This is a genomic window from Sphingobium sp. AS12 (assembly GCF_019097845.1).
In the GTDB taxonomy this organism is placed as follows: Bacteria; Pseudomonadota; Alphaproteobacteria; order Sphingomonadales; family Sphingomonadaceae; genus Sphingobium.
The window spans coordinates 114,133-229,475 of record NZ_JAHRGM010000067.1; the positions used below are offsets into that span (position 1 = coordinate 114,133).

The following is a 115,343-nucleotide window of genomic DNA, read 5'->3' on the forward strand; positions in this document are numbered from 1 at the left end:
CAGCGGCGAAGCGCTGCGCATGGGCAAGATCAGCCGGGCCGATTTCCAGAACCTGTCCCGCGCCGCGCGCGAGTTGCAGGAACTGCCGCTTTTCATCGACGATACGCCGGGCCTGACGATCGCGGCGCTGCGTACCCGCGCGCGCCGGTTGAAGCGCCGCCATGATGTCGGCTTCATCGTCGTTGATTATCTCCAGCTGTTGCAGGGCACCGGGCGCGGCAACGAGAATCGCGTCAACGAGATTTCGGAAATTTCGCGTGGTCTCAAAACCTTGGCGAAGGAACTTCATGTACCGGTGCTGGCCCTGTCCCAGCTCAGCCGCGCGGTCGAACAGCGTGAGGACAAGAGGCCGCAACTGTCCGATCTACGCGAATCCGGCTCGATCGAACAGGACGCCGACATGGTCTGGTTCGTGTTCCGCGAGGATTATTATGAAGCGGCCAAGGAGCCCAAGGTCGAGGATGAAGCGGCCTATGCCGTCTGGCGCGAGAATATGGACCGCATCTATGGCCTGGCCGAAGTCATCGTCGCCAAGCAGCGCCATGGCTCCACCGGCCGCATCCGCATGAAATTCGACGCCCGGATTACCCGCTTCTCCGACGTGGCGGATGATAGCTATCAGGATCTGGATTACGAGTAAAAAGTTCCTCCCCGGCACGGGGAGGGGAACCACGAAGTGGTGGAGGGGGCGTGCTGCTTGGCGCAGCGCTGATACGCCATCCCCCTCCGTCGGGCTGCGCCCGCCACCTCCCCGTGCCGGGGAGGATTATTCAGCCCTTCGCCCTCGCCGCAACCCTTGCCTCCAGCATCGACAGCGGCATCGCGCCTTCCTCAAGAATGGCGTGGAACTGCTTGATATCGAAGCGATCGCCCATCGCGGCTTGGGCTGCGGCGCGCGCCTTGCTCCATACGCCATGGCCGACCTTGTAGCTGGTCGCCTGACCCGGCTGGGTACAGTAACGCTCCACTTCACGCTGGCAACGCGCCTGAGTGAAGCCCGTCTTTTCAACCATATAGGCCGTGGCCTTCTCACGGCTCCATTGCTTTGAGTGAATGCCGGTATCGACCACCAGCCGCGCTGCGCGGAACAGGAAGGATTGGAGATATCCTGCCCGGTCGAGCGGCGTCGCATAGCCCTTCAGCTCGTCCGACAGCTGTTCGGCATAGAGCGCCCAGCCTTCGCTATAGGCGCTCATGAAGGCGGTCTTGCGTAGCATGGGGATGTCGCCCGCCGTTTGTGCGGTCGAAATCTGGAGGTGATGTCCCGGTACGCCTTCGTGATAGTTGAGCGCGGGCAGCGTATATTTGGGCCAGTCGGCAATCGCCTTCAAATTGATGAAGAAGATCGCCGGGCGCGACCCGTCTAGCGCCGCGCGATTATAATAGCCGTTCGACGCGCCATCCTGAATCTCGACCGGCACCGCGCGGATTTCCAGCGGGGTGTCGGGGATGGTCGCAAAGGCCTGCGGCAATTTCGCCTGCATCAGCTTGGCTTCGGCATTGAGCGCGGCGATCAGGTCGGCGCGCCCCTGCGCCGTGTCAGGATAGACTTGCGACGGATCGGCGTTCAGCGCCGCCAGACGTTCGCCGATCGTCCCCTTGGTATAGCCCGCGCCTTGCAGGATCGTGTCGAGCTGCGCGCTGATGTCTGCAACCTGCTCCACCCCCATGGCGTGAATGTCCGCCGCCGACAGGTCAGTGGTGGTCGCGCTCTTGAGCGCGGCGGCATAAATTTCCTCGCCGCGCGGAGTACGCCATACGCCATCGCCCGCCGCCGTCTTGCCGCGCAGTCCCTCGATCATCGCGATCTGCGCGTCGAGCGCGGGGTAGATGCTTTTCTCCACGATTGCCGCAGCCGGACCCTGCCAGTCGCCTGTAATCCCCTTGGCCGCCGCGCGCTTGACCAGCGACTGGACCAGGCTGCTGCTGGCGGCAGGCTGATCGCGCAGCTTCTTCATCTGCCCCAGCGTCAGATCGAGCGACCAGCCGGGCGCCAGATAGCCGCGCGCCGCCTCGTCCCGCTGCATCGCGCTATCGGTGCGCAGGTTGCGGGCGAACGCCTCCAGCCGCGCGAGATAGGCGTCGCCGTCCGCCGCCACATTGATGGTGTGGGCGGTGTTCAGGAAATCGGGCGTCGAAAAATAGCTGCCGCCCTGCTGGAAAATACGATAGGGCCGTACTGCGCTGTTCAGGCCAAATGTCGCCGGGGCGACCGTCTGCTGTCCAAGCGAATAGAGGATGACGTCAAGGTTCAGCCGCTGCGGAGCGGACAGGCTGGCGGACGTAAATCCCTCCAGTTCCTTGATCGCTGCCTGCGTCGCGGCCAGCCGCTTCATCATCGCCGACTTGCTATTGTCGTCCAGCTGGCTCTTGGCCCCAGCCCGCGCGCCCTTGTCCAGACCCAGGCTGGTGACGAAGCTGGGCGAGAGGTCCAGTTGCCGCTCGAAAATGGCGGTGAACGCCGCCGACAGCCGCGCATCATCGCTGCCCTGCGCGAAAGCGCGGGGGGCAGCGACGGCGATGGCAACGGCGCCGGAGGACAGCAGAAAATCACGACGGTCCATGGCAGGGACTCCCTTATCTTTGAATAAGGGAGACTCTTAAGCCGCTGATGCGATCCGTCCAGAGGCTTGTAATATTGTTACGTGCGGTTCGGCCTGCTTGGGCAGCACCGTGGTGGCGGGCGTCAGCAGATGCGCCTCCAGCAAGTCGAGGATATGGCTGTCCTCCTGCGCATCGAACTTGCGCGCGAACAGGTCCGGGCTGAGCGTCAGCCGCAGCGCGTCGCGCGTTACGAACGTCCGGGGGCGCAGCTTGATGTCGCCATCGGGAATCCAGTCGATCGTGCGCAGATCGTCATTGACCTGTTTGTCAGGGACAAAGGCGTTCATCATCACCGTCTGGAAAAAGCCTTCGTCAGCAATCAGCGTGCGGCGGTAGAAATTCTTGAATTTCAGCGCGGCGGGGTCGCTACAGACAAAGGCGCAGAAATCGCGGGTGACCGCCTTCCACTGGGTGCCGATATAGGGGGTGATCCCGGCCATGCGACGGCGCGGGATGCCGGTGCGCACGATGCGGTTGAACGCTTCGATGAAATAATGGCTCAGCCGGTTCATCGTGTCGGGGCGGATCGCCTGTTGCGGGACGGCGCGGATAAATTCGGTGCCGTCATGCGCGGCCAGATAGTCGGCGATATAGGCTTGTGATTTCAGGGGGAAATCCTGCCCGCTCAAATTGATGAAATAGCGCCAGTCCGCGCCCATCTCCAGCAATTTGGCCATGCCGCGCAGTTCGGCATCGACCAGACTATATCCGCCCCACAACATCTTGCGCGAGGGCAGCATAGCGACATTGGCATAGGGCTTCAGGAATGCGGCAACATCCGCCTGCATCGTGGCACCCGACCGATGATCGACATGGATCAGATAATGATTGCCCGGCACATAGATGGCGCGGAACATCCGCTTGAACTGTTCGGGGAAGCGGTGGACGAGGATGAGATAGGCGATCATGCGGGGCACACTCCATCAGGCGCGCATCGGTCGGGTGACCGATGCGGTGCAGGTGTTTCCAGCCTTTTGGAAAATCATCGAAGCGACAGGTTCGACCGGCATAGGGGGGTCAGGTCGAAGCGAGGCCGCCCCGTCCATATGCCGAGAATGGCATATGGGGATGATGCACCGCGATTCTTAGGGGTGCGCGTAAATGAGGGAGAGCATCCCCCCGAACCCCTCTCCAGCGCCGGACGTTATTCACTTCCTCCGTTCGTTTCGAGCGAAGTCGAGAAACTGCGGGCGACCGTTCTCGACTTCGCTCGAAACGAACGGAGGTTGAGGCTCAATCTGAAGTAAGGCTAATCCAGACGATCAGAATACCGGCATGTTCGCGGGATCTTCCGGGTCCACTACCGGGATCGGCGTGACGGGCGAGTGGATGCCGCATTCCACCTTGTCCCAGCCACGCCAGCGGCCCGCGCGCGGATCCTCGCCCGGCTGCACCTTGGACGTGCAGGGTTCGCAGCCGATCGACAGATAGCCCTGGGCCTCCAGCGGATGGCGGGGCAGGGCGTGCTGCGCGAAATAGGCCTCCAGATCATCCTTGGTCCAGTCGCCCAGCGGATTGATCTTGAGCCGCCCATCCTCAACCTCGAAGCGGGGCAGGTTCTGCCGCGTGATCGACTGGAACGCCTTGCGCCCGGAAATCCAGGCGTCGAGGCCATCCTTGGCGCGTTTCAACGGCTCGACCTTGCGAATGTCGCAGCAGCCATCGGGATCATAGGACCAGCGCAGGCCGGTCTCGTCTTTCTTCGCGATCACTTCGGCGATCGGCGTCACGGTGCGGCTGTCGGTAAAGCCGAAAGCGTCGATCAGCGTGTCGCGATAGGTCAAGGTTTCGGCGAACATCTTGAGCGTATCGACGAAGATCACCGGCACGGTCGGGTCCGCCTGCGCCACCAGATGCAGCAACACTGCGCTTTCGGTGCCGAAGGAGGATACGACCGCGACATTCCCCGCCAGCCCTTCGGCAAAGACAGTCTTGAGCATGTCCAGCGTGCCCACATCTTCAAACCGCGCGTTGAGCGCGTCCGCGTCACCCTGCGTAAAGGCGGGGCGGGCGTCGATGATGTCGAGCGTGCGGGCGGCTTCAGCCATTTTGTGTCTCCGGGTGCCGCTTGGCCCAAATGGGCGCGCGGCCATCGATCGTCTTTTGATAGACGTCGTCATAACGATTGAGCGCGCGATCGACGGCGGCATCGTCCAGCGCCCTGGCGGGATGGAAGCTGTCAAAGCCACAGCGGCGCATGGCCACGATCTGGTCGACCAGCACGTCGCCCACCGCGCGCAATTCGCCGGTATAGCCGGCCTCCCGCACGATCCGCGCTGCTGAATAGCCGCGCCCGTCGCCAAAACCGGGAAAATTTACCTCGATCAGCGAGATGCGATCCAGATGGGGCAGCAATTCGCGCGCATCCTCGCCCGGTTCGATGCGGACGGCGGTGGCGTTGGACTGGCCGGTGAAGGATTCGACGGTGACCGCAGGTTCCTGCGTGGATTCGCCGTCGCGGAAGGAGAGAAATTCAACCATCTTACAATTCCCGTTCGGGCTGAGCGAAGTCGAAGCCTTTGCCAGAGCGAAGCGAAGGCGCTTCACTACGTTCAGCGGAACCCTTCGACAGGCTCAGGGCGAACGGCTGTTGTGTATAATCAACCATAGATCGCCTCCTTAAAGGGCTTCATGCCGATGCGGCGATAGGTGTCGAGGAAGCGTTCGCCGCTTTCCCGCTCGGCGAGATAAATGTCGGTGACCTTCTCGATCGCATCGACCACGCCATCTTCGGAAAAGCCCGGCCCAGTGATCTGGCCCAGCGAGGCATCTTCCGCGCCCGATCCGCCCAGCAGCAGCTGGAAATTTTCCACGCCGCGCCGGTCCACGCCCAAAATGCCGATATGCCCGGCATGATGATGGCCGCAGGCATTGATGCAACCCGATATCTTGAGCTTCAGTTCGCCAATCTCCGCCTGTCGCTCCGCCGCGGCAAAACGGGCCGCGATCTTCTGCGCCAGCGGGATCGACCGCGCATTGGCGAGCGCGCAATAGTCGAGGCCGGGGCAGGCGATGATGTCGGTGATGAGGTCCAGATTGGCCTCCGCCAGCCCCGCCGCGACCAGCTTCTGCCAGATGGCGTAAAGGTCCGCCTTCTTCACATGCGGCAGCACCAGATTTTGCGCGTGGGTGACGCGCAGTTCGTCGAAGGAATAGGCTTCGGCCAGGTCCGCGACCAGGCCGATCTGTTCCGCAGACGCATCGCCGGGGATGCCGTCAATCGGCTTCAGGCTGATGTTGACGATCGCATAGCCGGGCGCCTTGTGCGCCGCGACCTGCCGGTCCACCCACAGCGCAAAGGCGGGGTTGCTGCGGTCGATATCGTCGCTCAAGCCGCTTTCATAAGCGGGCGCGGCGAAGAAGGCGCGGATGCGGGCGAGTTCCTCGACCGGCGGATTGAGGCCCAGTTCACGCATATGCGCAAACTCTTCCTCGACCTGCCGCTTATATTCCTCGACGCCGATTTCATGGACCAGTATCTTGATCCGCGCCTTATATTTATTGTCGCGGCGACCATAGCGATTATAGACGCGCAGGCAGGCTTCCAGATAAGAGATGATCTCATCTTCAGCGATGAAGTCCCTGATAAGCGGCGCAACCATTGGCGTGCGCCCCATGCCGCCACCGGCATAGACTTCCGCGCCGACGACACCGTCCCGCTCGACCAGTTTCAGGCCGATGTCATGCAGCCGCATCGCCGCGCGATCATCGTCGGACGCGATCACCGCAATCTTGAACTTGCGCGGAAGATAGGTGAATTCCGGGTGGAAGCTCGACCATTGGCGCAGCAATTCGGCCCAGGGGCGGGGGTCCGCCACCTCGTCGGCACTGACACCGGCATATTGGTCGGAGCTGATGTTGCGGATGCAATTGCCCGACGTCTGGATGGCGTGCATCTCCACCGTCGCCAGTTCGGCGAGAATGTCGGGCGCATCGGCCAGCTTGATCCAGTTATATTGCAGGTTCTGGCGCGTGGTGAAGTGGCCATAGCCCTTGTCATATTTGCCCGCAATTTCGCCCAGCTTGCGCATCTGCTTGCCGCTTAGCGTGCCATAGGGAATGGCAACGCGCAGCATATAGGCGTGGAGTTGCAGATAGAGGCCGTTCATCAGCCGCAGCGGCTTGAACTGGTCCTCGGTCAGCGCGCCGGTCAGGCGGCGCTGGGTCTGGTCGCGAAATTCCTCGACGCGGGCGTCGACGATGGCCTGGTCATAGCTGTCATAACGATACATGGTTCAGATCACCCACTTGCCGATGTCGGCTTCGGTTGGTTGTTCGATCAGGTCGGGGCGCACGGTCGGGCCGAACGCGCGGATGCGGTCCTTGATATGGGCCGGCCGCACGCCATCCTCGCCAAGGGTCGCGTCGATCACATAGGCTCCCACGACCCGCAAAGCGGCTTCTTCGGCGCGCGCCAGATCATCGCCATGCGCGCCGACATCGGCAGCATCGCTCACCTGGCGCGACCAGCCATCGCCCGCCCACCAGATGACGTCGCCCGATGCCAGATCATTACCCGTCAATATCTTCACGAACGCATCTCCGCCCCATAGTCCTGTCTTTGCGCCCATCCCGCCAGCACGTCCTGTGCCAGCGCATAGCGCGCTACCTCTCCCACAACGATCAGCGCCGGGCTGACCACCGCCTCACGCGCCACCATGTCGCCAAGGTCGGCGAGCAGGGTGCGCAGCGTCCGCATATCCGCCCGCGTGCCATTTTCCAGCACCGCGACCGGCAAGGCAGGCGACACGCCGTCGGCGATCAGCTTGTCGGCAATCTGCGCCGCCGTTGCCACGCCCATATAGATGACCAGCGTGCGGCCATGGCCCGCCAGGCCAGACCAGTCCTGATCGCGTAGCCCCTTGCACTGGCCCGCCACGAAGGTGACCGCGCTCGATGCATCCCGATGGGTCAGCGGCAGTTGTGCCTGCGCCGCCGCGCCGATGGCGGCGCTGACGCCCGGCACGATTTCCACCGGAACGCCCGCCGCGCGGCACGCTTCCATTTCCTCGCCGCCGCGTCCGAAAATGAACGGATCGCCGCCCTTCAGCCGCACGACAGACTCGCCCGCCAGCGCAAAGCGCACCAGCAGCGCATTGATCGCCTCCTGCGGCATCGAATGGCGGCTGCGCTGCTTGGCGACGCTGATCAACTCCGCGTCTGGCGATGCCAGCGCGAGAATCTCGTCCGACACCAGCCCGTCATGCACGATCAGCCGCGCGTCGCGGATCAGCCGCACCGCCTTGATCGTCAGCAGTTCCGGGTCGCCCGGCCCCGCGCCGACCAGATGGACGGTGGCGGGTACAACAGGATCAGATACAGGGTCAGCCATGATTGGCATGTGGACAAGGTGCAGGCGAAGTTCAATTCAGAATGGGTATGCCGGGGATTAGGAAATCTTGTCGGGACAGGGCGTCAATCGCCCATCGCGCTGATATCAATGTCCTTCAGCCCGACGCCGATCGACGCGCGCGGCTGCTCGATTTCCGCCGACACCACCGGATAGGCGCAATAATCGGCGGCATAATAGGCGCTTGGCCGGTGATTGCCGGAAATGCCGACGCCCCCGAACGGCGCGGAGGAGGATGCGCCATTGGTTGGCCGGTTCCAGTTGATCACCCCCGCGCGGACATTGGCCCAGAACTGGTTATACTGGTCGGGCGTCCCGCCGATCAGCGAGGCGGACAGGCCATAGCGCGTATTGTTCGCCTCCGCGATCGCATCGCCAAATTCAGCGACGCGGATGACCTGGAGCAACGGCCCGAACAGTTCGACATCGGGCCGTTCCGTCATGGCGGTCACGTCGATGATCGCGGGGCTGACGAAGGGCAGGCCCTTTTTGGGCCGCACCATATGCTTGATCGGCTTGCCGCCATTGCTCATCAGCCACAGGAAACTCTCGGTCAGCCCATCAGCGGTCGGATTGTCGATCACCGGACCCATATAGGGCGTGGGGTCGGCATGGGGATGGTCGACGATCAGCCGGTCGGCCAGCTTCTTGACCTCCGCGATGAAGGCGTCGGCGATGCTGTCTTTCACGATCAGGCGGCTGGCCGCGGTGCAGCGCTGCCCGCTCGACAGGAAGGCGGACTGCACCACCAGCACGGCGGCGGCGTTGATTTCGGGCGTATCCCACACGACGATGGGGTTGTTGCCGCCCATTTCCAGCGCCAATATCTTGGATGGCTGCGCGGCAAATTGCCGGTTGATCGCAAGGCCGGTCTGCGCCGATCCGGTGAACAAGATACCGCCGACATCGGGATGCGCCGCCAGCGCCTTGCCCGCGTCCGGCCCGCCCAGCAGCAGCCGCATCGCCTCGATCGGCACGCCAGCCTCATGATAGAGCTTCACCAGCATTTCCCCCACGGCAGGCGTTTTCTCCGACGGCTTGAACACCACGGCGTTGCCCGCCAGCAGGGCCGGGACGATATGACCATTGGGCAGATGGGCAGGGAAATTATATGGACCCAGCACCGCCATCACGCCATGGGGCTTGTGCCGTACCGATTGCCGCGCGCCCAGCGCCGCCTCCAGCCGCCTTTGCCCGGTGCGCTCGGAATAGGCCGCGACCGAAATATCCACCTTGGACATCACGCCCGCCACTTCGGCATGGGCGTCCCACAACGGCTTGCCGGTCTCGCGCGCGATCAGGTCCGCCAGCGCATCCTCGTTCCGCCGCACGACATTGACGAAGCGCCGCAGCGTCTCGATCCGGTACGCGATCGGTTGCGCCGCCCAGCGCGGCCACGCTGCCCGCGCCCGTGCAACCTCCGCCTCCACATCCCCCGCCTCGCCCTGCCAGAGCAGGACGCCGGTGGCGGGTTCATGGGATGTAAGTGACGCAACCATTTGGAATAATCTATGGCAGGAATTGGTTAACGAAACAGCTATCAATCAATATCATGCCGTTCAATGGTATCCGTCCGCAGTCGGTCCGCGACATAATCCGCCAATCGCCCCAAGCCTATCGCAAGCAAGCCGGTCCCGGCAATCAAGCCGATGAGCTTTGGAAGCCAAAGGCTTCTCGCCGCTGCGCATCCTGCGCTGTCGGAAGGCAGGCATTCTCCGAAGGCGTAGACAAATATCACCGGCAGTGACAGCAGGGTCACAATCTCGATGACCCAGCGGCCGACCGTCTTTTTCCGCTTGGGCTGATTCATTGACCCGTTCCTACCGCAAGGATGGCGCATGGCCGAGCGCCGCCCCCATCCGCCTTACCGCCGCGACCTTCGCGTACAGCGGCCCCCAATCATCCCCCTCCGCAATCGCGGCCCAGATCGCCTCCACCTCGTCAATATGCATGGAGCAGGGCGCTTCGTCCGCCCAATAGTCATGGTCCCGCGCGCCCGGCACAGCCTCAAACCCCGCCACAGCATCCCGAAACGCGCCCCAGGCCGCGTCGCTATAATTCGCGCCTTCGCGCTGAACCCCGCCGCGCCAGTCATGGAAGAAGCGGTCGATCCCGGTCCCGGTCGTCACCATGCCCCGCACCGCCGCCTCGACCATCGCGTTGACGCCGTCCCCCGGCACTACCCCCAGCCGCCAGCAAAAGCGCCGCGCCATAGCCTCGCCGTATAAAGCGGGAAACCGCTCCAGCTCCGCGATCAGCGGCTCGGCCTCGACCAGCGCCCGCAGCGACACCGCGAGTTGTGCGACGTCCCAATGGATCGCCTCGGCCTGTCGCCCGAAGGCATAGAGGCCCTGATGGTCAAAATAGGCGGCGGTAAAGCCTGCGTCCCACAAAGGCGTGAAGCGCCATGGGCCATAGTCGAAACTCTCGCCGGTCACGTTGATATTGTCGCTGTTCAGCACGCCATGCACAAACCCGGCGATCATATAGCTGGCCGCCAGGTCGGCGGTCCGCTCGACCACCCGGCCAAGCAACTGCGCAGGCGGATTGTCGCCCGGTTCCTCGCTATAAAGCCGCATTAGCGCATAGTCGGTCAGCCGCTCCAGCAGCGCCTTGTCCTCATGAAAGGCCGCCCGCTGGAAGGAGCCGATGCGGATATGCGAATGGGACAGACGGACCATCGCCGCTCCGCGCGTGGGTGATGGTTCGTCATTACGCTCCAGCGCCTCGCCCGTCTCGACGATCGAGAAGGTGCGCGACGTCGGCACGCCCAGCGCCTCCAGCATTTCGGTCGCCAATATCTCCCGCACCCCGCCTTTCAGCGTCAGCCGCCCGTCGCCAAAGCGGCTATAGGGCGTCTGGCCGCTGCCCTTAGTGCCCAGGTCCATCAGGCGCCCCGCATCGTCGCGCAGCTGCGCGAACAGGAATCCGCGCCCGTCGCCAATGTCGGGATTATAATGGCGGAACTGGTGGCCATGATATTTCAGCGCCAGCGGCCGGGGCAGTGACCCGTCGAGCGGCGCGAACCGCCCGAAATGCGCGATCCATTGGTCATCGCTCAGCGCGTCCAGCCCCACCGTGGCCGCCGCCCGGTCGTTGCGGAAGCGCAGGATCGTCTGAGGAAAGTCCGCCGCGCTCACCGGATCGGCGATGTCGGGCATCAGCGCATCGATTTCGCTGGCGGGGCTGTATTTGGCGGCTTGCGGGATATGGCTCATAAGGCGATATGGGGGAGCGACACCTGAAGGATCAAGCTTGGTCGACTATAGCGACGCATATTGGTGGTCCCCCGATGGGCTGCGACTCCATTATCGGGACTATGCCGGGGGACATGATGGCCGCCCGCCGCTGTTGTGCCTGCCGGGCCTGACCCGCAATGCCCGCGATTTCGAGCCGCTGGCCGAACGGCTGGCGGGGGACTGGCGGCTGATCTGCCCGGACATGCGGGGGCGCGCGACAAGCGCCCAGGCCAAAGACCCGATGACCTATGTGCCGCTCACTTATTTGCAGGATATCAGCCGGTTACTGGCCGACCTTGCCATCACCCGTTTCGTTGCGGTCGGCACGTCATTGGGGGGCATCATCACCATGCTGGTCGCCGCGACCCATCGCGAATGGCTGGCGGGGGCGCTGCTCAATGATGTCGGCCCGGCGCTGGATGAAGCGGGCCTGGCGCGCATCCGCAGCTATGTCGGCGTCAATCAGTCGCACCCCAGCTGGGTCCATGCTGCCCGTGCGCTGGAAGATGCCAATCGCGACGTCTATCCCGCATATGGCCTGGAACAATGGCTGGCCATGGCCAAGCGCCTCTATCGCCTGAACAGCGCGGGCCGGATCGTGCTGGACTATGACATGCGCATTGCCGAACCGATCCGCGCGATGGGTAGCGAGGCGGGCGTGGATATGTGGCCGGTGATGGCGGCCTTTCGCGATATTCCAACGCTTCTGCTGCGCGGCGAACGATCCGACCTGCTGAGCGCACAGACGGCGCAGCATATGGTGGCCGACATCGGCGCAAAGGCGGAACTGGTTACGGTGCCGGGCGTCGGCCATGCCCCCGCGCTGGACGAGCCGGAAAGCATCGCTGCGATCGACCGGCTGCTCGCCCGCGTTCTGCATGGCTGACAGTCAGCCGCACATACTCCACGTCCATGGCAGCTTCACCCTGGGCGGCAAGGAAGCGCGCGCCATCCGCCTGATGAACATCTGGGGCGACAAGGCGCGCCACAGCATCGTCAGCGCTGATCGGCAAGCGCTGGGCGCCCGCACTGCGATCGACCCGGCGGTTCAGGCGGACTTCCCCGCGTCACCTCCATTTGCCGGTCGTCCGGGGGTAGGGCGCTTTCGCGATATATCTAAGTTTTTGAAAAAATACGATTTAATCCTGACCTATAATTGGGGGGCGATGGACGCTGCGATGGCGCACAGAGTGTCCAGCTCAGTGTCGGCCATGCCGCCGCTCATCCATCATGAAGATGGTTTCAACGCCGATGAGGCCGCCGGTCTCAAGCCCCAGCGCAACCTCTACCGCCGGGTCGCCCTCGGTCGCGCCAATGCGCTGGTCGTCCCCTCTGTCCGGCTGGAGGGCATCGCTCGGCAGGTCTGGAAACAGCCTGCGGCCAAAGTCCATCTGATCCGCAACGGCATCGACACTGCGCGCTATGCCGACCCGCCAGCGCCCGACGCCATTCCCGGCCTGCGCCGGTCGCCCGGCAAGCTGCTGGTCGGCACGTTGGCGGGATTGCGGCCGGTCAAGAATATCCCCCGGCTGGTCCGCACCGTCGCCGCCCACAAGGATCGGCTGCAACTGGTGGTCGTGGGGGAGGGGCCGGAGCGCGACGCCATATTGGCTGAAGCCGCGGCCCATGGTCTCGACGATCTCCACATGGCGGGCTTCATGGACCAGCCCTGGCGATTTGTCGGCCTGTTCGACATTTTCGCGCTTTCTTCCGACAGCGAACAATTCCCCATCTCGCTGGTGGAGGCGATGGCGGCGGGCGTTCCGGTCGCTTCGATGGATGTGGGCGACGTCATCAACATGGTCGCGCCGGAGAATCGCACTTTCGTTGTACCGGACGAGGCAGGCCTGGCCGCAGCACTTGGCGCGCTCGCCGCGGACCCTGACCTGCGCGCGCGGTTGGGAGCCGCCAATCGGGATCGCGCCGTCCGCGACTATGCCGAACAGGCGATGGTCGATGCTTATGCCAAGCTGTACGGCGAGGCACTGGCCAGCCCCGACATTTTGCGCTAAGGCGCGCGGAAATTCGTCAATCACTGCAAGGGCTGCTATGGGAGTGGCCTTTGCCCGGTCGGGTCCGGTGTCGCTTTTTCGCGGGAGATGTCGTTGTTCAAGGGGTTGAAGCCTATCGTCTATGGTGGCCGCGAAGTCTGGCCGCTGGTCGAGGGCGGCAAGGGCGTTGCGGTGTCCAACCATGCCAGTTCGGGCGCCTGGGCGGCGGCTGGCGGCATTGGCACGGTGTCGGCGGTCAATGCCGACAGCTATGACAGTTTCGGCAATGTCATCCCCCAAATCTATCATGGCCGCACCCGCCGCGACCGCCATGAAGAACTGGTCGCCTACGCGATTGACGGGGCGGTCGAACAGGTGAAGCGCGCCTATGAGATTGCCGGTGGCAAGGGCGCGATCAACATCAACGTCCTGTGGGAAATGGGCGGAGCGCAGCGCGTGCTTCACGGCGTGCTGGAAAGGACCAAGGGCATGGTCGCGGGCGTCACCTGCGGCGCGGGTATGCCCTACAAGCTGTCGGAAATCGCGGCCTCCTATAATGTCAGCTATCTGCCGATCGTCTCCTCCGGCCGCGCCTTCCGCGCGCTGTGGAAGCGCGCTTATTCCAAGGCGGCGGAATGGCTGGCGGCGGTGGTCTATGAAGATCCCTGGCTGGCCGGGGGCCATAATGGCCTGTCGAACGCAGAAGATCCCAAAATGCCGCAGGATCCCTATCCGCGCGTCCGCGATCTGCGGGCAACCATGCGCGAAGGCGGCATTTCGGATGATGTGCCGATCGTGATGGCGGGCGGCGTCTGGGCGCTCAAGGACTGGAACGACTGGATCGACAACCCGGAACTGGGCGCAATCGCATTCCAGTTCGGCACCCGACCGCTGCTGACGCAGGAAAGCCCGATCCCGCAGGCGTGGAAGGCGTTGCTGACTGAGCTTAACCCCGGCGACATCCTGCTCCACCGTTTTTCGCCTACCGGCTTCTATAGCTCCGCGGTGCGCAATCCCTTCCTGCGCAGCCTGGAAGCGCGTTCGGAACGGCAGATCGCGTTCAGCACCGAACAGGCGGGCGATCACACCCACCAGCTAGACGTGGGCGTGAAGGGCAAGCATTTCTGGGTCACGCTGGGCGACCTCAATCGCGCGCGCGAATGGTTCGGGCAGGGCTTTACCTCCGCTCTCAAGACGCCGGACAATACGCTGGTGTTCGTTGGCGACGAAGAGCGGGCGGTGATCCGCAAGGACCAGACCGACTGTATGGGGTGCCTTAGCCAATGCGCCTTCTCCAGCTGGATGGACAGCGAGACCAACTCGACCGGTCGCCTTGCCGATCCGCGCAGCTTCTGCATCCAGAAGGCATTGCAGGAAGCCGTCCATGGCGGCGATCTGGACCAGAATCTGGTGTTTGCCGGCCATGGCGCATACAAATTCAAGCAGGACCCTTTCTACTCCAACGGCTTTGTCCCGACCGTCAAGCAACTGGTCGACCGTATCCTGACGGGCGACTGATGGCGGACATTCAGGGGCTGGCGGTGCTGCATTATGACACGCCGCATTTCGATGTCGTGCGGCCGGGGCAGTTCGTCCTGTGCGCGGTTTCCGGTGCGCGGATCGATCTGGACGATTTGAAATATTGGAGCGCGGAATTTCAGGAGGCCTATCGCGGACCGCAGGAGGCAACCGATTCTTTCCTGCGCCATCGCGGCCCGGCATTTCGCTGATCCTGTTAAACGTGCGACCAAAGTTGGCGTTCAAGGTCGCTAAATGCGGCGTATCGCAGGCATGGGCGGCTTTGTCGCAATTTTGATGTTTCAGTTCGGTAAAAAATGATGTAATCTTTCCATAGAGGCGACAAAGATCGCCCGTGGTGGAAGGATGTTTTTGATGTCTCGTATCGACGTCTTTGGTGATCGTATTTGCATCGTGTCGAGCCTGCTGATCGTCGGCTGGTTCCTCTACAGCACGATTTTCTGACACCCTTGCGCTTTGGCGACGCGGGCCAGGCTGGCGTGACTGGCCGTTTTTGTTCGTCCGGCGCATGGCGATATTTGGCGCATCCCTGATTCCCACCAAAAAGGCAGTTTCATGTTCAGTCATGTCATGGTTGGCGCCGACGATATTGATCGCGCCAGGGTTTTTTACGACGCGCTGTTTCAGGCGATGGGCGCCAAACCTGCCTTCACCGATGACCGGGGTCGTCTAATCTACATGCATAATGGCGCGCTGTTCATGGTGACCAGGCCGATTGATGGCCAGTCCGCGAGTTGCGCCAATGGGGGTACGATCGGCTTTACGATGACCTCCCCTGAACAGGCCGACGCCTGGCACGCCGCGGGCGTTGGGGCAGGCGGCACGACCTGCGAAGACCCGCCGGGCATTCGCGAAGCCAGCTTTGGCAAACTGTATCTGGCCTATTTGCGCGATCCGTCCGGGAACAAGCTCTGCGCGTTGCACCGCGTCGGCTGAGAGCGAAGGGCGACCAAAGCCAGCGTCGCACTGCCCCCAAGCAAAGCTATTTCGACATTCCCAACTCAATCGCTAGATAAAGTCGCAAGCATCATGCTTCGCGGCTTTTGAAGGATCAGCTTGCTCCGCGTCACCAACGGCTAAAGCGCACGGTGCCAAAGCGTCCACGCCCGGTTTCGTGTTCCCTTGATGAAAGGAGAAAACGATGACCCATAAAGCTACCCGTTCCCGCCAGTCCCGCGCTGCCGAAACCGCGCGGCGCGTGACCATTCCTCACAGCAGCTGGTCGCGGATCGACCGATCACGCGGCGGCAGCGCGCTGATTGCGCCCGATGATTTCTGGGCGCGGCTGGGGCTGTAACAGCGCTCAGTCCAGCCCGTTGACCGGAACCGCCTGCACCCCGTCCGCCTCGAAACTCGCGATCGGATAGGCGCAATAATCGGCGGCGTAATAGGCGCTGGGCCGATGATTGCCCGATGCACCCAAGCCGCCGAAGGGCATGTTGCCCGCCGCGCCCGTGGTCGGCCGGTTGCGGTTGACCACGCCAGCGCGGCTTTCCTCGACCATCCGGTCCCAAAGCGCTGCGTCCTGCGAGATCAGCCCGGCGGACAGGCCAAAGGCGGTGGCGTTGGCGACCTGCATCGCTGCATCGAAATCCGGCACCCGGATCACCGACAGCAGGGGCGCGAAAATCTCCGTATCGGGACCATCCACACCGGTCATGTCGATGAGGCCGGGGGTGACGAAAGCGGCGCTGCGCCCCTCGATTGCCACAAATGGCCGGATCACTCGTGCACCGCGCGCGATCAGGTCGCTGACCGCGCGATGAGCGGCGGCGGCGGCTTGATCCGACACCAACGGTCCCATGAAGGCGTCGCTCGGCTCATTCCATGCCGCGATCGGAAGTCGCGCCGCGAGCGCATCGACGGCTGCCACCATCTGGTCGCCTACTATGCCTTCAGGCACGATCAGCCGCCTGGCGCAGGAGCAACGCTGGCCAGTGGTGATGAAGGCGGAATTGATGATGATAGAGGCCGCTTCGTCCGGGCTGTCCCAGGCGATCAGCGGATTATTGCCGCCCAGTTCCAGCGCCATGATGACATGGGGCCGGTCCACCAGCGCCCGTCGCAGGGCCGCGCCAGCGCCTGCCGATCCGGTAAAGAGCAGCCCGTCAATATCGCCCGCCACCAGCGCTTCGCCGGTGGTCCGGCCACCCTGCACGATGCCGAGCAACCCGTCGGGCAGTCCCGCCGCTGCCCAGGCGTCCGCCATCGCCGCGCCAGTGGCGGGCGCGATTTCCGATGGCTTGAACACCACAGCATTGCCCGCGATCAGGGCCGGGACGATATGACCGTTGGGTAAATGGCCGGGGAAATTATAAGGGCCGAGCACCGCCATCACGCCATGGCCGCGATGGCGCAGCATTGCCCGGCCAAAGGGCATGTCGCTAGCGCGCTCCCCGGTACGTTCGGCATGGGCGGCGATCGACATTTCGACCTTGGCGATCATCGACCCGATTTCGGCGTCGCTTTCCCAGAGCAATTTGCCTGTTTCGCGCGATATCAGTTCGGCCAGCGCCGCCCGCCGTTCGCCCAACACCTTGGCATATCGCCGCGCGATCGCGATCCGGTCCTCCACTGCCAGCGCGCGCCAGCCGGGCAGAGCAGCCCGCGCCGTCGCAATCGCCCGGTTACAAGCGGCAGCATCGGCAACCGGTCCTTCCCACACCAGTTCGCGCGAGGCAGGATCGAAGGATTGTAGCACCATGGTCATGCCCCTGCGCTGGTCATCGCGAAAATGCCGGTCGCATTGCCAGTGTCGAACGCCAGGTCCAGCCTGCCGGTCGCCGGATCAATATCCCGGCTGATAAATTCGTAGAAGGAGCCTGGCACGTCGCGCAATTCGCCATCGCCGAACAGCCGTTCCACGCTGTCGGCGCGAAAAGCGGTCTGGCGCACCCGGCCAGTCGCTGAAATCTCCAGCTTTTCCTTGACCGGCTGACCGTCCGCTTTCAGCCGGTCCGCCAGTGTGGCGACATCGGCCACACGGTCGGTCGCATGATTGAAGGCATTACCCTCGGTCGCGATCCACGCCGCTTCGTTGGAGCGGGACAGGAGCGTCTGATAATCGGCAAAGCTAGGCATATCATGCTGCCGGTCGAACGCGGCGACGATCCCCGGCAGCGCGGCGGCCGCTTCGTCCAGCGTCACTGCTTCACCGGCACCAAAACGCGCCAGCACTCTTTGCTCAGTCTCGCCCAGCGGGTCGCGCGATGTGCCGAATACCCGTGCTGCCACCGCGCCAAATTCAGCATCGAAGCGGTCGACATGCAGTTCGGACAGGAAGAATTGCGGGATCGCCTCCGGCCTGTCGACATGAACATAGGCGCGCCCGGTCATGCGCAGCCGATCGAGCGGATAGATGGCCGCCATTTGATAGCCCAGCGGCAGCAAGATGCGGGTGAAAGCATCCTCGCCGCCCTGCAACGCGCCGGTAGGGCCATGGGGCAGGCGTATCGTTCGCAAGGCACCATGGTCGAACGTCACCCGGCCGCCGCGCTCGACCGTATCGGCAACATAGGCCGCGCCGCTTTGCACCCGTTTCAGCAGGTCATCGAACAGCGCGATATTCATCGCCATCGCAAAGGCTGCGCGCGATACCGTGGGGCCATGCTCGGCCAGCAAGGCAGGGTCGATCGCCAGCGCGTTCAGCGCCTGCCGTCCCGCTGCTTCCCCCAGCGTCGCCAGCGTCAGCGCAACGACATGGCTATCATTCTCATTCGACATAGGTTGCTCCCGGTGACAGGCGCATTATCTCAGCCTATGCGGGATTTTCCAAATGGTGACCTGTCATCTGTTGATGCGAGACGCGAATGAACGACCATCGCAAATGGCTACCTTCCATGACCGCGCTTACCAGTTTCGAGGCGGCGGTGCGTCATGGCGGCTTTTCGCGTGCGGGCGAAGAGATTGGCCTCACCCAGAGCGCGGTCAGTCGCCAGATCGCGCAGCTGGAGGAGTGGGTGCAAACCCCGTTGTTCGACCGGGTGGGACGGCGCGTGCGGCTGAACGAGGCGGGTCGCGCCTATGCCGACGAACTGCTGCCCGCGCTCGACCGCATCCGCCGCGCTACCTCCCGCATGGCGACCCGGCGATCGCCCACGGCGCTAAAGATCGCGACCCTGCCCAGTTTCGGAATGCGCTGGCTCGCCCCGCGATTGCCGCATCTGAGCGCCCTGCACCCGCAACTGGTGGTGGATTTCGCCGCGCGGTCGCAGCCGTTCGATTTTGCGCAGGAGGAATTTGACGCCGCCATCCATTTCGGCACGCCGGAGGAATGGCCGGGTGCAACGATGGATTTCCTGTTTCGCGAGGAAGCGGTGCCGGTCTGCGCGCCGGGCTGGCTGTCCGCGCACCCGTTGCGGCAGCCTGCCGATCTGCTGACTGCCCCGTTGCTCAGCCAGAGTTCGCGGCGTGATGCATGGTCACGCTGGTTCGCGGCGGCAGGGGTGGAGGCGGGGACGCTGCCACCCGGTCCTGCCTTTGAACATTTCCTGATGCTGGCGCAGGCAGCAGCAGCGGGCGCAGGGGTGGCGCTGATCCCGAGCTTCCTGATCCGGCCGGAACTGGAGGCGGGGACCCTCGTCATCCCGTTCGCCCGGCCCCTGTCGAGCGACCAGGCCTATTATCTCGCCCGCCCGCTGGACGCACCGGCCCATCCGGCGCTCAGCCAGTTTCGCGACTGGATAGTGGATCAGGCCAAGGCGGCCTGATCGTCACATCCTCTTGGGAATACAGTCCGCGCCTGCTGCCTTGATGCGGCTGCACAGACGGCTGGCGTCGTCGCTGCTGGCGACCGGCCCGGCCTGCAAGCGCGTCACCGGGCCTGCCTTGACCAGATAGGGTTGATAGGCGGACAGGCCGCTGACCTTGCCCGTCAACTGGCCCCACAGTCCGCGCGCGCGGCCTTCCTCGCCAAAGGCTCCCAACTGGACGCGCCATCCGCCCGATGCGGCGGGCGCAGGAACGGTGCTGGCAGGACGGGGCGCTGGCGGGGTTGGCTTAGGCTTGGCGACTGCGACTTGCGGCGCGGGCTTGGCCACAGCAACCTGCGGCGCGGGCTTGGGCTTGACCGGAACCGGCTTGGGGGCAGGCGGCGCGGTCACCGGCTTGCCGATGGTCGATGGCGGCAGTTCGGTCGTTCGTACGCTTGATGGCGTGGGGCGAACAGGTGCAGGACTGGCCGATGCCAGCGCGCCGCCCTTTTCCGACTGTTCCAGCGTCGCCGCCAGAGCCAGACCCTGCTTGCGCTGGTCTTCGGGAATATATTTGTCCATCTGCTCCAGGCTGGTCGTCGCCTGCGCCAGGCCGGACGTGGACGCGCGGGTCATCAGCGCATAGGCGCGCACCCAGTCCTTGCCGATCAGGTCGCCGTTGAACAGCGCGGTGCCGACAATATATTGCGCACGCGGCTCACCCCGCACGGAGGCGCGCTGGAGATAGGGCATGGCCCCCGCCCGGTCGCCCTGCTGGAACATCAACAGGCCCAGATTATCCTCTGCCCGCAAATGCCCCTGCGTCGCGGCCTTGCGATACCAGTCCATCGCGGCATTGAGGTCCGGCTGCACGCCGCGGCCAAGCTTGTAGGCCTGGCCCAGATTGAACTGCGCGTCGGGATCGCCATTTTGCGCCAGCGGCCGCCATTCGCCGATTGCCTTGGCATAATCGCCCTGCTGCCAGGCATCGACCCCGGTCTTAACGTCGGCCAATACTGGTGCCGCGATGCCCATCATGGCGCCGACAGCCACAGCTCCCCAGATACGCTTCATATGCACATGCTCCTGCGCCAATAGATTTGCATCGGCTATGATGAAACAAGGTTAATGTCTGATTAGCATAAGCACATAATGCTTGAAACGCGCTTAACCCTGTTGACACTTCGTCAATCAAACTTCCCCGCTCATTAACCGAATTTTAGGCGCGGTTATGGCAATCCCAGACGGAACTGGATTTTCTGGGGGGATTTGCGTGCGGATTTTGGCTTTGGCATCGCAGAAGGGCGGATCAGGCAAGACCACCTTGTCGGGCCATCTGGCCGTGCAGGCGCAGATTGCCGGGGCCGGTCCTGTCGTGCTGATCGACATCGATCCGCAAGGGTCGCTGGCTGACTGGTGGAACGAGCGGGAGGCGGAATTGCCCGCTTTCGCGCAAACCACCGTCGCGCGGCTCGCCGCCGATCTGGAAATATTGCGGCAGCAGGGCTTCAAGCTTGCCGTCATCGACACGCCGCCTGCCATCACCATGGCGATCCAGAGCGTCATTTCCGTTGCCGAACTGATCGTCGTGCCGACCCGTCCCAGCCCGCATGACCTGCGCGCTGTGGGGGCCACCGTCGATCTGTGCGAACGCGCGGGCAAGCCGTTGATCTTCGTCGTCAATGGCGCAACGCCCAAGGCACGGATCACGTCGGAAGCCGCCGTCGCGCTGTCGCAACATGGCACGGTCGCGCCGATCACCCTGCACCACCGCACCGATTTTGCCGCATCGATGATCGACGGTCGCACCGTGATGGAGGTCGATCCCAAGGGACGGTCGGCGGCGGAGGTCGTGGCGCTATGGTCGTACATCTCCGACCGGCTCGAAAAGAATTTCCGCCGCACGGTCTTTTCCGTGCCCCAGGGCAGCGTCGGCACCGTCGCAACCCGTCCGGTCGGCGGGGGCTTCGGTCGCCGCGTGATCGGCCAGTAAGGGGACGCATCATGGCCGAACCCAAACCCCTCGCATCGCTCACCTCCGGCCTGCTCGCCCGCAAGGGTGCGGCCCAGCCCGCCATGCGTCGTCCCATGCTTGGCTTTGGCCGTGCTGCGGGCGCTGCCGTGCAGCAGGATGATCTGGGCTGGAACGACATGGGCTTTGACGTGGAGCCTGCGCCATTGCCGGTGGACGAACTGCCGGTCGCGATCGGCCTGACGCCGATGCCGGCGAATCTGCCGATCCCAGCACCGGTGCCGCCGGTCGTTATCGAGCGTGAGGAACTGGCCGAACGGATCGCGGGCAAGCCAGCGCCGATCAAGGCGAAGGCCACGGCCAGCCGCAAGGCGGCCTTCACGCTGCGGATCGACGCGGATCGTCATCTCAAACTGCGGCTCGCCTGCGCCATCACTGGCCGTTCGGCGCAGCAGATCGTCACCGAATCTCTCGACAATTTTCTCAACGGCCTGCCGGAAATTGACCGGCTGACACAGCAGCTGCCGCACATGCGCGGCAACCAGTGATTGAAGGGTGGGTAGGACTATGAAGCGCAACACATTTGCAAAGGCGGCGATTTCATCGCTGCTCGTCGCCACCACGATGGTTGGCTGCACCGGGGCGGCGTTCCGTCCTTCCGCATCGGCTGTCCAGCAAAAGGGCAACCCGACCAAGCTTGCCATCGCGGCTGAAAAGGCGCTGGCCGATCGCGACGGCGGCAAGGCGATTGCGGCCGCTGAGGCAGCGGTGCAACTCGCGCCGCAGAACGCCGCCTATCGCCAGATGCTGGGCCGGGCCTATGTGTTGGCCGGTCGTTTCGCATCGGCTGAAGCTGCGCTCACCGACGCCATGACGCTGGGCAATAGCGACGCCCGCACCATCGTCAGCCTCGCGCTGGTGCAGGTCGCGCAGGGTCGCGCCGATAGCGCGCGTAGCCTGCTGCTCGCCCATGCCGATACCGTGCCTGCTGGCGACTATGGTCTTGCGATGGCGATGGCCGGTGACGCGCCTGAAGGCGTGCGTATCCTGTCCGAAGCGATCCATGATCCGTCCGCGACCGCACGGACCCGCCAGAATCTGGCCTATGCCTATGCGCTGGCGGGCCGCTGGAAAGATGCGCGCATGATCGTGGGCATGGATCTCGATCCGCTCGCTGCCAACAAGCGCATTTCCGACTGGGCGCAGATCGCTGAACCATCCGCCGCGCCGCAGCGTGTCGCTGCGCTGATGGGCGTGACGATTGATGCCGCCGATGCTGGCCAGCCGGTCGCTCTGGCGCTTGCACCCGCTGCCGCCGCGCCGGTCGAAATGGCTGCTGCGCCGTCCGATTTCGCACCGCTGCCGGAAGCGCCGGTGCAGACCGCCTCCGTCGAACCAGTCGCCGCACCAGTTGCCGAACCCGCGCCGGTCGCTCAGCCCGCACCGGTTCGCGTCGCAGCCCGCGATTTCATCGTCGAAGATCATAAGGCCAAGCCTGTCGCGGCCAATGCTCGCGGCAAGGCGCAGACCGCCGCCGTTTCCGCGCCGGTTGCCCGGATGCAGCAGGTTGCCTTCATCAAGCCGGTCAGCACTGGTGCCAGCAACTGGGTTGTCCAGTTGGGTGCCTATGACACGGCGGCGATTGCCAAGGAAAAATGGATGAGCATGGCAGGCCGCAACAGCACGCTTGCGGCTTTCCCGGTTCTCACCAGCCAGGCGACGGTCAAGGGCAAGCCCTTCCACCGCCTCGCGATCAGCGGCTTTGCCAGCCGAGCCGACGCGCTGACCGCGTGCCGCACCATCCAGTCGCAGCGCGGCCAGTGCTTCGTGCGTGAAGGCGCGCCGGGCGCGACGCCGCAGCGCTGGGCCGTCGCGACCAAGGGCCGCCAGTTCGCTTCGCGCTGAACTTCCTCTCCCATAGCGCAACCTTGAAGCGCGCGAGGCCACCGGCTTCGCGCGCTTTTTCTTGGGAAGTTCGCGCCAAGCTGTGCCTTTCGCCAGTGTCACGGATCCACCGGGCGGGGCATAGCGGACGCAAAGCGCAGTCCCTGGAGAGAAACGCCGTGATCAACCGCCAGATAGTCCTTGCCTCGCGTCCCCACGGTGTTCCTGTTCCAGAGAATTTCGCGCTGGTCGACAATCCGGTGCGGGCGCTGGAGGATGGCGAAATCCTGATCCAGAATGAGGTATTCGCCATCGATCCTGCCGTGAGGGGGATGCTGGACGCCAATGATGACAGCTATCTGCCTGCGGTCGCCATCGGTGGCCTGATCCCGACCATGGTGCTGGGCCGCGTCGTCCAGTCGCGCAATCCGGCCTTCAGGGAGGGCGATTATGGCCGCGGCTTTGTCGGCTGGGAGGAATATTCGATCCTGAACCCTGCCAATTTCGCGATCGAGAATGTCCATGTCGATCCCACCGTGCCGCTGACCGCCTATATGGGGGCGCTCGGCTGGTCGGGGATCACCGCCTATGTTGGCCTCAAGCGCATCGGCGAGATGAAGGCAGGCGACACGGTGGTGATGAGCGCGGCGGCGGGGGCTGTCGGCAGCGTCGGGTGCCAGATCGCCAAATTGTCAGGCTGCCGATCGGTCGGAATCGTCGGATCGCCGGACAAGGCGGCGATGGTCACCGGCACCTTCGGCATCGACGCGGCGATCGACTATCGCGCAGAGGCGGATCTGGATGCGGCGATCAAGGCGGCCTGTCCCGACGGCGTCAGCGTCTATTTCGACAATGTCGGCGGGCATATACTCGACGCGATGCTGCCCAATATGGCGGCGTTCGGGCGGATCGTGACCTGCGGCATGATGGCCAATTATAACAACCACAATGATCCCTACCCGATCCGCAACCTGTGGCAGGTGCTGGTGAATCGCATCACGATGCGCGGCTTCCTGGCATATGAGCATCTCGACATGCTGGCCGAGGCGGAGGCGCAACTGGGCGGCTGGATCAGATCGGGCGCTTTGATCGCGCAGGAAAATGTCACGACCGGCATCGAAAACACGCCGAGCGCTTTCATCAACCTGATGTCGGGCAAGACCACGGGCAAGACGGTCGTACGGCTGAATGAGGGCGTTACGACGTTGTAGCGTGAAAGCCGTTCGGGCTGAGCCTGCCTCACAGCTCAGGCGGCGCCTCGTGCGGGTCGGCACGCTGGAGATAGTCCACATATTTGTGGAAATACTGGTTGCCGCGCTCATTGCGGCCGAAGATCACCGAGGGAATCGCGCCGGACTCCAGCCCCTTCTGGACCTGAAGGCCAACGCCATAATCCTCGTCATTCACGACGTCGCGCAGCCAGTCCATCATGCTTTCGATGCTGGCCGCATCCGCATCGTCCTTGGGCGGCTGGCGGCGGATGAACATCAGGTTGGTGGTGTTGCTGCCGGGCGTGTCGTCGGGGATGAGTTGTGCGACCTGGGTGATTTCGGGCGCGAAGAAGATGCTGATATTGGGGAAGATGGTGCGGACGAAGTCATAGCCTTCATTCTCATGCTCGCCCCAATCTGCACGCGGGATCGCGCTCAGCGCTTCCTTGATCCGCACTTGCGGATAGCCCACGCGCATATGCGGGCCGAAGGCGGTGAAATTCATGATATTGCTGAAGCTGCGCGGATGGATGGTGGTCGGGTGCGCGGCGGCGAAATGATAGCCCTCCAGATAGCCGTCATAGGCGATCTTCCAGTTCGGCCCGTAAATCCGCCGCGACCCGCAATAATGCCAGCTGCCCAGATCATAGGCTTCAAGATCATCCAGCATCCCGCCCAGATGCGCGGCGATGTCGAACTCCAGCCCCGGCGTCAGGCACACCCAGATGATCCCGCCCGCTTCGGCCACCGGCAATTGCGTCAGGCCACGCTCTTCCTTGCATACCGGGCCAAATTTCTGCGGCTCGGCCACGCCGATCAGCTTGCCGTCATTGCCATAGGTCCAGGCATGATAGGGACAGGAAAAGCGCCTGGCATTGCCATGGCCTTCGGGTTTCAGGATCATGCCACGATGGGAGCAGACGTTCAGCATCGCCGCGACCGTGCCGTCGCTCTTGCGGGTGATGAGGACCGGCTTACCCATCAGGTCCATCGCCTTGTAATCGCCCGGATGAGGCATTTCGGCGGTCAGAGCGGCCAGCAGCGGCATCTTCATGAAGATTTCCGCTTTCTCCCGTGCGCAATAGGCGGGGTCGGTATAGGCGGATGCTGGCACTTCCATCGTGTCAGGGGCGCTGTCGGTCGTGCCGGTCTCGACATATTCCAGCATCTTTTCGGCTTCCTGGCCGATGACGTCATGATAGCCCATGCAATACCCTCTCAATGCCCGCCGCTATGGCTTTGGTCGCATCATAGCGCGCGCGTGACCATGCCGGAACTCGATAAGGTCATAGGTAGCGCGCGTCAGGTCGAGGGGGACTCTGACTAGCGCTAGTTGCACCGTGCCGCACAGGCGTCACTCTGCGGTGCAAACTATCGGATGAGGATGTTTGGCGGATGATGATCGACCTTAAGGGCAAGGTGGCTGTTGTGACGGGCGCTGCGTCGGCGAATGGGCTGGGCTTTGCCGCCGCGCTCAAAATGGCGGGGCAGGGGGCCAGCCTGTTCCTGACCGATCTGGACGGCACCGCCGTCGCCGCCCGTGCCGAAGAATTGCGCGCGCAGGGCGTTCCCGCCCAATCCATGGCGCAGGACGTCACCGATGAAGCAGGCTGGACGGCGCTGATCGACGCGGTGATCGCGGCGTTCGGCAAGATAGACATTCTCGTCAACAATGCGGGTATCGCCGTGCTGCGCGCGATGAGCGAGATGACCTCTGCCGACTGGCACAAGCAGATTTCAGTCAATCTGGACAGCGTCTATCTGGGCACCAAGGTGGCGGTTGATCAGATGCGGGCGCAGGGTCATGGCGGGTCGATCGTCAACCTGTCATCTGTCGCGGGACTGGTCGGGGTGCAGGGCACTGCCGCCTATGCCGCCAGCAAGGGCGGGGTGCGGCTCTTTTCCAAATCGGTCGCGCTGGAAACCGCACGCGACAATATCCGCGTCAACACTGTCCATCCCGGCATGATCTGGACCGATATGCAGAAGGTCGCGATCGCTGATAACAAGGATGTGTTCGACCAGATCGTTGCGGCCATACCGATGGGCCGGATGGGCGAACCGTCCGACATCGGGTCGATGGTCGCCTTTCTGGCGTCCGACGATGCGCGCTACATCACCGGCTGCGAATTTGTCGTGGACGGGGGGATGGTCGCGCAATGACCACGACGGTATATTTGAACGAACGACCAAGGTTTCAACGTGCGGTTATGCCCGTGCGGCAGAGCTGGCGGAATGGCAGGAGAGAGATTAATGGCTGAAAGCGACCCCCGGATCAAAGGCGCGCCCTTGCCGCGCTGCCCCGGCACCAGCGTCCGCGACCTGATGCTGGCGGATACCAACCATGTGCCTGAATTTCTCTATACCGACGAATATGAGAATCTGGGTTCGGAACCGATCCCGGCCAGCCGCTACACCAGCCCTGAATTTTTCGAGGCGGAAAATCGCAAAATGTGGCCGCGCACCTGGCAATTCGCCGCGCGGGAAGAGGAGTTGCCGGAGGCGGGCGACCATGTCGTCTATGAAAATGTCGGCAAATCCTTCCTACTGATCCGGCAGGAGGACGGGTCGGTTCGTGCCTTTGCCAATGTCTGCCTGCATCGCGGGCGCAAGCTCAAGACCGGGGACGGCTGGTCGGCCGAACTGCAATGCCCCTTCCATGGTTTTACCTGGAACAATGACGGGTCGGTCAAGAAAATCCCCTGCCGCTGGGACTTTGCCCATCTCAAGGAAGAGGAGATGGCGCTGCCCGAAATCAGCGTGGGGCGCTGGGGCGGCTATATTTTCATCCGCGAAGCGGCCGACGGCCCGACGCTGGAGGAATTTCTCGCCCCCATGCCGGAGCATTTCCAGCGCTGGCGGCATGAGGAGTGCGCGACCGCCATGTGGGTGGGCAAGGTGGTTCCGGCCAACTGGAAGGTGGTGATGGAGGCTTTCATGGAAAGCTGGCACACCGTCGTTACCCATCCGCAATTGCTGCCTTTCACCGGCGACGCCAATTCGATGTACAATATCTATGGCGACTATGTGAACCTGACGGTCACGCCGTTCGGCACCATGTCCCCCCATGTCGATCCGGCGGGCAAGGCGGAGCAGTGGATCGTCGACGAATTCGTCAAATATAATGGCCGGTCGTCCGACAATTATGAGGATAAGGAAGCAGCGGCAGGCGGCTACAACGTTAAGGTGCCCGAAGGCGTGACCGCCCGTGCGGCGCTGGGCGCGTCGCTGCGCGATACCACTACCGCCATGTTCGGCCATGACGTCAGCTTCGCGTCCGACGCGGAAATGATGGACGCGCTGCTTTATAACGTATTCCCCAATTTCAGCCCATGGGCCGGGTTCCAGCCCAACATCGTCTATCGCTGGCGTCCCTGGCATGATGTCGATCATTGCCTGATGGAAGTGCGCGTCCTTACCCGCGTCCCGCGAGGGCAGGCGCATCCCAAGGCACCGCCAATGAAGTTTCTGTCGGTCGACCAGAAATGGACCGAAGCGCCGGAGCTGGGCATATTGGGGGACGTGTTCGAACAGGATATGGACAATCTGCCCTACGTCCAGACAGGTCTTAAAGCCTCGCTCAACGGCAAGGTGCAACTGGCCAATTATCAGGAAATCCAGATCCGCCAGTTCCAGAACACGATCATGAAATATCTGAACGACGAGCTCTGATCGGGGGTTGCGTAAAAGGGAGGGCGTCGGAGCGATGGCTCCGGCGCTCTTTTTTGTGTCCACCCAAGGGACGCGATAGCGGTATCTACAAATCGGCTACAAAAATCCTCCTCTGCCAGTGAAGGGCTATCGCATATGAAACCGTACCCTCGTTCATCGTCATCCTGAATTTATTTAGCTTCGCTGGCCTTCGGCTCAGGATCCATTTCTCTTCACGAACTGCGGCTTCTGGGGCACGATGGATGCTGAAACAAGTTCAGCATGACGTTGGAGCGATAACGAAAGGGTATGTGCAACAGCCCTGCCTGACAGGGGATGATGATCGTCCACATAGGTTTGCAGTGTGTGTGAGTGTTAAAAAAAAGGCCGGGGATCATCTCCCCGGCCTCCTTCTTTGCGCTTTGGCGTTTCGTTTTAGAACTTCACCCCCAGCGTCGCGCCATAGGTGCGGGGTTCGCGCGCGGTGCCGAAGGACCAGAGGCCACCGACGGTAAAGCCATGGGTAGGCCCGCGATCATTGGCCAAGTTACGGCCAAAGACCGTCAGCCGTGCTTCCGTCCCGCCAATATCGAACTTGGTGGTCAGGCTGGCGTCGACCAGACCCTGCTTGTCGGTCCGCACCCGCGGGTCATTGCCGGTGACGGTGATCGGCCCGGTGCTGAGATTGCCAGACAGGCCGCCGATCGAGATTTGCTGGTCATAGCGACCGATATAGCGATAGCTCAGGTTCGCTATGATTTCGCCAAAGCTGGTCGGGACGGTGTAATCGGCCCCCAGTGACGCGGTCATGTTCGGGTTGTAGATCAGGTCATTGCCCGAATAATCATAGGGAACGACCGCACCCGTCACCGGCGAGATACCGCCGACGATAAAGCCCTTGAACTTGGAGTCGAGCAGGCCGAGCGAACCGGTGATCGTGAGTTGCGACGTCGGCCGTGCGGTGAAGTCGAACTCCAGCCCCTTGATCTTGGCAGACCCGACGTTCGACGTGATCGTCTCGTTACCGGTGGCGCAGGACGGGCAGTTGAGCGTGTTGTTCTGGTGCAGATCCTTGTAGCTGGAATAAAAAGCCGCGACGTTGAACTGCACCTTGCGGTCGAACAGGTCGAACTTGCCGCCGACTTCAAAACTGTCGACCACTTCGGGCTGATAGGCGACACCGGCGCTGGCGGCGGTGCCTGCGCGGGGCGAGAAGCCGCCCGACCGGTAGCCCTGAGACCAGCTGCCGTAGAACATGACATCGTCGTTCGGACGGAAATCGACGCCGATCTTGGGCGTGAACTTCTTGAATGTGTCGGAACCCCGGCCGATTTCCGTCCCGCCAAAGCTGTTGTCGAGCGCCTTCTTGTCGCGGGTGAAGCGACCACCGAAGGACAGGCGCCACTGGTCGGCAAAGGCCCAGTTGAAATCGCCGAACACGGCGATCGACTTGGTTTTGCCGTTCACAACCTGCGGGTTGGTGTCGAAGATCAGCGGATCGACGGTCGGCGCGAAGCCGAATACGCGGCTATATTGCGACAGTTGATATTTGGAGCTGAAATAATAGAGACCCACGACATAGTCGAAACTGTCGCTGAACTTGCCAGCCGCACGCACTTCCTGGCTCCATTGCTCGTAGCGCTGGAGGCGACGGACATAATAAAGGTCGGTCGATGACCCGTCGAAATCCTGAGTCTGATTCTCGCGCGATTTGCGCCAGCCGGTGACGGAGGTCAGCTTCACCCCGCCCAGATCATAGTTCATCTCCAGCGTCGCGGCGGGCGCGGAATAGTTGGAAACATTGGGCTGGCCGAACACGGTGTAGAGATCGGTCGTATTGTTGCGGTTGCACTCGATGGCCGGGATGAACCCGCAGAACAGTTCGCTGCTGTTGGTGAGGTTGGATACGACCGGGTCGAATTTCTGGATCTGCTTTTCCAGGGTGAAAAGCGCGTCGAAATCACTGCCCTGTGGGGCGATCAGGACCGATCCGCCGAAATTCTCGTTATTGGCAAAGCCGCGCCGGTCGCCGGTCTGTGACTGGCGATACCAGCCGTCGGTTTCGTTGTGGAAATGGAAGAATTTGGCACCCACGCTGCCGTCGCCCGACAGCGGCACATTGACGACCGCGCGGGTCGCGAGCGTGTTGAACTTGCCGTAGGAGACTTCCACCTTGCCGCCGAATTCACCGGTCGGACGGGAGCGGCGGATGTTGATGACGCCGCCGATGGTGTTGCGTCCGAACAAAGTGCCCTGCGGCCCGCGCAACACTTCGATCTGTTCAATGTCGAAAAAGTCGAAGAACTGCCCGGTGCTGGTTCCGATGAATACGCCATCGACGACGACGCCCACCGTGGGTTCCTGCGACTTTTCGACGTCGGCATAGGTTAGCCCGCGAATGGCGAGGTTGGCGGCGGCTGCGCCGCTATTCTGGTTCGTGATCAGCAGATTGGGAACACCGCCGGTCAGGTCGCCGATATTCACCGCCGCCTTGTTTTCCAGCATTGCGGCGTTCACCGCCGTAATCGCGACCGGTGTGTCCTGCAGGCTTTCCTCGCGGCGGCGCGCAGTGACGATGATGGCGTTGGGATCGACGGCATCGGCCTCTGCCTGCGGAGCCTGTTCCTGCGCCAGAGCGGGTGTGGCCCACAGCATCGCTCCACCCAAAGCCAGCATCACAGGCCGCATGATTAGATTCTGTCGCATATACTCTCCCTGTTATTCGGACGCTTATGCAGCGTTTGCTGAAAGCAAAGCCGGATGCGCCTTCGTTCCGATTGTGAGAGATGCGCGAATATCGACGGCTTGCTAACTGCGATTTTTCAGAGGTCTGTCCGCACCTGAAACAAAACACAGGGGACAAAGCCCTCTGCGCGTCGCATGGCAGGATATAATCTGGCATGGGAGAGGGATGGGGCCGTGGGCGTTGACCGGCAGGATAAATTCGGCGGCACCGGCGCGGTGCGCGCGGGGCACGGCTTCGACAGCGCGGCGCTCGATCGCTGGATGCAGGCTAATGTACCGGGCTATTCCGGGCCGCTTGCCGTCGAACAGTTTAACGGCGGCCAGTCCAATCCGACCTATCGCCTGGTCACGCCAAGCCATGCCTATGTGATGCGGCGCAAGCCCCCGGGGCAGTTGCTGCCAGGCGCTCATGCCGTGGAGCGCGAATATCGTGTGCTGGCGGCGCTTGGGCAGGCGGACTTTCCCGTCGCCCCGGTCTATGGCCTGTGCGAGGATGCTGCCGTCATCGGCACGCCCTTCTATGTCATGGACATGGTCGAGGGGCGCATCTTCTGGGATTCTACCTTGCCCTCGCTCACGGCATCAGAACGTCCCGCCTATTTCGACGCGATGAACAGTGCCATCGCCCGGCTGCATGGCATCGACTATCAGGCGATCGACCTTGGCGATTATGGCATGCCGGGCAATTATTTCGCCCGGCAGATCGCCCGCTGGTCGCGCCAATTTCATGAGGATGAGGCAGCAGGACGACTTGCCGATATGGACTGGCTGGCCGACTGGCTGCCGGGGCGGATACCGGCAGGCGACGAAACCAGCATTGTTCATGGCGATTTTCGCGCCGACAATATGATCTGGCACCCGGTCGAACCGCGCATATTGGCGGTGCTCGACTGGGAATTGTCGACGCTGGGCCATCCGCTGGCCGATTTTACCTATCATCTGATGATGTATCATCTGCCGCCGCACATCATCGGTGGCTTCAAGGGCGCGGACCTTGGCGCGCTGAATATCCCGTCACAGGCGGATTACGTCGCGGCCTATTGCGACCGCACGGGGCGCGACGGCATCGCCAACCTGTCCTTCTATCTCGCCTTCAACATGTTCCGCTTTGCCGCGATCATCCACGGCATCAAGGGGCGCCTGGCGCGCGGCACGGCATCATCGCCCGAAGCGCAATCGCTGGTCGAAACCCTGCCTGAACTGGCGGCCATCGCCCGCGCCACCGCGCAATCCGATATTTGAGAGGAAATCCGATGTTCAGCACCGATCGCGCGCAGGCCATTGCCGACAGGGTCGAAGCCTTCGTCCGCACGACTGTTGTCCCCTATGAGGGCGACCCGCGTTGCGGCTTTCATGGTCCCAGCGACGATCTGGTGATAGAACTGCGGGAAAAGGCACGCGCGGCTGGCGTGCTGACGCCCCATGTGCTGCCCGACGGATCGCACCTGACCCAGCGCGAGACGGCGACCGTCCTCATCAAGTCCGGCCTCTCGCCGCTCGGCCCGCTCGCCTGCAACACCATGGCCCCGGACGAGGGCAATATGTATCTGCTGGGCAAGGTTGGCACGGCGGAGCAGAAAGCGCATTTCCTCCAGCCCTTGCTGGAAGGGCGCGGCCGTTCCGCCTTCTTCATGACCGAACCGGCGGTCGATGGCGGCGCGGGGTCCGATCCTTCGATGATGCAAACGACGTGCGTGCAGGATGGCAATCATTGGGTCATCAATGGCCGCAAGGCGTTCATCACCGGCGCGCAGGGGGCGATGGTCGGGATCATCATGGCCAAATCGACCGACGGTGCCTGCATGTTCCTGGTCGACCTGCCTGATCCCGCCATTCGCATCGATCGGGTGCTGGACACGATCGACAGTTCCATGCCGGGCGGCCATGCCGTCGTCACCATCGACAATCTGCGCGTGCCGGCCGATCAGATGTTGGGGCAAAGTGGAGAGGGTTTCAAATATGCCCAGGTTCGCCTGTCGCCCGCACGCCTGTCCCATTGTATGCGCTGGCTGGGCGCCTGTATCCGCGCGCATGAGATTGCGTCTGCCTATGCCTGCCGCCGCATCGCCTTTGGCAAGCTGCTGGTCGATCATGAAGGCGTGGGCTTCATGCTGGCGGAAAATCTGATCGACCTCCAGCAATGCGAACTGATGATCGACTGGTGCGCCGGGGTGCTGGATACCGGCGCGCTCGGCACGGTCGAAAGCTCGATGGCCAAGGTTGCGGTCTCCGAAGCGCTGATGCGGGTGGCGGACAAATGCGTCCAGGTGAAGGGCGGCAGCGGCGTGACCGGCGATACGATCGTCGAGCAGGTGTTCCGCGAAATCCGCGCCTTTCGCATCTATGACGGCCCGACCGAAGTCCATAAATGGAGCCTCGCCAAGAAGATCAAGCGCGACCATAAGCCGCACTGATTATTCAGCGCCTGTTGCATCTGCCAGTAGGCAGGGGTGGCTTCCAGCCTGATCCTCTCTCCATAATATTTATCGGGAGAGGGTATGGCGGACCTGCCGGAAAGTTTCGATTATATCATCGTCGGCGCAGGATCGGCGGGTTGCGTGCTGGCCGAACGCCTGTCCGCCGACCCGCGCAACCGGGTGCTGCTGGTGGAGGCGGGTGGGCCGGATCGCTCGCCATTGATCGCCATGCCAAAGGGGATCGCCAAGCTCGTCTCCAACCCTGCCCATATCTGGGCCTATCAGATCGCGCAGCCGCGCCGCCCGGATGAAGCCGCGCATGAAGTGTGGATACGGGGCAAGGGGCTGGGCGGATCATCATCGATCAACGGCATGATCTGGAGCCGGGGCGAACCGCAGGATTATGACGATTGGGAAGCGGCGGGCGCGGCCGGCTGGAACGCGGGGTCGATGATCGCCGCCTATCGCGCCATCGAGGATCATGGTCTGGGCGGCAGCGCGTTGCGGGGGCAGGGCGGCCCGGTGCATGTCACGCCGCGCACCTATCGCTATCCGCTGGCGGAGCGGCTGATCGCGGCGGGTGAGCAGATGGGTCTGTCGCGCACTGACGATCTCAACAGCGTGGTCGGCGACCGGGTAGGCTATTATTGCCATAATATCCGCAAGGGTCGCCGCGAAAGCGGGGCCAAAGTGTTCCTGCGCCCCGCCATGAAGCGGCGCAATTTTCATGTGTTGACCGATACGCTGGTGCGCCATGTGCGCCTGTCCAATGGGCGCGCAGTCGGCGTGGCTTTGATCAATGACGCGCGCGGCCGCTTCAGCGTCGATTGCGATGGTGAGGTGATCATCTGTGCCGGGACGGTCGAAAGCCCGCAAATCCTTCAACGGTCCGGCATCGGCGATGGCGATGCGCTCTCCACCAGCGGCATCGCGGTCCGCCATCATAACCCCCATGTCGGGCGGCACATGCTGGAGCATCTGTCCTACACCATGCCGTTCCGCCTGAAGCGCAACAGCGGCATCGGCCAGCGCTTTTACGGCCTTGGTCTTATTCAGTCGGTCGCGCGCTATTATCTGCGCCATGACGGGCCGATGGCGACTGGCCCGTTCGAGGTTGGCGCTTTCCTGTCCACCGGCGTCACCGGGCCGCGCACCGACCTGCAACTCTATTTGAGCGGCTATATGTTCGCGCTGGGTGACGATAATGATCCCGTGCCGCTGGGCAATATCGACAAAAGGCCGGGCCTTACCGTGTCCGGCACCCTGCTGCGCCAGAGCAGCGAGGGAACGATCCAGGTGCGGGGCCAAGAACCGGCCGACGGCGTGGCGATCATGCCCAACTGGCTGGACAGCGAGGAGGATCGCCGCTCCGCCATCGCCTCCATCCGCCTTATGCGCGACTATGTGGCGCAGGCGGCGCTGGCCGACGATGTCGGGCAGGAACTGATCCCCGGCGCGCAGATGCAGGATGACGACGCTCTGCTGGACACATTCCGCTCGCTTTCGACCAGCGGCCTGCATGGTGTTGGCACCTGCCGCATCGGCGCGGAGGGGGACGCGGTGGTCGATCCATCGCTGCGCGTCCATGGCGTCGAGGGGCTGCGCGTGGCCGATTGTTCGGTGATGCCGCGCCTGATCACCGGCAACACCAATGCGCCCGCCATGGCGCTGGGCTGGCGCGCGGCAGAGATCATCCGTGCTGCACCCTAGCGTTTGAAATAGTCGCCGCAAAGGGCACTCCGGCATAGCATCGCGCCCGACAACAGGATGGGAGAGAGACGATGCGCGAGACAGATCGCCTGATGATGGACCGTCGTGCGATGCTGGCGGGCACCGGGCTAGCCGCGGCTGCTGCGATGGCCCCGCTGGCCGGGGCGGAGGCGGCTACCGCAGGCTGGGATCATGAGGTCGATATTCTCTGTGTCGGCAGCGGCGCGGCGGCAGGGACGGCTGCTGTGACGGCGGCCAGTGCGGGCGCAAAGGTCATGATGGTGGAAAAAATGCCGATCACCGGCGGCACCACCGGTAAGTCGGGCGGGGTCGCATGGATCTGCAACCATTTCATCTTCCGCCAGCAGGGCATTGACGACAAGCGCGCCGACGCCATCGCCTATATGGCGCAATATAGCTATCCGCAGTTGTTCGATCCCGTCAGCCCGACGCTGGGCCTCGACCCGCTCGATTATCAACTGATCGCGGCCTTTTACGACAATGGTTACAAGGCGGTCGATCATCTGCGCGCCATTGACGCGGTGCAGTTCAAGCAGTTCCGCCTGTTTCAGGTCGATGAGCCAGCGCCCGACTATGCCGATCATCTGCTGACCAACAAGGTGCCGACCGGCCGCGCGCTGGAACCGGCGGTCGGCTCCGGCTCCTCGGCGGGCGGGGGCAGTCTGGCGGCGCAACTGGCCGCCTGGCTGGAAAAGAAGAAGCTGCCGATCCTGACCGACACCCGCGTTACCCGGCTGATCGTTGATAAGGAGCGCGTCATCGGCGCGGAGGCGGAAAGCGAGGGCAAGATCATCCGCATCCGCGCGACCAAGGGCGTGATCTTCGGCACTGGCGGCTATGCTCATAACACGGAACTGGTGGGCCTGCACCAGACGGCGCTCTATGGGGCGTGTGCCATGCCCGGATCTACCGGCGACTTCATTGCCATCGCAGGCGCGGTCGGCGCAAAGATGGGAGCGCTCGACACCGCCTGGCGGACGCAAGTGGTGCTGGAGGAAGCGCTTGCCAACCGCGCGATCGGCATGGGCGCGTTCGTCCTGCCAGGGGATTCGATGATCCTGGTCAACAAATATGGGCAGCGCGTCGTCAATGAAAAGCGCAGCTATAATGACCGCACACGCGCCCATTTCACCTATGACCCGTCCAGGGAAGAATATCCCAACCAGCTGATGTTCATGCTGTTCGACGGCCGATCGCTCGACCGGTTTGGTGGCGCTTTCCCCTATCCGCTGGACGTGGCCGAAAGCCCCTATCTGATCAGCGGCGACAGCTGGGACGCGCTGGTCGCCAATATCGAAAAGCGGTTGGCAAGCCTAGCCCCCAAGACTGGCGGTGTGCGTCTCGATGCCGGGTTCGGCGCGGTGACCAAGGCCAGTATCGCCCGGTACAACGGCTATGCCAAGGCTGGCGTCGACCCTGAATTTGGGCGCGGTGCGCGCCTGTATGACACGCAATGGCACAAACTGTTTTCCGCCGTGCGCGAAGGCACGAAAGTCCCGGCCAATCCCTACCCTTCGCTCACCATGCATCCCTTCGCTGACAAAGGCCCCTATTATGCCTTCATCCTGGCGGCGGGCGCGCTAGATACCAATGGCGGGCCGCGCATCAACGAACATGGTCAGGTGCTGGCGACCAGCGGCGCGCCGATCCCCGGCCTCTATGGCGCGGGCAACTGCATTGCATCGCCATCGCGCGGGGCCTATTATGGCGCGGGTGGCACGATCGGCCTGGCCCTGACCTATGGCTATATCGCCGCCCGCCATGCCACGGGGAACAGCGCATGAAAGGGCTGACCTTCGTTCTCGCCGCGCTGCTGGCGACACCGGCCACGGCCAAGCCCGTCAGCTTCGCCACCGACATCACGCCGCTGCTCAAGACACGCTGCGCCGTCTGCCATTTGACGGGTCAGGAGGCAGGCAATCTCGCGCTCCACCCGAAGGCAGCCTATGCCAGCCTGTTCAGGCGCAAATCGGGCGAAAGCAGTTGGTTGCTGGTCGATCCCAAAAAGCCTGATACCAGTTACATGGTCATGAAGCTGGAAGGCACGCATTTGAAGAAAGGCGGCAAGGGCGCGCGTATGCCCTTCGCCGCGCCGCCACTGGACGCAGCAACCATCGCCCTGATCCGCCGCTGGATCAGCGAAGGCGCAACGAATAACTGAAGGCCGAGGCCAAACAAGCCCGCCATTCCGTCGCCAGTATCGCGCTGGCGTGGCGCGGGCGAGGCCTGCCGGAAAGCGCAGTTGTGGCGCAGCATCGCCGCCACGACAACGGCACCGACAGGTTAAAAAGGAGCAGGATGGACATGCGGCAATGGCTTTTGGCAGATCGCCCGGTCGGACGCGCTCTGGCGGACGGAGATTTTGCGCTGGTCGATGCGCCGATGCCGGTGCCGGGGGAGGGGCAGATGCTGCTTGCCGTCCGCTGGCTGGGGTTTGAACCGGCGCAAAAGGGCTGGATGGAAAATTTCGGCGGCTATGTCGCGCCGATCGAACTGGGCGACGTCATGCGCGGCATGGGCGTGGCGGAAGTGGTCGAGAGCCGGGGCGGGCGCTGGCCCGTCGGCACGATGGTCGCCGGAATGACCGGCTGGACCGAATATCTGGTAAGCGATGGCGAAGGTTTCGACATCTGCCACCCTGACCTGCCACCCCATGCGATGCTGGGGGTGCTGGGCATCCCTGGCCTGACCGCATGGCATGGATTTTATGATATAGGCCGCCCCGTCGCTGGCGATGTCGTGGTGGTATCCGGCGCGGCAGGCGCGACCGGATCGGTCGCCGGGCAACTCGCCAAGGTCGCGGGCTGCCATGTCATCGGCATAGCGGGCGGGCCGGACAAATGCGCCTGGCTGACGCAGGAGGCAGGGTTCGACGCGGCCATCGACTATCGCGAGGGCAAGGTCGCCGCGCAACTCAAGGCGCTGGCTCCCAAAGGCTGCGACATCGTCTATGACAATGTCGGCGGCGCGGTGCTGGACGCGATGCTCGCCCGGCTCGCCATCGGCGCGCGGGTGGTGCTGTGCGGCGGGATCAGCCGCTACGAGCAGCGCGGGCAGATTGCCGGGCCGGGCAATTATTTCAACCTCATCCTGCGCCGCGCCCGGATGGAGGGGTTCATCATCCTCGACCAGCCAACGCACTGGCCCGCAATGCGCGGCCGCCTCGCTGCGCTGGTGCTGGCCGACAGACTGCGCTGGCAGGTGGATGAGCAGCAGGGTTTTGAGGCAGCGCCCGCTGCGCTCGCCCGCCTGTTCACCGGTTCCAATCGCGGCAAGCAGATCGTCAAGCTCTGAACGATACGGGGCCGCTCCGACGGCCCCCGCACCCTTATCCTACCAGCAGCGCCGGTTCCTCGATCAGGCCTTTGAGCGTCCGCATAAATTCCGCGCCTACTGCGCCATCGATCGCGCGGTGGTCGCAGGAGAGCGAGAGTTGAACGATGGTCGCAAAGGCGAGCGCATTGCCGATCTCGATCGGCTGCCGTGTGCCAGCGCCCACCGCCAGGATCGCGCCCTGCGGCGGGTTGATGATCGCGTCGAACTGGTCGATGCCGAACATGCCGAGGTTGCTGACCGAGAAACTGCCGCCCTGAAACTCGTCCGGCTGCAATCGTCCGGTTCGCGCCTTTTCCGCCAGTGCCTTGACCTCCCGCGAAATCGCCGCGACCGACAGCGTGTCGGCCCCCTTCACGATCGGCGTGATCAGCCCCTTGTCGGTCGCGACCGCCACCGCAATGTCGGCGCTGCCGAAGCGGTGAATCTCCTCGCCATGGACCTGCACATTGACGTCGGGGTGCCGCGCCAGCGCCAACGCGCAGGCGCGCACGATATAATCGTTGATGCTGGGCGCTTCACCGGTCGCCGCCTTGGCCTGCGCCCGTAATCCCAGGATCGCGTCGATCCTGACAGCAGAGCGCAGATAGAAATGCGGGATGGTCGATTTGCTGTGGCTCAGCGCTTTGGCAATCGCCTTGCGCATCGGCGACATTTTGACGATCTCCGCCGTGCCGGGAGCAGGGCGGGCAAAGGCGATCGGTGCGGAGGGCGCGGCTTTCTCTACCGCTACCGGCTTGACCAGCGCCAGCACGTCTGCCTTGCTGATCCGCCCCTTTGGCCCCGTGCCGGTCATACCGGTCAGGTCCACGCCATGCTGCACCGCCAGCCGTTTTGCCAGCGGACTGGCAAAGACATCGCCCAGCGTCTCGCCTACCGGCGTCAGGTCCACCGCTGCGCCACCACCGACAGCGACCGGCGGCAGGCTGGCCTGTTGCACATCCTGAAAGGTGATCCGCCCGTCCGGCCCGGACCCGATGATCACGCTGATATCGACGCCCTGCGCTTCCGCAAAGGCGCGCGCCGCCGGGCTGATCCGCGCATCGGCCGCAATGGCGACCTTGACCGGCGCAGGTGCGGCCGGGGCGGGGGGCGGCGGCGCGCCGCCAGCCTTGGACGCGACCTTGCTGTCGGCGAGCCTGAACCCGGCGACGAAGGCGTCGACGTCAGCCGCGCTGACCGCCTCGTCCGGCCCCGCCAGCACGGCGATCAGTTCGCCGACTGCGTAGGTGCCGCCGGTCTGAGCGATCAGGCGCGGGAACATGCCGTCGGCTTCGGCCTCGACGTCATTGGTGATCTTGTCGGTTTCGATGAGCGCGAGCAGGTCGCCCTTCTTGAACGGCACACCCTCGGCAACCATCCATTCGGCAACGACGCCCTCGGTCATCTCTATGCCCCATTTGGGCATCGCAAATGCGCGCAGATTGGCCATGATGTGCTTATCCCCGCCGGTAGGACATGAGCTTCACCGCGCTCGCCACGATCTTGTCGGGCGAAGGCAGATAGGCGGATTCAAGTTCGCGCGCGAACGGCACCGGGCTGTGCGGCGCGGTGACCATGTCGATCGGCGCTTTCAGCGATGCGAACGCCTTTTGCGCGACCAGCGCCGACAGGTCGGTCGCGAAGGAACAGCGCGGCGGCGCTTCATCGACGATCAGCAGCCGTCCGGTCCGCTCGACACTGTCGAGGATCGCTTCCTCGTCCAGCGGGCTGGTGGTGCGCAGGTCGAGTATGTCGCACCCGATGCCGTCCTGCGCCAGCTCTGCGGCGGCCTTTTCGGCAAAGCCCACCATCATGCCGGTAGCAAGGATGGTGACGTCATCACCCTGCGTCACCTGCCGGGCATGGCCGAAGGGTATCACGTAATCGCCGTCCGGCACCTCGCCCTTCACGCCATAGAGCGCCTTATGCTCCAGGAAGATCACCGGATCATCGTCGCGGATCGCCTGGGTCAGCAGTCCCTTGGCATCGCCGGGGGTGGAGGGCATCACGACCTTCAGCCCCGGCATGGCAGTGACGAACTGGTGGATCACCTGGCTATGCTGGGGCGCGGCGTTGAAGCCCGCGCCATAGGGCATACGGATGACCAGCGGGCAGGTCGTCTTGCCGCCGAACATGTAGCGGAACTTGGCGACCTGATTCCAGATCTGGTCCATGCACACGCCGATAAAGTCGGCGAACATGATCTCCGCTATCGCCCGCTTGCCGGTCAGCGCCGCGCCCGCCGCCGCGCCGATGATGGCGCTTTCGGAAATCGGCGTGTCGATCACCCGGTCCGCGCCATATTTGGCCCACAGCCCGCCCGATGTACCCCAGATACCACCGATCGCTTCCGGCCCGCCCGGCGCGCCATTGCCGCCGACAATATCCTCGCCCAGCATGATCAGGCTGTCGTCGCGCGCCATTTCTTCATCGATCGTGTCGCGAATGACGTCGCGGATCATCTTGATTGCCATATGTCGATCCTCTTGGCGTCAGTAGCTGATATAGACGTCTTGCAGGACGTCCTGCGGGGTCGGCCGGTCGGCCTGCTTGGCTTCTGCGACCGCCCGGTCGATCAGGTCGCTGACTTCTGCGTCCACCCTGTCCAGTTCGGCCCCTTCCAGCAGCTTGGCCTCCGTCACCTTGGTGCGGAATGTCTTGAGGCAATCGCGTTCCTCGCGGATGCGGTCCAGTTCGCCCGGCCCCCGATAGCGCTGCGGATCGCCCTCGAAGTGGCCGTAGAAACGCTCGCAATCCAGCTCGATCGAGGCCGGGCCATTGCCTGCCTTGCAATAGTCGATCAGCTCGCGCATCGCGTCATAGACGCTGAAAAAGTCGATGCCATTGGCCTTGATCGCCTTCATCCCGAACGCCGCCGACCGCGCCGTCATGCTTTCAGCGCCGACGGCATAGGCTTCGCCGGTATGTTCGGAATAATGGTTGTTCTCGAACACGAAGATGACCGGCAGTTTCAGCACCACCGCCATGTTCATCGCCTCGAACGTCGTACCCTGGTTGCAGGCGCCGTCGCCGGAAAAGGCGATGGAGACGGTGCCGTTGCTCTTGGCGGTGATCCCCGCGCCCACCGCGATCGGAGCGCCTGCGCCGACAATGCCGTTCGCGCCCAGCATTCCGACATTCATGTCGGCAATGTGCATCGACCCGCCCTTGCCCTTGCACAGGCCGTCGCGTGACCCGTAAATCTCCTTCATCATCGCCATGACGTCGCACCCTTTGGCGATGCAATGGCCATGGCCTCTGTGGGTGGAGATGATATAGTCGGTCGGACCCAGATGCTCGCACACGCCCACGGCGCAGGCTTCCTGCCCCGCGTAGAGATGGGTGAAACCGGCAATCTCGCCCAGCGCGATTTCGTCGTGCAGGCGCTCCTCGAACAGCCGGATCGTCTTCATTTGACGATAGGCCCGGATCAGTGCCTCGCGGCTCAATTGCATCTTGTCTCTCCCGATCGGTGGATTCTGCCGGTCACAGACCCAGCACCGTTTTGGCTATGATATTGCGCTGAACCTCATTGGTCCCGCCAAAGATGGTCCAGGCGCGTGAATTGAGATAGCGGGGCGCGGCGAGTTGCGCGTCCTTGCCATGCAGGGCGGGCGGCGCCTGGTTGCCATAGAGCGGCCTTTGCCCCTCCAGCGCAATCCCGGCATAGCCGTAAAGCTGCACCGCCAGCCCGTCGACCTGTTGCCGCAGGGTGGAGGCGACCAGTTTGGACAGCGATGTCTGCGGTCCGGGCGGCAGCCCCTTGGCCATCTCCGCCAGCACCCGCATCTCTGTCATTTCCAGCGCCTGCGCCTCCAGTTCGACCCGCGCCAGACGAGCCATATAATGGGGATTATCGCTCATGCAGCCGCCCTTGCCGTCCGGCTCCGCGCCCGCCGCCTTGCGCAACCGGGCGATGTCGGACAGCAATTTGGGCGCATGGCACGCGCCGCCGCGCTCATTTTCCAGCAGGAATTTGGCGATTGTCCAGCCTTGCCCTTCTTCGCCCACCAACTCGCTGGCCGGGGTGACGGCGTCGTCCAGAAACACCTCGTTGACCTCATGATCGCCCGCCAGTCCGATGATCGGCCGCACTTCTATCCCCGGCTGCGCCATGTCGATCAACAGGAAGCTGATCGCGCGCTGCGGCTTGGCGGCGGGGTCGGTCTTGGCCAGGCAGAAGATATGGGTCGCATGGTGGGCATGGGTCGTCCACAGCTTGCGCCCGTTGACGACATAATGATCGCCGCGCCGCTCCGCCCGCGTGCGCAGGCTGGCCAGGTCGGAGCCGGACCCTGGTTCGGAAAAGCCCTGACACCAGAAATCGGTCCCGTCGAGAATACGCGGCAATATCCGCGCCTTCTGCTCGTCGGTGCCAAAGCGGCAGATGACAGGTCCCAGCAGTTTCAGGCTCAGCACCGGCAGGCTGGGCGCGTCGGCCAGCGCACATTCCTTCTCGAAAATATAGCGCTGGATCGGCGTCCATCCGGTGCCGCCACAGGCGACCGGCCAGTTATAGGCCAGCCACCCCTTGGCGTGCAGGATCGCCTGCCACTCGCCGCCAATGTCGGGTTCCACGAACACGCCGGGCGTGCCGCGCATTCCCTCGCGCAGATGCTGGGGCAGATGTTCGTCCAGAAAGCGGCGAACCTCGGCGCGGAACGCCTGATCCTGCGGGGAAAATTCCAGGTCCATCTTATCGTTCCAATATGGTCACGCCGGAAATGCCCGGTGCGCCGTAAACATGGGAATAGGCCGTGCGCGGCTTGCCCGGCACCTGCCGCCGGCCACCAAGCCCGCGCAGTTGCAGCGCATTTTCATAGACCTGCCGCAGGCCTGACGCGCCGATCGGCTCGCCACAGGCGAGGCACCCGCCATCGGTGTTAACTGGCAGGCGGCCGTCAATATCGGTCCAGCCATTGGCCAGCCATTCTTCCTGATCGCCATCGCCGCAAAAGCCATTTTCAGCCATGTGCATGATTTCAGCGCCCGTCTCGGTGTCCTGCAACTGGGCCAGGTCAATGTCCTGCGGTCCGATCCCGGCCATTTCATAGGCCGCCTTGCTGGCCAGCAGGGTCGGTGCGCCGCCGCGTTCTATGTCCATGCAGGGCGCGAACACCTCGAACGATCCGGGCGGGCGGGTCCGCACGACGGCGGCCTTGATCCGCACCTGATCGCGCCCCAGTTCGCGCGCCTTTTTCGCGCTCGCCAGCACCAGCGCGACGCCACCTTCGGCAGGCGAACAGAACATATATTTGGTCAGCGGGTCGCTGATCATCTGGGCGTTCAGGATGGTGTCGATATCCACGGGCGATCGACGCCAGGCATGGTCGGCATGAACGGCATTGCGAAACGCCTTTTCCGCAACGCGACCGAGCGACGTTCGGCTGACGCCGTTCAGCGCCATATAGCGTTGCAGCTTCATTGCGAAAAATTGGGTCGTCACCATGAAGCCCGCTTTGCCATACCATTCGGGCAGGCTATATTCGGCGGGCAGGGCGTTGAACGCGCCGCGCGGATGCTTGTCGAAGCCGATGGCGATGCCGACATCATGCGCGCCCGACGCGATCGCCTGCCATGACCCGATCAGCGCCGACCCGCCGGTGGCGCAGCCATTTTTGACGTTGATGAAGGGCAGGCCGGTCAGCCCCAGTTCGTTGACGATCGTGTCGGCATTGCCCGCAGAGTCCGATCCGCCGAAACCGAATTGCATGTCGGGCCATTCCAGCCCCGCGTCGGCCATCGCCGCGCGCGCTGCGTTCGCGCCCTGCTGCAACCCGCTGACCCCGTCGGTGCGACCGAATGGATGGATGCCGATCCCTATGATATAGACGTCCTGCACCGTTCAGCCCTCCGTCACGGGGGTGAAGGCGTAGAGGCGGACTTCGTTGCCATCCGCATCGGTGGAGAAGGACATGGTCGTCAATTCCATCGCCATGCCGATCGTCAGCCGGTCGAAATCCACGCCGGTCAGCTGCGTCTCCACGATCGTTGCACCGGGCAATTCGACATAGCCGATGGCGAAGGGGGCAAAATCATCCGGTCCGGTATAGGGCGGCGACTTGGGGCGGAACCGCTGCACTGTCCAGGACCAGAGCGTTCCGCGGCGCGGCAGGTCAATCGCTTCCCAGCGCGCACTATCGTCAGGGCAGGGAAAGACGATCCGGCCCGTCTCACGATGGCGGCCGCCTATCAGGGTCGGTTCGGGCGTCTCCCGGAACAGTCCTTCGGCAATGGCAGATGCGCCCAACGTCCTAACCCTCTCATCCTTGTGTCGGGCCACTATGGGAAGGAGATGGGGCAAAGGCTTCTGTAAGAAAGCATAGGTTCGCCGCGGGCCTGTCGCTCCAGAAAAAAAGACCAGCCGGTCGCCCGGCTGGCCCATGCTGAGTCCCAAGGGGGAGGGAGCTTTATTTCGCGGCGACCTGCGCCTCGATCTGCGGATGGGGGACCATCACGGCAGCGACATTGCCCAGATAGCCCAGCTGGGTCGCCTTGAACACGGTCTGGCTGCGGTTGACGGCTTCCAGCTTGATCGCGGCGTTATGGATATGGAAGCGGACCGTGGCGCAACTGCGTTCCAGGATCAGCGCGATCTCGACGTCGGTCTTGCCGACTGCTGCCCAGCGCAGACATTCGACCTCGCGCTTGGACAGGCGGCAATTTTTGGGAATCCAGGGGCGCTGGCTCGATACGCGGGTATAGCCATGGACGAAGCGCCGGGCGTGATATTCCAGCTGGTCGCTGTAAAGGTCGAATTCCTTGCTCAGATCGTCGCGCTTGTCGTTGAAGGGTGAGAAGCTGATCGCCGCGATCTGGCCGAAGGACATATGAACCGGCACGCAGATGACCGCGTTCGCATTCACTTCACCCTGGAAAAGGCTGAGGTCAATCTGGTCGAGCAGGGGATTGGGCGCGCGCGTGTGGATGCCATGGGCGTTGGCCCAGAAGGGTTCATTTTCATAGCGACAGGCGAAGGTCAGCGGTGAACTGAGCGCCAGCAGCGGCTTTTGCCACCATTGTTCCTTGGTTGCGGGCCAGCCGAACACGCAGCTGGCCAGCACGTCGCCATCAGCGTCGGTCATGGGGGATCGGGAGGCTATGTTGGCGCAGGCGGCGACGCGGAAATTGCCCAGGTCGCGGGCAATGTCGCGTAGCGCCTCGGCAGCGGGCCGAATGTCGGCAGCCGTCTGAATCGCGGTTGGAACCTGCCTGCCCATACGAAAATCGGTCGCTGTCTTTGCAGCGTCCCCATTGTCGGACCGGGCGGCGACGAGCATGTCACCTGATCTCTCCATAGCGACGATGCTATGCCTGACGCACGGTTGCGACAAGCGGCAAAACCTATGACTAGCGATAGGTTTTTCCCTACACGCACCAGGATCGAGAACCTAGCGGAAAGCCCAGTCAACGCCGCGCCCGCCTGCCGTGCATAAAAGCGTCATGGAACAGCAACAGCGGGGCAGCGCAGGACGCGCGCCAACCATGACAGACCGGGGGATGGTGGCTTGAATTTCGATCTCAGCGAAGAGCAGGCCATGCTTCGCGATCTGGTCGACCGGTTCGGCGCAGACCGTTACGATCCCGCCCGCCGCCTTGCCTATCTGCGCGAACCGCGCGGCTTTGCCGACGCCAACTGGGCGATGCTAGCGGAAACCGGCCTGCTGGCCTTTACGCTGCCGGAGGAAGCGGGCGGCTTTGGTGGGTCGGCGGTTGATATCATTACGGTCATGGAGGCGCTGGGCCGCTGTGTCGTTGTAGAGCCGGTGCTGCCTGCGATCATATTGGGGGCCGGGCTGGTTGCGGCGGCGGGGACGGACAGCCAGAAAGCGAACTTGCTGCCTGCTATCGCGGCGGGCGAGGCGATCGTCGCCGCTGCCCTGTTCGAGCGGCAGGCGCGCTTTGACCTGGATGGCATCAAAACCCGTGTCCACGACGGCCGGATCAGCGGCGCCAAGCAGATGGTGCTCTGCGGCAGCTATGCCGATCATCTGCTGGTGGCGGCGCGGACAGGAGAGGGAGCGCTGACGCTTCATCTGGTTAAGGCCAATGCGCCCGGCATCACCATCACCCCCTATCGGCTGGTCGATGGGTCGATCGCCGCCGATATGCAATTTGTCGACACGCCGGCCCAGCCAATGGCGGGCGGGGAGGCGGCATTGGCGCAGACTCTGGATCAGGCGCGGCTTGCCATTTGCGGTGAATTGCTGGGGCTGATGGACATGATGTTTGCCGCCACGCTCGACTATATCAAGACTCGCCAGCAATTTGGCCAGCCGATCGGCAGCTTTCAGGCGATCCAGCACCGCATGGCCGATTGCTATGCCCGCGTCGAACTTAGTCGATCGCATCTCTACCGCGCCGCCGCCGCCGATGGCGCGACCTGTGCCGCTGCGGTCATGGGCGCGAAGGCCTATATCGCCCAGAGCGCGATGCAGGTGGGCGAGGAAGCGGTGCAGCTGCATGGCGGCATCGGCACCACTGAAGAACTGATGGTGGGGCAGGCATTCAAGCGGGTGATGATGCTGGCGACGCTGCTGGGCGACACTGACCATGACATATGTGAATACATAGCCATGACCAGTAGCGCGGCGGATCGGCCATGACGGAAACCTATCATCGGGTGGTAGAGGCCAGCGCCGTCGAAGAGCGGGCGATGCTGCCCTTTCTCGTGAATGGCTGGCCCGTGCTGATCTGCAAGGACGAGGGGAAGGTCCACGCCCTGATCAACCGTTGCAGCCATGCCGCGGCGGAACTGGCACCGGACGGCCGGGTGCGCCGCGGCGCGGTGATGTGTCCGCTACACGGCGCGCGCTTCAAGCTCGATACTGGCGCATGTCTGGGTGGGGCGGATTACAAGCCGCTCAAACTCTACCCCTGGCGCGAGAGCGCGGATGGATGGATTGAGGTGGCGGTACCGGATGCAGCGCCTGGTGCGGAGAATATGCCGGTTAAGCAATTGATATAAAAAGATAAGTTAGTTTCAAGGTCACTTATCCTTGCACCACTCGATCCCCCGCCTCAGCAGATCGTAAAAGACCGGCAGGTCCCAGGCGCAGCGATCGACCGTGGGCCACCAGTCCAGGAACGGTTGCATGTCATAATGGCCGCGACAATGGCCGAGCGTGTTGTACAGCACCGCGCCCTTGCCCTGCGCCTTGATGTACATCACCGGATGCCGGTCCTGCGCCCAGTCATGTTCGTCAAAGCCGGTCGCCTCGCCCGCAAATTCGGTGTCGAGCAGGACGTGCAGGTCGCCATGCCGCTCCATCAGATACAGCTCGTCGGTAGTCTCGAAAGGTGCGATGCCGCGCGTCAGAATATGATCTGCATCGGCCACATCGACCCGGTATGGCGCGATTGGCGGGTGAGCGATGAACTGACTGCCCAGCGTCTCCATCATCAGCGGCGCCCAGCGCGGACTGCCATAGAGGCCATTGTCGAACAGCCGCAGCACCGAATTGGTGCCATGCAGCGCATACCAGCGCCCGCCGTCCTCTACCCACTGGCGCAGCGCTTCCTGCGCGGGCAGCGGCGGCACGACGTCACAAGTGTAGGTGATCAGCATATCGGCGGCGAGGATGGCGTCGAGATGGCCATAATCCTCGAACACGCGGGTCCGCACGCGCGGATCGTCGGCCAGCAGTTTGAGCAACTCCAGCCGGGCAAAGTCCATGTCGTGATAGAGACCACCGACGATCAGCACACAATTGATGCGCGCAGGCTGCGTCTCGCTCATCATTGCCGCCTCGCTCAATATTGCACGCCCTTGGTGATGCCGCCGTCAATCAGCACATTGGCCCCGGTCATGTAACGGCAGGCGGGCGAGGCGATGAAGGCGATCGCCTTGGCTAGTTCCTCGCCCGTGCCCATCCGACCGAACGGGATTTGCTTGAGGATGCCATCGTGGAAATCGGCCATATGTTCCTTGATATAGGCCCAGGGACCGTCATCGGTATAGACCGGGCCAGGGGACACGCAATTGACCCGCAATCCTTGCGGCGCATGTTTCTGCGCCAGCGCGGCGCTGTAATTGATCACTGCGGCCTTCATCGCATTATAGGGCTGCGGTCCCATAAATTCCTCCAGCGCGCCGGTAGAGGAAATCGTGACGATCGACCCGGCATCGGACTGTTCCAGCGCGGGCAGGGCAGCGTGGATGCCGCGCACCAGCGGCAAAATGTCGCCGTTCAGTACCGTGATCCAGGCTTCGGGCGTATCCACCCCCGGATTGACCGAGACGAATGAAATGAAGATGTCGCAGCCGCCCAGTTGCTCCGCGGCGCTGGCGACCCAGCCGGGAAAGGCCTCTGCATCGGTCACATCCACCGACGCGCCGATACCGCGCACACCGAGCGCCCGCACTTCGGCGACGACCGTATCGACCTTGTCCTGCGTCCGCCCGCACAGCGCCACGTCGCAGCCCTCGGCGGCCAAGACCTTCGCTACCGCCCGGCCGATGCTGGCATTGGCACCTGCCAATATGGCTTTGCGCCCTTTCAGACCAATGTCCATGACGGCATCCTTTTCCTGAATTTTCTTCAATCGTCCGTCTGTTTACCGGCATATGTGACGGGCTGCACTGGCAAAAGCGTCAGGGTAAGCTGGCCTGCTTAGCGATTGTGACAGGGCGGCGGTGCGCCTTTTTGCGCTATGCAGGCGGTCCTAAGCGGAGGGGCCATGTCGAGTAGCGTCATCACTATAGCGGATCATGTCCGGGCGCACGCCGCCGCGACGCCCGATGCCGTCGCCCTGATTTTCGAGGGGCGCGAAACCAGCTATGCTGCGCTCGACAGGCAAGCCTGCCGGGTCGCCAACGCCCTGATCGCGGCGGGCCATGCGCCGGGTGACCGGGTCGTCTATCTCGGCAAGAATCGCGATGACTATTTCGGCTTCTGGCTGGGCGCGGCGAAGGCGGGCCTGGTCACTGTGCCGGTCAACTGGCGACTCGCCGCGCCGGAGGTGGCCTATATATTGTCTGACGCGCGCCCCTGCCTAATTTTGGTCGAACCTGAATTTCTCGACCGGGTTGCGGAGCAGGGGGCGACGGTCCTGCTGACCGATCCGTGCGGCGATCACCTGCTCTTTGCCGATTGGCGCGATGCGCAGTCCGACGCCGATCCGTGCCGTGACGGCGGCTATGACGATGCGGTGCTGATGCTCTACACGTCCGGCACCACCGGCAAGCCCAAGGGGGCGATGCTGTCCAACCGCAGCCTGCTCGGACTGCGCGCGTCGGAGCCGGACCTGCCCGACTGGTATCGCTGGACCGCGCAGGACGTGTCGTTGATCGCCATGCCCATCTTCCACATCAGCGGATCGGGCTGGGGTCTGTGGACGCTCCAGCATGGCGCAAAGGGCGTGGTGGTGCGTGAGTTCGATCCCGCGCGCGTACTGGACCTGCTCGTCACCTTCCGCATCAGCAAGATCATGCTGGTCCCCACAGCGCTGCGCATATTGTGCGATCATCCTGCCGCCACCGACACCGATTTCAGCTTCCTGCGGACCATCTGCTATGGCGGGTCGGCGATCCCGCTCGACCTGCTGCGGCAGGCGATCGCGGTGATCGGCTGCGGCTTTGCGCAAATGTACGGGATGACCGAGACGGCCGGGACGATCATCGGTCTGCCACCGCAGGACCATGATCCGGCAGGGAGCGAACGAATGCGCGGCATCGGGCTGCCGCTGCCCGGCGTGAAGGTGCGGATCGCGGACGAGGGCGGCGATACGCTGCCGCCCGGCGCGATCGGCGAGATATTGGTAGCGTCGCAGGCCAACATGATCGGCTATTTCGACCGGCCCGACGCGACCGCTGAAGCGATTGACGCGGACGGTTGGCTGCACACCGGGGACGCGGGCTGGATGGACGCGGACGGCTATCTCTATCTGGCCGACCGGATCAAGGACATGATCATCACCGGGGGGGAGAATGTCTATCCGGCGGAAGTGGAAAATGCGCTCTACAGCCACCCTGCCGTGGCGGACGTCGCGGTGATCGGCGTGCCCGACGCCAAATGGGGGGAGGCGGTCAAGGCGATCGTCGTGCCTGTTGCGGGCGAGACGCCCAATCCCGCGACGCTCATCGCCTGGGCGCGCGAACGCATTGCTGCCTATAAGGCGCCCAAGACAGTGGAATTTCGCACCGACCTGCCCCGTAACCCGTCGGGCAAGATTTTGCGCCGCCTGCTGCGCGACGAGTATCGGTAAGACCTGCGATTTCCGGCAGGTTCCGGGCGTCAGCTCCCCGCCTATCCTCCCACAAAACAGAATGAGGAGAGAGGTTTTGACCGCTAATTTTTCCGGTCCTCTGGAGGATCGGCTGGCCATTCGCGAACTGCTCGAAACCTATGCCGATGCCGTCAATCGCGTCGATCGCGATTTATGGGCCTCGCTCTGGGTGGAGGACAGCCATTGGGATCTGTCGCACTATCCCGAACTCGGTATCGTGTCGGGCAAGGCCGAGATTGTCGATCTTTGGGCGAGCGCGATGCCCCATTATCCCCAGCTCAGCTTCCTGCTCAATCCCGGCATGATCCGGGTGGATGGCGACCGGGCGGTGGCGCGCGCCTATTTTTCCGAAGTCTATGCTGAACCCGGCACCGGCAAGGATAAGCGCGCGCGGGCCTGTTATAATGACAAGTTGGTGAAGCAGGACGGGAAATGGTTTTTCCAGAGCCGGTCCTTCACCATCATCCACCAGAGCTGACGATATTTCCGCCAGTTCGCTCTCCAGGAGCTGCGGAAATTGACCCGGTCGCCCCGCGCGATCGGGTTCTTTTTGGCCTTCGAAACCTGGCGAAACAGCAATTCTCCCCCTGCGGGGCGGTACTATTGTCTATGAAACTGCCCTCTCCTCCAACGTCATCCTGAACTTGTTTCAGGATCCATTTCTCGCCACGGGCAACGGCTTTTGGGGCACGATGGATGCTGAAACAAGTTCAGCATGACGATGTAAAAACGACGTAAGTTTCACATGCGATCGCCCCCGCCGTTGGTGGGGAGGATGAAGGCGGACAATCAATGCGCGGTCATTCCGCCGTCTATCACCAGTTCCGATCCTGTGACGAAACTGGCGGCAGGTGCGGCGAGATAGACGATGCCGTCGACAATCTCCTGCGCGGTGCCCATCCGTCCCAGCGCATGGCCTGCCGATACCGTCGCACGCGCGGTGGCTTCGTCGGGGAAGGCGCCGGTTTCGACATAGCGGGCGTAGATGGTGTCCATCATATGGGTGTCGATGCCGCCGGGATGCACGCTGTTGACGCGGATGGGCTGGCCGAGCGCTGCATATTCCAGCGCCGCGCATTTGCTGAACAGCCGCACCGCGCCCTTGGAGGCGCAATAGGCCGACATGAAAGGCGCGCCCGCCAGCCCGCCGACCGAGGACAGGTTGATGATCGACGATCCGCCCCGCCGATCGGCACCACTGCGGCCGAGCAGGTCGGCCATGGCGCGAGTGCCCAGAAATATCCCCTCGACATTGATGCTCATACATTTGCGGAATGTCGCCAAGCTGGTTTCGGCAATCGTATCGGTCACCGAAATCCCGGCATTATTCACCAATATGTCGAGCCGCCCATAGCTTGCCGCGATATGCTCTGCCAGCGCGGCCCAGCCCGCTTCGTCGGTCACGTCGAGCGGTCGATAGTCCGCTGCGCCCGCTACCGACGCGCTGGCCGCCATGTCGGTCGCGATCACGGTTGCCCCGGCCTCGGCCAGCGCCCGGACGGTCGCGCCGCCGATCCCGCCACCGGCCCCGGTTACCAGCGCCACCGCACCGCTCAGATCAAAACTGCTCATCGCGCCGTCCACCCTCCGTCCACCACGACCTCGCTGCCGGTCATATAGCTGGCGTCGTCGCTCGCCAGAAACGCAACCACCTTGCCGATCTCAATGGGTCGGGCCAGCCGCTTGATCGGTGTCGTCTGTGCCATCTGGTCGATCAGGTCGTCCGCCGTTAACGTCCCGTCACGCGCGGCCCATCGCTCCATCCCCTGTCGCAGCAGCGGCGTATCAACAAAGCCGGGATGCACGCTGTTGACGCGGATCGGGACGCCCGCATCGGCAAATTCCAGCGCATTGGACTTGCTGAACAGCCGCACCGCGCCCTTGGACGCATTATAGGCCGACACGTCCCCCATGCCGACCAGCCCCATGATCGAGCTGATATTGATGATGCTAGAGCCATAGGGGGTCGTCGCCCCGCTTTGCGCCAGCAGCGGCTGGAACGTCTTGGTGCCCAGGAACACCGTGTCCATGTTCAGCGTCATCAGCCGCCGCCAGGTCGCCAGTTCCAGATCCTGCACCTTGCCGGTCAGGTCCGCGCCTACATTATTGATCAATATGTCGAGCCGCCCGTGCGCCGCCACCACCCGTTCGCGCGCGGCCTGCCATGCCTCCTCCAGCGTGGCGTCCAGCCGGATATAGGAGCAGCCCGGCATCGCAGCGATCGCGCTGGCGACCGCCTCGCTGTCCTCCGCATCCAGATCGGTGATGATCGTCGCTGCGCCATCGGTGGCCAGACATTCCGCGATCGCCCGCCCGATGCCCCGCAGCGCGCCAGATACCAGGGCTACTCGTCCGTCCAGCCGTCCCGCCATGAGCATTCCTTTCCCGTCAGACCCGCACAGGGCCATCCTGTTCTTGTTGATCGACTTGTCGGCTTACTGGCCCTTCGCTTCACCTGCCGCTTTTTACAGGTTCGCCGACATTCCCAAGCGCGCATCTAGGCTGGAACAGGAGAGTGATTGCCATGGACTCGCACCGCTATGCCGCCATCCGCGCGATGGTCGAAAATCTCTATGCCCTGACGGCTGCGGGCCGCTGGGACGAGGCGGAGGCGATGATGACCGACGATTTCCGCATCCTGGAGGCTGACAGCCTGCCCTATGCCGGGGAATATCTGGGCAAGGGCGCACTGCGCGACCTTTATACCAAGGTGTTTGCCTTCTGGGAGGATGCGTCGCTCGAAACCAGCGATATCACCGTGTCGGAGGATCATGCGATCGTGATGCTGACGGTTCATGCCACCTCCCGCCACAATGGCCAGCGGCTGGCCATGCCGCTGTGCGAGGTATTTCATCTGCGCGACGACAAGTTCAGTGGCATCACCCCCTATTATTTCGATACAGCATCGATCGCGCGGGCGACCGGCACGCTGATGGCGGATTGAGGACAGGATATGGCTGATCTTTCGGGCAAGGTGGCGATCGTCACCGGCGGCACATCGGGCATAGGCCGCGCGACCGTTCAGCGGCTGGTGCGGGATGGGGCGCAGGTCGTGTTCACCGGATCAAATGAAGATGCGGCACAGACCCTGTGTGTTCAGACCGGCGCGCGCTTTGTCAAGGCGCGGGTGCAGGATGAGGGCGACTGGGACAAGGTCGCCGCCTTCATCAGCGACGAATTTGGCCGCCTCGACATCGCCTTTGCCAATGCGGGGACCGAAAGCGGCGACGGCAGCGTGGAATCGATCAGCATGGATGGCTGGACCGGGATCATCGCCGTCAACCAGACCGGGGTGATGCTGACCGCCCGGACGGCGCTGCATCTGATGCGCGCCAATCCGGGCGGGCCGTGCGGGTCGATCATCATCAATTCGTCCATGTCGGCGCATAAGGTGATGGGCAATTATATGGCCTATTCTGTGACCAAGGCCGCCGTGCTGGCCATGGCCAAGTCGATCGCCATCCATTGCGCCACCGAAAAACTGCCGATCCGCTGCAACGCCATCCTGCCCGGCGTGGTGGAGACGGAGATGATCAGTGCCATCATCGCCAAGTCCGCGTCGCCCGAAGGCGCGCGCGCGGCCTACAACAGCATGTCGCCGATGGGCCGTATGGGCACCGTCGAGGATATTGCCGCCCTGGTCGCCTTCCTTGCTTCCGACGAGGCCGGTTTCATCTCCGGCGCGGAATATGCCATTGACGGGGCATCGACGGCCGGGATGACCGGGGTGTGATCTAGCCTGCTGTGCAGGCGAAGATTGCCCGACCGAAAAACCGACATCCGATGGTTCTGGCCAGCCGGCTTGCTCGCTGTGCGCCGCGACGGAAGCTGGTAATCAGCTTGCGATAAGTTGCAAGGTTTGACAGAGTGGTTAGGTTGATTCGAAGATAAGCATACCGCGACAATTTGCGGTCAGGTTTTCACGAAAAATGTTGAGAATAAGCGGGTCGCGTCGCTCACGTTCTGGTTACCCCGGCATCAATTAGCCGGTGTGACAGGAACGGTCGTCCGCGTTGCCGGTTCCGCTGTTCGACGGTCCAACCGGTTCAACGGAGGGTGTGTTTCACCCTCTTGTCCCAAAGCAGGACAACAGACGATTATTTCAGTCTGGATGCCGTTTGGGGGGGGCTATGGAGCAGGACGTAAAGGCATTTCGCAAGTTGGGCGACTTGCTGGCCCTCGGACGGCGCTCCTTGGATCGGTTGCCAGGGGACTGGCGTCTGCGTCGCCGGGCCGCGCTGCGCAATTCCTCCAGTCTGGCAAACCGGCTCCATTTCGAAGCGGTAGAGCCGCGCCTGCTGCTGGCGGCGGATGTGCCGCCGATCACCGGCACCATCGAAGTGCCGGGTGAAACTGATCGCTTCGCATTCACCCTGACCGAACCCAAAAAGGTGGTGTTCGATTCCCTCACCGCCACCAACAATATGTTCTGGGCGCTGGCCGACCAAAAGGGCAGCATTGTTTCGAACCGCAATCTGGCCCAGTCGGATTCCTACGATTTTTCGGGCGGCAACATCCTGGATCTGCAAGCGGGTGAATATACGCTCAGCATTGATGGCCGGGCCGACGCGACCGGCAATTATGCATTCCGCCTGCTTGATATAGCCAATGCCGATGTCTTTACGCCTGGTGATGTCGTTAACGGTCTGCACAAGGCGAACGAAACCGCGCTCTACAAGTTCGACGCACTGGCCGGGGACAGTTTCTTCTTCGATGCGCATAGCTATCCAGCTGAATCGACAGCCTGGCGGCTGATCGGCCCGGACGGTGAATATGTCACCGGGCCAAACGGGTTCGACGATTCCGGTGCCTATCTGCTAAGCCGCAGCGGTACGTACATGATGGAGATTGAAGGCCGGGTGTATAATTCGGCCACGGCCGACATCAGCTATTCCTTCACGTTCGGCAAGATTACGCAGACCAGCGCTGCCCTGACGATCAACGAGCGGGTGCAAGGTCGCCTCGCGACCGCAGGCAGCAGCACGGTGTTCGATTTCGACCTCGCCAGTGACAGCAAGCTGTTGTTCGACAATCTCATCCGCCGCGACAGCCTCAAATGGTCGCTAAGCGGACCGCGCGGTCAGGTGATCAACAACCGGAATTTCAACAGTTCGGATTCCTTCAACGGCGATCCGCTGCTCAATCTTGTCGCGGGACAATATAAGCTGACGGTGTTCGCCGATGGCGATGCAACGGGCGACTTCGCCTTCCGCCTGCTCGATTTTTCGACGACGGCCACCGCGATCAGCGCAGGGGACAGTTTTGGCGCGACGATCGAGGATGGTGGCGCGCTGGCCAATATTGCGCACCCTGCAGGCGCGCCGCTCGACTATTCCGCGCAGGGCGGGACGATCAACCGCAGTTGGGATGTCGCCACGCTCGGCGAGCTTGAAGTCGCGAACGATGCGGCACTCAATCCGGCTGCGATCACGGTCGAGGCATGGGTCAACGCACGCAGCGGCGGCGGCTTCTATCAGGGCATCGTCAGCAAGATAAACGATACCGGATGGAGCAACGGCTACGGGCTAGTGCGTGTGGGGGGCAATGTCCGCTTCTTCGTCAACAATTGGAGCGATGGCTTTGTCGAGGCACCGCTCGCAACGGATCAATGGAAGCATGTTGCCGGTGCCTATGACGGTACGACCTTGCGGCTTTATGTCGATGGCGCACTGGTTGCTGAAAAGGCCTATGACGCCGCGATCAACCACAGCGGCAATGCGCTCAATATCGGTGCGGCACCGACCGGCAATTATCAATTTGACGGGCAGGTGGACGATGTCCGCCTATGGGGCATGGCGCGCAGCGCGGCCGACATCGCCAGCGGATATCAGCGCCCGCTGACGGGCAGCGAGAGCGGGCTGGCGGGCTATTGGCGCTTTGATGAGGCGACCGGTCAGACCGCCGCTGGTCTCGCGCCGGGCGCGCTGGCCGCCAGCGGCGTTCTGCGGCGCGGGACCGAGACAAAGCTGTTCCGGTTCGACGGGGTGAAGGATGATCATTATTTCTTCAACCTGCTCAGTGCCAGCAACAGCCAGTATATACGGGTCTATCGCCCCGATGGCACGCTGCTGCTCAACGGTTCTGGACTGGGCGATATCGATCTTGGGGAACTGCCCGAAACGGGCGAATATCTGATTGCCATCGAAGGCTATCTCTACAATCAGGGCAGCGCGGCATTTACCGCAGAACTGCTCAAGGTTTCGGACGATGCGGCCATACTGATGCTGAACGCGCTGACCAGCGGGCGGATCGATGCCGGAGAAGCCGATCGCTTCACATTCACGCTGAGCGAAGCGACCAAGCTGGCCTTTGACTCGCTGACGGCAAATTCCGCGCTGAGTTGGTCGCTGACGGGGCCGTTTGGCGCAGAAATCACCAATCGCAATTTTTACTATTCCGATTCAGCCGAGATCGACACCAGTAGCAGTCAATTGCTCAACCTTGCGCAGGGCGAATATACGCTGACGGTCGACGGTGCCGGGGATATTGCTGCCGATTATCAGTTCCGCCTGCTCAGCCTTGCAAGCGCAACTGCGCTGACCCTGGACGCAGAAACCACCGGCAGGCTGGAGCCGGGCAACGAGACTGATATGTTCGCGTTCACGGGGCAAGAAGGCGATGCGATCTCGGTCGAGCGGATTTCGAGTACGAATGTCAATGCGTTCTGGCGGCTCTATGATCCGCTGGGCCGTCTCGTCACATCCGCGCGCCAGTTCAATGACTCGGTGCCGCTTACGCTCGACTATGACGGAACCTATGTTCTGCTGCTCGAAGGGCGGGTCTGGGAAGGAGAACCGGTCGACTATGCGCTCAAGGTCAGCCGCACCGGCAACACGGCGCCGCCTGACAGGGGCACAGGCACCGCGTTCACCCTGGGCGCTGCGGTTAGCGAAACGCTGAGCGCCGCAGACGAAATCGATCTCCACAGCTTTACGATAACGGCACCCACCAGGGTCTATTTCGACAGTCTGATGCCCGACACGGGCAAGACTTGGGCGCTGTTCGGCCCATCCGGGCGTATCACGCCGGATCGCGCCTTCTATTACACTGACAGTTTCGAGAATTACGCAAATACGTTTATCGACCTGACCCAGCCGGGCGACTATCAGATCCGCGTACAGGGCAGCACTGGCGCCTACAGCTTCCGCCTGCTTGATTTCGAAAGTGCGACGCCCGTCGCGGCGGATGGCAGCGTCACGTCCTCCACACTCACGCCCGTGCGCGAGTCTGACATTTTCAGTTTTACCGCGAGCGCTGGCGAGAAGATCGTCCTCGACGTGCGCGATTATCCCAATAGCGCGAGCTGGCGCATCTTTTCGAGTAACGGGCGTCAATTGTTCGGTCCCGCCGGGTTTGATTTTCACGAACTCACCATGCCCGCTTCGGACACTTATTATTTTGTCGTGGAGGGGCGTGTCTGGGATAGCGGCGCGTCCGATAATTACGCCTTCATCCTCAATCGCCCGGCCGATCCCGCGCCGATCGATCTGACGCTCAATGACATCGTTGAAGGCACCATCGCCAAGACCGGCGATGTCCAGCGCTATCGCTTCACGGTCGATACGCAGAAGCTCGTGATTTTCGACAATTACAGCGCAGAGGTCTATCTTGAATGGGCGTTGACCGGCTCGCAGACCTCGGTTGGCAACCGCTTCTATTATTCGGACAGCTACGAACAGCAGAACCGCACCCCGATGCTGCTGGAGGCGGGCGATTATGAATTGGTGGTCCGGGGATCACAGCAGGTGGAAACCGGCGGGCGTACGCTGGGCGACTATAAATTCCGCCTGCTCGATGCCGCCGCCGGGACATTGCTCGCGGTCGATGGTTCCAGCACGTCCGGCACGCTCGATCCGGGTCGGGAGACCGATGTCTATCGCTTCACGGCGACCGCTGGCGAGAAGATATTTTTCGACGGTATTCAGGGGGCTGGCAATGGATCGGTCAAAATCCTCGATGCCTTCGGTCAGGTCGTTTACGGCCCTACCGACTTCCGCGATTCCGCCATCACCATGCCGCGCGCCGGCACCTATACGCTGCTGGTAGAAGGGCGTCCCTGGGACAATACAGCCACAATAAATTATCAGTTCGCGCTGTCGCGGATCGAGGCGGACCCGGCCCCCATTGCGCTCAATTTTGGTGAGCGGACCACGGCGACGATTGCCAAACCGACCCAGAAGCAGCGTTATACGTTCACGCTCACCGCGCCAAAATCCTTCTATTTCGACAGTTTTACGCCAGACACAGAGATGTTCTGGACCATCTCAAGCGCCGGGCTGAACCTTGTCAGCAGCAATTTCTACAGCACCGACTCCTATGAAAACAGTGCTGACCGTATCTTCACGCTTCCCGCTGGCGAGTATAGCCTCGACATCTCCGGCAACGCCGGGAAGACAGGCAGTGCCGAGTTTCTCCTGATCGACACGGCATCCGCGACCGCGCTTAGCTTTGGTCAGCCGGTTCGCTCCGACCTTACGCCGTTGCGCGAAACCGATGTTTACAGTTTCGAGGGGACGGCGGGCGAGACGATATTCTACCAGAATCTGCAAAGCCAGCCGAACGCCTCGTTGCGGATTATCGATCCCGATGGCCTTCAGTTCGTCGGCCCGACGAACATGGACAATCGCGAGATCGTTCTGCCCAAGACAGGGCGCTATCTCATCCTTCTGGAAGGACGGGTGTGGGATGCCAGCGCTAGTCAGAGCTATGGCTTTACCCTGCAAAAGCCGACCAATCCCACCCAGACCATCGTCATCGACGGCACGACCAATGCGGCGCTGACGCGACCGGGCAAGATCGGCAACGCCCTTTCATTTTCCGCCCACGAGCAGATCCAGATCGTCGATTCCGCGCTCGACCTGCGGCAGGATGTGACAGTCGAATTCTGGATCAATCCCGATCGGCAGGCCGACACATGGTCGCCGATCGTTTACAAGGCCGATGATGCGGGGCAGCGCGGCTATTCCGTGTGGTTCAACGCCAATGGCCTGATCCATTTTTCGAGTATGCGCGGTACGTCGAACGACACGCTGGAGACAGCGAGCGGCGCGGTTCCCTATGGCGAGTGGAGTCATGTCGCCGCGGTGCTGGAGCGCAGCTCCGGCACGATGAAAATCTACATCAACGGTGTGCTGGCAGCCTCCCGATCGGTCAGCACGGCGCCGTCAAACGGTTCGCCTACCACGCCTTTGATGATCAGCGGCACCAGCGAATATAATGAGGCCTATCGCAAGTTCGAGGGCGGGCTGGACGAGGTGCGCGTCTGGAGCAGCGGTCGCACGGAGGCCCAGATCGCCGCGAACATGAATGCGGGCGCGCCGACCGACACCACTGGCCTGGCGTTGCGACTGGGTCTGGACGCGGTGACATCGGGTGCCGTGACAAGCAGCGTCACCGGCGCAACCATCCCGGTTTTGCGCGACCTTGAAAACGTCAAGGGCGTGGTCGAAGGACGCCTCAACACGCCGGGCGACAAGCGGACCTATACCTTCACCGTCGCGGAACGCACGATGATGGTGTTCGACAGTCTGCATGACAATGATCAGATGGTCGTTTCCGTCACCGGGCCGGGCGGTTTTTCGATATCGAACAATCTGCGCAATGGTGACAGTTACGAACTGGGCGGGAGCAACCCGGTTTTCACGGTCGAGCCGGGCACCTACACAATATTGGTCGATGGCACGGGTGCTGCCACCGGAGCCTTCGCCTTCCGCCTGCTCAACTTGTCGGCCGCGCCGCTGGTGCCGTTCGATACCGCGATTTCGCAGACGGCAAGCGGTTCCTCGGAAAGCTACGCCTATCGGCTGAACGTCGATCCGGGCGACAATCTGCTGTTCGACGTTCAGCAGGTGACCAATTCGAGCAACAGGGTATCGTACCGGCTTATCGATCCTTATGGCCGCCAGATTTTCGGTCCGGGCGACTTTGCGTCACGGGAAAGTGGGGCACTGGCGATCGGCGGAATTTACACGCTGATCGTCGAACCGCGCGTCTGGCGTGAATGGCCGGTAGATTTCCGCTTCGCTGCCTACAAGGTTGCGTCCACCCCGCCGGTGGCGATCACGCTCGATGGCCCCAATCCCCAGGCACCTCAGATTCAGCCCGGCAAGAGCGGCAATGCGCTCACCCTGCGCGGGGTCGATTATGTCGAAGTGCCAAGCAGTGCGGAGGTATCGCCAAGCCGCAATCTGACGGTCGAAGGATGGTTCAAGCTCGATCGGTTCACCAACAGCTGGACGTCGCTGGTCGCCAAATCGACCCATAGCACATCGCCCTACCGGATTGCGGTGAACGCCAACGGGTCCGTCTGGGCGGCGGTGCGCGATGCGTCCGGGGTACAGTCGATCCAGACCGGCGGCGGACTGATCGCCGCGGGTGAATGGGCGCATATCGCGCTGGTGGCCGACCGTGACGGCGGGGCGATGAAAATCCTCGTGAACGGGGTGGAGCAGGCATCGGGAACGATCAGGATCGGCAATAATGCCGATGCGGGCGAGCCGTTGCTGATCGGCCAGTATGAGGAGGTCGAGACCAGTTACGGCCAGTGGGAAGGCGCAGTCGACAGCTTCCGCATCTGGGACATTGCGCGCAGCGAGGCTGATGTTGCTGCCGGGATGGCCAGTCCGCCGACGACGGGGACCAGCGGTCTCCTCTATGCGCTCGATTTTGAGAGTACAGCATTGAGCGGTGGCGCCCTGCTGCGCACTACCAACCCAAATGGTGTTTCGGGTCGCATCGCGCAGCCGGGCGAAAGCGATATCTACAGTTTCAGCCTGACGGCCGAAACGCTGGTCATGCTCGACAGCCTGACAAATTCGGGCGACATCAACTGGACGCTGACCGGCCCGCAAGGGGAGGTTGTGAGTGCCCGGCGCTTTAGCGACACGGATTCCGCCGATTTCACGGCGTCGCCGGTCCTGCGACTGGGTGCGGGGGATTATGAGCTGAAGATCGACGCGGTCGGCAGCGTGACTGGCAATTATAACTTCCGCCTGCGTGACCTGTCCCTCGGCACGCCACTGACGCTGGGTTCGCCGGTTTCGGGAACGCTGACACCCACGAGCGAGACGGACATTTATCGCTTCGCTGCCAATGCGGGGGAGACGTTCTTCTTCGACGGCGGCACCGTTCATAACGACATGCGGTGGCGGCTGATCGATCCGTTCGGCAATGAAGTATTCGGCCCCAATACGGTCGGCAACATTGACGGGCTGGAACTTCCCATAAGCGGCGTCTATTCGCTGCTGATCGAGGGACGGGCCTATACCGCGACCGTCGCCGACTATCAGTTTGGCGTCTATCCCATCACTACGCAGGATGCGGCGCTGACCATCGGGTCGCGTGTGGACGGGTCGATCGGCGCGGTGGGAGAAAGCGACGCCTACAGGTTCACGCTCGGTGCGGCCAGCAAGCTGGTGTTCGATGCGCTGACGACAGCGACCATATTCAACTGGACGTTGCGTGGTCCCGATGGTGTCGAGGTCGCCAGCCGAAATGTGCATGATTCCGACGGCTATGATTTTGGCGGCAATCCAGTCCTGAGCCTCGGCGCGGGCAGCTATACGCTGACGATCGACGCGACAGCGGAAAATACCGGCGATTATAGTTTCCGCCTGCTGGACATCGCTTCTGCTGAGGAATTGGTGCCGGATGGCACATTCAATCGCACAATCGCTCAAAATGGTCAGGAAACGGACATGTTCCGTTTCACCGCGACGACCGGTATGCGCTTTGGCTTCGATGTGGTCAGCAATTCGTCCAGCAACAATAGCTGGCGTCTGATCGACCCGCTGGGGCAGGTGATTTTCGGCCCTGTTGGCCTTGGCGATACCGATCTGATGACAGCGGCGATGGCCGGCACCTACACCTTGCTGGTGGAAGGGCGGCGGTCCGCGACCACGGATGGCAGCTACAGCTTCATCTATAACGAGCCGACCATCCTGCCTGCCGGTGGCCAGACCAGTCAGAATTTCGACGTAGCGGGCCTGCCCTATATATTGGGCAATCATCGCGGGACCGCCGCACAAATACTGTCCGATGGCGGGGATAACGTCATCAGGCTGACCGATTCCCTGCAAGTGAATAGCCAGAATTCGATAGCCTTCTCCGCCACTGGCAGCGGGCGGCAGGATGTCGTCGATCTCGGTTTCGATTTCCGCCTTACCCGCCGCGCTGGTCAGACGGAAGACGCAGACGGCTTTGGCCTGCTCTATCTGCCGGTCAGCCAATATGGTAATGGCGGGCCGGGAATGCTGGTGACGCCGGAGGCCAATCTAGCCGGTGCGCTGGGCATCGGTTTCGACACGCTGAGCAATGGCGAAGTCAACGCCAATCATATTTCCATCCATTATAATGGCGTCAAGCTGACCGATATCGCCAATCCCGGCCTGACGCTGGCGAGCGGCAACTGGGCGCGTGCGCGGGTAATTGTGGAGCGGACCGATGGCGGATCGCTGGTCACGATCGAACTCACGCCGGAGGGTGGCGCGACCATCGCTGCCGTCACCGACTTCTTCGTGGCGGGCATGGAATTGGAGGCTGGGCGTCTGGTGCTGGGCGCCAGTCAGGGCGGCGCGACAGCCGATCAGGATTTCGACAATTTCGCCATTGCTATGACCGCCGCGGCGCAGCCGATGACGGCACTGACGCTCAACGATGCAGTCAGTGGTTCGATTGCTGCGGCTGGCGCGGTGCAGCGCTACGAATTTACCCTGACGGAAGAAACGGCAGTCGTTTTCGATGCGCTGACCAATAATAGCGTGCTGCGCTGGGAGATTAGCGGCCCGACCCAGACGCCCGCCCCGCGCAGTTTCAACAGCACAGATTCTGCGGAATTTTCCGGCAATCCGGTCATGACGCTCGCGCCCGGCACGTATCGCGTCGCCATTTCCGCCACCGGGGCGAATACCGGCAGCTTTTCATTCCGCCTGGCTTCGCTGGCGGACGGGACAGCCATCAACCTGAACGAAACGCAGGACCTCACCCTCACGCCCGGCAATCTGACGGAAATATACCGGTTCGATGCTACCGCCGGACAGGCGCTGTTTTTCGACCTGCTGAGCGGATCGAACGATCCCTTCTGGCGGCTGATCGACCCGGCTGGCAATCTGGTTTTCAACACGACGCGGGTCGGCGATGTCGAGGCGCCTCTGTTGCCGCTCGATGGCACCTATACGCTGCTGATCGAAGGGCGTGTCGGCACGTCCGCGCCGCAGACTCTCAGCTTCCGTGTGGTCGACATGGTCGAGAGCATCACGCCGCTGACCATCGGCGAAACCATCAGCGGTACGATCGCCGCGCCAGGCACTAAGGTGCGTTACACGTTCAGCGTCAGCGACCCGCAATATCTGATATTCGACAGCCTGATCAACACGACCCAATTCGCATGGACCCTGACCGGACCTTCCGGGACCATCCTTTCGCGTCATTTCCAGAATGCCGATGCCCATTCCGGCGCATCGCCTGGCGCGATATTTTTCGAGCCGGGTGATTACGCCATCACCGTCGACGCCAATGATGATCTGACCGGCGATTTTGCCTTCCGCCTGCTTGATACGGCGCTGGCGAGTGATCTTGTGCTCAACGCACCGACCACCGGGCGACTGGAGCCTGGCAACAGCACCAATCTTTACAAATTCACCGGCGCTGTCGGTGACAATATCTATTTCGATTTCATCTCCAGCCCCGGATCGGGGCAGTGGCGGCTGTTCGATCCCGATGGCCGGTTGGCGATGAGTGCCAATTACCGCTCGGATACCGGCTTCATCACGCTCGAAAAGGCTGGCGTGTACACGCTGGCCTATGAAGGCCAGATTGGCGAGGGCGGCCCGGTCGATTACCAGTTTCAGGTCGACAAGGTGGTCCACAAGAGCCGCACGATCGATCTGGGCGAGACGATCAGTTCCGCGCTCGATCAACCCGGCCAGAGGGAAGATCTGCTTTTCACGCTGACCGAGGAAACCCTGGTCTATGTCGATGCGCTGTCGCCATTCGGCGATGTCAGCTGGCGGCTGACCGGTCCCGCCGGGGACTTTGCCGCTCTGCCCTTCACCCAGACCGACAGTTATGACCGGTCCAATGCCCAGGTGGTCTATCGTCTGCCCGCTGGCGATCATGTGCTGCGGATCGAAAGCGGCACGACTGCGGACCGGGATTATTCCATCCGCCTGCAAAATCTCGCCGATGCGCTGCCGATCACGCCGGGCGTTCCGGTCAATGGGACGCTTAGCCCTGGTTCCGAAACCGATATGTACCGGTTTGACGGTGAAGCAGGCGACCGCTTCTTCTTCGACAGGCTCAGCTATGCGGGCGTGTCCACCCACTGGCGGCTGATCGCGCCTAATGGCCGGCAGCTCTTCGCCGGTGACATGAACGATGTCGATACGCTGGTCCTTCCCGATAGCGGTGCCTACACGCTGCTGATCGAAGGCTATGTGCAGCAGCCCGCATCGGTCGGGACCTATAGTTTCAACGTCATCGAAAACACGTTGATCGCGCCTATCCGCATCTCCTCGCTCGAGGTGCGTCCATCGCCCGATCTCATCCCGATCGAGCTTGCGGTCAGCAGCAGCGGCACGATCAGTTCCGGCAGCGAGATTACCATCAGCTGGAAAACCCGCAATCAGGGGACGCGACCGACCGATGGCGCGTGGCAGGACCGGGTGTTGCTGCGCAATCTGGATACAAACGAGATTATCGGCAACATCCTGCTGGATGACAGCGGCACGGTGATCTCAGCGGAAGGTGAGCGGCAGCGGCAAACCACGCTGACGCTGCCCACGGGCAATCGCGGCGTCGGACGGATCGGGGTGACGGTGACGAACGACGTCGCCAACACGATCAGCGAAGAAAATATCCTGGGCACCGCCGAAACGAACAATGCCGCGACGTTGGAGTTCACGTCCCAACTGGCGCCGTTCCGCGATCTCGTCGTTTCCGCCGTTGCGGCGGACCCGGCTGGCGGCTGGAACCCCGGCGATACCGTCACGGTCAACTGGACCACCACCAACGCGGGCAACAGCGCGACGGCGGCGGACTTTAGCGAACGGGTTTTCGTGCGCAATGTCATGACCGGCCAGCAGGTTCAGGTCGCCACAGTGGGCTTCACAGGCGCACTGGGTGCAGAGGAGGCGGCGCAACGGTCCGCGCAGATCATCTGGCCTGCCGGGATTTTGGGGCAGGGCATTTTCGAATTTTCGGTGGTCACCGATATTTTCGATCAGGTCGCCGAGGCGAATATAACCGCCACTGGCGAGACCAACAACAGCACTGCGGAAACCATCACGTCCGCGCCCGATCTCCAGATACGCAATCTGGCCATCAGCAACAGCGCGCCGGCTTCGGGCGACGTCATCACGCTGACATGGGACGAGAGCAATCTGGGCAATGTCGGCACCCTGGCAGGGTTCGACAACCGCCTGCTGGTGCAGAATTTGACCACTGGCGAGACGCTGCTCAACAGCACGATCATCACGACCAGCGCTTTGGCAGCAGGGGAAAGCCGCGCCCGCACCACCAGCTTCACCCTGCCAGACGGGCAACGCGCGGTTGGCGACATCCGGGTCACCATAATCGCCGACAGCAATGCAAACGGGCAGACGAGCGTGCGCGAGGCGGCAGCGGGCGTTGCCGCCGAAGGGAATAATAACGCGCAAGCGGCAGTCGCCGTTACCGCCCGCCAATATGCAGATTTGCGCGTCAGCAATGTCAGCGCGCCCGCCAATGGCCTGGGCGGCGGTAATATTACGGTCAGCTGGACCGTCACGAACGCCGGTGTGGCGACGGCTGACGGTGTTACATGGTCGGACCGGGTGATATTGAGCAGCGACGCCGTTATCGGCAACGCAGACGATGTCATACTCGGCAATGTCACCCGAACAGGCGGACTGGCGGAAGGTGGCAGCTATAATGGTTCGGGCACGCTGGCGCTGCCGAACGTCACGTCAGGCAATTATCGCATCTATGTCGTGGCCGATGCGGCGCAGGACATTGTCGAACCGGATACGCGGGCAGACAATGTCGGTGGCCCCGCGAACCTTGCCATTACCAGCCGCGCGCCCAATCTGGTGACCGAGGCCATATCCGGCCCGACTGCCACCGTGCTGGGCGGCGATCCCTTCACGGTGTCGTGGCGGGTGCGCAACACCGGTGACGCCGCCGCTGCGGGCGGTCATGTCGACCGGCTCGTTCTGTCGGCCGATGGCGTCGCGGATGCGGATGACCTGGTGTTGGCCGAAGTGTCGCGCGATGCCGGGCTGGCAATCGGCGACAGCTATACCGTATCGGTTCAGGCCCGCGTGCAGGACGGACGCAGCGGCGATTACCGCCTGATATTGGTGACGGACGCCGGAAGCACGGTATTCGAAAATGGCCTTGAAGGCGACAATGCCGGGGTATCGATCCCTGTCCGCTTCGCTGTCGCGCCTTCCGGCAATCTGGTCGTCGAAAGCGTCACAGCGCCTGCGGGTGCGCGACCGGGCGAAACGGTAGAGGTCAGCTATATCATCCGTAACAGCGGCACGGTGACCGCGAGTGCGCCCTGGGCCGACCGCATCTATGTGGATGACGATACGACGGTTTCGGGCGCGACGACGCTGGCCAGCATCGTCCGCACATTCGATCTTGCGCCCGGTGAGACCTATGAGATGCGTCAGTCGGTCACGTTGCCGGTAAGCCTGGCGGATGGCACATATAACATCCTTGTCCGCGCCGATGTGGGCCAGCAAGTGTTTGAAGGCGGCATAGAGGCGGACAATGACGGCGCGTCGGGCGCGCTTGTTCTGACCCATCCCGATCTGGTGCCGATCAACGTCGCGCTGCCGGGCGGCGTCAATCCGCAATCCAACAGCGACATTGCCGTGACTTGGCAGGTCCGCAACGATGGCAGCGGCGCCAGCATCGGCGGCTGGACCGACAGCCTTTGGCTTTCCCGCGATGGCATAGTGGGTGCCGGGGACATCAAACTGGGCGAAGTCGTGCGCGGGTCGAGCCTGGGCGTGGGGGATGTGTACGACGGCGCGCTCACGGTCCGTCTGCCCATCGATGCTTCGGGTGAATATCGCATCATCGTGCAGAGCGACAGCACCGCCGCTGTGCCTGAAACCAACGTGGGTGAAACCAACAATAGCGCCTCTGTCGCGCTGACTGTGGGCCTTGCGCCTTATGCCGACCTGGACGTCAGCAATGTTACCGCGCCAGCCCGCACGATCAACGATCCCGCGCGCGTCACTGTCGGCTGGACGGTCACCAATATCGGCACCGGGCTGGGGACCACCGATAGCTGGACGGATCGCGTCTATGTGTCGCGTGATGATATATTCGGCGATGGCGATGACATATTGCTGGGCGAGCTGGTCCATTCGGGCGGGCTGGCACTGGGCGACAGCTATGACGCCAATCTTGATCTGATCCTGCCTGCCGGATTCTACGGTCGTTACACGCTGTTTGTCCGTTCCGACGCGACAGAGGCCGTGTTCGAAAACGGCGCGGATGCGAACCGGACCGCATTGGCGGGCTTCTTTGACGTGTCGCCCATTGCCTGGGCCGATTTGCAGATCGAAAGCGTGGTCGCGCCCACATTGGCGCAATCGGGCACGTCCATCGATGTCACATGGCGGGAAAGCAATCAGGGCATCGGCCTGACCAACACCGGCGAATGGTTCGACAGCGTCTATCTGGAAAAGACCGACGGCAGTGGCCGGATCCTGCTTGGCTCGGTCAATCATCTCGGTTTCCTTGGGGTGGGGGACAGTTATGACCGCACCGCCAACTTCACTTTGCCTGATGGGATAGCGGGCGATTACCGTATCGTCGTGATCGCACCGGGCGGTGAAAATCCAGCCAACCAGCCCTATGAATTTGCCTTTACCGGCAACAATAGCGGCACATCGGCCCCGATCAGCATCTCGCTTGCGCCGCCACCCGATCTGCGCGTCACGGCCATCTCCGCGCCGACCAATGGGGTCGAGGGCGGCGTGGTCGACATTAGCTGGACAGTGAAGAATGAAGGGCTGAGCGAAGCCGAAGGCAGCTGGGTGGACCGGGTCTATCTGCGCAAGGCAGGCGATAGCGGCGCGGGCACGCTAATCGGCACTTATAGCTATACCGGCCCGCTGGCGGCGGGGACCAGCTATACAAGGCGCGAGGAAATGCGCCTGCCGGCCAAAACCAGCGATCGGTTCGAGGTGATTGTCGTCACTGATGCAGCCGACGCTGTTTATGAGCATACGGCCGAGGCGAACAATCGTTCGGTCGATGATGATTCCATCCTCGTGTCGGTATTGCCCCGCCCCGATTTGCAGATCAGCGAAATCATCGCGCCTGACAGAGTGACCGCGGGTGCCACCGCCTCGGTCGATTTCACCGTGATCAATCAGGGGCTGATCGAAGCCAATGGCAACTGGACCGATCAGGTCTGGCTGTCGCTGGATGACAAGATCAGCGGCGATGACATTCTTGTGTCGCAACTGGCGAATCCGATCGCGCTCGATTCGCTGGAAAGCTATGAGTCCAGCTCTGCGACCTTCACCGTGCCATTGCGGTTCCGCGGCAATGTGTTCGTGCTGGTGGCCACGGATACCGGCAACGCCATCGACGAATGGCCGAACGACACGACCGCCAGCAACGTGCGCGCGCAGCAAATTTATGTCGAACCGGTGCCGTTCGCCGATCTGGTCGTCGACAATGTCGTCACCAATGCCCAGGCGTTCGAGGGCAACAGCGTGCCGGTGCGCTATACCGTGACCAATCGTGGCGCGGGCACCAGCAATCTTGGCCAATGGACCGAGCAGATCTGGCTGACTAGGGACAAGAACCGGCCGCACCCCGGCCTTGGCGACATATTGCTCACCAGCGTCGCCTACACTGGCGGCCCGCTGGTGGAAGGGCAGGGCTATGATCGCGAACTGACCGTGACCCTGCCTGCCAGCGTGGTATCCGGCACATATTATATCATGCCCTGGGTCGATCCCTATGCGACGCTGCTGGAGGATTCGCTGGCGATCAACGTCAATCCCGACGATCCGGCCGAAATCCAGAGCAGCAATTATCGCGCCCGCGCGATCCAGATCGTCGGCACCCCGCCTGTTTCCAGCACGCGCGCCATTGCGGTGACGGATGTAACCGCCCCGGTTTCGGCCAAGGGCGGTGATGATTTCACCGTCAGCTGGACGGTGCGGTCGACCGGCGATGCACAGGCCAATGGCTGGACGGACCAGGTCTATTTGTCCGATGCGCCATTGTTGGAAAATGCGCGCAACATATTCAATCTTGGCAGTTTCCAGAATCTCTCGCCGCTCGATCCGGGGGCGAGCTATACCAATAGCGCCACGTTCAAGCTCAATCCTGCCGCTGCTGGCCTTTACGTCATCGTCAAATCGACGTTGGGCGGTGATCCCAACACGCTCGACAACGCAAAGTTCGTCGCCACCAGCGTGACGAACGCGCCTGCCGACTTGCAGGTGGTCAGCGTGGTGCCTGCCGCGCCGGGCGTCGTCGCCTATTCCGGCGAACGGACAAGCGTTACCTATACGGTCGAGAATAAGGGCGCGCCGGTCTGGTCGGGCACGCAATATTGGACCGATCAGATTTGGGTGTCGAAGGACCCGACATTCATTGAAAACCGCGCGACCTATGTCGGATCGGTCACACAGGCCAATGAAGGGCTGGGCACGGGGCAGAGCTATACCAACACGCTGGAATTCGACATGCCGCCGGGGGTGGATGGCGAATATTATGTCTATGTGTTCAACAACACGCCAAGGCGGCCCGTGGTGCCCAGCGACATCGTCCGGTCGGGCGATAATGATGCGCTAAGGGACCAGGCTTTCCGGAATTTCGTATTCGAGCTGCCCGCCGGGACGGTCGAACAGGCGCAGTTCCCGGTCGTCTATCGCGAGGCGGACCTGAAGGTTACCGAACTGACCTTGCCCGACACGCTGCCTGCGGGCGGTACGGTCGAAATCAGCTTCCGCGTCGAAAATGTCGGCACGCGGGCGACGCGCGAGAATTCCTGGGTCGACCGGGTCTATCTGTCGCTCGACGCCTCGCTCGATGAGGGCGACTGGCTGATGTCGCGGGAAGCGTCGCCCGGCGTGATCGTCCGCGCGGAAAATGCGCATGTCGGCATACTCAATCCCGGCGAATCCTATATTGCCAAGGTCACCGTCAGCCTGCCGTTCGAGCTGGAGGGTGGTTTCAACGTCATCGCGGCGGCGGATTCGGGCCTTGAACAATCGGGCTATGCCAACAGCACGCTGTCTCCGCGCCTTGCCGGTGTGCGCGGTGCGGTCAACGGCAAGGTCCGGGAGTATGCAGGGGAGGGCAACAACCTGACCGTGCAACCGGTCACGCTGACGCCCTATACCCCGCCAGACCTTCAGGTCGCGACGCTCAGCGCGCCGTTGCGCGCCACCCGTGGCCAGCCCTTCCGCGTGGAATATAGCGTCACCAATGTGGGCGGCGCTACCCCGACCCTGCAACCGCAATGGGATGACCTTGTCTATCTCTCCCGCGATCCGTTTCTTGACCTGACATCGGATCGTTTCCTGGGTTCGATCCGCCATACGGGCGGTCTGGACGCGGGCGGCACCTATTCCGTGGTCAAGGATTTCGTCGTTCCAGGAGACCTGGGCACCGAAGCCTATTATGTTTTCGTGGTTACCGATCCGGCGCGCTATGATGCCACCGGCAGTCTCTTTGAAGCGGACGAGCGCAACAATGTGCGTGGCAGCGATGTGCCGATGGTCATCGAACTGCCCCCGCCAACCGACATTCAGGTCACGGATATCGTGGCGCCGGACAACAAGCAGGCGGGTGATCCCGTCACCATAAGCTGGACGGTGACGAACAAAAGCACGGTCACCGCTTCGGGCAGCTGGAGCGACGCGGTCTATCTGTCGCGCGATGCGACCTGGGATGTTGGCGACAAGCTGCTGGGGCGGGCCAATTTCGCCGGATCGCTGCTGGCGGACCAGAGCTATACGCTCAACCTGGATACCACGCTGCCCGGCGCGGCGGCGGGCGATTATCGCATTATCGTTCGCGCCGATGCGCGCAATCAATTGTTCGAGGATGTGGGCGAGGCGAACAACATCACCGCCGCCGCCAATGCCACCAGCATCTCGATCGAGACGCTGACGCTCGGAATCCCGCTATCGGCCAATCTCAAGCCGGGGCAGGAGCGGCTTTATCGCATCGTCGTGCCGGCAGAACAGACGCTGCGGCTGCGCGTGGCGTCCGACGATGAGCGTGCAATCAACGAGGTGTTCCTGCGGCATGATGATGTGCCGACCTCCGCACTGTTCGACGCGACCTATACCGGGCCTCTGGCGCAGGAACTCACCGCGATCGTGCCGGATACGGAACCGGGCGTCTATTATGTGATGGTGCGCGGCTATAGCGGCCCGGACGAAGGCAGTACGGTACGGCTGATCGCCGATCTGATGCCGATGGTGATCACCAGCATAGACACCGATACCGGTGGCGACAGCCGCTATGTCACCACGACGATCAAGGGCGCGCGCTTCCACGAGAATGCGATCCTGAAGCTGTCCCGACCGGGCATTGCCGAGTTTGAGCCGGTCGCTTGGGAAGTGGTCGACAGCAGCACGATCATCGCGACGTTCGATTTTACCGACGCGCCGCATGGCCTATACGATCTGAAGGTTACCAATCCTGATGGTGCCGAAACGGTCGAACCCTATCGTTTCCTGATCGAGCGTGGGATCGAACCTGAAGTCACGATTGGCGTGGGTGGGCCGCGTGTCATACTGGCGGGCGATCAGGCGACCTATTCGATCGCGCTCCAGAATATTTCCAACCTCGATGCGCCCTACACCTTTTTCCAGGTCGGCGTGCCGGAACTCAATTACAACCAATATGTCTATGGCCTCAAATTCCTGGAATTCTTCACCAATGTGCGTGGTATTCCAGAGGGCACAGAGGGTAGCGACAATGCCAATGTCCCCTTCATCAACCTGGAATCGATCACCAATACCAACGGGCAATTGCTGACATCGGGCTTCCTGTTCGACCAGCCGGCTGACGGCTTTGGCGGCTTCACCGTCAACATCCGCACCTATCCCGGCCTTAAGGAAATGGCGGATCGTGCCTTCAGCGCATTTCAGGACAGGATGAACAGCCTGTTCCCCGATCTCGCGCCGATCCTGGACGGTGGCGAGGGTGGCCTTGGCGACTGGTGGGAAGCGGTCAAGGACAAGGTGAGCGAGATCATGCCTGCCGCGCGCAGCACGCTCGATCAGCTCGATTTCGTCGGCCTTTATCAGCAGAATAGCGCCGTTCCGAGCAAGGATGAAATCCCGTTCATCCCGTTCCGCTTCCATATTGTCGCGGCGGCCACGACGATGACGCGGGCCGAATTTGTCGACTTCCAGTCGAAGGAGGCGCGCGATCTGCGCACCGCGATCCTTGAGGCGAATGATGCGCCCGCACCCTTGCTGGCGCTGGCCGCCGATGAAGGGCAGTGGACCGACCTCTATCTCGCCGCGCTGGAGCAGGCCGGTCTGCTGCGCGACGAGCAGGACGTTCCGCCCATTCGGACGAAACAGCATATTGTCAGCCTGATGACGACGCTGGCATCGGGCATATTGTTCGGCCCCGGCGGCTCTGCGGTCCGCTCCACGGGCGATCTGCTCGCCTTCTTCGATCAGGTCCGCGCCTATTACGGGCATCAGGACGGGCTGATGGCGGCCATCGAATATATGGACCCGCGCCATAGCGACAAATATGATGGCGAGATACCGGTTCCGGCGCTCCCGGTGCGGGCGGACTATGATCTGGGCCTGTCCACGCCCACCCATTTCGAAGCGTTCCGTATTTTCGTGCCATGGGTGCCGTTCGACCAGCGCGGTGCAGGGTTGCCCGCTGATTTCCAGATCAACGGGCCGGAGCCGGTGGATGGGCAGGAATTTGCCCAGCTGGATTTCTCGCGCTTCTTCGCCAGCGAGGGTCAGGTCAACCGGCTGGCATCGATCACTGGTCCGCAGACGCTGGATACGCAGGGCTGGCTGCCGGGCGCGGCGGAGCTGCCCTATACGGTCAGCTTCGAAAATGCGGCGGGTTCGGCGCGTTATACGAATGAAATCCAGGTCGTGACCACGCTCGACCCCGATCTCGATCCGCGCAGCTTCCGCCTTGGCGACATCAAGATCGGCGATATCAATATCGACGTGCCGGATGGCCGCACCAGTTTCGACGCCGAGATCGACTTTACCGCTACCCGCGGGTTCATCCTGCGGGTGAGCGCAGTGCTGGACCTGTTCCAGCAACCGGCAAGCGCCAGCTGGCTCATCCAGGCGATCGACCCGCTGACAGGCGAAGTCCTGCAGGACGCGACCCGCGGTCTGCTGGCCCCCAATGATGCCAGCGGCACGGGCGCGGGCTTTGTCAGCTATACCATCGTCCCTGCGGACGATGTGGCGACCGGTGAGCGCATTTCCGCGTCCGCACGGGTGCTGATGGATGGCTTCGCACCCGAAGACACTATTGTCCTGAGCCAAATGATCGACGCCGCCGCGCCGACCAGCACGCTCACCGCCAAAAGAGTGGGCACGACAGCCAATTTCGAGGTCAACTGGCGCGTTCTGGACGATGTCGGGGGTTCCGGCGTCAAGCATGTGACGCTTTATGCCGCTGAAAATGGTGGCGATTTCAAAATCTGGCAGCGGATGTTGCCCGATGTCAGCGGTGCGCTCGTCTTTGAGGGCGAGGCCGGCAAAAGTTATGAATTCCTGGCACTGGCGACCGATATTGCGGGCAATCGCGAAGTGCCAAAGCCCGGCGTCAACGCCATTTCGGACGGGTCCAGCGTCAATCTGGGCGGTGTGCCCACTGTACCCGACACGACGGCACCCAATTTCGGGCAGCCACCCGCACCCACGCCGGAGCCTTCGACCAACGCGCTTTTCACGCAGGCCGAAGCGCTGGTCCCCGCCGCGGCTCCGCTGAGCGCGCCGAGCGAATTTGATTCCGTCCTAAGCCCCTTTGTCGCCCGCGCTTTCGCCACCGGCATCACGCGCAGCACGACCGAAATCGGCCCGATGGCGATTGTCGAGACACCGGAGGGCGACTTCCTGGTTTCCGGCGGCACCAATCGCGGCACGATCTGGAAATTCAGTGGGCAAGGCGGCGCAGCGGCAACACCGTTTGCCGAGCTGGACACGGCCATTTTCAACATGGCCTTCGATGCAGACGGCGGGCTGTGGGCGACCACGGGCGGCGGGCCGCTGCTGAGGCTCGATCCGCAGACCGGGGCGATTCTCGACCGGTTCGGCGATGGCGTCACCATTGCGCTGGCGGTGCATCCGACCAACGGCAATATCTATGTGTCGACGAACAGCGGCATTTCGATCTTCAACCCCGACGATGGCAGCTTCACCCAGTGGAGCAGGGACGAAAATCTGCGCGTCGGCAGTCTGGCTTTCGACAATGATGGTGCATTGTGGGCGGTGACATGGCCGGACCGCAAGCAGGTCGTGCGTTTCACGGATCGCGCGCGCGCGGAAACCATGCTCACCTTCGACGCGCCAGCCGATTCGCTGGCTTTTGGCCAGGCAGGGACGCGGCTCGACGGATTGCTGTTCGTCACGCACACCGCTGGAACTGTCGATGATGCGGGTCTCGCGGAACCCGGCGGCGCACTGACCATGGTGGATAGCGCGACTTTGCGGCGGATCGACGTGGCCAAGGGCGGATCGCGCGGCGATGTCGTCATCACGACCAGCGATGGCCGTGTGCTGGTCAGCCAGAGCAACCAGGTCGACATCATCGCGCCTGCCACTGCGCCCGTCGTCGTCGCTACAAATCCGTCTCCCGGCGCGCAGATCGCACTGCCGCAGGCCTTCCTGTCGGTCACGTTCGATCAGGACATGTTCGCCGGATCGGCCAGTCAGGCCGGATCGGTGACCAATGCCGAATATTACACGCTTAATCACGCCACGCTGGGCGCGCAGCAAATCCGCGCCGTCACCTATGATGCGGCCAGCCGGACCGCTTATCTCAACGTCGGCAATATCCCAGCGGGCGATTACACGCTGACCATCGGCGCACCGCTGACATCGGCGAACGGCCAACGCATGGGCGTCAACTATCAGACCGGATTTGCAGCGTTCGAGGATATCTCGACCCTTGTCGATATATTGTTCGAAGATACCCGGCTGGACCGTGAGACGGGCACCATCTCCTACAAGGTGACGATTACCAACAAGACTGACGGGCCGATCACCCTGCCTGCCTTGCTGACGATCGACCCGCTGGGCGGTTTCCCCGGCGTTCCGCTGGGCGCGACCGGCCAGACTGACGACGGACGCTTCCTGATCGACCTGTCCGGTGCGTTGCCGCCTGATGGGATATTGGAGGCAGGCGAAAGCACGTCCGGCCGCACGGTTTCGATCACGACTTCGGCCAATCGCCGGCTTGATTTCGTGACCGGCATCGTTGCGAATGCCGTCCCCAACACCGCGCCGTCCTTCGTCAGTGTGCCCCCGCAATCGGCGACAGTCGGCACGCCGCTCAGCTATCAAGTTGTAGCGAACGATGCCGAAGGGCAGCCGGTATCCTTCGGATTGCTCACCGCGCCTGCGGGCATGACGATCGACGCGACGACCGGCCTGCTGCAATGGACGCCGCCCGCCGGTACTGCATCAATCACCCCGGTGGTGATAGAGGCGTTCGATGCACGCGGTGCCGTCTCGCTCCAGCGTTTCGTGCTGGCGATCGCCGGGGGCAATCGTGCGCCGGAATTCACATCGTCGCTTTCCGCCGTGTCGAGCGGGGAAGGGCAGTTGTTCGAGTTCGAGCTGGTCGCGGTCGATCCTGAATCGCAGCCGCTGACCTATTGGGCGGACGGGCTGCCTGCCGGGGCGACATTCGATCCTGCGACGCGGGCCTTCTCCTGGTTGCCGGGCTATGAATCGGCGGGAACCTATGATGTCCGCTTCTTCGTCACCGATGGCCTGTCCCGTGACGAGGTGGTTGTCACCCTGTTCGTTGCCGAACGGAACGAGCCGCCACAGGTGGTGCCTGTTGCCGACAGGATTGCGCGCGAAGGCGATCTCGTCAATTTTCGGATCAATGCCAGCTCGCGCAGCGATCGCGAACTGTCCTATGGCGCGGAAACCCTTCCCTTTGGCGCGACGCTGAACCCGACGACCGGCGAATTTACCTGGACGCCCAACTATATCCAGAACGGTGTCTATGACATCGCCTTCTTCGTCACTGATGGTGAAACGCTGGTGCGGTTCGTCACAAAGATCACCGTCGGCAATGCCAATGCCGCCCCGGTGTTCGACCAGCTTGAGGGGTGGCAGATACTCGAAGGCCAGCAGCTTGCCTTCAACGTATTCGCCTTCGATCCCGACAACCCATATTATACGCCCGCTCTGCGCAACGGCGAAAATGGGGAGGCGGTTGAAACCAGCGAGACGTCGCGGACCGTAACCGTCGAGTTGATCGGCGACATCCCGCCCGGCGCCACATTTGATCCCGACACCTATGATTTCACCTGGACGCCGACCAATGCGCAGGCTGGCGACCATGTCGTGCATTTCCGTGCGACCGATAATGGCGACGGGACGGGCGTTCCGCTAACGACGGACATCATCGTTCCGATCAGCGTGTTCAACCAGAACCGCCGTCCGGTGGTCAGTCCCATTGAGAATGTGACGGTTGCCAAGGATGCGGTCCTGGAAATTCCCGTCAGCGCGAGCGACGCGGATGGCAATCCGCTGGTGTTGGCTCTGCGCAACGAAAGCCCGTTCCGTCCGCTGCCCAATTTCATCACCTTCGTCGATAATGGCGACGGGACCGGCAAGATCCGCGTCGCGCCCGGCGCCAATGCGCGCGGGGACCATGTCGTCATCGTCACCGCGACCGACGACGGGGACGGATCGGGCGAGCCGCTCGGCGGCGGCTATGCCTTCACTATCAAGGTGACCAGCCCGAACGAGGCGCCGGAAATCGGCTATGTCGGCGATGTCGTGGCGGTGATCGGCGAGACCATGAAGGTGGTCGTCAATGTCACCGACATGGATCAGGACGCACTGACCTATGCGGTTGCCGGGCTGCCCGGAGCCACGATCACGCCCACCAGCATTTACGGCAAGGCGCTGATCGAATGGACGCCAACAGTGGCGCAAGCCGGCAGCCATGATGCTCTGGTGACGGTGACGGATTCGGGCAGCGGCGTCGTCACGCCCGTGAGCGACACCGCATCGTTCAAGGTGGTCGTGCGCGCCACAAATGCCGCGCCGCAACTGGCCCCGGTGGGCAATCATAGTATTACGGAAGGCGAAGCCCTTGCGTTCACCCTGGCAGGGGCTGACGCGGACAATGACCGGTTGACCTTCACGATGAGCGGCGCGCCGGAGACGGCTTCGCTCGATCCTGTAACCGGCGCATTTGTCTGGACCCCGCCGCTCAATTCCAGCGGCGAATATAGCGTCACCTTCTCCGTCAGCGACGGCCATTCCAGCAGCAGCGAAACGATCATATTGACCGTCGCCAATGCCAATCAGGCACCGGTGTTCGTGCCGATGGGCCTGCAACTGGCGCGGGAGGGCGCGCCGATGGTGTTCCGCATCATCGCGGGCGATCCCGATGCCGACCCCGTCATCTATCAGGCCCCCAACGGCTTGCCCGAAGGGATGTTGTTCATCCCTGCGCGCGGCGAGATCCAGTGGACGCCGGGCTATGCGCAGGCCGGGGATCATATCCTGCGCTTTACCGCAACCGACCCGCTGGGCGCGGTGGATAGCATCGACGTCATGGTCCGGGTGGCCAACGTCAATCGTCTGCCGGTGCTGGACGAGGGGTATCACGCCTTCCTGATTGGCGAGGAAAAGCGTTTCACCGTCCGGGCAAGCGACCCCGACAGCGAGGATGTCCTGACATTTTCCGCCGAGGATTTGCCGGAAGGTGCGAGCTTCGATGCTGTTACCGGCGAATTTGTCTGGACCCCTGGTCCCGGTCAGGCGGGCGATTATGCCGTCACCCTGATTGCCGATGACGGACGGGCAAAGGTGCGCCAGACGATATTGCTGCGCGCGACGATCGATCCTGTGCCGCCAGTCGTCCGCCTGGAGCTGACGCCCAGCTTCCCGGCTGCGCCGGGCCAAAATGTGCTGATCCACGCCGTGGCCGACAGCCTGGCGGACATCACATCCCTGCGCGTTCTGCTCGACGGCCAGGAGGTGCTGCTTGATGCGAACGGGCGGGCAACGGTGGTGGCCGGTTCGCCAGGCAAATATAGCTTCACCGTCACTGCGGGGGATGCCGACGGTGGCGAAAAGACGATTACGCAAATCCTTAAAGTGCGCGACCCGCTGGACAAGAATGCGCCGAGCGCGCTGTTCGACGGGGCCATTGACGACGCTATCGTCACTTCGACCCTGGCGATCACCGGGACCATCGACGACAGCAATCTCGACGGCTGGACGCTGCAATTGATCGACGGGCAGGGTGATGTCACCCTGCTGGGCGAAGGCGGCACCAACCTTGCTGGTACGCTCGCGACGCTGGACGGGCGCACCCTGGCCGACGGATTCTATCGCCTGCGGCTCACCGCCACCGACATTTCCGGCCGGACCAGCGTGGACAGCGCCACGATCGAACTGCGCACGGGCGCGGACAAGACGTCCCGCTATACCACGCAGCATGTCGATATCTCGACCGTGCTGGGCGGCGTGCCGTTCGATCTGGTCAGGGCCTATGACAGCATCACGGGCAAATGGACGTTCCTTGGTCTTGACGCTGATATCGTCACCAGCGTCGGCAGCCAGCCCAACGCAGGCGGCGCGTTGCCCGCGTTCGAGATTGGCACGCGATTGTTCCTCACCTTGCCCACGGGTGAAAGAGCGGGCTTCACCTTCAGCCCCGTTGAGGAGGTCATCGGCGGGCAGACCTTCTACCGCCCCGCCTGGACGGCTGATGGCACACATGGCTGGCAGTTCAGCTCGATCGATGTCCAGCTTCGCAAGATTGGCGGCAAATTCTACGATGTGGATAGCGGTGCGGCCTATAATCCTGGTTCGCCGGTGTTCGGCGACCGTGACTATGCCCTGCGTGCGCCTGACGGCACGATCTACATTCTCGACAGCCAGCGCGGCACGGTCGAAATTCAAATGGCCGAGGGCAAGCTGCTGATCGGCGACAGCGGCGTCACCGCGCTGGGCGGCGATGCGCTGCGCTTCCTGCATGATGCGCGGGGCAATGTTACCCAGGTCACCGATGCAACAGGCAAGGCAAGCATCTATAGCTGGGACGAGGATAACCAGCTGACTGCATTGCGCGATCTCGTGACCGGGGCTGGCATCCGCTATGGCTATGTCGATGGCCGGCTGGCGCTTGAGGTGCCTTCATCGGGTGCAGGCAAACGGATCGTCAATAATGGCGACGGCGCCGTGGTGACGGAAGCGATTGTCGCGGATCTGGCGACCCCGGCGACCTTCACCGGCCAGACGGTATCGGGCAATCTTGGCGCAGGCGGCGCGGAAAGTTTCGCGTTCACCCTGCGCGAAAGCGAATTGGAGGGGCTGCCCAACACATTCGTTATCCTTAGGGTAGAGACCACAGGAACGGTAACGCCCCAGATCGCAGGGCTGCCCCCTCTGGCGAGCGCCCAGGCTGGCGGCAAGCTTGTGACCCTGTTCGCGCTGTCCACATCGGGTCTGCACGAGTTGCGAATGTCTGGCAGTGGTGCCTATTCCTTCGAGATGCGCGCCGCGGGCGATATAAACGGCGATGCGAAGGTCGATGGGCTGGACAGCGCCGCCGTTGTGGCCGCGCTCGCCGGATCGGATGTCAGTGGCGATGGCGTGACGGACGCGATCGACAATCAGATCGTGGCTGCCAACTATGGTTTCCGTGCAAACCAGTCGCCGGCGATCGCCGCCACGATTCCGCTGGAAAAAACCCATGTCGACTTGCAGCGTTATGTCGATCTGACCAAGCTGGCGACCGACCCGGATGGCGACCGTCTCTATTTCCGTATCGTCGGGGCGACAGGCGGAGCGGCTGCCCTGGCCGCCGACGGGCGTGGCGTCCTGTTCACCCCGACCGCCGGCTATTCGGGCGCGGCGTCGATCCGCTTTTCGGCCGATGACGGCTTTGGCAGTTCGGCCGAAGGCGTCATCGACATCAACGTTTCCGATGCCGCCTTGCTGTCCTTGAATTTCGCGCTGCGTCAGCCCGCCTTTGCGGCACCAGGCGAAAGTGGCGGCGTGGGCCTTATCGGTCAATTTGCCGATCAGGCCGATGTTGCGCTGCCCTATTCCTATGTGACGGCGAGCGTCGGCCATCCCGACATCGTCCGTTTGGGCACGGACGGGACATTATTGGCTCTGGCTCAGGGGTCGACCTATCTGAAGGTCTCACGCGGCAATATCGCGGCGGCTACGTCGCTGACGGTGGGCGAACCCGATAGCGTGCATGAGTTGATGACGCAGATTTACGGGATCAACGCCTATCCCGACAGCGTCACCTTGCTGCCCAACGGCGGTTCACGCGCCATTATCACCAGCCTTGATCCAACGGAGGAAACCTTCGCAAACGGCGCGGCGGCAGGGACGGTCTATGTATCCGCCGACAGCGCGATCGTGACCGTCGATGAAAACGGCCTGATGCGCGGGGTCGGTGCCGGATCGACCTTTGTCACCGTGATCAACGGGTTCAGCGAGGATCGGGTGATGGTGTCCGTCACGCCGCCGGTCGTTGGGGATGATGTTGCGGTCAATGGCGCTGCGGGCGCCATCGTGCAGAATGCCGATGGCGTCCAGATCGCCTTTGGGCCGGGTGCGCTGAGCGGCAATGCCACGGTCACGATCGATACGCTGACGGAAGCAGAACTGCCCATCGTCATGCCCGCGACCGATGCGTTCCACTTCCTGAGCGCATTCGACCTTCAGGTCGATGGCGCAGAATTCAACGACACGGTCCAGATCGCGGTGCCGGTAACCGGCAATCCGGGGGATCAGGTCTGGTTCTTTGCCAGCGTTGATTTGCCACTTGGTCCAAATGGCGAGACTATCCCGGTCTGGACGGTCATCGATTCCGGGGTGATCGATGCCGACGGCATGGCACGGGCCAAGTCGCCGCCATTTCCGGGCCTGAGCAGGCGTGGCGCGGTTCTGGTCGCGGGCGCGGCCAAGCCGTTGCCGATCCTGCGGCTGAACGTCGGCTTCACCGCGCTCAATGCGCTGGTATTCGCGCCTGCCATCGGCATTGCGGCTGTTGGCGGCCTGGCTGGCGCGACGGTCGCGCTCGGTCTGGCTGGCGCTGCCGTCGGGTCGATCGCGCTGCCGCTGTTTGCGCAGCTCAAGGAGATCCAGATTTACGCCGATCTGGCGAAGGATCAGGACGCCGTCCGCCGGATCGACCTGTCACCTGAATTCACGCAGGCGGAACTGAATGACGGCAAGACGATCCTTGCCAATTTCCCGCCACAGGCCTTCCAGTCCGACAAGGGACCGATCGTCTCCAGCGTCGCATCGCTGGTCGCCAATGACGGCAGCACGTCCGTCACGATCACAGGGCTTGACTTCATCGATGGTGAAGCCGGATCGATCAGCGCAAAGACCAGCAATGTCCGGGTCGTCCTGACCCACGGATCGAAGCGGGTTGTGATATCCGATGCAGTCATAACCGGCAGCATTGGCGGGACACAGCGACTCAGCTTCACGGCACCGCCCACCGTCCTGCTGGGGGCCAGTGATATCACGATCGTCCGCCCGGCTGTCGGATCGTTCGGGTCGGCGAGCGGCGAACCCAATGATTTCACCGAACTGGTCGAAAGCGCGGTCGTCAAGATCGACAATAAGGCGGGATATGCCTTTGTCGGCGATGCGAAGGGCGTGCAGATCATCGATCGCAAACTCTCGTTCGAAACGACACAGGCTACGGACCAGCTGATCGCCCGTATCGATCTGGGCGCGCCGGTCAGGGAAATCGTCGTGACCGGCGATCTGGGCGCAGCTTTTGTGGCGACCGAAAAGGGTATTGCCGTCATCGATACGCTGACGCTGCGCCAATATGATCTCAATCCCAATAGCGACAATGATTTCATCAAGGTCGAGGGCGGGGTGGTCACGGCGCTCGCGGTCGATACGGAGAATGGCTATCTCTACGCCGCCGGGCTGGGCAAGGTCTATGTCATCAACATTGATCCGGGCCGGGACAATTATCTGAAGGTCGTCGCCGACCCGCAGCATACGCTGAACATGGAAATCACCAGCAAGGGTGAACAGTTCGGCCATATCACCAGCATGGCACTGAATGCCGATGGCACCCGCCTCTATGTGGGCCTGCCGGTATCCGAAATGTTCGGTCAGCGCCCCTGGATCAACAATCAGAACAGCGATGCCGGCCTGATCATGGTCGTCAACGTCGACGAGGAGCAACGCCCGGCCGAGGATCAGGCCAATATCCACGGATGGCGCACGGTTGTCGACAAGGTGGCGGCGGGCATCGAGGTGTTCGATATCCAGCCGACGGTCGATCCCAACAAGATGGTGTTCGTTGCGCGCGGGGACCGCAATCGTGGTGCCAAGTTGCTGGAGCGCACGCCTGCCGGAACGCACATCGTTACCCAGGTTGCGACCCTGACCATGGGTCAGGAAATCGGCGTGTTCGAACAGCCGTTCACTATCGCCGGGCTGGTCATCAGCGTCGACAAGAAGCGCAGCACCGATGAAGGCCGCTTTTCGATCGGCCGGGTGCCGGACCTCAACGTCCATAATGCGTCGGGCATCGCAGTCACGCCGGACCTTGAATATATGTTTGTCGCCGATTGGGGTTTGCCGACCCTCTATTGGTATCGCGACCTGGATTACTCGCAGCTGGTCGATGAATTTTACCGGGTCGGTTCCAAAATTCTGGTCATCCAGGATCCCTTCGGGCCGAACCGTCGGCTGGTGGGGGCGACTACGCCGGTTCCGTTCGCGTTCCTGGAGGAACTGCGTGTCGATAGCTCCGGCACCAAGCTTTACGCCAATTACCGGGGTGCCGGTAACATCGTCATCCTGGACATCAACAAGGTCCGCGACATCGCCAAGCGCAGCGATTTCGACAAGCTGCTCGTGGAGTTTCAGGACAAAGCGATCGATAATCCCAACTATCCATTCGATATCTATAATGAATCCACCGGCCAGGGTGCCGTCGACGTCACCCGGCATGGGCGCGGACTGGCGCTCAATGCCATCCAGGCGCTCAATCTGCTCACCCCGACGACCGAACTGGACCTTCACGGCGACAACCCGCCGCCGCTGACTTTCAAGTGGGAATTCGATCCGACGCTGATACCGGCCGGATCGGTGATGAAAACCAGCTTCTATCTCAGCACCCTCGCGCCCGGCGACGGGCTGTGGCCGGACGATCCGATCCGCGAGAGAGGCTTGCTGCAACAGCCCGACTGGCAGGGTTCCGACAAGCATCCCAGCCGCATCTTTACCAAGCTGGACCTGGCATCGGGCAAATGGCGGGTCTTGGCGAGCGGCGAAGTGGTGTCGGATGGGGCACTGCCTCCCGGCAAATTTGAACTGACGTTCGACCCTGAATTTGCGCGCGTTCTGACCGGTGGCCAGACCTATTTCTGGGGCGTCCGTTCGACAGAATTTGGCATTCGCGATTTCCGGCAATTTACCGTTCTGCCTGACAAGGTGCCGGCCGGCACGTTCAACGGCGTGACCGTACTGACCCATGGTTTCCAGCTGGACGGCATCTGGACCGACAATGATTCCTTCCACCAGCCCGCGGCTTTCCAGGAAATGGGAGAGATGATCTCGCGTCTGGGCGGGGGCGGCATCGTCCTGCTCTATGACAAGAATGAGGGCACCTGGGTGGACATGAACAACCCGACCAGGGTTGTCACTGGTGATATGCTGGCAGCCTATGCCGGCAAGCCTGTCGTGCTGATTTCGGACTGGGTCCGCGAATCCGCCCATGCCGAAGCCGGCTTCTCCGAAGCTGCCGCCGACGCGCTATTTGCCGCGCTCATGGATCTGGACGCGGAATCGAGCAATACGCTGCTCAGCTCGCCTCTGCATTTCATCGGCCATTCACGCGGCACGGTGGTCAATAGCGAGATCATCCAGCGCCTTGGCTATTATGGCCGGGTCACCAGCGGCATCCACATGACGACGCTGGACCCGCATGATTTCGTCCAGGATTCGCTGGATATTCCGGTCAATACCCTGCTGAACATCGCGAAGGCCTATAGCAGTTTCAAATCGCTTGCGCTGGCCGTGCGTTCGGTCGCCACGGCTGTCGGTGCGGTCAGCACGGCGGTAGGCTCCGGTGGCCTTTCGCTGGTAGCGACGGGGGCGATCCTGGGCGGTGTTGGCAAGGGCATGGTCGAGGCGGCGGGTGCCGCCAAGATGGCGTTCCGCATTCAGAAATTCCAGGATCTGGCCCAGACGCTGGGCGTGCAACTTGATCCGGTAAAGTTCGGCGATTTCCTCGATCCCGACGTCAAATTGTGGTCGAACATCAGCTTCAGCGACAATTATTATCAGGATGCCGCCTCGCAGACTTTCACGACGGCCACGCCCAACGGGCGCGATATCGGCCCGACGGATATTTCGCGATATCTGGGCGGCGTCGTTCCGGGCGTATCCGGGTTCAATCTGGACGATTTCGCCGGATTGGGGGCAGGTGGCCCGCATAGCCGCGTGTGGCAATGGTATGCCGGCACGATCGACACAAACATGACCAAATTCCAGGGACTGGATATCTATCGGCGCATCACCGACGATGGCATACGCCCCAAAGTGTTCGGCCTGCCGTCGCTCGACCAATGGAATATGGAGCCATGGTATTTTGTCGATCCGGGCAAGGTGACAAGCTCCAGCATGTCGGTGCGCATCGGTGCGGCGAACCAGATGGTCACCGGCAACACGACATCCACGACTCATTTCAATATCACCGACGGCGTGGGGACCGGCTGGTTCTATTCGGCTGCAGGCGGCGGGGCGGATTTCCGGCCGATCATCAGCGGTGGCGAGGTCGATGTCACCAAGGACAATAGCGAGGCACCCAACCCTGGAGGTTCCGCCGTCCAGAGCATCTTCAACGGCAATTTCGAACAGGGCACCCGCGAATCGCTCAATGTCCATCTGGAGCGTATTGCGACCGGTGAACTGGCCGACGATGCCGGTCGCTTCCCGATTTCTTACGAAATTCCCGGCTTCGCATTTCATGGCGGGCAGGGGTTCAAGCTCGATCTGCTTGGCCTGCCCGATGCCGATGCCATCGGCAAGATCGATGTCGCGGCGCTGTTCATGGTCAACACCAATCCCCAGGCGCTGGTCAAGAAGGTGCTGGTCAAGATTTGGGAGGACTTTTTCGACAGCCAGGTCAGCCTTGCCAACCAGATCACGATCGGCAATTTCAAGCTGCCGACGTTGAGCTTTGTCGAGGCGAAGCTGGCTGCAAAGGTGATCGGCTGGGCGGGCTTTGATGCCGGCAAAAAGATCGACATGGTCAACAAATATTTCAAAGCGACCAACAAGGTGTTCAAAGCCGCTGGCATGGCGACAGAGGCGCTCAATGACGGCCTGAACACGCTGGTCGAAAGCACCGGCGTCACCATGTCCCTGGGTGAGGATACGAAGGATGAGGCGGGCCTGAACCGCTTGAAGGCCTATGTCTCCAACGCGATCGAAAACGGCTTCGACAAACTGTTCCCCAATCAGGATAATTATTCGCTGATCATGGGGGCCAGCGCCGCCCTCACCAAGATCATCGATTCCTTCCTGCCCGATGGTGACATCTGGGAAGCGATCAAGATGGAGACGCGACGGATCCTGCCGGGGCTGGATTCGATCACCCACAATTTCGTCTATGTACCGAAGGATCAGCCCTATCTAACCTTCAAGGTGTACAAGCCCTATATGTTGCAGCCCGGCGCGAAAATTCGCGTGCGTTTTGAAGGGGCGGGACTGCCGACAATCGATGCGCTGGTCGCCAATCAGGAGGCGGGCGCGCGGCAGGTCGATCTGGGCACCGGGATGTTCACGTCCAGTGAATTTTCGGTCATCGTTCCCGACGAATATAAGGGCCGTTCGGCGACGATCACGATCACCCATGAAAATATGGCGCCGACCGCGGAGGACAAGCAGGATCTGGAGGACGCGGCATTCATCGACGCGATCACCAACGCGGCCAAGGATCTGGGGACGGCGGTCAGCCAGATATATCTGCTCGACGATCTTCGCTTCACGACGGTCGCGGCGATGAATGGCGTCATGCCCGGTTCGCCGCAGGTCGCGGCCGAAGGTGTCGCAATCACGCCTGCCGCTCCGGCGGTTACGCTGGAACAGCTTGCCAGCCTGGTCGACGATGCGCGGCTCGCCTGGATGGCTGCGGGGATCAGCGATGCTGACGCACAGAAATTGGCGGATCTGGAATTTGCCGTAACCGACCATCAGGATGCGGCTCTGGCCGTCCATTCAGGCCATGTCATCACGATCGATGCGGACGGTGCCGGGCACGGCTGGTTTGTCGATATCACGCCAAATGGAGCGAGCGAGTTCCTGACATCGGGCGGCCGGCTGATCGCCATCGACGGCAGCGCTGCGGCGGGGCGGTACGACCTGCTCACCGTGCTGATCCACGAAATGGGCCATGAACTTGGCCTGTCGGAATTGCCGACCACGACCGTCGGCCGGGTGATGAATGAAGCGCTCGGACTGGGCGAGCGGCGCTTGCCAAGCTTGGCTGACCTGCCGGTCGTGCCGGTCGCAGCGCCAGTCGCAGGTGCCGTTCGCACCGTCACGCTGACGGGGACAGGCAGTTCGGCGTTGGCTGCCGTGGCGGCTGCGCCTTTCGCCTTGCTGCCTTCGGGGACGCCAGCGACCGCGCCGTTCCAGAATGGCGATTTCGGTGCGGCTTCGGGTTGGTCGCCAGTGGGTGGCGGCGTCGTTTCCGGCGGAGTGGGCGTTCTTGCCGAGGACAGCCGTTTCCTGTCCTCGCTCAACCAGAAGTTCGTCCTGCCCAATGGCGCAACGGAAATCAGTTTCCAGATCCGGTCTGCGGTTCTGGGTGCGAACAGCGCGCTGCCGCCTGATGCGTTTGAAGTGGCACTGCTTGATCCGGTTACCGGCCAGTCGCTGCTGGGCGATCTGGACGGGCTGGACCTTTCCGACGCCCTGCTCAACCTGCAGGCCGATGGATCGCTCTACCTTGCCCCCGGCGTGACCGTGACCGGCAATCCATTGACGGGCAGCGCGACGGTGACCGTTTCGCTTGCAGGGGTCGACCGGAGCAACGGCGCGTTGCTTTCCTTCGACCTGATTGCGATGGGTGATCTCGACAGCCGCGTGACCATCGACAATGTCGCGTTCGTGGCGGTGGCCAATAACGCGCCGGTCGCGACCAATGACAGCGGCAGCGGCGATGAAGATCAGGACATACTCATCGATCTTCTGGCCAATGACAGCGACGCCGATGGCGATCTGCTGAGCATCACGATCCTGAGCGGCCCGGCAAACGGGACGCTCATCCCGCCGACCGTGACGGGCGGAGCGTGGACCTATCGCCCGGATGCGAATTTCGCGGGAGCGGACAGCTTCACCTACAACATCACCGATGGGCTGAGCGCGCCGGTGTCGGCCAGTGTCGCCATCACCGTGAATGCGGTGAACGATCTGCCGGAACTGGCTGTCGTGCAGGATCGCAGCGCGGTACAGGGCAACTTCGTCACGCTCAATCTGCTGGGAAGTGACGTAGAGGATGTCGCATCGGGCCTGACCTATGCACTCGTTTCCGGCCCAGCCGGTGCCAGCGTCAACCCGTCGGGCCTGTTGAGCTGGACAGCGGGTCTGCCCGGCATCGAGAATTTCACCGTGCGCGTCACTGACAGCGACGGCGCAACAGCCGAACGCAGTTTTGCGATCACCGTCGTGGCGCCGGGCAACGAAGCACCTGTATTTGCCGCGCTGCCGGATCGGGATGTCAATGCGGGATCGCTGTTCACGCTCCAACTGGCTGCAAGCGATGACGATGATGCAGCGGCGGATCTGACTTATACGCTGATCGCTGGGCCAAGCGGCGCGACGCTATCGCCTACCGGCGAATTGCGATGGGTAGCGACGGGAAGCGGCTCCCGTCAGGTGACGGTCCGCGTGACCGACCCCAAAGGCGCGTTCGACCAGCGGAGTTTCGCCCTGAATGTCGTGCCGGTCATCGGCAACACCGCACCGACGCTGCCTGTTCTTGGCGATGTCGCGGTTGAAAGCGGCAAGCTCATGATCCTGCCGATCACGGCCAGCGACAATGAGGACGTCGCCGAAGCGCTGACCTATTCGCTGGTCAGCGGCCCTGATGGCGCGGCCATATCGGCCAGCGGCCTGTTCAGCTGGCAGGCGGGTAATCCCGGCTCACAAACCGTGACAGTGCGCGTCACTGATACGGGCGGGCTGATTGCCGAGCGCAGCTTTGCGATCCTGGTCTCCAACCCGGCGCCTATATTCGCGCCGATCGCCGATCGCTCGGTATCGACTGGCGGCAATGTCGCGATCACGCTTTCCGCCACCGACAGCAACCATGGCGCAGCCCAGCTCGTCTATTCGCTGGTCAGTGGTCCGGCAGGCGCAAATGTGACGAGCGATGGCCAGTTCAGCTGGACGGCCGCCGGACTTGGCAGCCAGCCGGTCGTGGTTCGCGTGACCGATCCGCTGGGGGCATCGGCGGAGACGGGCTTCAACATCGAAGTCACGAACGTCGCGCCGGTGCTGTCCGATGTCGGCCCGGTTAGTGTGAATGAAGGCAGCGTGCTTTCGTTGCAGCTTGTCGCCAGCGATACCGAGGATGCGGCGGCGGACCTGACCTATACGTTGATCGCTGGCCCCAGCGGCGCAACGCTATCACTCACGGGCGAATTGCGATGGGTCGCGACCGGAACCGGCTCCCAGACCGTGACAGTGCGCGTCACTGATACCGGCGGGCTGATTGCCGAGCGCAGCTTTGCGATCCTGGTCTCCAACCCGGCGCCTATATTCGCGCCGATTGCCGATCGCTCGGTACAGACGGGCGGCAATGTTGCGATCACGCTTTCGGCGACCGACAGCAACCATAGCGCAGCCCAGCTCGTCTATTCGCTGGTCAGCGGCCCGGCAGGCGCAAATGTGACGAGCGATGGCCAGTTCAGCTGGACAGCCGCCGGACTTGGCAGCCAGCCAGTCGTGGTTCGCGTAACCGATCCGCTGGGAGCATTTGCAGAGACCGGCTTCAATATCGAGGTGACGAACATCGCGCCGGTGCTGGCGGCGGTTGGCCCGGTCAGTGTGAATGAAGGCAGCGCGCTGTCGTTGCAGCTTGTTGCAAGCGATGGCGATGATGCGGTTGGCGATCTGATATTCTCGCTGATGTCAGGACCAGCGGGGGCAACGCTGACGAGCGGCGGAGTGCTGAACTGGCTGCCTGCCGATGGCGGCGCGGATGCAGTCTTTACCGTCCGCGTGACCGATCCCCATGGCGCGCTGGCCGAGCAGAGCTTCAATGTCGCGGTGGCCGATGTCGCACCGATCCTCAGCGTATCGGGCCTGACGACGACACTGACTGGCAAGACCTATACAATCGCACTGGGTTCAAGCGATCCGGGCGACGACAGCCCGATCGAATGGGTCATCGATTGGGGCGATGGCACAACGCCCACATCGGTGGAAGGCAGCGCCAGCGTGGCCAGCCACATATATGCGGACGATGGCAATTTCCTGGTCAGCGCGCGCCTGCGCAATGATGATGGCAGCTTCCTGGCTTCGCCGATCAACCTGGTCGTCAATGATCCGCCCCTGCTGCGGTTGACGCAGGCGGGCTTTGTCGATGGCGGACTGGTCGTGCGCGTTTCCGAACCGCTTGATGTTCTGGCGGGCAGCAAGGCGGTGCAACTCACCGACAGCAGCGGCAATGCGGTTGCCCTTACCCTCGGCTTTGCGGCCGACGGGTTGGGCTTCACGCTGACCCGCGCAGATGGCAGGCCGCTGCAATATGGCAGCTACGGGTTGGTCATCGCCGATGGCGCATTCATCAGCGCGGATGGATCGGTGCTGGACGGCAATAATGATGGCCTGATCGGCGGTGCCTATCAAACCAGCCTGACTTTCAGCCAGTCCATGGCTGGTAGCGCGCGCCTGCCGGACTTTATGCGCGGGCCGGGCGAGCATGTCGATGTTCCGCTCGCCGATGATGCCGGGCTGAAAGTCAGCTTCGCCAGCCAGGGCGGGGTCAAGACCATGACATTTACGGTCATGTATGATCCTGCACTGTTGCGCGTCGACGGTGTATTGCCGGGTGCCGATCTGCCTACGGGCGCGAGCCTCGGCTTCGTGACGGAGGCTGCAGCTGGCGGCAAGCGTCTGGCCCGGATCAGCGTCAGCAGCGATACGCCGATCGCTGCGGGCGACCGCTGGATACTCAGCCTGGATGCGACCGTGCCGGACACGGCCCCTTACGGGTCTAGCGAAGTGCTGGAAGTGAAGGTCGAGGCGATCAACGCCGCTGCGCCTTCCGCAACCGAGGATGATCAGGCGCTGCAACTGGTCGGCTATTATGGTGATACCAATGCCGATCGTCAGCAAACCATGGCCGACCTGTGGCTGGCGACGCGCGTGGCGCTTGATATCGACAAGGGCTTTGCGGCGTGGGGCGATGCGCCGCCTTCGCTGATCGCCGATATCCGCGACTATCGCCCGTTCGCCAACCCGCACCTGCCGGACATCGAATTCACCCCGGTGAAGCCCGCGCCGCTGTGGCGTTCGCAGGTCGTGCCTCCTGCTGATTTCGGGCCGCTCACTTATGGCTTTTACGATGCGGTGGATCGCTGGGCGCAGGATATCCACGCAACGAATTCGGCTTGGTATGAAGAGGGTATGGACGGCAAGAAGCAGGACCAGCCTGACGACGGCGCTACCGCCCCGACGACTGAATCTGGCACGCCTCCATCGCCCGCATCGGCTCCACCAGCGACGCCTGCCCCCGTCACGCCCTCGCCCACTGCGTCAGCACCCGGCGATGGACTTGCCTCGCCAGCAGGTGTCGCGACCGCCGCCGCCGTGCCGCCGAAAATCAACATGGCTGCGCGACCTGCCGTTCAGGGCATGATGGCCGCAATGACGGAGGCCGATAAACAATGCTCGACATGGCTCTCGCGCTTCCTGCTCGACAATGGCGATGATCGTGGATGCACCACGGGTAGTGATTTCCTCCCCATTCTCATTCCCGGCCTCAATGGGCCGAGAGAAAAGACGGGCGACAAGCGCCGCAAGGCTGCCACGCCCGCTGGTGAAGAGCCTTCGGGCGAACTGGAGACAAGCACATGAATGAAAAGACCGCGACGCCCAAGGGACAGGCCGCGCCGCGCCAGCAAAAGCTTCGGTTCAACAGTGCCAATCTCAAGAGCAGCTATTGCAACATGTGCAACGCCACCAGCACTCGTGAAGAGGTGGTCCTCAATTTCGGTGTGAACCAGAATTGGGACCAGCCCAGCGCTACGCCCGCTGAACTGGAAGTGGATTTGCAGCACCGGATCATCCTTAGCCCCTTTGCCGCGAAACGGCTGAGCGAGGCGCTGACGCAACTCGTGCGTGACTATGAAACGCGATACGGTAAGCTTGCCTGAGGGTGCTGTCGGCCGACAGGGTGATGGCGACATGGCTGGCCAATGGTTGGGGAAGCGCCGGATGATCAGGCGGGCGACAGTTTCAGGGGCCGTAATAATTTGAGAGCCATGCCCTCTACATCCGAACCGTCCGACGATGCCCGGCTGTGGGCATCGATGGCCAGCGCACGCGATGCCGGGGCCTTTTGCCGCGCCTGGCTGGATTTGCAATGCGCGCGCACGCCTGGAGCGGTCGCGGGTCTTGTCGTGCTGGAAGGGGAGGAAAACAGTTTCGCGCCAGCAGCCTCCTGGCCCACCGGCCCGCAGGATATTCCGCATCTGCGCAAAGTAGCTGAACAGACGCTGGCGAGTGGCCAGGCTGTTGTTGAAAACGACCCGGATCATCCCGCCCAGACCGGCATAGCCTATCCCATCGCGGCTGCCGGGCGGACCTATGGCGCGGTCGTCCTCGTCATTACAGGCGCAACGGCGGAACGATTGCAGCCGATATTGCGCGAACTCCATTGGGGTGTCGGCTGGATATTGTCGATCGTATGGCAGCATCAGGCTACCGAACAGGCAGACAGAAATGCTGCATCCATTGCGGCGCTCGATGTGCTGGCGGCGATCGAGGAGCATGAAAGCTTCGATGAATCGGCGGTCAGCCTGTGCAATGCTCTGGCGGTCGCGCTGGACTGTACGCGGGTCAGCTTTGGCAAGGTTTACAAGGACAAAGTGTCGCTCGCCGCGATGTCGCATGGCGCATGGTTTCGCAAGAAGTCCGATACCGCCGAAGCGATTGAGGCGGCGATGGACGAGGCGCTGGATCAGGGCGTTACACTGAGCGTCCCGCCATCCGACGGCAATCGTCTGATCACCCTGCAACAGGCCCGGCTTGCTGCGGGCGGAGGATTAACGGCGGTCGCGTCCGTGCCGGTGCTGGATCGCGGACTGCCGGTGGGGGTCATCACGCTGGAACGCGATGCCGAGGGGGTGGCCTTTGCCCCACGCGACCTGCTGTTTGCGCAGAGCGTGGCGAGCCTGACCGCGCAATTGCTGGCGTTCAAGCTGCGGGAGGAACGCTGGTTCGGCGGTCGCGCGCGTCGGCATATGATGGACGGCGCGCGCGCCTTGTTCGGCCCACGCCGTCCGCTTGCCAAGGCGCTGGGCGTTGCCGCTCTCCTGTTGCTCCTGATCCTGCTCGTCCCCCTAGCCCAATTCCGGGTTAGCGCCGATGCGGCGCTGGAGGGAAGGGTGCAACGCGCCGCGGCGGTGCCATTCTCCGGCTTCATCGCGCAATCCCATGCGCGCGCGGGCGATGTCGTAAAACAGGGCCAGTTGCTTGCCACACTCGACGATCGCGATTTGCAGATAGATCACGCCCGTTCGGTGAGCGAAGTGCAGCAGCTTGACCGGGAATATCGGGAATCGCTCGCCAAGCATGAGCGGTCGAACATGAACCTCGACGGGGCTAAGCTGCGTCAGGCGCAAGCCCAGCTCCGCCTCATCGAATATAAGCTTGCGCGGACGAATATCCTCGCCCCGCTCTCCGGCGTGCTGGTTTCCGGCGATGTCAGCCAGCTTGTCGGCACGCCGGTCAAGGAAGGCGAAATTCTCTTCGAAGTGGCGCCGCTCGACGATTTCCGCGTCGTCCTTCATGTCGAGGAAGCGGATATCACCTATGTGCGGCCGGGACAAAAGGGGCGATTTGCCCCGACCGGGCTTGCCGGGGAGACCGTACCGTTCGTCGTCACCCGTATCTCCTCCGTTACCGGGACACAGGAGGGTAAGAACACATTTCGGGTCGAGGCCGAGCTGGACAGCGACGCGCCAAAGACGCTGCGTCCGGGTATGGAGGGCATTGCCAAGGTGACGATCGACCGTCGATCGAACCTCTGGATATGGACACGCGGACTGCGCAACTGGCTCCAGCTCTTCTTCTGGAAGTGGATACCCTGAGCGTATCATGGCCAATCCGTTCCACAGTTCGTCATGGTTTCAGGTCGCGCGGCTCCGCCCCCGGCTCAAGGGGCATGTGCGGGTGCGCAGGCATCACTATCGCGGGCAGGTCTGGTATGTGATTGACGATGGCGCCTCCGGCAAGGCGCACCGCTTCCCCAAGGGCGCCTATGAACTGGCAGGCCGACTAGACGGAACGACGACGGTCGAGGCGCTGTGGGAATTGCTGGTGGACCGTCTGGGTGAAGATGCGCCCAGTCAGGACGACGTCATTGCCGCGCTGGGGCAGTTACATGCGGCGGACCTGCTTGCCAGCGATACATTGCCCGATACCAGCGAAGCCTATCAGCGGCTCAAGAAGGAACGCCGCCAGCGCTGGCTGCAAAATCTCAAAAGCCCGATGTCGGTGCGGCTCAACCTTGTCGACCCGGATCGCTTCCTTACCCGCCACATGAATCTGGTCGCGCCCCTGTTCAGCGTCGCGGGTCTGTTTCTGTGGCTGTGCGTGGTCGTCCCCGCACTGCTGCTGGTAGGCACCCACTGGAACGAGATGACCGGCAATCTGGCCGACCGGGTGCTGGCGGCGGACAATCTGCTGCTCATCGCCCTCATTTATCCGCTGGTTAAATGTATCCATGAACTGGGCCATGGCTTTGCGGCCAAGAATTTCGGCCGGGAAGTGCGGGAAATGGGCGTGATGCTGCTCATCCTCGTGCCTGTTCCCTATGTCGATGCCTCGCATGTCAGCATCCTTGCCAGCAAATGGCAGCGTGCGCTGGTCGGCGCGGCGGGCATGATTGCCGAAGTGTTTGTCGCCGCGCTCGCAACCTTTGCTTGGGTGCTGATGGAGCCGGGGCTGGCACGGGCCATCGCCTTCAACATCATGCTGATTGCCGGGGTGTCGACCGTGCTGGTCAACGGCAATCCGTTTCTGCGGTTCGACGGCTATTATATCTTGGCCGACCTCATAGAGATTCCCAATCTTGGCAGTCGCGCAAACAGGCTCTGGGCGCATCTGGTCGACAAATATATATTCCGCACGCCCGGCGGGCTGCCGTTCGACGCGACGCCGGGGGAGAAAAGATGGTTCCTCTTCTTTGCCCCCGCCGCGCTGATCGCCCGCATGACGATGCTGATCGCCATCGCGCTGTTCGTGGCACAGAAATATTTTGTAGTCGGGGTGCTGATCGCGATCTGGTCCTTGTGGAGCGGGCTGGGCTTTCCGGTCTGGAAGATGTTTGCCCATGTGCTGTCGAGCCCGCAACTGCATGGCAACCGGAAACGGGCGGTCAGGATCACGCTTGGCGTGGTTGGCGCGCTCATGCTGGCGCTGTTTGCTGTCCCGCTGCCGCTGCATGTCAACGCGCAGGGGATCGTCTGGCTGCCGGAGGAGGCGCATGTGCGCGCTGGCGCGGATGGCGTCATCACCCGGCTGGCGGCACCGGATGGCGCGCGGGTAAAAAGGGGGACGCTGCTCATGCAGGCGGAAAACCCGGTGCTGGAGGCCGAAGTCGAACAGATACGCTGGCGCTTGCGGGAGCTTGAGGTGGAGGCCGATGCCGAACTGGCGGGGGATCTGGTCAAGCGGCAGATCAGCCAGGATGCATGGCGGGAATATTCCCGCAGGCTGGTGGTGCAGGAACAGCGGCTGGGGGATCTGGGCCTGACCGCCGGGACCGATGGCACATTCATGCTCACCCAGGCGCCGGCGCAGGATTTGCCCGGCCGCTACGTGCAAAAAGGGACGCTGCTGGGCTATGTGACGCCTGGCTATGCAGCGGTGGCGCGCGTGGTCGTGCCGCAGGACGATATCGAGCTTGTGCGGGCGCGGCTGCTTGCTGTGCGTTTCTGGCTGGCGTCCGAACCGGGGCGCAGCTGGGACGGGACCATTGCCCGCGCAATACCGGGCGGCACCTTCGAATTGCCCAGCGAAGCGTTCTCCACCAGCTATGGCGGAAGCATCCCCACCGATCCGGGCGATGAGAAGGGGCTGACCGCGCTCAGCCGCGTATTCCTGTTCGATGTTTCCCTGCCGCAGCAATTGCGCGATGCGCGCTTTGGCACCCGCGTTCATGTTCGCCTGCAACTGGGCTGGGAGCCGGTTGGCTGGCAGTTTATGCGCCGACTGCGCCAGCTGTTCTTGACGCAATTCAATGGCTGAGGCGACGCTTTCACGCTGGGGTGCGCTCAGCGACAAGCTGCGCGAAAAGGCACGCCATTTCTGGCATGAGGCGCGCAGCGATGCTCGGCCCGTGATCGCACCCTATGCCGAGCGCGGGCCAGCGCCATCCTGGAAGTGGGACCGGCCGCTCGACCTCCTGCTCGGGCGCTTCATGCTCGCCGTGCAGCGGGGCAAGCCGAGTTTGCTCGACCGGGCGCAGCGCATCGTCCAGCGGTCCGCCGAATGTGCCGACCTGTCCGAAGAGGCACTCAACGCCGCCTGTATCGAGATACGCGAGCGGCTGATGCGCGAACGGCTGAGTGAAGCGGTGGTTGACGAAGCCTTTACCCTCATTCGCGAAGTCAGCGGGCGGGAACTGGGTCTGCGTCATTTCCCTGTGCAATTGATGGCCGGACTGGTGATGCTTGATGGCGGGCTAGCCGAAATGGCGACGGGGGAGGGCAAGACGATCACCGCTTTGCTGCCCGCGATCACCGCGGCGATGGCCGGTATGCCGGTGCATGTTTTCACCGTGAACGATTATCTGGCCGAACGGGATTGCAACAGCCTGCGCCCGGTGATCGAGCGTTTTGGCCTGCGCTGTGGCCTGATCGTCCACGGCCAGGAAAATCCTGAGCGCCGTGCCGCCTATGGATGTCATATCGTCTATGGGACGAACAAGGAAATGACCTTCGACTATCTGCGCGATCAGACGGCGTTGGGAAAGAGGCGGGGGCAGGGCCGCCGCCTGATTGCAGAGCTGTTCGGGCAGGGTAGGCAACCTCTGTTGATGCGCGGGCTGCATTTCGCAATCGTGGATGAGGCGGATTCGATCTTCATCGATGAAGCGCGCACCCCGCTGATCCTCTCCGCCGAATTGCCGGGCGACACCGATGGCGTCTATCTTGCGGCACTGGAGATGGTCTCCATGCTGGAGGAGGGGCGCGATTATATTTTGACTGAAGGCACGCGCTCGGTCCATCTGACCGCGCATGGCAAAGACAGTGTAGCTGAACTGTCCCAGGGTCTGCCGCACACCCAATGGCGTATCCGGCTGGCGCGCGAGGAACTGGCGATGCGGGCGATTTCCGCCACACGCCTGTTCCTGCGTGATCGGGACTATATCGTCACCGATGGCAAGGTGCAGATTGTCGATGAATCCACAGGCCGTGTCATGGCGGACCGATCATGGGAAGGCGGGCTGCATCAGCTGGTAGAGACCAAGGAGGCGGTAGAGATTTCCGGCGTTCGCAACACCATGGCCCGAATTACCTATCAGCGCTTTTTCCGTCGCTATCGCCGGTTGAGCGGCATGACCGGCACGGCCGGTGAAGTGGCGGATGAACTATGGGCCGATTACGGGCTGAAGGTCGTGGTGATCCCGCGCAACCGCCCCAATCTGAGCAGCGATCGCGGTCATGTAATGGTGCAGTCGGCGCAGGAAAAATGGGCATTCATCGCCGCCGAAGTCGCCCGGATACACGCACAGGAAGGCGCGCGTCCGGTGCTGATCGGCACGCGTTCCGTCGCGGATTCCGACGCCGTCTCGCAGGCGCTGACTCATGCGGGCATAGCGCATCGCGTGCTGAATGCGCGGCAGGACGAGGAGGAGGCGGAGATCATAGCGCAAGCGGGAGAACCGGGGGCTGTCACGGTCGCGACCAATATGGCCGGGCGCGGCACTGACATTCTGCTGAACCCGACTGCCAAAGCCCATGGTGGATTGCATGTCATCCTGACCGGCTTTCACGATACCGCGCGGATCGATCGCCAGCTGTTCGGTCGTGCGGCAAGGCAGGGTGACCCCGGAAGCACCATTGCGATCACGGCGCTGGACGACCAGCTTTATACAGATTTTGCGCCGCGCGCGGCCCGGATCGTCGGTTCGTCCGCCAACAGCTGGCCCATGTTCGACGGCAAGGCGAACATGCTGCGGCGGCTGGCACAGCGCAATGCCGAGAAACGCCACGCGGCCGACCGACGACAGACGGAACTCGCCGAGGAGCGCCTTCGCAAGACCATGGCCTTTGGCGGCGGCGAGTAAGACGGTGGCGGGTCGGCACCTGCAACAGGTGGATGCTACCCGGTCAATCCGGTTTTACGGTGGGCTGATAGAGCATAGTCTTGTCAAAATTGAGGTCCGCGGCGTCCGCCTTGCCCATCACGGCGAGTAGCGCAAAACCCGCGACATAGGCATCGCGCCGCGCGGTGAGCATCGTGACCTGGGCGTTCAGCAACTCCTGTTCGGCATTGAGCTGATCGAGCAGCGGGCGCAGCCCGGCGCTGACTTCCGCCCGCATTCCCGCCAGAACCTGCTGATTGGCGGTAACGCCGCGCTGGGCGGTGTCGGTCACATGGGTCGCGGCCTGCCATGTGGCAAAGGCGGAGCGTGCTTCGGCAGTGACCTTGCCTTCGGCATCCAGTGCCTGCTTGTCGGCAACATCTTGCTTGGCGAGCGCCTGGCGCGTCTGTGCGCCAGTGCGGCCACCGTCCAGGATCGGCATTTTCAGGGTTAGGCCGACAAAGGCGGTGGTGCCGCGATCACCATTGCGCGGCCCCGTGCCTTGGTCCAGTGAGCCGAGATAATCATATTGGCTGATCCCGCCAATCGCGCTGAATTTGGGATAAGCCTGCGACCTGGCGACATCGATATCATAACCCGCGGCGGTTCGCTGCACCCGGGCAGAGGCAATTTCAGGATTATTGGCCAGCGCCGTTTCCACAGCTTCCGTCGGTGATGCGGGCATCTGCGGCAATGGCGGCGGCAGTTCCAGATTTTCGGCCGCATGACCAACCAGCCTGATATATTGCTCCTTGCTCGAAATGAGCCGCGCGCCGGCCGTTTCCATCTGGCTTTCCGCCAGCGCCAGCCGCGCTTCGGCCTGCGCCACATCGGTCGGCCCGCGACTGCCGGCACGGCGGCGGTCGACCGCTTCCTTGACGGTATAGCGCATCACCTCGACATTGTTGCGGTTAAGGCCGACGACTGCCTCATCGCGCAGCACATCCATATACGCCCCCACAACCGCCGAAAACAGGTCCGCCTCGGTCTGGTTCAGGCCAAAATGGCTCGCCTCCACCCGCGCTTTGGCCGCGTTCATACTGCCGCGGACAGTGCCGAAATCCAGCAGCGGAACATTGGCGTTGAGCTGGCCGACAAACTGGCGATCGGGGTTGGAGAAAAATCCGCCCGGTGCCGGTTTACCCGTCAGGACATTTTCCTGATAGGTTGCGCTGCCGTCGATCGTGGGCATCCCGGCGACGCGCGCCAGTGGCACATCCTCTTCGGCAACGCGGATGCTGGCGCGCTGGGCCGATATGGTCGGGTTGTTGCGATACGCACCTTCCAGCGCCTGTTGCAGGGTTTCGGCGCTGACGGACGACGGCAGGATGGCGCAAATGGCGATACCGGCGAAATAGGCTTGCTTCCTGGTCATGTCCGTAAAGCTCCTGTCTGATTGGGGTGAGCGCGACCGATTACTCCGGCCGCGTGGCGATGCTTGCGGGTTTGCGATCTATTTCGAGCCGGCAGCGCAACCCGGCGGGTAGCTTGTTGCCGGGATTGGGTAGCGCCAGGCGCATCCCGAACGTGCCGCTGGCTGCGTCGAAAACGCGGTCGATCACCTTGATCCGCGCCCGATATTTTCCGCCGACCGGCGCTTCGGGGAAGATCGAAACCTCGTCACCGACCTGCACAGCGTCAAGCTGCGCAATCGGGGCGAACACTTCGACATTCAGGGGATCGACCTGTGCGATCGTCAGAATATGCGTCGCGTCTGCGCCCCGATATTCGCCAGGGGCCATGCGGCGTTCCGTCACGATGCCATTGACAGGGCTGCGCACGGTCTTTTGTCCGATCACGCGCTGCGCCTGGACATATTCCAGTCGGGCAACTCGCTGCTCTTCGGCGGCTGCCTTGCGCTCCTCCGCGGCGGATTGCGCGTTGGCGCGCGCTTCATCCACCACATCACGGGCCAGATATTGGCTGACCTGGTCCGACCGCTGGCTGACCGTGGCAAGATAAGCCGCGCGACTTGCCGCGGCGCGTTCGGCGTGGGGGTTGGAGGCACGGGCCTGCGCAGCGGCGGCGGCGGCACGCTCAACATCGGTGTACAACTGGGCGACGACCTGCCCGCGCCGAACATCATCGCCCCTGTCGACATAGATATTCTGGACCACGCCCTCAACGCCGCTGTTCACGCGAACGACCTGACTCGGCTCGATCAGGCAATCAGTCGGACGGGCAGCATCCATTCCTGGCGGGGCCACGCCATTGCCGCTACTGGACGGCACGGCTGTTCCGGCGGCTTTGGCGGTTGCAACAGTGCCGGTAGTAACTGGCGCTTTCGGGGGCGTAGCGGGCGTTTCTCCGCTGCGCGCGACAAGCGTTATCCCGACAATCAGCGCCAATGCGCCGCCACCGTAAATAACAGCCTGTTTGCGATCCATCGACCAAGCCTCCCCCAAAGCACGGCATCAGACAGCTTCCGCCATCCGTTGCAGTAATCATGCGACTTGTATCTTTGGCGAAAGGACGGAAATCCGCATTTTCATTTCGCATCGGCAACCTAGCCAACCTGGCAATATGTTGCAACTATTTGTGATGGTGGAATTGTCTTGGATTCGGTCAATCAAGCATAGCGATTTGGGCGCGATCACGCATTTAGCGAACGGCGCGGAGCCTTGCGCCGACTGCACTTGCCAACGATGTTGATGAATTGCCGACGGCGGTTGAAAATTCGCCTGCTGACCCGTTGGAAAATGGTGACCCCTACGGGAATCGAACCCGTGTTTCAGCCGTGAGAGGGCCGCGTCCTAACCGCTAGACGAAGGGGCCATGGGCCGCGTCGGGCGGCTGGCAGGGGGTGGGCTTTAGGAAGGCGCGCCCGGCGCGTCAAGGAAAACCGCGTCGCACCCAATCCGCTTGGAAAAGCAGCATATAAAAAAACCGCCCCATGCAGAGCATGGAGCGGCCTAGGTTCAGGGAGGAGACGCCTCCAAAGGGGGGAGGCGCCCATACGATACACCCGAAAGGGGGGCAGGTGCATCGCATGTTCAGTAGATAGGGCAGGTCACATTCCGTTTCAAGAGGAGATGCAATCGCCTTTCTATCAAATATTTCCGCCGTTTCGGGTTAAGTCCCGGTTCAGGCTTCGGCGGGCTGCGGCACGGCTGGCTGGGGGATCGGACCCTTGCCAAGATTGACCTGCGCCTCGAAAATGTCGCGCATCAGTTGCAGCGAGAAGAGATGCGCATGGATCAGCGGCAGCATTCCGCTCTGGTTGATCTTGCGCAGCTGGTCGCCGCGCAGGTCGCGCAGCTTTTCCTCATTGATCATGCGGAAACCGCGATAGACGAAGGGCTGTTCATTGCCCGGCGTCTGGATCGCGACTTCGCCGTCCATCAGCAGGTCCATGTCCTGCAATTCGCGAACGAACTGGCCGGTGCGGGCCGCGGCCTGCTCGAAATCCTCGCAGAATTTCAGTACGCCCTGGGTCAGCTCGCTCGGCTTGCCATCCTCGAACAAAGGCTGGCCATCCTCGAACGCGCCGATCGCGGGGCTGGTGGGGTCAAAGCAGAGCGACAGCTCGTCCGTGTCGGGACGCAGCTTGGCCAGCATCCAGGGGTAGCGGCGGACATAGGCAGGCACATAGGACGGGCCGCGCAGCTTGCCTTCGTCATCGACGAAGATGTTTACGCCTTCATTCAGGCCCATCAGCGCCAGCGGCACCGAATCCGCGCCGGCCGAAAAGATGATCGGCACGAAACGCTGGGCAGAAACGAACTCGTCGATCGTCAGCGGAATGGCGTGCTGGCTGGTCAGGAACGGGGCCGAATCGACTGCCTTGCTGCGGAAATCGGCATGATCCAGGCTGCTCAGCGGGATGAGGTCATTGTAGAAGATCGGCAGGTTATTCGCGGGCGCGCTGGCCATGATCCGGTATCCATTCTGTCAAAAAGCGACGCTGTGCAGACACGTCGCCGGGCGTAAAACTGGGAGAGGGCGATAAAGCCCCGCGCAGCGGGTGGCAATTGCTTTCACATGAAGGCTCAGGCCTGATCCTCAGGCTTCATCGGGCAGGGGGATGAGTTTCCCCGGATTGAACAGTCCCTTGGGGTCAAACGCGGCCTTGATCGCCCGCAGCGCGCCGATCCGCGCCGGACCCGCCAGCCGCGCCAGTTCCGCGCGCTTCATCTGGCCAATGCCATGTTCGGCCGAAATCGATCCGCCCGCTGCAACCACCGCGTCATGAACGAAGGCGTTGATCGCCTGCCCCTGCGCCGCGATCCAGCCCGGCCCGTCGCTCGTCCCCTTGGGCGCGCGCACATGGAAATGGACGTTTCCGTCGCCCAGATGACCAAAGGACGATGCGGTCGTGCCTGGAAAATGCGCCATTGCCGCATCAGCCGCCTCGATCATGAAGGCGGGCATCCGCGCCACCGGCACGCTGATGTCATATTGCAGTGCTGGCCCCTGCGCTTTTTCCGATTCCGACAGCGATTCGCGGATTCGCCAGAAGGCCTCAGCCTGCGCTTCGCTGGCCGCCACCACCGCGTCGATCGCGACGCCCTGTTCGAACGCCAGCGCCAGAGCGCTCTCCAGTCGCTCGCCCGGCCCCGGATCGCGCAGGTCGGCATGGTCCACCTCAATCAGCACATGCCAGGGCGTCCGCGTCTCGATCGGGCTGCGCGTGCCGGGAATATGGCCCAGCACAAAGCCCAAAGTCTCGTCGGCGATGACCTCAAACCCTTCGACGCTATCGCCCAGTTCGGCCTCGACCAGGCGCAGCAGCGCCAGCGCATCGGCGGGGGAAGCGACCCCGACCCAGCCGACCGCCCGCGCCGCGATCGCCGGGACCAGCCGTAGCGCCGCCGCGGTAATCACCCCCAGCGTGCCTTCTGCGCCAATCAGCAGCTGCTTGATGTCGTACCCGCGATTATCCTTCTTCAGCGCGTCCAGCCCATGGAAGATGCTGCCATCGGGCAGCACCGCCTCCACCCCCTCGACCAGCGCGCGCATCGTCCCGTGGCGCAACACCTGCGTGCCGCCCGCATTGGTCGATACCAGCCCGCCAATCGTCGCCGATCCCTTCGCCCCCAGGCTGAGTGGAAAGCGTCGCCCGGCGGTTTCGGCGGCATCATGCAAATTGCTCAGGATCACGCCCGCCTCGCAGATCGCCAGATTATCGTCCGCACTCAGGCTGCGAATCCGGTTCATCCGCCGCAGCGACAGGATCAGCGCCGATCCGTCGGCGGGCGGCGTCGCCCCGCCGACCATCGACGTATTGCCCCCCTGCGGCACCAGCGCGACACCCAGTTCCGCCGCCAGCGCCACCGCAGCAGCAACATCCTCCACGCAGGCAGGCGACAGGATCGCCGCCGCCGCGCCATGATAACGGCCGCGCCAGTCGCTGACCCAGGGCGCTATATCGTCCGGGTCGGTGATGACGCCCTTGGGGCCAAGCAGCGCGGTGAAGCGCTCAATGATATGCTGTCCGATCATGGGACGCACCTATCCCCGGAATTCATCGACTGTTCAACCACGGGTCGATAGCTTCCGAATCCCAAAAGGGGTCCGACTTGGTTCATTCCATCCTGCTGCTGATTGCCGCCACGACGGCTGACCCGGTTCAATGGGCGCAACTGACGATCCAGCAGCGCGTCATCATTCGTGTGCCTATGGCGAGAAAGAGCAAGGCGCCCGCACGCATCACCGAAAAAGCGGCCGACGCCTGGGACGAGAAAAAAGGGCCGCGTTGCGTCGCTCTGCGCTCGATTCGCGCCGCTGCCATTGTCGTGCGCAACGGGGTGGACCTGATCCTGGCCGACCAGCATCGTTACCGCGCCCGTCTTGAAAAAGGGTGCGATGCCGCCGCTTTCTATTCCGGCTTCTATGTCGAGCCGGACGAGGACGGGTCGCTCTGTTCGGGTCGCGACGAGTTGCAGGCACGCGGCGGCACCAGTTGCGCCATCGACAGCTTCAAACGGCTGATCGCGGCGGAACCCGACGACTGAGCGCCCCTATCGCGCAACGACCGCCCGCCAAACCGCGCGATTTCCTTGACAAGCGGCCGATATTTCCGCAATGCGCGGCCGATTTCTGTCTCGCTATCGTGCAGGGCGGACAAGCCTCCTGTTCCCGGACCATTGAATGACTTTTGCCGATCTCGGCCTTTCCGACGAATTGCTCAGGGCCGTAACCGAGTCCGGTTATGATACGCCCACGCCGATTCAGGCGCAGGCGATCCCGTCCGTCCTGATGATGCGCGACATTATCGGCATCGCCCAGACGGGGACGGGCAAGACCGCCAGCTTCGTGTTGCCGATGATCGACATCCTCGCCCATGGCCGCAGCCGCGCGCGGATGCCGCGCTCGCTGATCCTGGAGCCGACCCGCGAACTCGCCGCGCAGGTCGCGGAGAATTTCGAGAAATACGGCAAATATCACAAACTCTCGATGGCACTGCTGATCGGTGGCGTGTCGATGGGCGACCAGTTGGCCGCGCTCGAAAAGGGCGTGGACGTGCTGATCGCGACGCCGGGCCGCCTGATGGACCTGTTCGGGCGCGGCAAGATCATGCTGAACGGCTGTTCGCTGCTGGTCATCGACGAAGCCGACCGGATGCTCGACATGGGCTTCATTCCGGATATCGAGGAAATCTGCACCAAGCTGCCCGCGCAGCGGCAGACGCTCCTGTTTTCCGCGACGATGCCGCCGGTCATCAAGAAGCTGGCCGACAAATTCCTGTCCAACCCCAAATCGATCGAAGTCGCGCGCCCCGCCAGCGCATCGACCAACATCACCCAGCGGCTGGTCAAGGTCGATTCGCGCAAGAAGCGCGACACATTGTCCAAAATGCTGCGCGAAGCCGACGTCACCAGCGCGGTCATCTTCTGCAACCGCAAGACGACGGTGCGGGACCTGAACAAGAGCCTGCAACGCGACGGCTTCAAGTCGGGCGAAATCCATGGCGATATCGACCAGGGATCGCGCATCGCCGAACTGGAGCGTTTCCGCGCCGGCACTGTCAACATCCTCGTTGCGTCGGACGTCGCGGCGCGCGGGCTGGACATCAAGGGCGTCAGCCATGTGTTCAACTATGACGCGCCCTGGCACCCGGACGATTATGTCCACCGCATCGGCCGCACCGGCCGCGCGGGCGCGTCCGGCGTCGCCTACACCTTCGTCACCGACGCGGATGCCGAAGCGATTGACAATATCCAGAAGCTGATCGGCACGAAGATCGAGGTCGTCGGCGCGGCGGAGGCCATCGCCGCGATCGAACCGACCGAAGAAACCGCCCCGCGCGCGCCAAGAGGCCGCAAGCCCCGCGCCGCAAAGCCGGTCGTCGAAACGCCCGTGGCGGACGAGCCTGTCGCCGAAAAGCCCCGCGCCGCTCGCCCCCCCCGCGCCGAAAAGCCACGCGAGGAAGCCCCCCGCGCGCAGACACCGCGAGAGGAAGTCCCGGCTGGTCCAGCCGTCGCCCCCCGCACCGCCGAAGCCCCCGCCCGCCAGCGCCGCAATGACCATCAGGACGACGGCCCCGACGAAGGCTGGAACGGCCCCGTGCCGGAATTCCTGAACTTCGGCTTCGACGCCTGACTGTTGGGGACGGACGGGCCTTGCTCTGTCCGCCAACCAACAAGGCCAGCAACGCCCACCTCCGTCACCCCGGACCTGATCCGGGGTCCCGCTTTCTGCGCGAAGAAAAGCGGGATGCCGGGTCAAGCCCGGCATGACGAAAGGGGGAATGGCAATGAACGACCACTAGCGGCAATTTAAGCCGCTTCTGTCTCGATCCCTATCCGGTCATAAAACACGTCAAAGTCAGGTGCGATAATCGTGGCGCAATTGCCGCCTGCTACCATGTCAATCGTGACAACAGGCCATGGTATTCTACGACGGGTGTCGAACGCAAGATACTCGCCGCCACCATTACTGCCGAAAATGAGAAAGCCTTCGAGGTCAGCTTGCCCATGGTTGTCGCTACTAATTGTGTCCGCAACAGTCATCGCGGAGTCCAGACAGAGGTTGTATGGCTCACTTGCCAACGGACCTTCACCGCCATTGCTGAAAGCGAGCAGATCAAGATACCGTTTGGGCAGGTCATCCGGCGCGACGGTCCGTAGCCGCGCCAACTCCTCAGCCGTGGCTCCAGTCACTGAAAACCAGTCTCGCCCTTCGAGCATCGGCGTTCCCCTTCATCTCGTCTCATGATCGTCTGCTTTTCACACTTACGCAACCGGAAGCAGACCGTCGCAAAACCACCCACTCCCCTCACAACAATCCCATCGCCCGCATACTGCTATGCCCGTTCGCGCCCACGATGATATGGTCATGCACGGCGATGTTCAGCCGCTTGCCCGCATCGATGATCTGGCGCGTCACCTCTATGTCCTGGCGGCTGGGTTCGGGCGATCCGCTGGGGTGGTTATGGACCAATATGATCGCCGCTGACCCCAGGTCTATCGCCCGCCTGATGACCTCGCGGACATAGATGGCTGCCTGGTCGATCGACCCGTCGCCCATATTTTCGTCGCGGATCAGCATGTTGCGCGCATTCAGGTGCAGCACCCGCACCCGCTCCACCCCCAGAAACGCCATGTCCGCGCGCAGATAGTCGAGCAGCGCCTGCCAGCTTGCCAGCACCGGACGCGCCGCCACTTCGTTGCGCAGCGTCCGCAGCATCGTCGCCTGCACGATCTTGATCGCCGCGATGCTGGTGTCGCCCATGCCCGGCACCCGCGCGATCGCCTGCCAGTCGGCGCTCATCAGCCCGCCGATGCCGCCAAATTCGCGCAGCAGCGCCTTGGCCAGCGGCTTGGTGTCACGCCGGGGAATCGCCAGGGCGAGGAGATATTCGATCAGCTCATGATCATGCAGCGCATCCCCGCCGGTCTCAGCCAGTTTCTGCCGCAACCGCGCGCGATGCCCTGCGCCATCATGCGTGACTTTTGCGTCCTGCTCCGCCAAACCCGCATCCCTCGCTACCGGCCACGGACGCTATAAGTTGCGGAATCGCGGGGCAAGGATATTTAAGCGGGCACAGACGTTATGGTCCCGTTACGGACCATCAGCGTTACTTGAAAGCCGGGGTTGGCCATAGGCATGGAAGAACAGGACGGCGAAGAGCAGGTTCGCCGGGGTTGGCTGCGCTGGCTGGGTGTCGGCACAGGGTCGCTTGCGCTGGTGCTGGCTGGCCTGTGGACGCAGCGCGCCCCGATCGCGGAAAATTTCGTCAGCCGCGAACTCAACCGGCGCGGGGTGCAGGCCAATTATGATCTGGTCGATGTCGGTCTGCGCACCCAGCGGATCAAGCATATCCTGCTGGGCGATCCCGCCAATCCTGATCTGACCGCCGACTGGGTCGAAGTCGACATCGCCTTTGCCGGCCTGACGCCACAGGTCGCCGCCGTGCGCGCAGGCGGCGTGCGGATGCGCGGTTCTTATCATGCCGACGTGCTGCGTCTTGGCGAACTCGACAAATTCCGCGATCCCGATTCGACTGCGCCCTTCAGTCTGCCCGATATCCTTCTCTCGCTCGCCGATGCCCGCCTGCGTCTCGACACGGATGCGGGCCAATTGGGGATGCGGATCGACGGGAAGGGCAATCTGCGTTCCGGTTTTCGCGGCAAACTCGCCGCCGTCATGCCCCGCGCTTCCTTTGCCAGTTGCGGCCTGACCGAAGGCAGCGCGTCGCTGGCCCTCGCCATGGATCAGGGCCGCCCGCACGTCACCGGCCCGGTCGGCGCCGCCGCGCTGGCCTGCCGCGATAGCGCCGCTATCGCCCGCCCGGTCGCCACGCTCGACCTGACCCTTGGCGCGGCCTTCGACCGCTGGACCGGCCATGTCGATCTGGCGGGTGAGGCGCTCAAGGCCAGCGGCATCGTCCTCGCCGCGCCCAAAGGCCACGTCGATTTCGACGGCACCGCATCCGCCACCAGCGGCCGCGCCCGCATTGGCGCAAAGGCGCTGGCGGGGCAGGGGGCAATGCTCGAACAGGCTGACCTCACCGGCACATGGTCGGTCAAAAGCGGCGAAACCGCGCTGCAAGGCGAACTCTCCGGTCGCCAGCTCCGCGTCTCTGGCCGCGATCCGCTGGCGACCTTGCGCGCCTCGACCATCGGTACGCCGGTCGCGCCACTCGCCGCCCGCCTCGCCGACGCAGTGCGCCGCGCTGGCGACAGCAACCAGATCAGCACCCGCTTTGCCTTGGTCCAGCGCGGCGCGTCGGGCAGCCTTGTCCTCACCGACAGCCGCCTGACCGCCCGCAGCGGCGCGCAGGCAGGTCTTTCTCCCGATGGCCGCATCACACTGGGCTGGCCCGGCCGCGCCGGAGCGCCGCTCGACTGGGCGCTCGAAGGCGCTCTGCGTACAGAGGGCGGCGGCCTGCCCGATGCCGCGCTCCGCCTCGCGCGCCGCCCCGGTGGCGGCTTTGGCGGCGAATTGTTCGTTGATCCCTATGCCGCTGGCGACGCGCGCCTCGCCATCGACCGCGTCCGCTTCCTCGCCCAGCCCGATGGCACCACCCGCTTCTCGACCGCGCTCCGCCTCGACGGCCCGCTGCCCGACGGTCGCCTCCGCGGCCTCAGCCTGCCGATCGAGGGGCAGCTGGCCGCCAATGGCGCGCTGGCGATCAACCGCCGCTGCGCGCCCCTCTCGCTGCTGGAAGCCCGCTATGGTGCCTTCGCCATCGGCCAGACCCGCCAGACGCTCTGCCCGTTGGGTGGCGGCGCATTGTTCGCCATGGGGCCAAAGGGCATCAGCGGCGGTGCGGACATCCGCAATCTCGCGCTCAGCGGCACCAGTGGTGACAGCCCGCTGCGCCTGACCGCCGATCATGCCCGCATCGCGCTCGGCCAGACCGGTTTCGCGCTCGCCAATCCCGCGCTGACGCTCGGCCCGAACGACGCCCCCGTTCGCCTGACCGCCGCCAGCCTCGATGGCGCGATGACCGCGCACGGCATGAGCGGCAAAGTCGGCGGGGCAGGGGGCCAGATCGGCACCATCCCGCTGATCGCGGAGCAGGGCAATGGCACATGGGGCTTTGCCAATAGCGCGCTGGATTTCCGCGCCGCCATGACGGTGCGCGATTCGCAAGTGCCGGTCCGCTTCAACCCGCTCGCCGTTCCCGATTTTGCCCTGACCCTCAAAAATGGCCGTATCGCCGCCACCGGCACACTCACCGCGCCGCGCAATGGCGCAACCGTGGCCCGCACTATGATCGCCCATGAGCTTGGCAGCGGGAAGGGCCATGCCGACCTTAGCGTCCCCGGCCTCGCCTTCGGTCCTACCCTCCAGCCCGACGAAGTCACCCCGCTGGCGCTCGGCGTCGTCGCCAATGTCGCGGCGACCGTGACCGGAGAGGGGCGGATCGACTGGACAGGATCGGCCGTCACCTCCACCGGCACCTTCCGCACCGACAATGCCAATCTCGCCGCCGCCTTCGGCCCGGTGCAGGGTCTGTCGGGCGAAATCCGATTCACCGACCTGATCAACATGGTCACAGCGCCAGGCCAGACGGTCAAGATCGCCTCGGTCAATCCGGGCGTCGAAGTCCGTGACGGCACCGTCCGCTACCGGCTGGAAGCCGGACAGAAGGTGCGAATCGAGGGCGGCGGCTGGCCTTTCTCCGGGGGGCAGCTGGTCCTGCTACCCACCACCATGGATTTCAGCGCCGGTGTCGATCGCTATCTGACCTTCCGCGTCATCGGCCTGGATGCCGGCGCGTTCATCCAGGCGATGGAACTGGACAATATCTCGGCCACCGGCACGTTTGACGGGCTGATGCCGCTGATCTTCAACGCGCAGGGCGGGCGGATCGCGGGCGGGGTGCTGGTCGCCCGGCAACAGGGTATGCCCCCGCTGCTGATGCCTGAAGGCGTGCTGCCGACCATCCCCTGCGATCCAGCGCTCCAGTCCGGTGTCCTCTCCTATGTCGGGCCGGTGTCGAACGAACAGCTTGGCACGATGGGACGGCTGGCCTTCGACGCACTCAAAAATCTGCAATATAAATGTCTGACAATCCTGATGGATGGCGCGCTGGATGGCGAGATGGTGACCAACGTGGTGTTCAACGGCGTCAATCGCGGCCAGTTGGGCGGCACACCGGCAGGACTGGCGCGCAACTTCACTGGCCTGCCTTTCCTGTTCAACGTCCGCATTTCCGCGCCTTTCCGGGGACTGCTCGGCACCGCCCAGTCCTTCATCGACCCGTCGCAACTGATCCAGAACAGTATCGGCGACCAGATGCAGGCGAACATGAAGAGCAAATTGAACGAAAGCCTTGCGGTTCAGCCTGCGGAAAGCGACAACATGCCAAACGGGGAGCGCAAATGAAGAAGCAAGCAATCATGATGGCGGGTTTCGCCGGTCTGGCCCTTGGGGGCTGTATTCAGGTCAAGGCGCCGGACAAGCCGATCGAAATCAACCTGAATGTGAAGGTGCAGCAGGAGGTCGTCGTGCGCCTGCAACGTGACGCACAGGACCTCATCCAGAATAACCCGGAGTTGTTCCCGCAATGACACGCAAAATTCTCCTGATCGCCGCCGGTGCCGCTGTCGCGCTGGCGACCGGATTTGCGATGACCGCACCCGCTCGCGCCCAGACCGGTGCCGTGGCCAGCGCGATGGCGGCGGGGACCGTGGGCGAACAGGCCGACGGCTATCTCGGCATCGCCGGGTCGGTGGGGGCCGATGTCCGCGCCGAAGTCGAATCGATCAATATCAAGCGCCGCGCCGCCTACACTCAGCTGGCCAGCCAGCGCGGCGTTACCGTGCAGGATGTCGCCGCCGCCACCGGCTGCCAGACGCTCAGCAGCCGGGTCAAGGCCGGGCAGGCTTACCGCATCGGCGCTGGCGCGTGGCAGACCAAGGGTGCAGGCGCGATCGCGCTGCCCTCTTACTGCGCAACGGCGGGCTGAAAATCCCGCTCTGGCGGACTTTTCTCATTCCTTCGTCCGGGTAGGGTAATCTCTGCCCAACCATGGTTGACTATCCGCAATCGCCTTTCTAAACGGGCCGCGCCTTGACGGGTGCAGCCGCAAGCGCCATGCCGCCTGCCATATGGGGTCAAACCCGGATGGAGGATGATCATGGTTGCGGATGGACCCGGACAGGACCCGGCGGGGGAGGACGCGCGCATCACGTCTCTGGAAGAGCGGATTGCGCGCGCTGAATCCGTCGAAAAGGTCAGGCAGGGGGCTGTGGAGCAACAGGCGGACGATGGGTCTCGCCTGGGCAACCGGGTTCTTGCGGAACTGATCGGCGGTCTTGTCGGCGGTGCGTTGATCGGCTGGGTTCTCGACCGGCTGTTTGGCACATCCCCATGGCTCCTGCTCGTTTTCCTCGGTCTTGGCATCGTGGCGGCGTTCAGGAACATCATCAGATTGACGACGACGAAGCGTCCCCCGGAATAAGGGACGCTTTTGTCATAGTCCGACGGTTTAGACGGTTTAGACGTAACAGGGGTCCAGCGTGGCAGAATCCGGCAAAATCGATCCGATGCATCAATTTGCGATCGAACCCCTGTTCGGTACCGATCATCTGTCGCTCGGCGGCTTCAACATCGCCTTCACCAACAGCGCCCTCTATATGGTGCTGGCCGCTGTGGTGCTGTGGATCTTCGTGATCGGCGGCATGAAGCGCGAACTGGTCCCCGGTCGCTGGCAGATGGCGGTCGAATATATGACCGGCTTCATCAAGAACCTGCTGATCGCGAATATCGGTGACAAGGGGCGCAAATATATCCCCTACGTCTTTTCGCTCTTCATGTTCATCCTGCTGGCCAATCTGCTTGGAATGTTGCCACTGGGCCTGGTCGGGCTTCACCCCTTCACCTTCACCAGCCATTTCACGGCCACTGGCGTGCTGGCGATCATGAGCTTCTCGATCGTCCTGATCGTCGGCTTTGCCAAACATGGCTTCCACTTCTTCTCGCTCTTCATTCCGCACGGCACGCCGGCGCTGATGATCCCGCCGCTCTTCCTTATCGAACTCGTCTCCTTCATGGTGCGTCCGTTCAGCCTGGGCCTGCGACTGTTCGTCGCGATGACCGCTGGCCACGTATTGCTGAAGGTGCTTGCGGGCTTCGTCATCAACAGCGCCAATGCGTCGCCAGCCCTGGGCCTCACCGTCGGCACCGCCAGCTTCATCCTGATGATCGGCATCAGCGCGCTGGAAATGCTGGTCGCCGTGATCCAGGCCTATGTGTTCGCGCTGCTGACCTCGGTCTATCTCAACGATGCCGAGAACCTGCACTGAGTTTTACCTGATTTCGTCAACAATTACATTATTCTAACGAAGGAGTTTACGACATGGACGCAGAAGCCGCAAAGCTGCTCGGTGCTGGCCTGGCCGCCATTGGTGCGGGCATCGCCGCCCTCGGTGTGGGCAACGTGTTCAGCGCATTCCTCGAAGGCGCGCTGCGCAATCCGGGGGCCGCTGATGGCCAGCAGGGTCGTCTGTTCATCGGTTTCGCCGCGGCGGAACTTCTGGGTCTGCTGGCGTTCGTTATCGCCATGATCCTGGTGTTCGTGGCCTGACACGGTTCGGACGCGGGCAGGGCGGTATCGTGCCGTCCCGCCCGCATCCTCTGAAATTGACCGCGCCCTGATCGGACGGATAGATATGCCTCAAATCGCGCAAATTGCCGAAACCTACTCCAGCCAGATTTTCTGGTTGCTGTTGACCTTCGGCTTCGTGTTCTTCGTCATCGGCCTCGGCATGGTGCCCAAGGTTCAGGGTACGGCGGACGCGCGCGACGCGAAGATCAGTGGTGATCTGGACGCGGCCAAGGCCGCCTTCGCCCGCGCCGACGAAGCGGAAGCCGACTATCGCGTCCGTGACGCGCAAAGCCGTGCCGCCGCTCAGGCGACGCTGGTTCAGGCCAAGGCGCAGGCTGCCAAGGCATCCGAAACCAGGCTCGCAGCCGCCGATGCCGAAGTCGCCGCCAAGATCGCGGCCGCCGAAGCCCGGATCAAGGCTGCAAGCGACGCCGCTCTGGCAGAAATTGAAACCGTCGCTGCCGATGCGGCACGCGACATGGTGGCCCGTATCGCTGGCGTGCAAGCGTCGGATGATGCAGCCCGCAACGCAGTAAAGGCGGCACTGGCCCATGGCTGAGGCAGCAGCACAGCATCAGGGCGAAACGCCCCCAACCCTCGACCAGGCGATCCATGCCGAAGGGATGGAGCCTGTCGGCACCGTCGCGCATGAAGGCGTCGCGCCCCATACAGACCCCAAAGCGGTCGGCATGGACGCTACCGCCTGGGTTAGCCTGGCCATGGCAGCCTTCATCGCCATCCTCCTGTTCAAGAAGGTCCCGGCGCTGATCGGCGGCGTTCTCGATGGCCGGATCGCGCAGATCAAGGCCCAACTCGCCGAAGCCTCCAAGCTGCGCGCCGAAGCCGACGCGCTCAAGGCGGAATATGAGGCGAAACTCGCCGCCGCCACGGGTGAAGCCGAAGCAATGCGTAAGTCCGCCGAGCATGAGGCCGAAACTCTGCTGGAGGATGCCCGCATCGCCGCGGCCGATCTGGTCGTCCGCCGCCAGAAAATGGCCGAGGACAAGATCGGTGCCGCCGAACGCGCTGCCATCACCGCGATCCGCGCTCGCGCCGTCAACGCCGCAACGACTGCGGCTGCCAGCTTGATCGCACAGGGCCATAACGCCAGCGCTGACAAGGCCTTGGTCGATAGCGCCATCAAGGGACTTGGCCCGGTCGTCTGACCCGACGACGCCAGACAAAACGAAAAAGGGCCGGGCGCAATCCCGGCCCTTTTTCGTTGGTAGCTCCATCCCCGATGAAAGATTGGCACATCGCTGTCCTACATCCTCCATTTCATGCCATATAGCTTCCACAACGCGATCCACCGGACTTTCCGATAGGATCACGCCAGCGTTATAAAATGTCACGATTACCGGGAAATATGAGAAGTTAAGCCTCCACTTTCCTATTGCACGCCCCCATTGCGATCCCCGCCCGGCACGCTATCTCATCCCCATGTCGCAACCCCAATCTCCCGACCGTTTCAATGAAGACAAGGCCAGCTACACGGTCCGCGGGTCCGGCACGCCCGACCTCGACGTCGGGATAGAGGCGATCCGCACCACGCTGCGCACGCTGCCGACCCGGCCCGGCGTGTACCGGATGCACGACGCGCGCGGCGATGTCCTCTATGTGGGGAAGGCGCGCGCGCTCAAGAATCGCGTCGCCAATTATACCCAGGTCGAGCGGCTCCCCCGCCGCCTGCAGCGCATGGTCGCCCAGACCCGCAGCATGACCATCGTGACCACCAACAGCGAGGCGGAAGCCCTGCTGCTGGAGGCGCAACTCATCAAGCGCTACCGCCCGCCCTACAACGTCCTGCTGCGCGACGACAAAAGCTTCCCCTTCATCCTGCTGCGGGAGGATCATGCCTTCCCACGCGTCCAGAAACATCGCGGCGCGCGCAAGGCGAAGGGGCGCTATTATGGCCCCTTCGCCAGCGCAGGCTCGGTCACCCGCACCATCAATGCGCTGCAAAAACTCTTTCTGCTCCGCTCCTGCACCGACAGCTTCTTCGCCAACCGGTCGCGCCCCTGCCTCCTCTATCAAATCAAGCGCTGCTCGGCTCCCTGCGTCGATCGCATCGACCCGGACGGCTATGCCGAACTGGTCCGGGACGCGCAGGATTTCCTCGGCGGCAAATCCACCGCCGTTCAGAAGAAGCTCGGCACCGCGATGCAGGCCGCGTCCGACGCGATGGATTTCGAGCAGGCCGCGGTCATCCGCGATCGCCTCAAGGCGCTGACCTTCATTCAAGGGTCGCAGGCAATCAACGCCGAAGGGCTGGGCGACGCCGACATTTTCGCGCTGGCGCACAAGGGCGGAGCGATGTGCATCCAGGCCTTTTTCATTCGCGGCGGCCAGAATTGGGGCCATCGCAGCTTCTTCCCGGTCCACACCAATGAAGTTGCCGAGGATGAAGTGCTGGCCAGCTTCATGGCGCAATTTTACGAGGAAGTGCCGCCGCCCAAGCTGGTCCTGACCGACCGCGCGCCCGCCGAAT

General features: G+C 62.8%; 75 protein-coding genes and 1 tRNA gene (2 of these 76 only partly in view). 42 read left to right on the forward strand and 34 right to left on the reverse strand.

The annotated features are described in order from the left end of the window. Positions 1-640 carry the end of a replicative DNA helicase gene (locus tag KRZ98_RS20355; RefSeq protein WP_217675068.1) on the forward strand. 848 nt of this gene lie to the left of the window's left edge, so the window shows 640 of its 1,488 coding nt (coding positions 849-1,488); the start codon falls outside the window, past its left edge; the stop codon is at positions 638-640. A 130-nt stretch (positions 641-770) separates the two neighbouring features. On the opposite strand, the gene KRZ98_RS20360 is transcribed toward KRZ98_RS20355, so the two are convergent. The 11 genes from KRZ98_RS20360 to KRZ98_RS20405 all read right to left on the reverse strand — a co-directional run bounded on the left by KRZ98_RS20360 (position 771) and on the right by KRZ98_RS20405 (position 11,172). After that, positions 771-2,564 carry a DUF885 family protein gene (locus KRZ98_RS20360; RefSeq protein WP_217675069.1) on the reverse strand — a complete coding sequence of 598 codons (1,794 nt, stop codon included), beginning with the start codon at positions 2,562-2,564 and terminating at the stop codon, positions 771-773. A gap of 36 nt (positions 2,565-2,600) precedes the next feature. Then, entirely contained in the window at positions 2,601-3,512 is a 912-nt protein-coding gene (locus KRZ98_RS20365) for a beta-1,6-N-acetylglucosaminyltransferase (RefSeq protein ID WP_217675070.1), read from the reverse strand. A gap of 354 nt (positions 3,513-3,866) precedes the next feature. Continuing rightward, positions 3,867-4,652: a phosphoadenylyl-sulfate reductase gene (locus KRZ98_RS20370; RefSeq protein ID WP_217675071.1), complete on the reverse strand. Its 786-nt coding sequence runs from the start codon at positions 4,650-4,652 to the stop codon at positions 3,867-3,869. Then, the gene (locus tag KRZ98_RS20375) at positions 4,645-5,085 is read right to left on the reverse strand and encodes a DUF934 domain-containing protein (RefSeq protein WP_217675072.1); all 441 of its coding nucleotides are present in this window, start codon (positions 5,083-5,085) and stop codon (positions 4,645-4,647) included. Before KRZ98_RS20375 ends, KRZ98_RS20370 begins: the two co-directional genes overlap by 8 nt. Before the next feature lies 1 nt (position 5,086). After that, positions 5,087-5,212: a hypothetical protein gene (locus tag KRZ98_RS24470; protein WP_294131400.1), complete on the reverse strand. Its 126-nt coding sequence runs from the start codon at positions 5,210-5,212 to the stop codon at positions 5,087-5,089. Beyond that, positions 5,205-6,836 (reverse strand): nitrite/sulfite reductase, encoded by a 1,632-nt coding sequence (locus tag KRZ98_RS20380; RefSeq protein ID WP_217675073.1) that lies wholly within the window; start codon positions 6,834-6,836, stop codon positions 5,205-5,207. The genes KRZ98_RS24470 and KRZ98_RS20380 overlap by 8 nt, the downstream gene beginning before the upstream one ends. A gap of 3 nt (positions 6,837-6,839) precedes the next feature. Next, positions 6,840-7,136: a DUF2849 domain-containing protein gene (locus KRZ98_RS20385; protein WP_217675074.1), complete on the reverse strand. Its 297-nt coding sequence runs from the start codon at positions 7,134-7,136 to the stop codon at positions 6,840-6,842. Then, positions 7,133-7,936, reverse strand: coding sequence for a uroporphyrinogen-III C-methyltransferase (gene cobA / locus KRZ98_RS20390; protein WP_217675075.1), 804 nt, complete (start codon positions 7,934-7,936; stop codon positions 7,133-7,135). The genes KRZ98_RS20385 and cobA overlap by 4 nt, the downstream gene beginning before the upstream one ends. Before the next feature lie 83 nt (positions 7,937-8,019). Then, a complete protein-coding gene (astD, locus tag KRZ98_RS20395; protein WP_217675076.1) occupies positions 8,020-9,453 on the reverse strand; it encodes a succinylglutamate-semialdehyde dehydrogenase in 1,434 nt (477 codons plus the stop codon). Between the two features lie 41 nt (positions 9,454-9,494). Further along, on the reverse strand, positions 9,495-9,764 hold the full coding sequence (locus KRZ98_RS20400) for a hypothetical protein (protein ID WP_217675077.1): 270 nt from the start codon (positions 9,762-9,764) through the stop codon (positions 9,495-9,497). Between the two features lie 10 nt (positions 9,765-9,774). After that, positions 9,775-11,172, reverse strand: coding sequence for a protein adenylyltransferase SelO family protein (locus KRZ98_RS20405; RefSeq protein WP_217675078.1), 1,398 nt, complete (start codon positions 11,170-11,172; stop codon positions 9,775-9,777). A gap of 37 nt (positions 11,173-11,209) precedes the next feature. Here KRZ98_RS20405 and KRZ98_RS20410 point away from each other — a divergent pair, with 37 nt between their 5' ends. The 6 genes from KRZ98_RS20410 (at position 11,210) to KRZ98_RS20435 (ending at position 16,020) form a co-directional block, all read left to right on the forward strand. Next, the gene (locus tag KRZ98_RS20410; RefSeq protein ID WP_217675079.1) at positions 11,210-12,079 is read left to right on the forward strand and encodes an alpha/beta fold hydrolase; all 870 of its coding nucleotides are present in this window, start codon (positions 11,210-11,212) and stop codon (positions 12,077-12,079) included. Further along, positions 12,072-13,205 carry a glycosyltransferase family 4 protein gene (locus KRZ98_RS20415; protein ID WP_217675080.1) on the forward strand — a complete coding sequence of 378 codons (1,134 nt, stop codon included), beginning with the start codon at positions 12,072-12,074 and terminating at the stop codon, positions 13,203-13,205. Before KRZ98_RS20410 ends, KRZ98_RS20415 begins: the two co-directional genes overlap by 8 nt. A gap of 93 nt (positions 13,206-13,298) precedes the next feature. Further along, complete coding sequence (locus tag KRZ98_RS20420; protein WP_217675184.1) at positions 13,299-14,702, forward strand: nitronate monooxygenase family protein; 1,404 nt, start codon at positions 13,299-13,301, stop codon at positions 14,700-14,702. Beyond that, entirely contained in the window at positions 14,702-14,914 is a 213-nt protein-coding gene (locus KRZ98_RS20425) for a DUF2093 domain-containing protein (RefSeq protein ID WP_006949998.1), read from the forward strand. Before KRZ98_RS20420 ends, KRZ98_RS20425 begins: the two co-directional genes overlap by 1 nt. A 364-nt stretch (positions 14,915-15,278) precedes the next feature. Then, a complete protein-coding gene (locus KRZ98_RS20430; RefSeq protein ID WP_217675081.1) occupies positions 15,279-15,659 on the forward strand; it encodes a VOC family protein in 381 nt (126 codons plus the stop codon). A 205-nt stretch (positions 15,660-15,864) separates the two neighbouring features. Further along, positions 15,865-16,020, forward strand: a complete 156-nt coding sequence (locus KRZ98_RS20435) for a hypothetical protein (RefSeq protein WP_217675082.1) — start codon at positions 15,865-15,867, stop codon at positions 16,018-16,020. A gap of 6 nt (positions 16,021-16,026) precedes the next feature. On the opposite strand, the gene astD (KRZ98_RS20440) is transcribed toward KRZ98_RS20435, so the two are convergent. Beyond that, the gene (gene astD / locus KRZ98_RS20440) at positions 16,027-17,427 is read right to left on the reverse strand and encodes a succinylglutamate-semialdehyde dehydrogenase (protein ID WP_254798748.1); all 1,401 of its coding nucleotides are present in this window, start codon (positions 17,425-17,427) and stop codon (positions 16,027-16,029) included. A 2-nt stretch (positions 17,428-17,429) separates the two neighbouring features. Further along, on the reverse strand, positions 17,430-18,446 hold the full coding sequence (locus tag KRZ98_RS20445) for a DUF1338 family protein (protein WP_217675084.1): 1,017 nt from the start codon (positions 18,444-18,446) through the stop codon (positions 17,430-17,432). A gap of 86 nt (positions 18,447-18,532) precedes the next feature. Here KRZ98_RS20445 and KRZ98_RS20450 point away from each other — a divergent pair, with 86 nt between their 5' ends. After that, entirely contained in the window at positions 18,533-19,432 is a 900-nt protein-coding gene (locus KRZ98_RS20450; RefSeq protein ID WP_217675085.1) for a LysR substrate-binding domain-containing protein, read from the forward strand. A gap of 3 nt (positions 19,433-19,435) precedes the next feature. Here KRZ98_RS20450 and KRZ98_RS20455 read toward each other — a convergent pair whose 3' ends face one another. Beyond that, positions 19,436-20,488: an SPOR domain-containing protein gene (locus KRZ98_RS20455; protein WP_217675086.1), complete on the reverse strand. Its 1,053-nt coding sequence runs from the start codon at positions 20,486-20,488 to the stop codon at positions 19,436-19,438. A gap of 199 nt (positions 20,489-20,687) precedes the next feature. On the opposite strand from KRZ98_RS20455, the gene KRZ98_RS20460 reads away from it, so the two are divergent. The 4 genes from KRZ98_RS20460 (at position 20,688) to KRZ98_RS20475 (ending at position 24,481) form a co-directional block, all read left to right on the forward strand. After that, complete coding sequence (locus KRZ98_RS20460) at positions 20,688-21,407, forward strand: ParA family protein (RefSeq protein WP_006949984.1); 720 nt, start codon at positions 20,688-20,690, stop codon at positions 21,405-21,407. 11 nt (positions 21,408-21,418) lie between these two features. After that, complete coding sequence (locus tag KRZ98_RS20465; RefSeq protein WP_217675087.1) at positions 21,419-21,934, forward strand: hypothetical protein; 516 nt, start codon at positions 21,419-21,421, stop codon at positions 21,932-21,934. 19 nt (positions 21,935-21,953) lie between these two features. Further along, positions 21,954-23,291: an SPOR domain-containing protein gene (locus KRZ98_RS20470; protein WP_217675088.1), complete on the forward strand. Its 1,338-nt coding sequence runs from the start codon at positions 21,954-21,956 to the stop codon at positions 23,289-23,291. Between the two features lie 158 nt (positions 23,292-23,449). Further along, positions 23,450-24,481 carry an NADP-dependent oxidoreductase gene (locus KRZ98_RS20475; protein ID WP_217675089.1) on the forward strand — a complete coding sequence of 344 codons (1,032 nt, stop codon included), beginning with the start codon at positions 23,450-23,452 and terminating at the stop codon, positions 24,479-24,481. 28 nt (positions 24,482-24,509) lie between these two features. Here KRZ98_RS20475 and KRZ98_RS20480 read toward each other — a convergent pair whose 3' ends face one another. Next, positions 24,510-25,688: an aromatic ring-hydroxylating dioxygenase subunit alpha gene (locus KRZ98_RS20480; RefSeq protein WP_217675090.1), complete on the reverse strand. Its 1,179-nt coding sequence runs from the start codon at positions 25,686-25,688 to the stop codon at positions 24,510-24,512. Positions 25,689-25,876: 188 nt separating this feature from the next. Between KRZ98_RS20480 and KRZ98_RS20485 the strand changes: the two genes are divergently transcribed. Together KRZ98_RS20485 and KRZ98_RS20490 are read left to right on the forward strand one after the other, a co-directional pair. Beyond that, on the forward strand, positions 25,877-26,644 hold the full coding sequence (locus tag KRZ98_RS20485; protein ID WP_254798734.1) for an SDR family NAD(P)-dependent oxidoreductase: 768 nt from the start codon (positions 25,877-25,879) through the stop codon (positions 26,642-26,644). Between the two features lie 90 nt (positions 26,645-26,734). After that, entirely contained in the window at positions 26,735-28,153 is a 1,419-nt protein-coding gene (locus KRZ98_RS20490; RefSeq protein WP_217675091.1) for an SRPBCC family protein, read from the forward strand. A gap of 414 nt (positions 28,154-28,567) precedes the next feature. Here KRZ98_RS20490 and KRZ98_RS20495 read toward each other — a convergent pair whose 3' ends face one another. Continuing rightward, the gene (locus tag KRZ98_RS20495) at positions 28,568-30,838 is read right to left on the reverse strand and encodes a TonB-dependent receptor (protein ID WP_217675092.1); all 2,271 of its coding nucleotides are present in this window, start codon (positions 30,836-30,838) and stop codon (positions 28,568-28,570) included. A gap of 174 nt (positions 30,839-31,012) precedes the next feature. Between KRZ98_RS20495 and KRZ98_RS20500 the strand changes: the two genes are divergently transcribed. The 6 genes from KRZ98_RS20500 (at position 31,013) to KRZ98_RS20525 (ending at position 38,319) form a co-directional block, all read left to right on the forward strand. Next, positions 31,013-32,119 carry a phosphotransferase gene (locus KRZ98_RS20500; RefSeq protein ID WP_254798735.1) on the forward strand — a complete coding sequence of 369 codons (1,107 nt, stop codon included), beginning with the start codon at positions 31,013-31,015 and terminating at the stop codon, positions 32,117-32,119. Positions 32,120-32,130: 11 nt separating this feature from the next. Further along, the gene (locus KRZ98_RS20505; protein WP_217675093.1) at positions 32,131-33,291 is read left to right on the forward strand and encodes an acyl-CoA dehydrogenase family protein; all 1,161 of its coding nucleotides are present in this window, start codon (positions 32,131-32,133) and stop codon (positions 33,289-33,291) included. A gap of 84 nt (positions 33,292-33,375) precedes the next feature. Then, positions 33,376-35,004, forward strand: coding sequence for a GMC family oxidoreductase (locus tag KRZ98_RS20510; protein WP_217675094.1), 1,629 nt, complete (start codon positions 33,376-33,378; stop codon positions 35,002-35,004). Positions 35,005-35,075: 71 nt separating this feature from the next. Further along, positions 35,076-36,809: an FAD-dependent oxidoreductase gene (locus tag KRZ98_RS20515; RefSeq protein ID WP_217675095.1), complete on the forward strand. Its 1,734-nt coding sequence runs from the start codon at positions 35,076-35,078 to the stop codon at positions 36,807-36,809. Further along, positions 36,806-37,186 carry a hypothetical protein gene (locus tag KRZ98_RS20520; RefSeq protein WP_217675096.1) on the forward strand — a complete coding sequence of 127 codons (381 nt, stop codon included), beginning with the start codon at positions 36,806-36,808 and terminating at the stop codon, positions 37,184-37,186. The genes KRZ98_RS20515 and KRZ98_RS20520 overlap by 4 nt, the downstream gene beginning before the upstream one ends. Before the next feature lie 143 nt (positions 37,187-37,329). Next, positions 37,330-38,319: an NADP-dependent oxidoreductase gene (locus KRZ98_RS20525; RefSeq protein ID WP_254798736.1), complete on the forward strand. Its 990-nt coding sequence runs from the start codon at positions 37,330-37,332 to the stop codon at positions 38,317-38,319. Between the two features lie 34 nt (positions 38,320-38,353). On the opposite strand, the gene KRZ98_RS20530 is transcribed toward KRZ98_RS20525, so the two are convergent. The 7 genes from KRZ98_RS20530 to KRZ98_RS20560 form a co-directional block, all read right to left on the reverse strand. Then, positions 38,354-39,790: a dihydrolipoamide acetyltransferase family protein gene (locus KRZ98_RS20530; RefSeq protein WP_217675098.1), complete on the reverse strand. Its 1,437-nt coding sequence runs from the start codon at positions 39,788-39,790 to the stop codon at positions 38,354-38,356. A 7-nt stretch (positions 39,791-39,797) separates the two neighbouring features. After that, entirely contained in the window at positions 39,798-40,814 is a 1,017-nt protein-coding gene (locus KRZ98_RS20535) for an alpha-ketoacid dehydrogenase subunit beta (RefSeq protein ID WP_217675099.1), read from the reverse strand. Positions 40,815-40,832: 18 nt separating this feature from the next. After that, entirely contained in the window at positions 40,833-41,795 is a 963-nt protein-coding gene (locus KRZ98_RS20540; protein ID WP_217675100.1) for a thiamine pyrophosphate-dependent dehydrogenase E1 component subunit alpha, read from the reverse strand. A gap of 31 nt (positions 41,796-41,826) precedes the next feature. Then, the gene (locus KRZ98_RS20545) at positions 41,827-43,035 is read right to left on the reverse strand and encodes an acyl-CoA dehydrogenase family protein (protein ID WP_217675101.1); all 1,209 of its coding nucleotides are present in this window, start codon (positions 43,033-43,035) and stop codon (positions 41,827-41,829) included. A gap of 1 nt (position 43,036) precedes the next feature. Continuing rightward, positions 43,037-44,182, reverse strand: coding sequence for a thiolase family protein (locus KRZ98_RS20550; protein WP_217675102.1), 1,146 nt, complete (start codon positions 44,180-44,182; stop codon positions 43,037-43,039). A 3-nt stretch (positions 44,183-44,185) separates the two neighbouring features. Beyond that, a complete protein-coding gene (locus tag KRZ98_RS20555; RefSeq protein WP_217675103.1) occupies positions 44,186-44,590 on the reverse strand; it encodes a Zn-ribbon domain-containing OB-fold protein in 405 nt (134 codons plus the stop codon). Positions 44,591-44,750: 160 nt separating this feature from the next. Beyond that, complete coding sequence (locus KRZ98_RS20560; protein WP_254798737.1) at positions 44,751-45,620, reverse strand: helix-turn-helix transcriptional regulator; 870 nt, start codon at positions 45,618-45,620, stop codon at positions 44,751-44,753. 228 nt (positions 45,621-45,848) lie between these two features. Between KRZ98_RS20560 and KRZ98_RS20565 the strand changes: the two genes are divergently transcribed. Together KRZ98_RS20565 and KRZ98_RS20570 are read left to right on the forward strand one after the other, a co-directional pair. Then, the gene (locus KRZ98_RS20565) at positions 45,849-46,946 is read left to right on the forward strand and encodes an acyl-CoA dehydrogenase family protein (RefSeq protein ID WP_217675104.1); all 1,098 of its coding nucleotides are present in this window, start codon (positions 45,849-45,851) and stop codon (positions 46,944-46,946) included. Next, a complete protein-coding gene (locus KRZ98_RS20570) occupies positions 46,943-47,308 on the forward strand; it encodes a Rieske (2Fe-2S) protein (protein WP_217675105.1) in 366 nt (121 codons plus the stop codon). The genes KRZ98_RS20565 and KRZ98_RS20570 overlap by 4 nt, the downstream gene beginning before the upstream one ends. Before the next feature lie 21 nt (positions 47,309-47,329). Here the strand turns inward: KRZ98_RS20570 and KRZ98_RS20575 are convergent, their stop codons facing one another. Both KRZ98_RS20575 and KRZ98_RS20580 read right to left on the reverse strand, forming a co-directional pair. Continuing rightward, the gene (locus KRZ98_RS20575; RefSeq protein WP_217675188.1) at positions 47,330-48,079 is read right to left on the reverse strand and encodes a ThuA domain-containing protein; all 750 of its coding nucleotides are present in this window, start codon (positions 48,077-48,079) and stop codon (positions 47,330-47,332) included. A gap of 14 nt (positions 48,080-48,093) precedes the next feature. Continuing rightward, positions 48,094-48,855 carry an SDR family NAD(P)-dependent oxidoreductase gene (locus KRZ98_RS20580; RefSeq protein WP_217675106.1) on the reverse strand — a complete coding sequence of 254 codons (762 nt, stop codon included), beginning with the start codon at positions 48,853-48,855 and terminating at the stop codon, positions 48,094-48,096. A 165-nt stretch (positions 48,856-49,020) separates the two neighbouring features. On the opposite strand from KRZ98_RS20580, the gene KRZ98_RS20585 reads away from it, so the two are divergent. Next, the gene (locus KRZ98_RS20585; RefSeq protein WP_217675107.1) at positions 49,021-50,547 is read left to right on the forward strand and encodes a fatty acid--CoA ligase; all 1,527 of its coding nucleotides are present in this window, start codon (positions 49,021-49,023) and stop codon (positions 50,545-50,547) included. Between the two features lie 76 nt (positions 50,548-50,623). Then, positions 50,624-51,046 carry a nuclear transport factor 2 family protein gene (locus KRZ98_RS20590; protein WP_217675108.1) on the forward strand — a complete coding sequence of 141 codons (423 nt, stop codon included), beginning with the start codon at positions 50,624-50,626 and terminating at the stop codon, positions 51,044-51,046. Positions 51,047-51,357: 311 nt separating this feature from the next. Here KRZ98_RS20590 and KRZ98_RS20595 read toward each other — a convergent pair whose 3' ends face one another. Continuing rightward, complete coding sequence (locus tag KRZ98_RS20595; RefSeq protein ID WP_217675109.1) at positions 51,358-52,140, reverse strand: SDR family NAD(P)-dependent oxidoreductase; 783 nt, start codon at positions 52,138-52,140, stop codon at positions 51,358-51,360. Continuing rightward, positions 52,137-52,940 carry an SDR family NAD(P)-dependent oxidoreductase gene (locus KRZ98_RS20600; RefSeq protein ID WP_217675110.1) on the reverse strand — a complete coding sequence of 268 codons (804 nt, stop codon included), beginning with the start codon at positions 52,938-52,940 and terminating at the stop codon, positions 52,137-52,139. Before KRZ98_RS20600 ends, KRZ98_RS20595 begins: the two co-directional genes overlap by 4 nt. A gap of 152 nt (positions 52,941-53,092) precedes the next feature. Here KRZ98_RS20600 and KRZ98_RS20605 point away from each other — a divergent pair, with 152 nt between their 5' ends. From KRZ98_RS20605 to KRZ98_RS20635, 7 genes are all read left to right on the forward strand, one after another. Continuing rightward, positions 53,093-53,512 (forward strand): nuclear transport factor 2 family protein, encoded by a 420-nt coding sequence (locus KRZ98_RS20605; RefSeq protein ID WP_217675111.1) that lies wholly within the window; start codon positions 53,093-53,095, stop codon positions 53,510-53,512. 9 nt (positions 53,513-53,521) lie between these two features. Beyond that, positions 53,522-54,301, forward strand: coding sequence for an SDR family NAD(P)-dependent oxidoreductase (locus KRZ98_RS20610; protein WP_217675112.1), 780 nt, complete (start codon positions 53,522-53,524; stop codon positions 54,299-54,301). Between the two features lie 460 nt (positions 54,302-54,761). Further along, on the forward strand, positions 54,762-91,892 hold the full coding sequence (locus KRZ98_RS20615; RefSeq protein ID WP_254798738.1) for a putative Ig domain-containing protein: 37,131 nt from the start codon (positions 54,762-54,764) through the stop codon (positions 91,890-91,892). After that, a complete protein-coding gene (locus KRZ98_RS20620) occupies positions 91,889-92,191 on the forward strand; it encodes a DUF3467 domain-containing protein (RefSeq protein WP_217675113.1) in 303 nt (100 codons plus the stop codon). The genes KRZ98_RS20615 and KRZ98_RS20620 overlap by 4 nt, the downstream gene beginning before the upstream one ends. A 42-nt stretch (positions 92,192-92,233) precedes the next feature. Continuing rightward, positions 92,234-94,129 (forward strand): HlyD family efflux transporter periplasmic adaptor subunit, encoded by a 1,896-nt coding sequence (locus tag KRZ98_RS20625; protein WP_254798739.1) that lies wholly within the window; start codon positions 92,234-92,236, stop codon positions 94,127-94,129. A gap of 7 nt (positions 94,130-94,136) precedes the next feature. Beyond that, entirely contained in the window at positions 94,137-96,290 is a 2,154-nt protein-coding gene (locus KRZ98_RS20630; RefSeq protein WP_217675114.1) for a peptidase M50, read from the forward strand. Continuing rightward, complete coding sequence (locus tag KRZ98_RS20635; protein WP_217675115.1) at positions 96,283-98,334, forward strand: DEAD/DEAH box helicase; 2,052 nt, start codon at positions 96,283-96,285, stop codon at positions 98,332-98,334. Before KRZ98_RS20630 ends, KRZ98_RS20635 begins: the two co-directional genes overlap by 8 nt. A 43-nt stretch (positions 98,335-98,377) precedes the next feature. Here KRZ98_RS20635 and KRZ98_RS20640 read toward each other — a convergent pair whose 3' ends face one another. The 5 genes from KRZ98_RS20640 to KRZ98_RS20660 form a co-directional block, all read right to left on the reverse strand. Next, positions 98,378-99,727, reverse strand: a complete 1,350-nt coding sequence (locus tag KRZ98_RS20640) for a TolC family outer membrane protein (protein WP_217675116.1) — start codon at positions 99,725-99,727, stop codon at positions 98,378-98,380. Positions 99,728-99,767: 40 nt separating this feature from the next. After that, a complete protein-coding gene (locus KRZ98_RS20645; protein WP_217675117.1) occupies positions 99,768-100,739 on the reverse strand; it encodes an efflux RND transporter periplasmic adaptor subunit in 972 nt (323 codons plus the stop codon). Positions 100,740-101,052: 313 nt separating this feature from the next. Beyond that, positions 101,053-101,127: transfer RNA gene (locus tag KRZ98_RS20650), tRNA-Glu, on the reverse strand. 309 nt (positions 101,128-101,436) lie between these two features. Further along, positions 101,437-102,225 carry a SapC family protein gene (locus KRZ98_RS20655; protein ID WP_217675118.1) on the reverse strand — a complete coding sequence of 263 codons (789 nt, stop codon included), beginning with the start codon at positions 102,223-102,225 and terminating at the stop codon, positions 101,437-101,439. A gap of 129 nt (positions 102,226-102,354) precedes the next feature. After that, positions 102,355-103,794, reverse strand: coding sequence for an FAD-binding oxidoreductase (locus KRZ98_RS20660; RefSeq protein WP_217675119.1), 1,440 nt, complete (start codon positions 103,792-103,794; stop codon positions 102,355-102,357). Between the two features lie 77 nt (positions 103,795-103,871). Here KRZ98_RS20660 and KRZ98_RS20665 point away from each other — a divergent pair, with 77 nt between their 5' ends. Further along, on the forward strand, positions 103,872-104,306 hold the full coding sequence (locus KRZ98_RS20665; protein ID WP_217675120.1) for a hypothetical protein: 435 nt from the start codon (positions 103,872-103,874) through the stop codon (positions 104,304-104,306). 136 nt (positions 104,307-104,442) lie between these two features. Continuing rightward, complete coding sequence (locus KRZ98_RS20670) at positions 104,443-105,894, forward strand: DEAD/DEAH box helicase (protein ID WP_217675121.1); 1,452 nt, start codon at positions 104,443-104,445, stop codon at positions 105,892-105,894. 176 nt (positions 105,895-106,070) lie between these two features. Here the strand turns inward: KRZ98_RS20670 and KRZ98_RS20675 are convergent, their stop codons facing one another. Beyond that, the gene (locus KRZ98_RS20675) at positions 106,071-106,481 is read right to left on the reverse strand and encodes an SMI1/KNR4 family protein (RefSeq protein ID WP_217675122.1); all 411 of its coding nucleotides are present in this window, start codon (positions 106,479-106,481) and stop codon (positions 106,071-106,073) included. 88 nt (positions 106,482-106,569) lie between these two features. Beyond that, positions 106,570-107,265 (reverse strand): DNA repair protein RadC, encoded by a 696-nt coding sequence (gene radC, locus KRZ98_RS20680; RefSeq protein ID WP_217675123.1) that lies wholly within the window; start codon positions 107,263-107,265, stop codon positions 106,570-106,572. Positions 107,266-107,400: 135 nt separating this feature from the next. Here radC and KRZ98_RS20685 point away from each other — a divergent pair, with 135 nt between their 5' ends. The 9 genes from KRZ98_RS20685 to uvrC form a co-directional block, all read left to right on the forward strand. After that, on the forward strand, positions 107,401-110,631 hold the full coding sequence (locus KRZ98_RS20685; RefSeq protein ID WP_217675124.1) for a YdbH domain-containing protein: 3,231 nt from the start codon (positions 107,401-107,403) through the stop codon (positions 110,629-110,631). Next, entirely contained in the window at positions 110,628-110,816 is a 189-nt protein-coding gene (locus tag KRZ98_RS20690; protein ID WP_017182713.1) for a YnbE family lipoprotein, read from the forward strand. Before KRZ98_RS20685 ends, KRZ98_RS20690 begins: the two co-directional genes overlap by 4 nt. Continuing rightward, the gene (locus KRZ98_RS20695; RefSeq protein WP_217675125.1) at positions 110,813-111,214 is read left to right on the forward strand and encodes a YdbL family protein; all 402 of its coding nucleotides are present in this window, start codon (positions 110,813-110,815) and stop codon (positions 111,212-111,214) included. Before KRZ98_RS20690 ends, KRZ98_RS20695 begins: the two co-directional genes overlap by 4 nt. A 171-nt stretch (positions 111,215-111,385) precedes the next feature. Next, the gene (locus KRZ98_RS20700; RefSeq protein ID WP_119748295.1) at positions 111,386-111,709 is read left to right on the forward strand and encodes an AtpZ/AtpI family protein; all 324 of its coding nucleotides are present in this window, start codon (positions 111,386-111,388) and stop codon (positions 111,707-111,709) included. A 58-nt stretch (positions 111,710-111,767) separates the two neighbouring features. Further along, positions 111,768-112,553 carry a F0F1 ATP synthase subunit A gene (locus tag KRZ98_RS20705; RefSeq protein WP_119748244.1) on the forward strand — a complete coding sequence of 262 codons (786 nt, stop codon included), beginning with the start codon at positions 111,768-111,770 and terminating at the stop codon, positions 112,551-112,553. Positions 112,554-112,606: 53 nt separating this feature from the next. Then, positions 112,607-112,834 (forward strand): F0F1 ATP synthase subunit C, encoded by a 228-nt coding sequence (locus KRZ98_RS20710; RefSeq protein ID WP_006961951.1) that lies wholly within the window; start codon positions 112,607-112,609, stop codon positions 112,832-112,834. An 85-nt stretch (positions 112,835-112,919) separates the two neighbouring features. Then, a complete protein-coding gene (locus tag KRZ98_RS20715; protein ID WP_217675126.1) occupies positions 112,920-113,414 on the forward strand; it encodes an ATPase in 495 nt (164 codons plus the stop codon). Then, positions 113,407-114,021, forward strand: a complete 615-nt coding sequence (locus KRZ98_RS20720; RefSeq protein ID WP_217675127.1) for a F0F1 ATP synthase subunit B — start codon at positions 113,407-113,409, stop codon at positions 114,019-114,021. Before KRZ98_RS20715 ends, KRZ98_RS20720 begins: the two co-directional genes overlap by 8 nt. A 274-nt stretch (positions 114,022-114,295) precedes the next feature. Beyond that, positions 114,296-115,343, forward strand: partial view of an excinuclease ABC subunit UvrC gene (gene uvrC, locus KRZ98_RS20725; RefSeq protein ID WP_217675128.1) — the 5' portion only. Its footprint extends 869 nt past the window's final position; 1,048 of the gene's 1,917 nt are visible here — the first part of the coding sequence; it begins with the start codon at positions 114,296-114,298; its stop codon lies beyond the right edge, outside the window.

Bases quoted from the DNA above. Each gene is read 5' to 3' on its own strand.
- KRZ98_RS20625 (WP_254798739.1), top strand. From the start codon at position 92,234: ATGGTTGGGGAAGCGCCGGATGATCAGGCGGGCGACAGTTTCAGGGGC.
- KRZ98_RS20375 (WP_217675072.1), bottom strand. From the start codon at position 5,085: ATGGTTGAATTTCTCTCCTTCCGCGACGGCGAATCCACGCAGGAACCT.
- KRZ98_RS20630 (WP_217675114.1), top strand. From the start codon at position 94,137: ATGGCCAATCCGTTCCACAGTTCGTCATGGTTTCAGGTCGCGCGGCTC.
- KRZ98_RS20695 (WP_217675125.1), top strand. From the start codon at position 110,813: ATGACACGCAAAATTCTCCTGATCGCCGCCGGTGCCGCTGTCGCGCTG.
- KRZ98_RS20415 (WP_217675080.1), top strand. From the start codon at position 12,072: ATGGCTGACAGTCAGCCGCACATACTCCACGTCCATGGCAGCTTCACC.
- KRZ98_RS20465 (WP_217675087.1), top strand. From the start codon at position 21,419: ATGGCCGAACCCAAACCCCTCGCATCGCTCACCTCCGGCCTGCTCGCC.
- KRZ98_RS20455 (WP_217675086.1), bottom strand. From the start codon at position 20,488: ATGAAGCGTATCTGGGGAGCTGTGGCTGTCGGCGCCATGATGGGCATC.
- KRZ98_RS20365 (WP_217675070.1), bottom strand. From the start codon at position 3,512: ATGATCGCCTATCTCATCCTCGTCCACCGCTTCCCCGAACAGTTCAAG.
- KRZ98_RS20545 (WP_217675101.1), bottom strand. From the start codon at position 43,035: ATGGACCTGGAATTTTCCCCGCAGGATCAGGCGTTCCGCGCCGAGGTT.
- KRZ98_RS20720 (WP_217675127.1), top strand. From the start codon at position 113,407: ATGGCTGAGGCAGCAGCACAGCATCAGGGCGAAACGCCCCCAACCCTC.
- KRZ98_RS20670 (WP_217675121.1), top strand. From the start codon at position 104,443: ATGACTTTTGCCGATCTCGGCCTTTCCGACGAATTGCTCAGGGCCGTA.
- astD (WP_254798748.1), bottom strand. From the start codon at position 17,427: ATGGTGCTACAATCCTTCGATCCTGCCTCGCGCGAACTGGTGTGGGAA.
- KRZ98_RS20640 (WP_217675116.1), bottom strand. From the start codon at position 99,727: ATGACCAGGAAGCAAGCCTATTTCGCCGGTATCGCCATTTGCGCCATC.
- KRZ98_RS20425 (WP_006949998.1), top strand. From the start codon at position 14,702: ATGGCGGACATTCAGGGGCTGGCGGTGCTGCATTATGACACGCCGCAT.
- KRZ98_RS20360 (WP_217675069.1), bottom strand. From the start codon at position 2,564: ATGGACCGTCGTGATTTTCTGCTGTCCTCCGGCGCCGTTGCCATCGCC.
- KRZ98_RS20535 (WP_217675099.1), bottom strand. From the start codon at position 40,814: ATGGCAATCAAGATGATCCGCGACGTCATTCGCGACACGATCGATGAA.
- KRZ98_RS20655 (WP_217675118.1), bottom strand. From the start codon at position 102,225: ATGGCCAGCGCGCCCGCGAATAACCTGCCGATCTTCTACAATGACCTC.
- KRZ98_RS20540 (WP_217675100.1), bottom strand. From the start codon at position 41,795: ATGCAATTGAGCCGCGAGGCACTGATCCGGGCCTATCGTCAAATGAAG.
- KRZ98_RS20515 (WP_217675095.1), top strand. From the start codon at position 35,076: ATGCGCGAGACAGATCGCCTGATGATGGACCGTCGTGCGATGCTGGCG.
- KRZ98_RS20580 (WP_217675106.1), bottom strand. From the start codon at position 48,855: ATGGACATTGGTCTGAAAGGGCGCAAAGCCATATTGGCAGGTGCCAAT.
- KRZ98_RS20370 (WP_217675071.1), bottom strand. From the start codon at position 4,652: ATGGCTGAAGCCGCCCGCACGCTCGACATCATCGACGCCCGCCCCGCC.
- KRZ98_RS20450 (WP_217675085.1), top strand. From the start codon at position 18,533: ATGAACGACCATCGCAAATGGCTACCTTCCATGACCGCGCTTACCAGT.
- KRZ98_RS20430 (WP_217675081.1), top strand. From the start codon at position 15,279: ATGTTCAGTCATGTCATGGTTGGCGCCGACGATATTGATCGCGCCAGG.
- KRZ98_RS20480 (WP_217675090.1), bottom strand. From the start codon at position 25,688: ATGGGCTATCATGACGTCATCGGCCAGGAAGCCGAAAAGATGCTGGAA.
- KRZ98_RS20520 (WP_217675096.1), top strand. From the start codon at position 36,806: ATGAAAGGGCTGACCTTCGTTCTCGCCGCGCTGCTGGCGACACCGGCC.
- KRZ98_RS20505 (WP_217675093.1), top strand. From the start codon at position 32,131: ATGTTCAGCACCGATCGCGCGCAGGCCATTGCCGACAGGGTCGAAGCC.
- KRZ98_RS20530 (WP_217675098.1), bottom strand. From the start codon at position 39,790: ATGGCCAATCTGCGCGCATTTGCGATGCCCAAATGGGGCATAGAGATG.
- astD (WP_217675076.1), bottom strand. From the start codon at position 9,453: ATGGTTGCGTCACTTACATCCCATGAACCCGCCACCGGCGTCCTGCTC.
- KRZ98_RS20610 (WP_217675112.1), top strand. From the start codon at position 53,522: ATGGCTGATCTTTCGGGCAAGGTGGCGATCGTCACCGGCGGCACATCG.
- KRZ98_RS20560 (WP_254798737.1), bottom strand. From the start codon at position 45,620: ATGCTCGTCGCCGCCCGGTCCGACAATGGGGACGCTGCAAAGACAGCG.
- KRZ98_RS20605 (WP_217675111.1), top strand. From the start codon at position 53,093: ATGGACTCGCACCGCTATGCCGCCATCCGCGCGATGGTCGAAAATCTC.
- KRZ98_RS20380 (WP_217675073.1), bottom strand. From the start codon at position 6,836: ATGTATCGTTATGACAGCTATGACCAGGCCATCGTCGACGCCCGCGTC.
- KRZ98_RS20500 (WP_254798735.1), top strand. From the start codon at position 31,013: ATGGCAGGATATAATCTGGCATGGGAGAGGGATGGGGCCGTGGGCGTT.
- KRZ98_RS20675 (WP_217675122.1), bottom strand. From the start codon at position 106,481: ATGCTCGAAGGGCGAGACTGGTTTTCAGTGACTGGAGCCACGGCTGAG.
- KRZ98_RS20585 (WP_217675107.1), top strand. From the start codon at position 49,021: ATGTCGAGTAGCGTCATCACTATAGCGGATCATGTCCGGGCGCACGCC.
- KRZ98_RS20595 (WP_217675109.1), bottom strand. From the start codon at position 52,140: ATGAGCAGTTTTGATCTGAGCGGTGCGGTGGCGCTGGTAACCGGGGCC.
- KRZ98_RS20435 (WP_217675082.1), top strand. From the start codon at position 15,865: ATGACCCATAAAGCTACCCGTTCCCGCCAGTCCCGCGCTGCCGAAACC.
- KRZ98_RS20660 (WP_217675119.1), bottom strand. From the start codon at position 103,794: ATGATCGGACAGCATATCATTGAGCGCTTCACCGCGCTGCTTGGCCCC.
- KRZ98_RS20635 (WP_217675115.1), top strand. From the start codon at position 96,283: ATGGCTGAGGCGACGCTTTCACGCTGGGGTGCGCTCAGCGACAAGCTG.
- KRZ98_RS20620 (WP_217675113.1), top strand. From the start codon at position 91,889: ATGAATGAAAAGACCGCGACGCCCAAGGGACAGGCCGCGCCGCGCCAG.
- KRZ98_RS20445 (WP_217675084.1), bottom strand. From the start codon at position 18,446: ATGTCGAATGAGAATGATAGCCATGTCGTTGCGCTGACGCTGGCGACG.
- KRZ98_RS20405 (WP_217675078.1), bottom strand. From the start codon at position 11,172: ATGAGCCATATCCCGCAAGCCGCCAAATACAGCCCCGCCAGCGAAATC.
- KRZ98_RS20715 (WP_217675126.1), top strand. From the start codon at position 112,920: ATGCCTCAAATCGCGCAAATTGCCGAAACCTACTCCAGCCAGATTTTC.
- KRZ98_RS20690 (WP_017182713.1), top strand. From the start codon at position 110,628: ATGAAGAAGCAAGCAATCATGATGGCGGGTTTCGCCGGTCTGGCCCTT.
- KRZ98_RS20400 (WP_217675077.1), bottom strand. From the start codon at position 9,764: ATGAATCAGCCCAAGCGGAAAAAGACGGTCGGCCGCTGGGTCATCGAG.
- KRZ98_RS20700 (WP_119748295.1), top strand. From the start codon at position 111,386: ATGGTTGCGGATGGACCCGGACAGGACCCGGCGGGGGAGGACGCGCGC.
- KRZ98_RS20485 (WP_254798734.1), top strand. From the start codon at position 25,877: ATGATGATCGACCTTAAGGGCAAGGTGGCTGTTGTGACGGGCGCTGCG.
- KRZ98_RS20685 (WP_217675124.1), top strand. From the start codon at position 107,401: ATGGAAGAACAGGACGGCGAAGAGCAGGTTCGCCGGGGTTGGCTGCGC.
- KRZ98_RS20710 (WP_006961951.1), top strand. From the start codon at position 112,607: ATGGACGCAGAAGCCGCAAAGCTGCTCGGTGCTGGCCTGGCCGCCATT.
- KRZ98_RS20510 (WP_217675094.1), top strand. From the start codon at position 33,376: ATGGCGGACCTGCCGGAAAGTTTCGATTATATCATCGTCGGCGCAGGA.
- KRZ98_RS24470 (WP_294131400.1), bottom strand. From the start codon at position 5,212: ATGGTTGATTATACACAACAGCCGTTCGCCCTGAGCCTGTCGAAGGGT.
- KRZ98_RS20495 (WP_217675092.1), bottom strand. From the start codon at position 30,838: ATGCGACAGAATCTAATCATGCGGCCTGTGATGCTGGCTTTGGGTGGA.
- KRZ98_RS20525 (WP_254798736.1), top strand. From the start codon at position 37,330: ATGCGGCAATGGCTTTTGGCAGATCGCCCGGTCGGACGCGCTCTGGCG.
- KRZ98_RS20575 (WP_217675188.1), bottom strand. From the start codon at position 48,079: ATGAGCGAGACGCAGCCTGCGCGCATCAATTGTGTGCTGATCGTCGGT.
- KRZ98_RS20570 (WP_217675105.1), top strand. From the start codon at position 46,943: ATGACGGAAACCTATCATCGGGTGGTAGAGGCCAGCGCCGTCGAAGAG.
- KRZ98_RS20600 (WP_217675110.1), bottom strand. From the start codon at position 52,940: ATGGCGGGACGGCTGGACGGACGAGTAGCCCTGGTATCTGGCGCGCTG.
- cobA (WP_217675075.1), bottom strand. From the start codon at position 7,936: ATGGCTGACCCTGTATCTGATCCTGTTGTACCCGCCACCGTCCATCTG.
- KRZ98_RS20470 (WP_217675088.1), top strand. From the start codon at position 21,954: ATGAAGCGCAACACATTTGCAAAGGCGGCGATTTCATCGCTGCTCGTC.
- KRZ98_RS20490 (WP_217675091.1), top strand. From the start codon at position 26,735: ATGGCTGAAAGCGACCCCCGGATCAAAGGCGCGCCCTTGCCGCGCTGC.
- KRZ98_RS20645 (WP_217675117.1), bottom strand. From the start codon at position 100,739: ATGGATCGCAAACAGGCTGTTATTTACGGTGGCGGCGCATTGGCGCTG.